This window comes from Methylocaldum sp. MU1018 (assembly GCF_053646775.1).
Genome location: NZ_CM132195.1, coordinates 1583990 through 1699332, shown reverse-complemented (window position 1 = coordinate 1699332; position 115343 = coordinate 1583990). Strand labels below are relative to the sequence as shown.

Genomic DNA, 115343 nt, shown 5'->3' with positions numbered 1-115343 from the left:
GGACTCCCAGCTCTTCGGGCATGCGCTCGCTCTGGCTTTGCCCGAGCTGGAAAATCATGTTTTGTATGATGTCTTTCTCGGCCATCGTTTTAGCCGGCTAAAAATCCACGGTGCTTCTGAGCTCGTTGCCGTCGCCCCGGTAGAAGGGATAAACCAGGTTGAAGCGCGAATTGGTGGCCTTGACGGCGTATTCCAGAACGAGACCGATCCTGCCTTCGGATTGCATCGACGTGTCCAGCTCCAGCGAAAGCACATTGATCCGCGGTTCGTAGATCAGAATCTGGGTTTTCACCCGGTCGGTCAGAAAGGTTTTCATCGTGGTGCCGATCGGCTCGAACAGCATCCCCTGCATATCCAGGCCGTACTTGGGTTTGAAAAAGCGTTCGCCCAGCACGGTCCCGAACAGGATCTTCAGGCTCTCCGCGACATCCTGCTCGTCGGACACCATCGCGACTTCGCCGGTCTCCGCCACGAACTCGGGCGGAAAGCTCCAGCCGCTCCCCAAAAACGAGGTGTGGACCGTATCGTGTTCGTCGTTTTTCATGCTTGGCCGTTCCCGGAGTTCAGCTGATGATGACCGTGGGCTCGCCGACGGCCGCCATCGCGCCGCATAGGCAGGCATCGGATGTCCTGAGCGCCGGCCGTCCACCGATCAGCACCGTGACGCTCCCGGCGGGAAACACGCTGGCGGTGGGCTGATGCCCGCTGGGCGGAAGCGCGCAGACATGGGTATCGCCGGCCACGGCGGCGGGTTTGCCCCCGATCAGCACCGTCGCCACGCCCGGGCCGGCGATCGTTCCGCCGTGGTTGGTGATATCCCCTACTCGGGCTGCCGCGGGCATGCGGACCGCTAATTGATCTGCACCAGACCGCCTTTGACCTTGGTGGTCGCGGTGCTGGAAATTTCTGCGCCCACCGTGCCCTCGAGCTTCAGCTCGGTGCCCCCCTTCGCGCTGAACGACGTACCGGATTCCATCTTCAGCTCGGTTCCCGCCTTGAGCTCCAGCGCCTTGGCGCTTTCGATGCGGACCGCTAATTGATCTGCACCAGACCGCCTTTGACCTTGGTGGTCGCGGTGCTGGAAATTTCTGCGCCCACCGTGCCCTCGAGCTTCAGCTCGGTGCCCCCCTTCGCGCTGAACGACGTACCGGATTCCATCTTCAGCTCGGTTCCCGCCTTGAGCTCCAGCGCCTTGGCGCTTTCGATCCGGATGCCGTCCGGCGTCATTTCGATTTTGTTGCCGTTCTGGTCTTCGATCGTCAGGCCCTGGTCTTCCTCGCTGAGCGCGATCTTGTTGCCCGCCGGGGTTTCCAGCCGCATGATCTTCTTGTCGTCGTCGAAGTAAAGCTTCATCTTGGAACGGCTCTGGTAGAGCTTCTCGTGATTGTCGTCGGAGCCTTGCAGCGGCGCGGGCTTCGCGCTGCTGTGCAGCATCCCGAGGATCACCGCCTGCCGCGGATCGTCGTTCAGGAAACCCAGCACCACTTCGTCCCCCAGTTCCGGGCGGAAGCAAAATCCGCGATCGTCGCCGGCATCAAGGGTCGCCACCCGCACCCATGTCCCGGCTTCGTCATCGCTCACCAGCGGCATTCGGACACGCACCCGATGCTCGCCGTCCGGGTCCTCGTTGCCGGTCACGACGCCGATCTGCAATCCGCTGACGGCGGGCAGAAGAGCGCCCGCCCGAGGCGCCGAGACGTTGTGCTCCAGTGCCGACCATTTCTCGATTCCGCCGAACTGGATATGGGTTTTCCAGCCCTGCACCAGGTCGAACTCGTGGCGCACTCCGGTTACGAATACGTTTCCGCTATAGCGCTCGCCCATCCCGCTCAGTTTCACCAGGTCGCCGGGGTTAACGGTTCCGATCCCTTCGCATTTGATGCGGCCTCCGGCCTTGCTCAGCTTGGACTTCAGCCATTGCGCATCGGCCCAGGCCTGTGCTTCGTCCCCGCTGACGCCGAGACTCTGAAGGCGGTAATAATCGAGCCCCGCGACGGCGGCGAGACCCTCGGTATCCAGGTTGCCGGGACCCGTTACCGCCGGATCCGCCGCCTCCTTCTCGACCACGGCCTGCCGGCCGGCATCCCAACTGAAACTCTTTACCGCCGAATATTGGCCGCGGGCATCGATTTCCGCATCCATCTCCAAAACCGTCGCGCCGAAGCGCAGTTCGCAGACGGCCTCGCCTTCGAAGCTCGGCGCCTTCACCGAGACCTTTTCGGTATTGGTGAGCACCAGCTTGCCGTTGGCCTCGGCGCGGGTCAGGAGAAAGTCCCAATCGCTGGCGCCATACTGCACCTGCTGCTTGTGGGTTACCGACGTGCTTTCCACCTCGGCATCGATTGAGGCGTTCTGCAGCAACTCGCCGATGATGTCGCTGTCCGTCCGGTCGAAAAAGTAAGCGTTCTTGCGGCCCACCGTCAGTTTCACGGCGCTGTGCCGGCATTCCACGATCAGCTGCGGAGCGCTGTTCTCCCGCACCTTCAAACTCTGCCGAACGACCAGGCCCTTGAACAGCGACACGGGATCGTTCGCAGGGCCCGCCAGAATCTCGACCGCCTTGCCGGGCACGAACAGGTCCTTGTTGCTCAACGGAAAATCGCCGGCCGCCGCAGCGCCGTCCAGATAAACCAGCCGCGCCGAAGAGAGCTTGTTCACCGTTTTGGCGACGGACACCGCCAGCAGTTGGTGCTCGCGGGGTACCGGTTGGCCGTCCACCCTGACCGTGAATTCGCGGTGCTCGGCGGCGATGGGTAAGGTGCGTTGCTCCGAAATGGCTATTTCTCCAGCGGCGGAAAGAAAATCTTGGTGCCCGGAATCAACGCGCGGAAATTGTCGATCCCGTTAGCCCGCGCCACGTCGAGGAAACGCGTGGGATCGCCATATATTTCGTAACACAGGGCGGGCAAGTTATCCCCCGCCTTCACCAGGCGGACATGGGTCAAATCCGGCGATTGATCCTGCGCCATCGCAACGCGGGTCCGATCGTCCGAGTTGTCGGTGAAATTCGCGGTGATGACCGCGCGCAAGGGCACGCCGTCCGGCTTGAACAGCTTGTACGCGATGGAAGCGCTTTTGAGTACGCAGCGCTTGACCTGAAGCGTGCCCCACACGACCTTGAGATAATTCGGCCTGTGGATGTTGCCGTTGTAACCCGTGATCGTCTGGAACTGCTCGACCTTTTGCTGAACGTCGATCACGGTCCCGCTGGCGCCGGTGCCGTCCAAAAAGAACGTCAGCGACAAATCGCCTGGCTTCATCTTCTTGAAGTCCATCCGGCTGTTGGTGGTGCCGGATCCTTGCGCCGCGTCGTACTCCATTTCGTACGACAGAGTAATCTCGTTCGGATTGAGAAAAGCGGCAAACTCTCCGACCGGTTGCCCGGAATAGTCGGGCTGCTCGTACGCCCGGATCAGCAGTTTCTCCAGCGTGCCCCGTTCGCTCATGGCCTAGCGTTCCGCCTTTCGCTCCAGAATGTCGAGAACCCGTTCCACGCACTCGCTGACGAGCGCCTGCCGGTCTTCGACGGCGGCCGGCGCGGTAGCGGCGCCTCCCGCCGCCTGATTGGTGACTTCGACCGAAATCACCACTTCATCGATCACTACTGGCATGGTTTAAGACTTGTCGATGCTGAAATATTGGTAGAAAAACTGTAGCGTCTCGATCACGACGGCATTGTTCGAGGCATTCAGATCGCTCACCGCCCATTTGGTCGGATAAGCATTGACCACATGCCAAGTTATCAGCGGCTGGTGCTTTTCGTTCAACAGGCTGATGTCGATGTTCTTCGGTTGAATGTCGAAATCTTCGACGCACCGCCGGATCCAGCCGGCGATTTCCGAATCCGTGAGCAATCCGCGCTTCAGCACCAGCTCCGGGTATTTGGCCCGGACCGGGAATTTCTGGATGAAACGGTTTTCGCCCCCCTCGGCGATCTCCTCGGTGCCCATTTCAACCGATAACCCGCTGACCTCGGTGAACCGGACATCGTTGGCGTTAGCCGTTAAGCCCAGCACCTCGACCCTGAAGTGAAATCCGACCGGCGGATAGTAATTCGCCATCAGTCATTCTGAATTTCGAGCCCTTCGTGGGCGATCTCGATCGACTCGATCGCCACCTCGTTGCCCGACGCCTTGAGCTGCGGCCCTTCGACCTTCACCGGAAACGCGTTCTGCACCTTCCACACCATCACCGGCTGATGTTCTTCGTTCAGCAGGCTGATGACGAGATCGCGCCGCTCGACCGTGTTCAACTTGACCGTGCTCAGCCATTTGAAGAAGTCATTGTCGCTTTTCACGATTCCCCGCTTCAGGGTGATGTTGTTGAACTTCCGGAGGCCGGGCATCTTGATCGAGGAATATTCGGGAAACGAGCCGTCGCGATACTCGATGGCCTGGTTTTCCTGAGTCAGGCCCGTGACTTCCGAAAAGCCGACGCGCGCGCCGCCCCATTCGACGATGAAATGGAAAACCGGGAGAGGATACTGTTTGGTTTGTGCAGCCATGGGCGTTGTTCCGAGATTCAGAATAGGTGGGCGGTAACGGAGACTTGGGCGTTACTCAAGAGGTTTGCAGCTTGTGGGAGAATTTCAGAATGATGAATTCGGCCGGACGCACCGCCGCCATGCCGATTTCGACGTTCATGCGTCCCTCGAGAATGTCCTGGGCGGTCATCGTGACACCCAGCCCGCATCTCACGAAAAAGGCATCTTTCGGCGTCGCGCCGGCGAGCGCGCCCTCGCGCCACTTCTGGGTCAGATAATTCTCGATCATGCCGCGCACCTTGACCCAAGTATTGGCGTCATTGGGTTCGAACACGGCCCAATAGGTGGACTTCTTCACCGATTCTTCCACCATGTTGAAAAACCGGCGGACCGGCACGTAGCGCCATTCGTTGTCGTTGCCGGCCAGCGTCCGCGCCCCCCAGACCAGAGTGCCCTTGCCCGCGAAAGCGCGAATGGCGTTGATCGACTTGCCGGTCGTCGCATCGACGTTCAGGCCGTCCTGTTTGGCGTTGTCGAGCTTGGCCACCGGCTCTATCACGTTGGCCAAACTGACGTTGGCGGGCGCTTTCCAGATGCCGCGGTTGCTGTCGGTGGCGGCATAAACGCCCGCTACGGCGCCGCTCGGCGGCAGCTTCAGGAAATATTCCTTGAGCGTGCTTTTTACGAAGTTGTAAAGCGCGGTGTTCGAGGTCTTGAACGTCGACAGGTCGGCCGCCGATCCGCCGCCGTAAGTCACATCGACATTGGTTTCGCCGGAATTCACGTGATAATTCAGCGTGGTTTTGACGAACGGGTAATACGCGGCACCGTACTTCAGATAATTGCTGCCGAAATATCCGCGATTGGTGCTCAGTTGCGTGGTATCGAGGTCCGTGTCCCCGTCCCGGATGTCGAAAATCGCGAAGCGGTCGCCCAGCGTGTTGCACTGGGTGAGCACCGCCTGAACCAGCGTCGGATAGTCGCCTGTGCTCAGCTTCACTGCCTCCGGAATGACGATCAGCGTCGGCTCGTCCTCCAAGGCCACCGCGTTCAGCCCGTCCTGCAAGCCGTACATCGTAGCCGGATTGCTGGAGGAATCGCCCGTCAAATCGATCGCCGGCGTGGATTGGTATGTTCCCACCGAAACGATGTAGCACTGTCCCCCGCCGTTATCGAAAAACATCTTCACCGAGTAATACAACAAGTATTTCACGGACGGCTCGGTAACCGTGGCGGTGAATCCGCCGGCGCCGTCGTCCGCCACGGAAACTGCGATGGCATCGTCTTCGGGCAGGCCGTAATACTGCTCGTATTCCTTTAACGAAAATATTTTCGTCGGTTTTAGAATGAGGTCGTTGTCCGCCTTTTTCTTAGCTATTTCCGTATAGCCGATAAAGGCCGGTATGGCGGTTTCAACCTCCGCCACGGAAGGCGGAAATACCGAAACCTCATCTATGTAAACGCCGGGAGTTTTGGGATTCAAACTGGCCATACTTGGACCTTCACGGTTTTGAAAGTTGAATGATGAGATCTGCGCTGGCCCGGTTCATGCCGGGTTGTGGAAGATGGGCGATGATGACTTCGCCGTTTTTGCTGAGCTGAATCTTTTTTCTGGATTTCTCCCGCCGGGCAACCGCCGCCTCGGATTTGAACATCACCACCTTGGAACCGGCGTCGGCGATCACTTCCGCCGATATGTCCGCCGCCGTAAATGCGTCCGACGCCACTTTGGTAAACTTTATCTCGGGCCGTCCGTCTTCCGTGAATCCCGTATCCAAAACCGTAAGTCGGCCGATATCCGCATCGGAATAATTTCTGGCCACCACATAATATTTCAAAACTTCTTTTCTGGCGGAAAAATCGATTTCGAAATTCGGCTGAGCGGTGTAAAACCCATTATCGACCGTGATTTCAACGATGCCGAAAATCCCCTCGCTCCAACAGTTATCATCGAAGTAATAGGCGATGGTTTCGGTATCGAGAGAATAGGTTTCCTCCACGGTATAAACGCCGGGTTCGGCGTCGGCGAGATCGTAAACCATGGCGGACCGGTCATTGCTCGCCGCGATGGTCTCGGTTCGAACGATCCCACCGCCGGAATTTTTCAGGGTTACGGTAACGGGGCGCTCCGAGGCCGAAAGGCCGTGGCTGAACAATCGCCCCACGAGGGACGTTTTTTCGGCGGAATCCAAGTGGTCCGGGTTCGTCGAGTTTCTGTAGAAGGGGATGAAAGAATCCGGATTCCATTCGGTGATATGGCTGAAAAACGGATTCAGAAGCTTGAGCCCGAATCGCAGCGTCTTGCCGCCGATCCGCGCCAGAGGCGACCGGACCTCGTCCGCCTCGAACAAGACGTAGAGCGTGCCCTTGCGCATCTTGGCGATCAGCTTTCCGTTCCGCAGCAACCGCGCCGTGTCCGGGGTTACGAAAAACTCGAAATCCTCGCACTCCGAACTGTAATAGGCGTGGGAAACGCCCACGGTGAACAAGGTTTCGAAGCGGGTATTCATCGGCTCAGGATGTCGGTTCCGATGACGGTCAGCGGCGGTTGAACGGCCGTCCGGACCTGATCTTGCAACGCGATCATGCGTACCTTGTAGACGACGGAAGGCAGTTGTTTGCCGCCGATGAACGCCCAGATCTGGTTCAACTGTTCGTAGTTGAGGGACTGTAGTTCGACGACCAGTTTCTCGATCGCCGGATTCAGACCGGGATATGCATCCGGTGAAAAATGCGGGCGGGCTTGAAAGAACGTGAGGATATAGGATATGAACTTCAGCGCTTCGTCGTATTGTTTGAAATTGGCAGCGAATAGTATGTGAAGATTGAGCCTTATTGCAGGCTCCGCAATCACGTGCCGGCCGTTCAGGTACGAATATTCGGGAAGCTGGGATTTGAATGCGCGCTCTTCTTCGATATTGAGAACCGTGGCGCCTATGGTTTCCCCGCCGAAGGCATACTTTCCGGCATCGTCGACGATTCCCGTCAATTTGACGCTTACCGTACTCGAACCCGTTCTGGTTAAAAGGTATGTGTTCAGTTCGTCTTTCAGGAACTGAAGCGCAATGTCCAGCATTATTTTTAAGCCCCCAATTCTTGTAACCCGTTGGTCGTTATTATTCGCTTCTACGACAATTTCGAATTTTCACGGTTACCTGAAGTTCATGCCGATGATTTTTCTCCGGCCATTGACTGATTCCGGAAATTCATTATACGAAAATCCACTCATTGACTTGGATTTCATTTTGTGGCCTCCGACTATAGTCTTGCGTTAAGGTACTGTCAACGCCGAATCCGGAGTAACCGGATAATGCGGAAGAACCGTTTTTGCACGGCAGCCCCGACGCCGCTCGACCCCGAAAAGGCAGCGTTCCGATTGAATTCGGACGGCGTGCAGCGTACGGTGCAATCTTCGATCGCACCCGAAAATTTCGAGCCGGTGCACATACACCGGCAATCCTGACAACCAAGCGTTGATGTTTCACCGATGAGCGTGCAAAGAGTCGACCGCCGATACGGTTTTTTGGCCTTTCTGGCCTACCTGATCTTTGTCGTGTATGGAAGCCTGGTTCCCTTCGAGTATCGCGAGCGCACCCTCGATCAAGCCGTCGAACAGTTCGCCGCCATCGCCTACCTGGATCTCGGAGTGGAATCGCGGGCGGACTGGATCGCCAACATAGTGCTCTATGTGCCTTTGGCGTTCCTGGGCTGCGCCTGGGCGGTCGGTATGCGATCGATGGGGAAGCTGCGCCACCTGACGGCGCTGGCGGTCTTCTCGTTCTGTCTCGCGGTCGCGGTGGCCGTCGAGTTCACCCAGATATTCTTTGCGCCCCGCACCGTCTCTCTCAACGACCTTTTGGCGGAAGCGCTCGGCTCCGCCGGCGGGATCGCCTTGTTCGGACTGGGGCGAAGCCGCATCGCGGGGCTGCTGGATACGTTCGCGGCAGGCGGACGGTCGTCCGTCTACGCCGCAGCGATCGGCTACGCGCTTCTCTATATTCTGCTGTCCCTGTTCCCCTACGACTTCGTCGTTTCCGTCCAAGAATTGGCCTGGAAACTGGACTCGGACCGCTGGGGCTGGCTGATCGCCGGCGATTGCGGCGGCGGGTTGCGTTGCGCGGCACGCCAGGCGGGCGAAATCGCTGCCATCGCGCCGCTCGGCGTCCTTGTCGCGCTCGCCGCACCGGGGCTCGGCTATCGCCGCATTTTCCTGGCCGGCGCCGCGCTGAGCCTGATCCTGGAACTCTTGCAGCTATTGCTTGCGTCGGGCGTGAGCCAGGGGATCTCGATACTGTGGCGCGGGGCGGGGCTGACGGCGGGCGCGGCGATCGGCCGAATCCTGCTCCGCCACGGCCCCCTGCCGTTGGCTTGGATCGTCAAGACCGTCCTGCCTTTTGCCGTGCTGCCGTACATCCTGTCGCTGACGGCGCTCGGCGGCTGGTTCTCGACCGCCTGGCTGCCGCTGGACGAGGCCGTCGCGCGTCTGGCGGACATCCGGATCATGCCGTTTTACTATCACTATTTCACCAGCGAGCAGGCCGCCCTGGTCAGCCTGCTCGCCCAGGCCGGCATGTACGCTCCGATCGGCCTCGCGGGTTGGGCTGTGTGCATTCAAAAGCCCGGGAAAGGCAATTCCGGAGCCTTGCAAGCGGCGTTTGTCGCCGCCGCGCTGGCGCTCCCCGTCGAACTCGGCAAGCTCCTGGTTCCGCCCAAGCATCCGGACTTCACCAATCTGCTGATCGCCGCAACCGGCGCGGCGCTCGCCTACAGCCTGGCGCATTGGATGGGAACCGTCCTGACCGGCGGGCGCGAACGGCGACCGCAGCCGGACGCGGACCGGATCCTGGAATTCTCTCGGCCGCACCGTGCGGAGCCGCACACGCCGGCATACGGCGCGCCGCATCCGCTCGGCATGCTCATCGCATTCGCCGCGGCGCTCATCGCTGTTACCGGCATACTGGCCTACCCGGTCGGAACCTTTTGGCTGATCGCGGCATTGTCGAGCTATGCGGTTCTGTTGTGGCGGTATCCGAGCGGATGGCTTTTCGCGGTGCCGGCTCTTTTGCCCATACTCGATCTGAGCTCCGTGACCGGCCGCTTGCCGTTGGACGAGTTCGACCTGATCGTCCTCGTCACGTTCGCCGCGAGCTATCCGCGGGTCTGGCGGATCAAGCCTCGACCCTGGCCCAGCCGAACCTTCTCCTGGGCCGCCGCGCTGCTTTGGTTGAGCTGGTCGATCGCGAGCGCGCGCGGTTTGTGGCCTCTTTGGGAAAGCGGGGGCGGTGTTTCCGACAACTCCCATTCGCCGCTCGAAGCCTGGATGGTGGGCAAGGGACTCTTATGGGCGCTGCTGTTCATGCCGCTGATGCGCCGCATTCCCCCGGAAGACGGCGGCACGGCCCTCCGGCTAATGAGAAACGGCTTGATCGCCGGTTTAACGCTATTGACGCTGGACGTATTGTGGGAGCGCCACGTGTACGTCGGGCTGGGGGATTTCGAGAACGTGTTCCGCGTCACCGGAACCTTCGCCAGCCTGAACACCGGGGGCGCTTACATCGAAACCTTCATCGCCTTTGCCTTTCCGTCGCTCGTGATTGGGGTGCTCACGACGCGCAATGCGATACCGAAGCTGCTCGGCGTCGTATTCGCCGCAGCCGCCAGCTATGCCATGCTGGTGACCTTCTCGCGGGGCGGCTATGCCGCGTTCATCGCCGGTCTGATGCCCGTCGTGCCGAGCATGCTGCGGCAGCGGACGGAGTTTCCGGCCCGCCGCTGGCTGGCGCTCGGCGGACTTTTGGCGGCGTCGCTCGCCGCCGCCGTTCCGGTGCTGTCGGGCGGATTCGCTCAATCGCGGCTGGCGCGGACCTCGGAAGACCTCACCCTTCGAGAGCTCCATTGGCAACAAGCCCTGGATCTGATGGACGACGGACCGATGACGGCGCTGGTCGGAATGGGTTTCGGGCAATACCCGATTCTCTATGCGCTCGGCGCCGAAACCGCCAGGGCGCCGGGCACCTACGCCGTAATGCATGACGGAAACGATCCTTATCTGCGCCTCGGCGCCGGCGAGGCGATATTCCTCGACCAGATCGTGGACGTCGAACCCGGCGAGCAATACATCTTGTCGGCCCGGATACGGCGGTCCTCGGGCAACGGCCCGCTCAGCATCCCCCTTTGCGAGAAGGCCCTGCTTTATTCCTTCGAATGCATCTGGCCCGAACTGCGGCCGGCGCCGTCCGAAACCGGGTGGAGCACGGTCGCCGTGAAGGTGAATTCTGGAAATCTCGGCGCGGGCGGCAACTGGCCTCACCGTCCGGTAAAGCTATCGCTGCACAATACGAACTCCGGCAGCTCGCTCGACGTCGACGACGTGAGCCTAAAGACCAGCGAAGGACGCGAACTGATAGCGAACGGCGGCTTCGACGACGGAATCGCCCGCTGGCTGTTGGTTACCGATCAAAAAGAAGCCTGGCACGTCGACCAGCAAGAGGTGGAGATGTATCTCGCGCAAGGCGCTCTGGGACTGGCGGCGATGGCGCTGCTCTTGCTCGCCGCCGGAAAAATTCTGTGGCCGGCCCTGCTGAAAGGAGATTTCGATGTAGCGATGCCGGCCGGTGCGCTGCTGGCGTTCCTCACGGCCGGACTCCTCGGCAGCACGATGGACACGGCGCGACTGTCCATGCTGTTTTATCTTTTCGCCTTCAGCACGGGAGCGCTGCCGCTCGCGACCGAAGGACGAGAAACCGGTCGGATAAGACATCGGCATCCGCCGTCTCAAGAAACTATAGCGGCGCATTCGCCTCGACCCGAACGGCGGAAAAATTTCATGGGTTGATTCCGCTAATAAAACGGTCTTCGACACGCTGCGACATTCTTGCAGCGGAAAGCCGGATTCCGAGGAACGATCCTTGGCACGCCTTACCCGTGCGCGCATCCGCATTTTGCGACCGCAATCTTAGCGGCGTGCGGACGACCGGACGGAACGCACGAAAAGAGATTTCCCCATGAATCACGTCAATACCAAAACAGCGAAACCTTATTCGGCGGGTTACGGTTACGGCTGCGCCTAATCCACCCCACGACTACGACAGATAAGGTATCTCAACGGCGATCATCCGGTTCCTTCGCAACGCCTTTAAAAGGTTTGCCATCGGTCTTTTGATCCATAAAACGGCCGGTTGCGGTATCGCGCTTCGTCCAATTTTCGTTTCTTGGATTTTGCGTCTGCGACCGATTATCGACAGACCCGCGGCGAAAACCATTACCTGTATTTCTCGCCATACGTTTTCCTAAGTTGTGGGTTGACCGGTAGATTTTCTTTTCAGCCCCTCCCCCAGAGGGAGAGGGGCTGATGCCCCTCGGTAGAGAGGAAGTAAATTACTGGCAAGCTTCACATTCCGGATCGTCGATCGAACACATCTTCACCCCCGAAGCGGCCGCCTCGGCGAAGGCTCCTTCCGCAGAACGACGCATGGTTCCGGGGATCGCATCGTCGATGGGGTCGGTCTTCACGGCATTGAGCCTGCCGTCGAAGGCCGTGCTTTTCTCCACGTGAGTGGCGCCCAGGGTGCGGAGGTAGTAGGTGGTCTTGAGGCCGCGGATCCAGGCCAGCTTGTACAGGTTGTCGAGCTTCTTGCCGGAGGGCTCGGCCATGTACAGGTTGAGGGATTGCGCCTGGTCGATCCATTTCTGCCGGCGCGAGGCGGCTTCCACCAGCCAGCGCGGGTCGACTTCGAAGGCGGTGGCGTAGATCCGCTTGAGATCGTCCGGTATGCGTTCGATCTTTTGCAGGCTGCCGTCGTAGTACTTGAGATCGTTGATCATGACCGCGTCCCACAAGTCGAGCTTCTTGAGGTCGTTCACCAGATACGGATTGACCACGGTGAACTCGCCGGAGAGATTCGATTTGACGAACAGGTTCTGGTAGGTCGGCTCGATCGACTGCGACACGCCGCAGATGTTGGAGATGGTCGCCGTCGGGGCGATCGCCATGGTGTTGCTGTTGCGCATGCCGACGGTTCTCACCCGCTCGCGGAGCGCTTCCCAATCCAGGGTGAAGCTGCGGTCTTGCTGCAAATAACCGCCCCTGCCCTGCTCGACCAGCGCCATCGAATCGTAGGGCAGGATGCCCTGGCTCCACAGCGATCCCTCGAAGCTGGAATAGCGGCCGCGTTCCTCGGCCAGGTCGGCGGACGCCTTGATGGCGTAGTAGCTCACTAATTCCATGCTCTTGTCGGCGAAACTTACCGCTTCATCCGAGGCATAGGGGATGCGCAGCTTGTACAGCGTGTCCTGGAAACCCATGATGCCGAGTCCGACCGGGCGGTGGCGCAGGTTCGAGCGACGCGCCTGGGGAACGCTGTAGTAGTTGATGTCGATGACGTTGTCCAGCATGCGCATGGCCGTGGAGATGGTTTTTTCCAGCTTGTGCGCGTCGAGAACGCCGCCCTCGGTGACGTGGTTCGTGAGGTTCACGCTGCCCAGGTTGCACACGGCGATTTCGTTGTCGTTGGTGTGCAAGGTGATCTCGGTGCAGAGATTGGAGCTGTGCACCACACCCATGTGCCGGTTGGTGTAGCGCAGGTTGCACGGGTCCTTGAACGTGATCCAGGGATGCCCCGTTTCGAACAGCATGGACAGCATCTTGCGCCAGAGCTGCGCGGCCGGGAGGCGCTTGTACAGCGTGATTTCGCCGCGATCCACCTTGGCTTCGTACTCCAAATAGCGCTTCTCGAACGCTTCGCCGGTGAGGTCGTGCAGATCCGGCGCGTCGCTGGGGGTGAACAACGTCCAATCCGCTTCTTCAGCCACCCGCTTCATGAAAAGGTCCGGTACCCAGTTGGCGGTGTTCATGTCGTGGGTGCGGCGGCGGTCGTCGCCGGTATTCTTGCGGAGTTCGAGGAACTCTTCGATATCCAGATGCCAGGTTTCCAGATAGGCGCACATGGCGCCCTTGCGCTTTCCGCCCTGATTGACGGCGACGGCCGTATCGTTGGCTACCTTGAGGAAAGGAACGACGCCCTGGGATTTGCCGTTGGTGCCCTTGATATGAGAGCCCATGGCGCGGACCCGGGTCCAGTCGTTCCCGAGGCCGCCGGCATATTTCGACAGAAGGGCGTCGTCTTTGATGGCACCGAAGATGCCGTCCAGATCATCCGGCACGGTGGTGAGATAGCACGAGGAGAGCTGCGGGCGCAGTGTGCCGGAGTTGAACAAGGTAGGCGTGGAACTCATGAAATCGAAGCTGGAAAGCAGGTCGTAGAACTCGATGGCTTTCGCTTCCCGGTCGATTTCGCTGATGGCGAGGCCCATGGCCACGCGCATAAAGAAGGCCTGGGGCAGCTCGAAGCGGATGCCTTTGGCGTGAATGAAGTAACGATCGTAAAGAGTTTGCAGGCCCAGATAGGTGAACTGGAGATCGCGCTCGGGCTTGAGCGCCGCGCCGAGACGCTGCAAATCGAAACGGGTCAGCTCGGGCGACAACAGCTCGAGTTCGGCGCCGCGCTTTACGTAGTCGGCGAAATATTCCGCGTAGCGGTCCGCCATTTCGCTCTGGGTCGCCTCGAAAAAGCCGTGGCCGAGGAAGCTCAGCGCTTCGCTGCGCAGGCTGTCCAGCAGCAGCCGGGCGGCCACGTAGGAATAATTCGGCTCCTGTTCGATCCGCGCTCGCGCTGCCATCATGAGCGCCGGGGCCACGTCTTTCTCGGACACGCCGTCGAACAGATTGCGCTGGGTTTCTTCGAGAATCCAGCCGCCGTCCACATCGGCGAGACCGCGGCAGGCTTCCTCGACGATCTTTTGCAGGCGCGCCGTGTCCAGCGGTCTTTGGCTGCCGTCGGGCAGGGTCACGTGAATGACCGGCGCCTGCGCCTCCTGCCGCGCGGCGGCCTTCTGCGCGCGAGCCCGCGCCCTATCTTCGCGATATAGCACGTAGGCGCGGGCGATCTTGTGATGGCCGCCGCGCATCAGGGCCAGTTCGACCTGATCCTGAATGTCTTCGATGTGAATGGTTCCGCCGGAAGGATTGCGCCGGAACAAGGCATTAGCCACTTGGCGGGTCAGTTCCTCGACGGTTTCGTGGATACGTCGACTGGCAGCGGCGGTATTGCCCTCGATGGCCAAGAACGCCTTGGTGATGGCGACGCTGATCTTGCCGGCATCGAAAACGGTCACTTTGCCGTTGCGCCGAATGACGCGCATCTCGCCGGGAGCGGTCGCGCGCAGATCGGCGGAGACGGGCGGTATGTCCGAAAGGATCGTGATGGGCTGGCTAGCGCGAGCTGCGGATTCGGTTTCCATAGATGCATGTCCTCCGAGGATGGGCTGAATGTACAATGACACCACTATAGAATGTGGTTGATCGCATCGTCAAGCACAATATAATGTGGTTTACCCTGTTGAGGACTTGTGGATAAGTTGTGCAAGAAAAGTCTCAATTTGCATTGAAATCAAGGCACTTGGCGAACGTCCATTATTCGTACAGCGGGTTTGTTGTACTATTTGTGCGCCAAAACACAATAACAATTCATAACCAATAACAATTCATAACGAGAGTAACTTCTGCCACCATGCAAAGCGTGCACGAATGGTTGAGTGACTGGACCAAGCGGGTGCTGCCGAACTCGCAAGCCGTATCTTTTGCGATCCTGCTGATCGTCGGTTTCGTGCTGGTGGTCAGCCTGGGGCAGATGCTCATGCCGGTATTCGCGGCGGGCGTCATCGCCTATCTGCTGGAAGGCATCGTCGCCGTCGGCGTGCAGCGAAAGCTGCCGCGTCTGGCCGCGGTCATCGTCGTTTACCTCCTTTTCCTCGCATTTCTGTTGTTTCTGTTCGTAGCGCTCCTGCCGCTTCTTTACCAACAGACCGTGCAACTCATAGAACAGCTACCGGCCTGGATGAATCGCGGGCAGATGCTGGTCATGCAACTGCCGGAGCAATATCCGGATTTCATCTCCGAGGAACAAATCTACGAACTGACCGGCGTGATACGGCGAGAACTCCTCGCCTGGGGCCAGTCCATGCTGACTTATTCGTACGCGTCCCTCGTCAGCATCATCACGGTGATCGTCTATCTGATCCTGGTGCCGTTGCTGGTATTTTTCTTCCTTAAAGACAAGGACTACATCCTCGCCTGGTTCGGCCAGTACATGCCCCGCGACCGTTATCTTTCGACCCGCGTGTGGCGCGAGGTGGACGTACAAATCGGCAATTACGTGCGGGGGAAAGTTTTCGAGGTCGCGGTGCTGCTGGCCGTGAGCTACGCGACCTTCTCGCTGATGGGGCTCAATTATTCGCTGCTGCTGGCGGTGCTGATGGGGCTTTCGGTGATCATCCCCTATGTCGGCGCAACTCTGGTAACGTTTCCGGTGATGATCGTGGCCTTCTTTCAATGGGGCCTCACCGACGAGTTTTGGTATCTGCTGCTGGCTTACGGCATCATTCAGGCGCTCGACGGCGTCGTGCTGGTGCCGTTGTTGTTTTCCGAAGTGGTCAACCTGCATCCGGTCGCCATCATCGTGGCGATCCTGTTTTTCGGCGGATTTTGGGGATTTTGGGGCGTGTTTTTCGCCATTCCCCTGGCGACGCTGGTCAAGGCGGTACTGGCGGCTTGGCCGAGATTGGGAGAAGAGGACATTCCGCCGGAGAACATCGCTCCGGCCCAAACGGCAAAATCCAAAGCCGTGCCCTTGGCGCGGGAACGGCATTGAGACCGGAATCGCGGCCGGAAACCGGGCTTCTGTCGTTCCGTGTCCAAGCTACGATTTTCGCGGCTTGCCCACCAGATAGACTTCAGGGCTCCGATCGCGTGAAGCCTTGGGTTTCCTGACCGATACCTTACCGAACATCTGGCGGGTTTGCCGCACGAAATCGTCGAAGTCGGGCCCCTGGAACAGCTTGGCCACGAAACTCCCGCCGGGCTCCAGGAGTTGCCGGGCCGTATCCAGGGCCAGTTCGGCCAGATACATGGCCCGCGACTGATCCACGACGCGCGCGCCGCTCATGTTGGGCGCCATGTCGGATAAGACCACGTCGACCGGGCGGTCCGCCAACTCCGCCATCAATCGTTCCAAAACGGATTCCTCCCGGAAATCGCCCTGAATCACGGTTACGCCCGGAATCGCTTCCACCGGCAGGAGGTCAAGCGCTATAATTCTGCCGCTTTTGCCGACCCGCTCCGCTGCGTATTGGGACCAGCCGCCCGGCGCGGCGCCCAAGTCCAGCACCACCATGCCCGGCTTGAACAGACGCTCCCGCTCGTCCAATTCTTTCAGCTTGAATACCGCCCGCGAGCGGTAGCCGAGCGTTTGGGCTTGCTTTACATATTCGTCGGAAAAGTGTTCGGCCAGCCAGCGGCGGCTGCTTCGGCTACGAGGCATGTTTCTATTGCGCGGTTGCGATATCGCTAAATTACAAATTTCCCGAGGAAATCCGAGTTGAAATCCGATTTTAAAAAATTCTTGCGCGCCAAGGCTCATTCCCTGAAACCGGTGGTGATCACCGGCCAGGCGGGCATCACTCCCGCCGTGTTGAACGAGATCGGCCTAGCCTTGGACCATCACGAATTGATCAAAGTGCGGGTGAACGCCGCCGATCGTGAAGAACGGCGCGAGATGGCCGCCCGGATCTGCGCGGAATTGGGTGCCGAATTGATCCAGTCGCTCGGCCATATCGTCACGCTTTATCGAAAAAATCCGGATAAAAAATAATTGGAGAGCGCCGAAAACCGTTGCCGACGCTCCGGGCGCCCCTCCGCGCTTGCCGAAGGGGCGTCCGGAGCATATGAGGAACGTTGCAATCGGACTCTGGCCGAGGTTCGCATCCCCGCCTAGATATATTTGACCGAGCAGACTTCGAATTCCTTCACGCCGCCCGGCGCTTGCACCGTCGCGACGTCTCCCTCTCGCTTGCCGATCAGCGCCCGGGCGATGGGCGACGTGATGGAGATAAGACCTTCCTTGATATTGGCCTCATCTTCGCCGACGATCTGGTAAGTCACCGAATCGCCGCTGTCCAGGTCTTCGAGACCGACGGTAGCTCCGAAAACGATTTTGCCTCCGGCGTTGAGAGTCGTCACATCGATGATTTGCGCATGGGCCAATTTGGCTTCGATCTCCTTGATCCGGCCTTCGGTAAATCCTTGTTGCTCGCGGGCCGCATGATATTCGGCGTTTTCCTTCAAGTCGCCGTGCGACCGCGCTTCGGCGATGGCCGCAATGATTTGAGGGCGCATGACCGTCTTGAGATGACTGAGTTCTTCTCGCAGCTTTTCCGCCCCGCGGGCAGTAATCGGTACCTTGTTCATAGTCGTGTTTCCTCAGAGATCACATGTTGCCGAGTTCCTGGTGCAAATCCTGCAGGCGATTGACATCGCCCGCATCCAGTTCGCTCAGAGCGGAACAGGTGGCACGGGCACCGGAAATGGTGGTCGTGTAGGTAATCTGCTGTTGCAGCGCCTGACGCCGAATGGTGAACGAATCGGCGATGGCCTTTTTGCCTTCGGTGGTGTTGATGATGAACTGAAGTTCGTCGTTCTTGATCATGTCCACGATGTGCGGCCGCCCCTCGTAAACCTTGTTTACGGTGGTGCACGGTATCCCGGCGTCTTCGAGCACCATCGCCGAGCCGCGCGTCGCGACCAGCCGGAACCCTTTGGCCAGAAGGTCCCGAGCGATGGGGATCATCTTGGATTTGTCGCTTTCCCGGACGCTGATCAGCACATTGCCGCCTCGGGCCAGCTTAACGCTGGCGGCGCGCTGGGCTTTGGCATAAGCCTCGCCGAAGGTGGCCCCGACGCCCATCACTTCGCCGGTGGACTTCATTTCCGGACCGAGCAGCGGATCGACGCCGGGGAACTTGATGAAGGGGAACACCGCTTCCTTGACCGAGTAATAGCCCGGGATGCGTTCCTCCAGGATGCCTTGTTCGTCCAGACTTTTTCCCACCATGCAGCGGGCCGCGATCTTGGCCAGAGGATAGCCGGTCGCCTTGGACACGAACGGCACCGTCCGCGAGGCGCGCGGGTTGACTTCCAGAATGAAAATTTCCTCGCCCTTGATGGCGAACTGGGTGTTCATGAGCCCCACCACGCCGAGAGCCTCGGCAAGCTGGCGGACCTGTTCGCGCACCTGCGCCTGAAGCTTCGGGCAAAGATCGTAAGGCGGAATCGAGCAGGCCGAATCGCCGGAATGCACGCCCGCCTGTTCGATATGCTGCATCAATCCGCCGATCAGGACGCGCTTGCCGTCGCAGATGGCGTCGACGTCCATTTCGATGGCGTCGTCGAGAAACCGGTCCAACAGCACCGGCGATTCGTTGGAAGCGCTGACCGCCTCGCGCATGTAGCGGCCCAGGTCTTCGTCGTTGAACACGATTTCCATAGCCCGCCCGCCCAGCACATACGAAGGCCGAACCACCAGCGGATAGCCGATTTCGTTGGCGCAACGCATGGCTTCGTCCAGGGAACGCGCGGTACGGTTGGGCGGTTGCTTGAGATTCAGGCGGTCGACCAGCTTCTGGAAACGCTCGCGATCTTCCGCCAGGTCGATGGAATCGGGCGAGGTGCCGATGATGGGCGCGTCGGCCGCCTCCAGCGCCCGTGCCAGCTTGAGCGGCGTCTGCCCGCCGTATTGCACGATCACGCCGGCGGGTTTTTCCAGATGAATGATCTCCAGCACGTCTTCCAGCGTGAGCGGTTCGAAATAAAGCCGGTCGGACGTGTCGAAGTCGGTGGAGACCGTTTCCGGGTTGCAGTTGATCATGATGGTTTCGTAACCATCCTCCCGCAGCGCCATGGCGGCGTGCACGCAGCAGTAGTCGAACTCGATGCCTTGACCGATGCGATTGGGTCCGCCGCCCAAAACGATGATTTTCTCCCGCCCGGTCGGGTTCGCCTCGCACTCTTCTTCGTAAGTGGAATAAAGGTAGGCCGTTGCCGTCGCGAATTCCGCGGCGCAGGAATCGATCCGCTTGTACACCGGCCGGATGCCGTGCTTGTGGCGGACGGCGCGAACTTCCGACTCGGCGCTGCCCAACAGCGCGGCGAGGCGCGAATCGGAGAATCCTTTGCGCTTCAAGGCGAACAATTCTTCCGAAGGCAGCGTGGCCAGGGTACGCTTCGCCAGCCCCATCTCTTCCTGCACCAGCTCCTCGATCTGGGCCAGGAACCAGGGATCGACGCGGCTATGGGCGTGCACCTCGTCCAAAGTCCATCCCGCGCGGAAAGCGTCGGCGAGATAGAAAATGCGCTCGGGTCCAGGGTGACGAAGCTCCCGAAGCAGAACATTGCCGGCATCCTCGGCGGAAACGTCGAGCTTTCCGACCAGGCCGTCCACGCCGGTCTCCAGGCTGCGCAAGGCTTTTTGCAGGGATTCCTGGAAGGTACGGCCGATGGCCATGGCCTCGCCGACCGATTTCATCTGGGTCGTCAGGCGATCGTCCGCCTGCGGAAACTTTTCGAACGCGAACCGGGGCACCTTGGTGACCACGTAATCGATGGTCGGCTCGAAAGAAGCCGGCGTCGCGCCTCCGGTGATTTCGTTCTTGAGTTCGTCCAGGGTATAGCCGACGGCCAGCTTGGCGGCGACCTTGGCGATCGGGAATCCGGTGGCCTTGGATGCCAGGGCCGAGGAACGGCTCACCCGGGGATTCATCTCGATGACGATCATGCGCCCGTCCTTGGGGTTGATGGCGAACTGCACGTTGGAGCCGCCGGTGTCGACGCCGATCTCGCGCAGCACCGCAATGGAGGCGTCGCGCATGATCTGGTATTCCTTGTCGGTCAGGGTCTGGGCCGGGGCGACGGTGATGGAATCGCCGGTATGCACGCCCATAGGATCCAGATTCTCGATGGAACAGATGATGATGCAATTGTCCTTGCGGTCGCGCACCACTTCCATCTCGAACTCTTTCCAGCCCAGTACCGACTCCTCGATGAGAAGCTCGTGGGTTGGCGAAAGTTCCAGGCCGCGCTCGCAAATCTCGACGAATTCCTGCCGGTTGTAGGCGATGCCGCCACCCGAACCGCCCAGCGTGAACGAAGGCCGGATGATGGCCGGGAAGCCGATCTCGTCCAGGCAGGCGAGCGCTTCTTCCAGGCTGTGGGCGACGCCTGAACGGGCCGAACCCAGGCCGATCCTGGTCATGGCCTGTTTGAATTTTTCCCGGTCTTCGGCTTTGTCGATGGCTTCCTTGGACGCTCCGATCATCTGCACGCCGAATTTTTCCAGCACGCCGTTACGGTCCAGATCGAGCGCGCAGTTGAGCGCAGTCTGACCGCCCATGGTCGGCAACAGCGCGTCCGGGCGCTCTTTCTCGATGATCTTGGCGACGGTCTGCCAGTCGATGGGCTCGATGTAGGTGGCGTCGGCCATCTCCGGATCGGTCATGATGGTGGCCGGATTGGAGTTGACCAGAATCACCCGGTATCCCTCTTCCTTTAATGCCTTGCACGCCTGTGCGCCGGAGTAGTCGAACTCGCAGGCTTGTCCGATGACGATGGGCCCAGCGCCGAGCAAAAGGATGGACTGAATGTCGGTTCTCTTAGGCATGAAGCGTTATGTCGTTGATCAATGTCTGCTGTGGGTGAAATTCGTTCGGAGCGGCCTCAAACTCACCCGGCGGGAACGGTGCGCATGGCCCGGTCATCCTGCCGACAGGCCATGCTTTCGATGAAGCGATCGAACAATGCCGTCAGGTCGTGCGGTCCGGGGCTGGCTTCGGGATGGCCCTGAAAACCGAAGGCCGGGCGATCGGTCAGCTCGATGCCTTGCAGGCTGCCATCGAACAGCGAGCGGTAGGTCGACCGTACGTTTCGAGGAAGACTGCTTTCGTCCACGGCGAAACCGTGGTTCTGGCTCGTGATCAGCACGCGTCCGGTATCCAGCTCTTGAACGGGGTGGTTGGCGCCGCGATGACCGAACTTCATTTTGGCCGTTTTCGCGCCGCTCGCCAAAGCCAGCAATTGATGGCCGAGGCATATGCCGAATACCGGAATCTCGATGTCGAGAAACTCGCGGATCGCTCGGATGGCGTAGTCGCAAGGTTCGGGATCGCCGGGACCGTTCGACAAGAAGATACCGTCCGGTTTCAATTCCAGGGCCTCACGGGCCGGCGTCGTGGCCGGAACCACGGTCAGGCGGCAGCCCCGCTCGGCGAGCAGGCGAAGAATATTGCGTTTGACGCCGAAATCGTATGCGACGACGTGGAATCGATCGTTGTCGAGCTCGCCGAATCCCCGCCCGAGCCGCCACGACGTTTCCGACCAGCCGTAGATCTGCCGCGTAGCGACCTCCTTGGCCAGGTCCATGCCTTGCAATCCCGCGAACTCTCTGGCCTTGGCCACGGCACAGTCCGGGTCGAGCGCTTTGCCGGCCATGAGGCAACCGCGCTGGGCGCCCTTGTCGCGGAGTATGCGGGTCAGCTTCCGGGTGTCGATTCCCGCGATGCCTACCACGCTGTTTTCTTTCAGATATTCCGAAAGGCTCTTGTCGGCCCGCCAATTGCTCAAGCGGGCCGGCACGTCCCGAACGATCAGGCCGCTGGCAAACACTCCCGCCGACTCCACGTCTTCGCGGTTGATGCCGACATTGCCGATGTGCGGATAAGTGAGCGTTACGATCTGACGGGCATATGACGGGTCCGTCAGGATTTCCTGATAGCCGGTCATGGATGTGTTGAAGACCACTTCACCGACGGAACAGTCTTCTGCTCCGATGGATATGCCTCGAAAAACGGTGCCGTCTTCCAAGGCCAACAATGCGAGCGTGTTCAATTTGTGTCACCTTAAACATGCAAAACGGGAGGGACCACACGGTCCGTCCCGTTGCTGTTATCCGCGGATATCGTTAATTTAGCGGGAATTTTACGAAAAATCGGCATTCGCTGTCTATGCGCGCCCGTCAATCGAGCGGCCGATGCCGCGCCGTCCAGACGCCTTACAGTTTGTTGTGGGCTCCGTCGCACATGGGCTGTTTGCCGGTATGCTTGCAGCCGCAGAGCCAGACTTTCTTCGCCTCGCCGAGTTCGAAAGGGATCGGCGAAAATTCGGTTCCTTTGTGGGACCCGTCGCAGAACGGTTGGCGGGCCGACCGTCCGCAGGAACACCACCAGTATTTACCCGGCTCGAGTTCAACGGCATACGGAGCTTTCTGGGGAATCGTCGGTTCAGGCATGGTTATCTCCTGTTTTTATTTTCAGAGAAAAGAGGATGACGGCGGACGGACGCGCGGGGCCGCCGCCGGTCCGGAGGACACAAACCGTCTTTCGAGGCCTCGTTTCGTCGCGCGAACGGCCGGTCTCTCCCCGGGCTTTCGGCGCTACGACCCGGAACGGCGAATAAAGGTTCCGCGCCCTCTCCCGCCGAATCATATTTTCAGCCCCAGCGGATTTTCCGGATCAATGTGATCCATGAAAGGTTTGCGGCGGTCCTGATCGGTGACCTGATAGATACACCCCAGCCAGTTGTTGAATACCGCCTTCGCCGTATCCCGCCAGGTATTGTCCAAATGCCGGATGACCGCCTGCTCGGGGAATTCCGGAGGTGCTTTTCCGCTGCGCCTGGCGCTTCGGAGAAGTTGGCCGTATTCGTTGAGCAGGCCACCCACGTCCAGGTTGAAATAATGCTCCGGAAACGGCGGATAATCCTCGCGCTCGCCGTTGTAGTGGCGCATGACTTCGCGCTTGTATTCTTTCAGCAGACTGATCGTGTCGTATTCCGGATGTCCCTGGAAATACACGACGCGCAGAAAATCGGGGCTCACGGCCAGATGCACGCCCGCCTCCTCGCTTTCCACGAGCACTTTAAGTCCGGCGAGATCCATACTTTCCCGGAAAATCTCGTTGTAACGGGAATGAGGCACGTCGAAACGGGTATTGATATCGGCCACCAGGGGATGGCGCCGCTCAACCACCCGATGGGAATAGACTCCCCAGCGCTTGAAGCCCAAATGAGTGCGCTCCACGCCGTGGCAGTACTGGAACAGCGCGTGGGTCGCGAGACACGAACACAGAATGGACGTGACGTTCTGCTTCGCCCAATCGAACACCTCGGTCAGAGGCTGCCAGAAGGCTTCTTCCGGAAGATGAGGATGCGTGACGTTCGCGCCGCTGACGATCAATCCGTCGAGCCCGTCGCGCTTGATCTGCTCGAAAGTCTCATAGTAGCGGTCGATGTGATTCTGCGCCTGTTCGCTCCGCTTCAAGCCCTCGATCGTGAACGGGTGCATATGGAATTGCACGATAGGGTTGGCCTCCCCCACCAGGCGGAAAAACTGCCGCTCGGTCGCCTCCAGGGCGGAGTCCGGCATCATGTTCAGGAATCCGATATGCATTTCGCGGATGTCCTGATGCCGCGCGCGCTCGACCGAGAGAATCTCCTGCCCCTCCTCCCGCAAGCGATGGAACGTCGGCAATTCGGTATGAGCGACCAAAGGCATGTCTTTAAGCTCTCCGGAACAAGATTAACGCAGTCAACGCGCCAAGGCGTCCGTTATCAGACGGATGAAGTCGTCCTCCCCCCGAACGTTCGCGATCGCGCCGGCGTCGACGGTATAGCCGTACTCGTCGGCGATGGCCTGGTAATTGGGCACGCGCGCGCGGAACAAATGCGGGAACACCCAGGAGACGAACTCGTCCGGCGGAATCTCCTCGACGGACACATATCCCTTCTCTGTCATGAACACGGCGAGTTGCCGGTCCAGAAACGCCTCGCGGTAATAGAGCGGCTTGGGTTCGCGCCGAGCCCGCTCGATCAGGAGATGTTCCAACTCCGGCGTGGTCTTGATGTACAGAATGAGCGTGTGCTCCGCGAGAATCCTGATCGTCTCCGGATCTTCCAGCTCGCACACGCTGCCGCCGGCGTCGTTGATGAAATGCTTATAGCCGTAAATGGATTCGGCTTTTTCGATAAATTCGGGCACGTCGCGCATGGCGGCGATCTCGGCCTGCCGGTGCAGGGCCTGGCGGCGCTTGAATTCGACCAGGGTGAGTCCTCCCTTGGCCGGATCGCCGATTTTTCCGAGAAACGTCGAAACCGGCGCCAGGTTGTCCACGGTGATGTTGCTGCGGATATAAATCGAATCGGACCGCAGCAAGTCGCGCAAAAACGGTACGTCCATGGCCTGCCGCTTGATGTTGTCGAGAATCGGTTCATCCAGATACCGGGTGCCGATTCGGTAATCGCCGGAGTAATGAAACCATGTCTTTTTGGGCAGGCTGTCGGCCAGGGTCGTCTTGCCGACGCCGGACATGCCGAGCAGCGTGATGCGTTTGGTCTTCCAGCCCAAGAATTCCCGGGGGCTCATTCTCATGGGTATTTCCGTGCAAGTGAAATGACGGGCGGTTATTCGCCCTGATTAATCATGTGATTGGCCGTCTGCGCGAACGCTCGGGCCAGAGATTCGCGCAAGGCGACATCCACAGGCATGTCGTCGAGCGCCTTGAACATGCAGAGCAACCATTGATCCCGCTCATTCTCGCCGATGGGAAACGGGAAATGCCGCATCCGCAGGCGCGGATGGCCGAACTCCTGCCAATAGAGATTGGGACCGCCCAGCCAGCCGGAAAGGAATTTGAACAGCTTGTCTTTCGAACTGCTCAAGTCCGCCGGATGCATCGCCCGGATACCACGGGCTTCGGGCATCGTATCCATATACTCGTAGAATCGCTCCACCAGTTCTCGGACAGCGCGCTCTTCGCCGATAAGTTTATAAGGTGTCATCACGTCAGGAGAATTCATTGCGATTCGGACGAGTTATAACTCGCGTGGATTTTAACAGGTTCGATCCCCGTTTGGAGAAGGACGGTCGCGCACGAAACGGCAACCCATCGGACCCGCGACCGGCATCGCCGGCTCGTCCGTTTACGGAAGCACTACCGCCCGGCTTCGAGAATTCCGGCGGCCGAACCTTCGGTGGCGGATGTCGTCCGGGCCGAGATGGAGGCTCGAAAATCGCCGGCCTGATTCATGGGCCGCAATTTCGGACACTATCGCCCGGATCGGCCGCGCAGCGATCCTGTTCGACGTGAGCGCCGCCGTCGACCGTGTCATTGCCGGGGATGCTATCCGCCACGCTCAACACATCATCGTCGGTGCCGCCATTGACGGTGTCGTTGCCGGCTCCTCCATCGGCCCGGTCCCGGCCGGGGCCGCCCTCGATCAGATCATCGCCCGCGCCGCCGCAAATGAGGTCCTCTCCGCCGCGACCGCCGATCACGTCGTCGCCGGCCAGGCCGAAAATGACATCGTTGCCGGACGTGCCGCGCAATTCATCGGGGCCGTCCGTCCCGACGATCGCCCCGTACGGCGGCGCACCGGCGCAGGGTTCCGTGGCAATCGCCACGCCGGTGGGGTCCACGATATGCGGGTCGGTGATGGAGGCCAACAAGTCGCCGGTACGCGCGTCATATACCTTCACGGCATGGTCGGTGCGGTCGGAAACGTACAATTTGGCTTGGTAGGGATGTAGCGCTACCAGATCGATTCCGGCGTAAAAGTAAGTGGATGAAACGGGAATCGACAACAGCGGCGCACGGCCGAGTACCGCGGTCTCGGCCTTGTAACCGAAGACATCGACAAAACCGAAATCCTCGAAGCTTCTTCTCACAAAGACTCGGTTTCCCTTGAAATTCACTACCCCCGACGTTCCTCCGAAACTCTCGGCGATCATGCGCCTGCCGACCGGATTGAGCTTAGGGATCGTAAACGACGTCAAGGTCGTGGGGAAGCCACTCACGACCAGGCCCGACCTACCGTCAGGCGAGCAAAAGACATTCAAGGCATTCTCAAGACCGAACGCCAGCACATCGCCCGTATTGGTCAAGGCACCCGTACCATCAATGGTCAGTCGGCGTACCGCTTGATCTCGGGTCGACAGAGCCAACACGGAACCATCGCTACACACATCGACGGCCGTGGTGCTCGAGCCTACCGAAAACGTGTGGATTTCGGTTTGAGCGGCAAGGTCGATGACCGAAATCGGTACGGGGGCGCCGGTATCAGCCGCCACGAGAAAGTTCCCATCGGGGCTGATCGAAAGATCCTGACCGCTATTGGAGATGAGGATGGGATTTCGGCCGAGAGCAAGCCTCGGCGGCGAGGCGGTCAAGTCGATGACAAAGACTTCATAGTTGGCATTGGTCACGAAGCCCCGGGTCTGATCCGACGACATCAGAACATCACCGATAACTCCGCCCACTCCAGGAGGTATCGTCACTGCTCCCAACACGGTATCGGTGTCGGCATCGAAGACCGTGACCGAGGCCGTAGTGTTATCCGCCACCATACCAAGGGCTCGTGCCGAGGCTGCGGGTGATTGCAAGACCAAGGCAAGGACGAGCTCGCATAGCATCGCCGACGGGCGCACGCTTTTCCCATCATTACCGTTCATATGTCTCATCCCTGAGTCGCGAATGCGCAATTCATCAAGAAGCCACAAGCTCTTAGACCCGCTGCGGGCCGAGCCATTCGGATCAGCCCGAGAATCGCTGCCGATCGAGGAGCAATCTCCGTCCCATTTCATCAAGGGCTATTCCTCATTACCGCCTGGAGCCATTTTCATCCGAACGTAGAACCGTAGCGGCAATGATGGACGTCATACCGGCATGCGGCGGGCGAGAACGCGTTGAGCAATGGGCCGATCCGGGGCCAAAGCGTATCCACAGTCCGTGCCTTAGCACGGCGCGGCAGCGCCTTCAATTCGGTAGACGCCAACCCAATCGGATTGAAACTTGGCAGGAACGCACGCTTTTCAAAAACCGCTTGACATGCGGGAGAACGAGGTCGCTGCGCACGAAGTTCTCGGTGTGCTTGAGGCCGGGCCGGGAAGGACGTCGTCCAGGGCCGGCCGTTCCTGCGCGGCTGCGGCGAACGCCCGCAAGCCGTTGGCCGGCACGCGGAGTCTCAGTTCCGGCGGGATGCGCTATTCCAGGACCGATTCGAGGGCGGCAAGGAAGGTGTTGAGGTCCGTGCCGCCGATGTACCGGAAGGCGTTCCAGCGGCGGTCCGTATACGGATGCGAAGGCCGCGACTGTCAATGTACGGCAAACGCATCACTCCGAATCGATCGGTAAACGTCCGCTATGGCGGACGCCACCGACGGCCAGGCGTAGCGGCTTCGCGCGCGCTCGGCCGCGGCGGCGCGCATGCGGCGGCGTTCGTTCTCGGGTGCCAAGAGGGCGTCGAGAATGCGGGCGGCGAATGCGGGCGGATTCGATGGATCGGCCAGATAACCGTTCACGCCGGGTGTAACGATATCGGTAGGTCCGCCGTGGGGCGTGGCGATCACCGGGGTTCCGGAAGCGAAAGCCTCGGCCAGCACCAGACCGAAAGGTTCGTAGCGAGACGGGCACAGGAACAGGTCGGCGGCGGCATAATAGTCAAACAACTCCCGATCGGTCAGGCGGTGAAACCAGTGAATGGCGTCCGCGACCTGAAGTTCGTTCGCCCGCCCGAGCAGAGCGCTCCGGTAGGCCGACTCGTCCGCCGAAGGCTGCTCCGGGCCGATCGGAATCAGGAAAGTCGCGGTTTTGCCAACCGAGCGCAAGGCTTCGACCACGATGGGAATGGCCTCGATCAGTTCGAGAAAGCCTTTGCGGGGATCGAGCCGGCCGACCGTGAACAGCAGGTAATCGGAAGCGAAGCCGAGTCGGCGCTGAAGGTCGGCCTTATCCAGGCAAAGATGAAATGCTTCCGTGTCCACGCCGCCCGGAATAACCCTTATCTTTCCGGCGTCGGCGCCGTACCGCCCGATCAAGGCTTCCCGCTCCGTCCGGCTGAGCGCGATGACGGCGTCGGCCGCGTTCAGGATTTTCTTCTCCGCGCGCAAGCGAAGATCGTAGCGGAACTTCGAGCCGTCCGGCGTGGGATCGGTAACACGGTCCCGTTTCAGAAGCCCCAGGGAGTGGCTGGTGAACAGCAAGGGCTTGCCGAGGGCCAGGCTAGCCATGAGCGCGGTCGCGCCGCCGTCCCAATAGTGGCCGTGGACGGCGTCGGCCCGTTGCAGCCAGGCGGACTGCCCGGCCAAAGCGCGTTCGACGAACGCCGCAAGATAGGGGCCCATGTCTTCCTTCCGCAGAAAGCCTTCCGGTCCCATCGGATAGCGGAACACTGTGGCGCCGCCGCAAATATCCTGCCGGGCGACTTTTCCGCCCCAATGCCGGGTAAAGATCCGGACCTCGTGCCCGAGGCGGGCGAGTTGTTCCGCGATGCGAGCCTCGTAAACGCACTGTCCGCCCGCATCCGGCTCGCCGGTCGTCGCCAGCGGATCGCTATGGGGACAGAAGAAGGCGATCCGCATCCCCGTCATCGGTCGGCCGCTCCGAACGGCCAAAATCCGTAGCGGGAAAGCGCCTCGATGATGCCGTCGCCGTAGTATGCGGCGGCGATGAACAGCCGGGCGTCCTTATCGTGCTTTTGCCGCTCCGCCGCCTGGGTCCGGACATCCTCCGGGGTATTGCCGACCAGCGCGCCGCGCACGCCCGAGAGCAGCGCGTCGAGATCGTTTCCGGAATCTCCGGCGAAGAAGATGCGGTCGCCGGCCACACCGCAGCGCTCGGCGACGTACCACAAGGCATGGGATTTTCCGGCGTTGGCGGGGACGATGTCGAGCAGCGTCCGCCCCGAGGATTCCTCGACGCTGGAAATCATCTGCAAATCGTTTCTCACCTCCCGGACCCGGGACACGATCTCCATGCGCAGCTCCCGACAGACGGGGACCGGATAATAGAGACTGAACTTGTGCGGCCCTTGTTTTTGCTGCTCCTGGGGCGACAGCCGGGCGATGTTGCCGAGCGTTCGGCGCAGCGCCCCGCGATCGAGTGGCGGACCGAGCCGGCTTTGCCACTCGCGGTCCAAAATCCCGGCCTGATCGTAGATCTCGGTGCCGACGTTGCAAATCCACCAAGTGGGCGGAGGCAGGCGGAATACGGCTAGCCCCTGCCTGGCCAGCGTCAGATGCCGCCCGCTGACGACGCAGACCGGACAGCGGGCGTCGAGCAGCGCCTGCAGAAGCGCCCGGGTCCGTTCCAGGCAGCCGGGATTCGGGAGCTTGCCGGTATTGGGCAGCAGCGTGCCGTCCAGGTCGGATGCGAATAAAAAAGGGATGTCGGCGCTCATGGAATCAGGCTCCGCACGCGATGACCGACCTCTTGCTCCAGTTGCGCCAGTTGGGCGGTGCCGGCGGCTTCCATGCTGATCTCCAACTGCGGGGCGTCCGCGCTCGGCAACACATAAACCCAGTCGCCGTCCAGATCCAGACGCACGCCTTCCGGCGCGGCGTTCGGCCGCGCTTCCGGACGTTGGCTCAATTCGCGCATCACCCGTCCGATGTGGTCCCAGGGGCAAGGGAGGATCAAACGCCGGACGTGGCTGATCGGGATCTGGCGCTCGAAGTCGTGCAGGGTCAGGCGTTCCTTGCCCAGGAATTCGAGCAGCCGAAGCGCCGCCGCGGCCGCGCCGTAGCCGAGATAGAAATGGACGAAATGCAGCCAGACGTCGTCGACCTGCATGGCCTTCCTGACGGCATTCAGTTGGGCGGCCGGTTCCTTGTGCGTGATGATCAGGCGGCGCACCCTCGCATCCGCCAACTCGGCCAGGAATTTGGGGTGATCCGGCGGCAGGAATACCGGTTCTTCCGGCGGAGCGCCGATGATGAAGGCCGCGGTCAATAGTTCCTGCGTCCGTTGCGCGCGGTGTATCGTCCCCAGTTCGTCGACCAAGGTCAGTTGCTCGCCGCTGCGCTCGACGATCAAGGCGATTTTTCGATTGAGCCTGGCGATTTCCGCGATACGTTCGTAAGGCGCGACCGGGACGTCGGAGTTTTCCCTGCACTCGCTATCGAGGTGGTGCAAGGCATTGCTGCCGATCAAATCGGTGAGTATCCGCGCCAGATTGCCTTCCCGGCAGTAATGGAGCACGCGATCGCTCCAGGGTTGGACCGCGGTCCGGCTCAGATGCAGCCGGAGGTGTTCCTCGTAGCGTTCGTCGACGCGGCCGGGATAGGCCAGATTGCCGACGTTCTCGATCGACACCTTGGGAAACTCGGCCCGGTAGAACACGGCTTCGATCTTGCGGCGCGCGCTGCGCTGCAAGGGCAGGCCGTCGGTATCGAAAAGCTCGATGACGGCGACGCTGCGGTGCTCGTCGGAAATGCGAATGTGGACGCCGCCGCTCAAATGACGGCCGAAGCAGGTGATGAAGCGGGTCTCCGGCAAACTGGCCTCTTCCAGATCGTCGACGTTGACGCCCACCGCCAAAAGGCCGGAAATGAACGCCCGCTTGATCAGGCGGGAAAACGGATGCGCGTCGCGGGCGACCGCGACCCGATCGCCGCGCCGGATCCAGCTGCCGAAAGCCTTGCCCAGCGCCGCCGCATATTCCGGAGTGATATGGAGATTGGCGAGCCCGCTGACGCCGCGCGATCCGAACAGCGACGGGCGCAGCAGCGACTCCCAGATCAGGTTTTCGCGTATCGTCGTATTGCTGTTGACTTCCTTGTCGGGCCAGATCGAGACGCCGGGCATGACCACGACCTGCCGCCCGAGATGGCAATGGGAGCCGATGATGGCATCGTCGCCGATCTCGCAGCGGGCCTCGATGACGGTGCTGCCGCCGACGATGCAATTGCGCAGATCGCTGGACTCGCCGACGAACGCGTTTTTCATGACGATGCTGCGGTTTACGGTGGCCCTCGCGTCGATCTCCACGTCCGGCGCGATGACGCAATAGGAGCCGATTTTAACGCCGGACCGGATGCGCACGTTGTCGCCGATCCAGCAGGGCGAACCGAGCTCGGCGTCCTTGGCGACGTGCGCGCCGTCGCCGAGCCATACCCGTTCGCCGACGAGATTTCCGCCGAGCGGCAAGCGCACCTTGCCGTCGAGAAGATCCCAGTGCGACTGCTTGAGCTGATCCAGAGTGCCGATGTCGCTCCAATAGCCTTCCGCGACATACGCGTACAAAGCGATATCCTGTTCCAGGAGACTCGGAAAAAGGTCGCCGGCGAAGTCGTACGGAATGTCGTCGGGTATCGCCTCCAGAATCTCCGGTTCTATCAGGTAAATGCCCGTGTTGACGGTATCGCTGCACAGTTCGCTGAGGCCGGGTTTCTCCACGAAACGGATCACGCGACCGTCCTCGTCGGTCACGACGGCCCCGAATTCGCCGGGGTCAGACACCCGTTTGAGGCATAGGCTGACTTTGGCGCCCTTGGCTTTGTGAAACGCCCAAAACGCCCCGAGATCGAAGTCCGTCAGCGCGTCGCCGGCGATGACAAGGAACGTCTCGTCGAGAAAGTTCGCGCCGAGCCTGACCGACCCGGCCGTTCCCAGCGGCCTGTGCTCCAGGGTGTAGCCGAGATTCACCCCGAACTCGCCGCCGTCGCCGAAATGGTCGCGGATGGCGCGGGGCCGGTAATGCAGCGTTGCCAGCAGATCGGTGAAACCGTGCGAGGAAAGGTGCCGGACGATGTGCTCCATGATGGGCTTGCCCAGCACGGTCGCCATCGGTTTCGGTATGTTCTCGGTAATGGGCCTGAGCCGTACGCCCTGCCCTCCGGCAAGAATGACTGCTTTCATGAATGATGTCCCCCATTGAGTCGGCTCGATCACCCTTCTCATTTATTATTTGATTTCAAAGTTATTTGCCAAGTTTGTCAACTTCATTGATTGACATCGAACATATAACCATATGTTAATGACGAGAATAAACGCTAAATCCTTCCGAAACGGCAGGCTTTATGACCGGACGAATCATTTGACATCAAATAAAATGAGAGACATCGATTGAGGCCCTTATGACCGAAAAAGCGCAAGGCGACGACCTGATCGAACAGTTACGCGGTTTTCTGCAAGCGTGTCCCACCGCGAGCCATCGCGTGCTCCATCAAATCCGGAAGTCGGAGCACAGTTTTCTGCTGCGTTCCGATCTCTGCGACGCTTTCGCCGCCGCCTGCGGCGCCGAGGACGCGCCGGAAGGCATCAAGCCGTCGCCCTTGGGCAAGGTCATACATTTTTCTCAGGAAGCCGCCCTCGACGAGTCCTGGATCTATCTTGCGATCCGGTTGCGCATCGCATCCTGGCGTTATGTGCGCATCGCGCTGGACGGGCTGGCGCTCGAGGAAGTGACGGTCCGGGAGTTTCTGCGCTTCAAGGAAACCTTGGCGACCGGCCGGCACGGCATAGACGAATGGCTGCTGGAGATCGACCTCGGCCCCTTCTCCCGCGAGTTTCCCAAGTTGCAGGAAGCGCGATCGATAGGTCGCGGCGTGGAATTCCTGAACAAACACCTGTCCCGGCAACTGTTCGACGAATTGGGCGACGGCGGCGAACGCATCCTGAACTTTCTGAGCATCCATTCGTTCCGCGGCCAAACCCTGATGCTCAACGAGCAGATCGCGAGCGTCGGGGGTTTGCGCAGAGCCCTGCGCCGGGCCGACGACGTGCTGCTCGGCCAGGATCCTTCCGCGACCTGGCAGAACGTCGCCGCGCCGTTGCGCGCGCTGGGATTCGAGGCCGGCTGGGGGCGCGAGATCTCCTGCATCCGCGACACCATGAGCCTGCTTCGGGATCTTCTGGAAGCGCCCGATCCGCGGGGATTGGAAACGTTTCTCGCCCGCCTGCCGATGGTGTTTTCGCTGGCCATCGTCTCGCCGCACGGCTATTTCGGCCAGGCCAACGTGCTCGGCCGTCCCGACACCGGCGGACAGGTGGTTTACATTCTCGATCAGGCGCGCGCACTGGAGACCGAGATGCGATCCCGCCTGTTCCGGCAAGGTCTCGACATCGAGCCGCAAATCGTGGTTTTGACCCGATTGATACCGCAAGCGGACGGGACCGGCTGCGACCAGCGCCTGGAGCCCATTTCCGGGACGCGCAACGCGCGGATACTGCGGGTGCCGTTTCGCAGCGCGTCCGGCGAGGTGGTCAGGCACTGGATCTCCCGATTCGAGGTATGGCCCTATCTGGAACGCTATACCCTGGATGCGGAGCGTGAACTGCTCGCCGAGCTGGGCGGGCGCCCCGACCTGATCGTCGGCAATTATTCGGACGGCAATCTGGTCGCGACTCTCCTGTCCCAGCGCCTCGGCGTGACCCAGTGCAACATCGCCCACGCCCTGGAGAAGACCAAATATCGCCATTCCGACCTGTTCTGGCAGGACAACGAAGCCCGCTACCATTTTTCCTGCCAGTTCACCGCCGACCTGATCGCGATGAACGCCGCCGATTTCATCGTCGCCAGCAGTTATCAAGAGATCGCCGGCACCCGCGACAGCGTGGGGCAGTACGAGAGCCACACGGCGTTTACCATGCCCGATCTGTTCCGGGTCGTGAACGGCATAGACGTCCACGATCCCAAGTTCAACATCGTTTCGCCGGGCGCCGATGCGTCGGCCTATTTTCCCTACACCGAGGAAGATCGCCGCCTGCCTCACCTGCACGGCGAAATCGAGCAACTGATCTACGGCGAGGACGCTAGGGAAGACGCCCGCGGAGCGCTGCGGGAGCGGAACAAGCCGCTGCTGTTCACGATGGCGCGGCTGGATCGCATCAAGAATATCGCCGGCCTGGTGGAATGGTTCGGCGCTTCGGAGGAACTGCGTGAGGCGGCCAACCTCCTGGTCATTTCCGGTCACGTGGAGGCGGAACGCTCGTCCGATGTCGAGGAAATCGAACAAATCCGGCACATGCACGCCCTGTTCGACCGATACGGGCTGGATGGACAGGTGCGCTGGCTGGGCCTCAGGCTACCCAAGAATTTGGCCGGCGAGCTTTACCGCTACGTGGCGGACAGCCGCGGGGCCTTCGTCCAGCCGGCCTTGTTCGAGGCGTTCGGGCTCACGGTGATCGAAGCGATGGCTTCGGGGCTCCCCTGTTTCGCCACCTGTTTCGGGGGACCGTCGGAGATCATCGAGGACGGCGTATCGGGCTTTCACATCGATCCGAACCACGGCGACGCGGCGGCGGAGCGCATCGCAGAATTTTTGACCAGGGCGCGCAACGAGCCGGAATCCTGGGTGCGCCTCTCGGAAGGCGCGCTTCGCCGCGTCGCCGAGCGTTACACCTGGCAGCACTACGCCGATCGGATGATGACCTTGTCGCGGGTCTACGGATTCTGGCGCCACGTGACCGATCTGGAACGCCGGGAGACCCAGCGCTATCTTCAAGCCTTATACAGCCTGCAATTCCGCCGCCTGGCCCAGGCCATGGCCGGATCGGGAACGGATCTCGGCATATGAACATTGACGAACGGCTATCGGCCGAGCCGGTTTACGGCGCGGCCCTCGGCCGCGGGCTAAAATCCGCATTCGCGGACCTCTTCCCGGAAGCATCGCCCCGACCGCTTCCACGAATTCGAAAAAACGCATGAACCGTGACTGCCCTGCCTTCCGGAGCGCTTTCCGATCGGGTGCAGAGGCGACTTAAGTCGCCCCTGCACGGCGCGCACTCCGCGCGAAATGCCCTTGACGCGAGATGAAATGCCTTGCGGTTTCAGCCCGGGCCGAAGCCGCGGATGCCTCGAGGCGCGCGGCGTCCACCGTCGCGGGCGGCTGCATCGAACGACGAACACTCTCATTCGAACGATAAAAGACTCTGAAAATGGAGAGCCATTTAATGCGACTTCCAACAAGAATCCGACGCCGATCCGTAATCGATTTTTCTCTGGGGGTGCTTATCTTCTGGCTGGTTCAATCGGCCTTGGCGCAGGAGGCGGCCCGGCCGGTGCCGGCCGCTGACGAGACGGCGCAGCCGGCGCTTTCGGCGGAGGAAGCCCCGAAGCCGGGCATGGACCGCGTCGAGGCCGATCGACAAACCGTGGCGGCCGCCATCGAGTCGGTCGAAAAAGCATTGAGATCGCAATCCGGGCCGTCCGATTCGAACCGGACGGCTGTCCTGAACCAGCAGATGGAAACGCTCAAGCGGCTCGATTCGATCTTCGAGCGACAGCTCGCGGCACAGCAGGAAATCGATACGCTGACGGTCGAGGAACGAAAATACCGCGAAGCCGCGAACACGCCGGAGACGATCGATGATCCGGTTCCGGTGGGCGAACTGGATACCACGTCGACCGAACTGAGCGCGCAGACGGCGCGCCTGTCCGCGCTGACCGCGGCCGTCGAGCGGGCCGACTCGCAGATCGAGCGGGCGCGGGCGGAGCTGGCCGAGAAACAAAAGGAAATGAGCGATTATGAGGCCGAGGAGAAAGCTTCGCGCAATACCGAACTCGATCCCGAACGCCTGCAACCGGTCCGCTGGGAACTCAGGCTGGCCGAGGAAACGCTGCGGCTGCGGGAGCTGGAGCTGAACCGGGAAAAACGAAAGCTTGCCGCCGCCGAATCGTCCGCGAGTCTGCTCGAACGGCGGCTGAATCTGATGAGCGGCCACGTGCAGTTCGCCGATGCGGATCTCGCGGAACGGTTGCAGCAAATCGATAAGGAAGGATTCGAACTACAGCGCGAATTGAGCAAAATGGATGGCCAGCAGATCGCCGACGAAAGACGGCTGTACGACGCCAGGCAGCGTATGGCGAAAGCGCCTTTGGACAAACTCGGCGAGCTGTCGGAAGAGGTCGAGGCGCAGCGGCTGGCCAAGGAATCGCTGGAAACGAGGATCTCCGGGCTGAACAAGCGGGCCGAGCTGTTCGGAATCTGGAAAACGGCTTGGCAGCGGCGCCACGCCGTCATCAACGGGATCGGCAAACCGGTCGAATGGGTGAAATGGAAAGAGGAAGCGATCGACGCTTCGGCCGTACTCGAACAGAACGGGCGCGCCGGGATTCTTTTGCTACAGGACTGGAAAAAACAACTGATCTCGATCGAGAACAAGCTTTCCAATTCGGAGCGCGAGAGCGGAAATTCCGCGCGCTGGCTCGAACAGCAACGCCAGTCGGTGCAAGCGTTGGTCGAGCATTTGCGGGACCAGGACGCTTATCTCGAAAAGACCCGCCGCCTGCTGAAAAAAGTCGTCGAATCGGTCAACGATCGCACCGAGCACCGAAGCTGGCGCGAACTGGCGGAACTCGTCCTCGATACGGAGTTGAACGGCAATCCGGTGCGCGACTGGGTGCTGGCCATCGTATCGGCGTCCGGACTGTTCAGCCTGCTGGTCTTCATTCGGAATTTTCTCATCGCCGCCTTGCAGCGTTATCTCGAGCGCCGGCGCAATCCCTTGGTCGGAGAGTTTTTCGCCGGCGTCAGGCGGACCCGCACATTCTTTCTGCTGATGATTTCGGTGTTCGCCTCGGCCTTGCTGCTGCACCTGGATCCGACGCTCAACCTGATCATCCGTCGGCTGACGGTCCTGGCGCTGCTGTTTCAGGCTTCCACCTGGGTCAGCTATCTTCTCAAAGTCTGGGTTTTCGACTATTTGGGCCGAAAAACCAAGCGCGACGAAACCAGCCGGGGCGCGCTGTCGATTTTCAATTCGCTGAGCCAGGTCGCGGTCTGGTCGCTGGCGCTGCTCCTCGCCCTTCAGAATTTCGGCATCGACATCACGGCGCTCGCCGCCGGTCTCGGAATCGGCGGCGTCGCGGTCGCACTGGCCTTGCAACGGATACTCGGCGATCTTCTGTCCTCGTTGTCCATCGCTTTCGACAAGCCCTTCGTGGCAGGCGATTTCATCGTCTTCGACCAGATCATGGGCGCGGTGGAGCACATCGGGATCAAGACCACCCTCATCCGCAGCATCGACGGCGAGCAGATCATTTGCGCGAACAGCGATCTTCTGAATACCCGAATTCGCAACTTCAAACGCATGAAGGAACGGCGCGTGGTCTTCCAAATCGGATTGGTTTATCACACGCCGCACGAAAAGCTGGTCAAGGTGCCCGGCCTACTGCGGAGCGCGGTCGAATCGCAGGCGAAGGTGCGTTTCGACCGCGCCCACTTCAAGGCCTATGGCGATTTTTCCCTGTTGTTCGAAGTCGTCTACTACGTGCTGAGCCCCGATTACGTCGACTACATGAATGCGCAGCAGGCCATCAATTTGTTTATCTTCGAACGTTTTCAAGAAGAAGGCCTTCAATTCGCCTTGCCCGCCCGGTCCTTGTACGTGCAGGCCGCACCGCAGCCCGGCGAAGCTTCCCCGCCGGCGATCCGGCCGGACGACGGAAAAACGCCCGTACAGCTACGCGCCGGGTAGCGGAATCCGGCCGCGGCGGAATCTTCCCGATCGGGTCGTTGATCGCGCTGCGGCCGCTTTTTATCGGGCCCGAACGTGAATTTTTCACAGACTCGCAAGCCATTTGCGACTTTAATTGTTCGCTCAGGGAGATATCGGGTCAGGGATGGCCCAAGGTTGCGTCGAACTCTATCGCGGCATCCGCCGCCCGTGAGCGGCCGCTTGCGGCTTCACCCGATCCGCTTATTTCAGCCAATAGCATGCCGCTGCGAGTACCACGGTCAGCAGCGTCACCGGCACACCCACCGCGGCATGGCATCGCCAGGTGACGGCGATATTCCGGCGCGCCGCCGCATCCACGACGATAATGTTCGCGATGCTGCCGACGATCAGCAGATTTCCGGCGAACGTACTCGATATCGCAAGCAAAAGCCCTGCATCCGGCTGAGTCGCCATCGGCAGCAGCAGCATCACGGCAGGCACGTTGGAAACGACGTTGCTGAGCAGAAACGATGCCCCGTAAAGCGTTCCGAGATCGTGCAAGTCGAATCCGAACTCCGCCAATGCCGACACGGCCCGCGCGGGCAGGCCGGTCGCCTCCAGGGCGTGGTTGACGATGAACAGGCCGATGAACAGCAAAAGTATCTGCCAGTCCACGAGCCCGAGCATGTGCCGCGAATGCAGCTTGCGCGACAGCAACAGCACGCCGGCGCCGCCCAGAGCCAGTATTTCGCGCGGCCAGCCCGAAAACAGGAATGCCGCGAACAGCGCCGTTGCGACCGAGAGCCCTTTCAGCGTCTGCCAGAGATTGAAATGCGCCTGCCCTTCGAATCGATGCTCCGGTTCGACGGCGCATTCGCTCCGGTCCAGCTCCCAACGTCCTCGCCAGCGCAGGACGATCAGCAGCCACGTCATCGCCAGTCCCAGGCCGACCGGAACCGCCGCATCGCGCAGATAATCGGCGAACGACATTTTCAGGGTTTCGCCGATCAGCATGTTCTGCGGATTCCCGATCAGCGTGGCGGCCGAACCGATATTGGCGGAACAGGATAAAGCCAGCAGAAAGGGCACCGGATCGAGGCGCCGGTTCAAGCAGATTTCGATCAATACCGGGGCCGTCGCGAGGCAGACCACGTCGTTGCTGAATATGCCGGAAAGCCCCGCCACCAGGGCGATCAGGGCGGCAAGGAACGAAGCCGGCGCTACCCGCAGCGCGCCGAGCTTCTCCGTGATCAGCGCATAAAACCCGCCCAGCCGCAACTGGGCCGAAACGACCATGAAGGAGAAAAGCAGAATCAGCGTCGGAACGTGAAGCGCCCTGCCCGCTTCTTCAAGCGTCATCGACTCCGTGGCGATCAAGCCTATCGCGCCGAGCACCGCGATTCCCGTCCGGTCGAGTTGAAGAAAAGGCAGCCCGCCCAAAATCATGCCGGCATATACGAGGCTGAAAATGATGACGATGGTGACAATCACGGTCGACGGTCCGATTCGGCAAAACGGCGCCAAGTATAACGCCGCAGCCTCGCCTCGGGCCTCTGCCGTCACAAGCTGCAAGCCGCTTCGACGGGCCGGCCGGATACTCTCGGATTCATTTTTCTGTCACACCGCTCGATCACCTGTAATCTCTAAATGACATTATTTCGATATCGGACAAATCGTGGGTATGATACCGGCGAGCGCGCGATTCCATGATTCCCGAAATCGATACCGATCGAAATATTCAAGGAGGTACGTATGGCCATTACATCGCCACGGCGATAGGCCATATCTTGGCGGATTCCAGGATTACGCAAGATCAATTTCGATAGGGTTATGGGCCGGATTTACGGCTTTTCCGGCAATCGCCGAATCCTTGTTGTCTATGTCGCGGTTCGACTGATAAACTCTGGACTGCCGGTCAGGCAGAATATCGTCGGTTAACGCAACCGACTCGGAAAAGGGCACCTCGAAAAACCTACCCCGTTCAGGCTTCGACAGGCTCGGCACGAACGGAATCGATCGATCCGATGGGAACCGTTCGCACCGAGCGGGTCGAAGTGCACGGTTTTTCGAGACGCCCAAAAGGACGTACCCAACCGTAGCCGGATTGCTATATGTCAAACTCAGAATCCATCATCAAGCCGATCAATCGGAATTCCCTTGTCTTGACCGATTCAGGATCTCGCTCGTCTTGGTTTCTGCCCAAGGCGCTATACAAAAACAAGCTCACGATATTGATGTACCACGGCGTATTGCGCCAAGCGCTGCCGGTACCGGATTATTGCTTCATTACCGAAGCCCAGTTTCGCCATCAGATGAAATATCTGGCGAAAAACTTTCGCGTAGTGACGCTATCCGAGGCGCTTCATCAGTTGCAGTCCGGATCCATAAACTATCCTACCGCGGCCATTACTTTCGACGATGGTTATCAAAACGTATTCGACGTCGCGTTTCCGATATTACGGGAATTCCTTTTGCCGGCTACGGTATTCATAAATACCGACTTTGTCGGAACCTCGGACACGATATGGTTTTGCCGCTTGATTCAGGCCATTACCGGCACCTCCCGGCCAACCCTCAAATGGCGGAATGTTAAATTCGACCTATCCAGCGCGAGCGCCAAGGCATTGTCTTCAAAAGACCTTCAATTTCACCTGAAAAAGCTGGAACATAACGACTTGCTGGAGCAACTCGAAGGTATCATCGACCAATTGGAGGTCGACGACGCTCTTCTCGAATCGGCGACGGATTTCAGAATCCTGGATAAGAGCGCGATCGCCGTCATGGCCGGCTCCGGGCTGATTCAATTCGGAGCCCATACGGCGTCTCATTCGATTCTTACGAAAATTCCGCTGAAAACGGCGCGCGACGAAGTCGAAAAAAGCGTCCGATCGATATCCGATTGGACCGGCCAGCCCTGCCGGCTGTTTGCGTATCCGAACGGCGGAACGGCGGATTACAACGACAAAATCGTGACCATTCTCGAAGACTTCGGAATCGTTGCGGCGGTAACCACCATTCAGGGCCCCAACACGGCGCACACGCCTGCGCTGGAGCTGCGCCGTTACGGCATTCACCCGCGCTTAACCCACATGGCCTTCCGATGCAAGGTGCATCACATCCCCTACAACTGGAAAGCCGAGACTGGCTGAAAGCCAGGGTAGAGGTCGATGGTATTTGGCTCTGCCACTCTCGCATGATGACTTCCTTTCAATTGCAGTTGTGGGAGGGAGGTCATCTACCATCTAAAGCTGCTCGCCGGAACGGCAGAACCTTGCGGAGACCACCGCCGGAGGCGGTGGCTTACCTAATCGAGTAATTTTTATACGACAAAACGAATTTGCCCCGATGCGCCCCATGACCGTTGCGTTACAATAGGCTATTCATCCAACCAGTCTGTAGGTTCGATTTATGTTTAGCAAGGGTATGGAAATCGCGGGATTCGACGACGAACTGTGGTACGCGATTCAAAACGAAGAAAGAAGACAAGAAGACCATATCGAGCTGATTGCTTCCGAAAATTACGCCAGCCCGCGGGTGCTGCAAGCGCAAGGCAGCGCGCTCACCAACAAATACGCGGAAGGCTATCCGGGCAAACGCTATTACGGCGGCTGCGAATATGTGGATGTCGTCGAGAGCCTGGCGATCGAGCGCGCCAAACAACTGTTCGGCGCCGATTTCGCCAATGTTCAGCCCCACTCCGGCTCGCAGGCCAATGCGGCGGTTTACATGGCTCTTCTCGAACCGGGCGACACCCTGCTCGGCATGAGCCTGGCCCACGGCGGCCACCTCACCCACGGCGCCAAGGTCAATTTCTCCGGCAAGATTTACAAGGCCGTCCAATACGGCCTCGATCCGGCGACCGGCCACATCGATTACGACCAGGTCGAAACCCTGGCCAAGGAATACCGGCCGAAAATGATCGTTGCCGGCTTCTCCGCCTATTCGAGAATCGTCGACTGGCAGCGCTTCCGCGACATCGCCGATTCGGTCGGCGCCTATCTGGTCGTGGACATGGCGCATGTCGCGGGACTGGTCGCGGCCGGCGTCTACCCCAGTCCGGTACAGATCGCCGACGTCACCACGACGACCACCCACAAGACTCTGCGCGGACCGCGCGGCGGCCTGATTCTGGCGAAATCCAACCCGGATATCGAGAAGAAGCTGAATTCCCTGGTTTTCCCCGGCATCCAGGGCGGACCTTTGATGCACGTGATCGCGGCCAAGGCCGTCGCCCTGAAGGAAGCCGCGCAACCGGAATTCAAGCAGTACCAGGCCCATGTCGTCGAAAACGCGCGCGCCATGGCGCAGCGCTTCATCGACCGCGGATACAAGATCGTCTCCGGCGGCACCGACAACCATTTGTTCCTACTCGATTTGATCGACAAGGGACTCACCGGCAAGCTGGCGGACGAAACCTTGGGATGGGCCAACATCACCGTGAACAAGAATGCCGTTCCGAACGATCCGCAATCGCCGTTCGTCACCAGCGGCATCCGCATCGGCACGCCGGCCGTCACCACCCGCGGTTTCACCAAGATCGATTGCGAAACCCTGGCCGGCTGGATATGCGACATACTCGATGAACCGCAAAACGAAGCGGTCATCGATCGAGTCAAAGACGACGTGCTGCAGCTTTGCCGCAGATTCCCCGTCTACGCGAACTGATAGGGTTTTTCTTCCGGGCGGCGCGGATTTTGCTGGCCCGCGCCGTTCCGTTCACAACGGGCCAATAATGCGCTGTCCATTTTGCGGTGCTCAAGACACCAGGGTGATCGACTCCCGCCTGTCCCAGGAAGGCGATCAGGTGCGTCGGCGCCGCGAATGCACCGAATGCAAGGAACGCTTCACCACCTACGAGGCGGCGGAACTGAACATGCCACGGGTGATCAAGGCCAACGGCAGCCGCGAACCGTTCCGGGAAGACAAACTTCGCGCCGGCATTCTGCGCGCTCTCGAAAAGCGGCCGGTAGGCAGCGATCGTATCGAAGCGGCCATCAACCGCATCAAGAAAAAGCTGTTGGCCCGCGGTGAACGCGAGGTTTCGTCGCGGCTGATCGGCGAAAGCGTGATGCAAGAACTCAGCGGACTCGACCATGTCGCTTACATTCGGTTTGCATCGGTGTACCGAAGTTTCCAGGACGTGAACGAATTTCGCGAGGTCATCGACCGCCTCGAAAAGCAGCCGCACCCGGACGACAAGACGGATCAGCCGGACTTGTTCGACGACGAATCGGAGCCCTGATCCGATGGGCCTTTCTGCTACGATGTTTTCCCGCGAAGATGCGGAGTTCATGTCTCGTGCGCTGCATCTGGCGGAGCGCGGTTTATACACGACCGACCCCAACCCGCGCGTCGGTTGCGTGATCGTGAAAGACGGACAAATCGTCGGCGAGGGCTGGCATCGACAGGCGGGCGGCCCCCACGCCGAAATCGAGGCGCTTCGGCAAAGCGGCGATCGGGCGCACGGCGCGACCGCCTACGTCAGCCTGGAACCGTGTTGCCACCACGGCAAAACGCCGCCTTGTACGGACGCCCTGATCTCGGTCGGAATCGTCCGCGTGGTAGCGGCCATGAAAGATCCGAATCCGCGGGTTGCGGGCGAGGGTTTGAAGAGACTCAAGGAGGCCGGCGTAGAGGTCGCCTGCGGACTTTTGGAAAACGCGGCGGCGGCGTTGAATCCCGGTTTCTGCAAACGCATGAAAACCGGCCGGCCATATATCCGCAGCAAGCTGGCCATGAGTCTGGACGGCCGCACCGCCCTGCCCTCCGGCGAAAGCAAATGGATCACCGGCGAAGACGCCCGGCGCGACGCCCACTGCTTGCGGGCCAGAAGCTCGGCCATTCTGACCGGCATCGGCACCGTGCTCCAGGACGACCCGGAACTGACGGTGCGCCTGCCGGAAACGACGGGAGAGATTTTGCAGCCGGTCCGCGTCGTCCTCGACTCTCGCCTGCGCATATCGGCGACCCTGCGTCTCGCCGGCGGAAGGAACCGCACCGTAGTCCTGACGGCCATATCGGACAAGGAGCGAATCCATGCTCTGTCGGACAATTTCGACATCGAAACCTTGCCCGCAGCGCTCGACGGACGACTGGACTTGACCGCGGTCGCCGACTGGCTCGGGCAGCGCCAGTTCAACGAAATTCTGGTCGAGGCCGGTCCGATTCTGAACGGCGCCTTGCTCCGGGCAAACCTGGTGGACGAATGGATCGTCTATGTCGCTCCGGTGATTTTGGGCGACGGCGCGCGCGGACTGTTCCGCCTGCCGGATTTGACGAGCATGGTCGAGCGCTTCGAGTTGAAGATCAGCGATCTGCGGCAGGTCGGAAGCGATCTCCGGCTGATCCTGCGCAGGCCATAACGTTTTTGATTCACCAGCGAGTTCTTCATGTTCACCGGCATCATCCAAGCGATCGGAACCATCACCCGCATCGAGCCCAAAGACGGCGACTGCCGCTTGACCGTCACCACCGGCAAACTGCCTTTCGCCGACGTCCAGTTGGGCGACAGCATTGCGGTCAACGGCGTCTGCTTGACGGCCGTCGAACTCGGCGAGCGGTTTTTCGCCGCCGACGTTTCGCGCGAAACCCTGTCGCGCACCACGCTGGGCGAAGCCGAGACCGGAACCCACGCGAATCTGGAACTCGCCCTGCTGCCGACCACCCGCCTCGGCGGACATCTCGTCAGCGGCCATGTCGATGGCGTCGGCACGGTGGTCGACAAGCGCAGCGAAGCCCGCTCGGTGCGCTTCACCATCGAAGCGCCGGCCGGCTTGGCCAAATACATCGCCGAAAAAGGCTCGATCTGCATCGACGGCATCAGCCTGACGGTCAACGAAGTGAACGGCAACCGGTTCGGCGTCAATATCGTGCCGCATACCCTGACCGAAACCACGTTGGGCGAAACGGTCACGGGACAGCGGGTGAACCTGGAAGTCGACATCCTGGCCCGTTATCTGGAGCGGCTCCTGTTCGGCGAGCGCGCGTCCGAAAGCGGTTCGACCATCACCGAAGAACTTCTCAAAAACACCGGTTTCATCGCCTAAGCATGAACAGCATCGAAGAAATCATCGAAGATATCCGCCTCGGCAAGATGGTGATCATCATGGACGACGAGGATCGCGAGAACGAGGGCGACCTGGTCATGGCGGCCGTTCATACCCGCCCCGAGGACATCAACTTCATGGCGCGCTACGGCCGCGGACTGATCTGCCTGACGCTCACCCGCGAGCGCTGCCAGCAACTGCGCCTGCCCTTGATGGTAAACGAAAACAAGACGCCCCATTCCACCAATTTCACGGTATCCATCGAAGCCGCGAGCGGCGTCACCACCGGCATTTCGGCCGCGGACCGCGCCCGCACCATTCTCTGCGCCGTGGCGCCGGACGCCAAGCCGGACGATCTGGTCCAGCCGGGTCATGTTTTTCCGATAATGGCGCAACCCGGAGGAGTGCTCAATCGAGCCGGACACACCGAGGCCGGCTGCGACTTCGCGCGGCTGGCGGGGCTCGAACCCGCCGCCGTGATCGTGGAAATTCTGAACGAAGACGGTTCCATGGCGCGCGGCCCCGATTTGGAAAAATTCGCCCAAGCGCAAGGCCTCAAGATCGGAACGATCGCCGATTTGATCCATTATCGTATCCAGAACGAAAAAACCGTGGAGAGGATTTGTTCCTGCGATTTCCCGACGGAATTCGGCCAGTTCCGCTTGCACGCCTACCAGGATCAAATCGACAAGCGCCTGCACCTGGCGCTGACCTTGGGAAAAGTCGCCGGCGACGAGCCGGTGCTGGTCCGGGTGCATGGACGCAATCTCCTGAGCGACCTCTTCGGGGCCAGGCGGAACGACAGCGGACTGCCCCTGCGCAATGCCATGCAGCGGATTGCCGACGAAGGCCGCGGAGTCTTGGTGGTCATCCGCAAGGAAGAGGACGACAAGTCTCTGGTCGAGCGCATACACCAATACCAGATGGAAGATAACGGCGTCGGACCGACCGTCGCCGATCCCAAAACCGACGACTGGCGCACCACCGGAACGGGCGCGCAAATCCTGGCCGATTTGGGCGTCCGCAAGCTCCGCGTCCTGGGCGCGCCGAAAAAATATCTCGGCTTATCCGGTTACGGCCTGGAAGTCGTCGAATACGTTTCCTGAGAACAGAGAGAAAATCGATGTCCGACATCAAAACCTACGAAGGCCAACTCTTGGTCCAAGGCGCCCGCTTCTGCATCGTGGCGTCCCGTTTCAACAGCTTCATCGTCGACCATCTCGTCGGCGGCGCAGTCGATGCCCTTTTGCGGCACGGCGCGAAAAAAGAGGATATCCATCTGGTCAAGACACCCGGCGCCTACGAACTGCCGCTGGCAGTGCAGAAAGCGGCGGCCTCGAAGCGTTACGACGCCATCGTGGCCGTCGGCGCGGTCATTCGGGGCTCGACGCCGCATTTCGATTATGTGGCCGGCGAATGCGTGAAAGGCATCAGCAGCATCTCGCTCAAGCACGAAATTCCGGTCGCTTTCGGCGTGCTCACGGTGGATACCATAGAACAAGCCATCGAACGGGCCGGAACCAAGGCCGGAAACAAAGGCGCCGAAGCGGCATTGTCCGCCGTCGAGATGGTCGACTTATTGAACCGGATAGGCTCGGCATGAGTAATCCGCGAACCCTGGCACGGCGTTGCGCGGTGCAGGCCATTTACCAATGGCAACTGAGCGATGCCAATCTGTCGGCGATCGAAACCCAATTCCTCGACGAATTGAAAACGGCCAAGGTTCTTTTGAGGAGATATCGGAACCGGTACGATTTGACCGATCACGAACAAGGTCTCCTTGAAGAATTGCTCGAAAAATATTGCCGCCAGCGGGAAACGGAAGATCAGCAATCCGGCCGGCCGCCGCTCGATGTCCTGATCGATCATTGCTGCGCGCCGGAAGTGAACACCCGTTATTTTAAAGAACTGCTGCACGCCGTACCCGAACATCTTCACGCGATCGATTCGGCGCTGAGCGAATTCGCCGATCGTCCCGTCGCGGAGATCGATCCTGTGGAGCGGGCCATTCTGCGGATAAGCGGCTACGAGCTGCTCTTCCGCCTGGAAGTGCCGTACCGGGTCGTTCTGAATGAAGGCATCGACCTCGCGAAGCATTTCGGGGCCGCGGAAAGCCATAAATATATCAACGGCATATTGGATCGCATTGCCCGTAAGCACCGTACCGCGGAAATACAGGCGAGACATAAAACCTAGCGGTTTTTTTCATCACCCTTTACATAGCGCAACGGCATGGCCTTAGGTGAATTCGAACTGATTCGCCGTTTTTTCACGGATCAGTCCGTCAAACATCGATCCACGGTTTTGGGCGTGGGCGACGACTGCGCTTTGCTGCACGTCGAAGGTAACCGGACGCTGGCCATAACCGCCGACACTCTGGTTGAAGGCGTGCATTTTCTGCCCGGGGTCGATCCGGAAACGCTGGGCCATAAGGCGCTGGCCGTCAACCTCAGCGATCTCGCCGCAATGGGCGCGGAACCGCGCTGGGTTACCCTCGCCCTGACCCTCCCCCGGTGCGACGAAAACTGGCTGCGGAATTTCGCGAGAGGTTTTTTCGCTTTGGCCGAACGCTACGGGGTAGAACTGGTCGGCGGCGATACCACTCGCGGACCTTTGGCGATCACCGTTCAAGCGCTCGGCCTGACACCGTGCGACCATGCGCTTCGGCGCTCGGGCGCCCGTCCCGGAGACCTGATTTACCTGACCGGCGAATTGGGCGCCGCGGGACTGGGGCTCAAAATTCGTCGGGGCCAAACCGATATCGGCGACCAGACGGCCATTGCCCATCTGGAAAGACCGGAACCCCGCGTCGACATTGGACGGAAGCTAGGCGGCCTGGCTACCAGTTGCATCGATGTGTCCGACGGGCTCGCGGCCGATCTGGGACACATCTTGAAAGCCAGCGGCGTCGGCGCGGCGCTCGCCTGGGAGCGGCTCCCATTACCGGATGGGGTGCGCCGCTATGTCGCAGAGACGGGCGACTGGCCGATGCCGCTATCGGCGGGCGACGATTACGAACTTTGCTTCACCGTTCCGCCGGCACATCGGGATGAATTGGAACACCGCCTGGCAACAGCCGGTTCCGCATGCGCTTCGATCGGCCGAATCGAGACGCGAGCGGGACTCCGGCTTTTCAAAGACGGTCGGTCCATCGAGCTTTCTCTAAACGGATATCAACACTTTTCCAATGATTAGGCCGACCCAAAAAATAAAATCCCACCGCCTCGTCAAACCGGCGGAAATTTTCCGCGATCCTTCATGCTTTCTGGCTTTCGGTTTCGGCGCCGGCCTTGCGCCAATCGCGCCGGGAACCTTCGGGACGTTGGCCGCCATCCCGATATACTGCTTGGCGGCCAGCCTGAGCGCGCCGCTTTACGCCCTGACCGTCATCATCATGCTGATCGCGGGCGTCTACATCTGCGACCGGTGCGAACAACGTCTCGACGTTCAAGATCATCCCGGGATCGTCTGGGACGAGATCGTCGGCTTTCTGATTGCCATGATGTTCGTGCCTGCTTCGTGGGAATGGATAGTCATGGGCTTTCTGGCCTTCCGTCTCTTCGACATCTGGAAACCTTGGCCCATAGCCCTGCTCGACAGCACCGTTCACGGCGGACTCGGCGTCATGCTCGACGATGCCTTGGCGGGCATTTACGCCGCCATCTGCTTGATATCGTTACGAATCGGATTCGGCATCTGATGTTCGTGAAGCCTTTTTGTCGCGCAACGTTAATGTTTAATTGCATTGAGCAGGCGTTTAAGGTATAGTATTTGAAATTGACGCGGGGTGGAGCAGTCTGGTAGCTCGTCGGGCTCATAACCCGAAGGTCGTTGGTTCAAATCCAGCCCCCGCTACCACCGTTATATGACTAAGGGCGGCGCAGCCGCCTTTTAGTTTAGCCCACAAGTTGCCGTTCTCCGGCACCAGTCTAATTCGTCCCCAACTATGCTTCTGAGCGCTTCGCGGGTGTCGGCGACATCTTCGATCCGTTCCAGTCGCTCGGCCAGGCCGCGGTAAATCTGTTTGGCCCTGGCAACATTTGAGTCGGCTGCCAGGCCTCGATCTCTTTATGCTGTGGCTTGCGACATCGAGTCTCGCCTCGGCGTCTTCGGGAGCGCCAAAGTCCCCCTTCCAATCGCAAACGGCCGTCCCGTGAGAGCCTAAGAATGCAGATCTACGTCAGCCCTCTATGCCGTCCGCATATCTGCACCAGTCCCTGGATTTGTCGCCGAACACCAAAAAATACGGATTGAGCAGCGACGGTTTGGCGTTGTAGCGGAGCGGCTGTCCTCGTAAGTCGGTCACTTCGCCGCCGGCTTCCTTCACGATGCAATGCGCCGCCGCCGTATCCCATTCCGAGGTCAGGCCGATGCGGGGATAGAGATCCGCAGCGCCTTCCGCCACCCAGCAGAGTTTCAGCGAACTGCCGATCGACATGAGTTGATGTTCGCCCAATCGGCTCCGATAGACCGCCAGGTCTTCGGTCTGGTGCGAGCGGCTGCCGACCACTCTGAGCGGACAGCGAGCGCTCGTCGTCACTTCGATGGCCTGCGGGGACAAATCGCCGGTCTGCTTGTAAGCGCCGCACCCCTCCGCCGCGAAGTAGCAAAGCTCTTTCGCCGGCGCGTACACCACGCCGAGCACTGGTTGATGCCGATGAATCAAGGCCACGTTGACGGTGAACTCGCCGTTCCGTTTGATAAACTCCTTGGTACCGTCCAGAGGATCGATCAGCCAAAAAATTTCCCAGTCGCATCGCTCCTCGAACGGCAAACTTTTCGACTCTTCCGAAATGATCGGATAAGCGGGACGCAGGGCGGTCAAACCTTCGACCAGGCAGTGATGGGAAGCGAGGTCTGCCGCCGTGAGCGGCGAGTTGTCTTCTTTAAGGCCGACACGGAAATCCGATCCATAGATTTCGAGAATGCGGCGTCCGGCCTCCTTGGCAAGAGCAACCACGGACTCGAGAAAGCGGGACGGTTCTTTTCTAAGGGGCATGGCTTGAAATCCGCAGCTACTCACTGGATACGCTAATGGGAGAATCGAAGATAATAGTAGAACGACGAAATATTAACGCATGATCGATTGGCAAAACATCAGCAGCGTATTTCTCGATATGGACGGTACGCTGCTGGACTTGAATTTCGATAACCATTTCTGGCTCGAATTCGTGCCGCTGCGCTATGCCCAGCGGCACGGGCTCTCGCTCTCCGAAGCCAAGGCGGAATTGATGCCCCGGTTCGAGGAAACCGAGGGACGCCTCGAATGGTACTGCCTGGATTATTGGAGTGCCCGATTAAGCCTGGATATCGTCGGTTTGAAGGCCGAAATCGCGGGATTGATAGCGGTGCTGCCGCATGTGACCGATTTCCTCGAGGCCGTGCGCAAAGCCGGGAAGCGCCTGGTTCTGGTGACCAACGCGCACCCGAAAAGCCTGAATCTGAAGATGGAGCGCACCTGTCTTCACGCTTTTTTTGATGAAATCATCTCTTCCCATACGCTGGGCTACCCGAAAGAAAGTCTTGCGTTTTGGCAATCGCTCAGCGACGTAGAACGCTTCTCGACGGAACGGACGCTGTTGGTCGATGACAGCCCGGCGGTATTGCGCGCCGCACGGCAGTTCGGTATCCGGCACTTGATCGCGGTGAAAAAACCCGATAGCGGCCTTCCCTCAAAGAACATTGCCGAGTTCGACGCCATAGACGATTTTCGTGAATTAATGCCAACGGCCTGAGCGATGGCGAAGTTACGGCCTTCGAAGACCGCATATCGAGCCGTCATTCGCCTGTCGATGATCGGGCCGGGAGCCGCGCCTCGTCCGTTCGCCGAACGGTGATTGACATAGGGATCCATAGGACTTGAAATTGTTTTCCGTTTAAGCTGAAATGACGGTGCGCAAGGGAAAGCTGCACCATTCCCATTCGCACTGGCCGTTGGCGCCCCAATCCCTTCAAATTTCCCCGTCCAACTCGTAAGGAGTTCATTGTGAGCGAACGCATACTTCACGTTACAGATGCCGAATTCGAGGATAAAGTCCTCAAAGCGAGCGGCCCCGTTCTGGTCGATTTCTGGGCCGAATGGTGCGGTCCCTGTAAAATGATTGCGCCCATTCTCGATGAAATCGCCGGGGACTACGAAGGCAAGCTGACTGTCGCCAAACTCAATATCGACGATAATCCGGCAACCCCCCAACGCTATGGCGTACGAGGAATTCCGACATTGATCCTGTTCAAGAACGGCGAAGTGGAAGCCACCAAGGTGGGAGCCTTGGCCAAATCTCAACTGACAGCATTTCTCGAGGCCAATGTCTGAGCATTCGGCATGTGCGGGTCGCTCCTGACTAGACGGCCTCGCACACCTGTGCTACCTTTGACGCCGATCTTAACGTCGTCCTCTTGACCGGGCCGCCGCCGGCCGTTCTCTCCAAGCTCGCCTCCCGTGCGGGCGCAATCCTTAGATCATTTACTTCTGCTCTTCACTAACGTCTATGAATCTGACCGATCTTAAACGCAAACCCGTTTCCGAACTCATCGAAATCGCCGAATCGCTCGACATCGAAGGCGTCGCCCGAACTCGCAAGCAGGATTTGATCTTCTCCATCCTGAAAAAACAGGCCAAAAGCGGAGAAGACATTTATGGCGACGGCGTACTGGAAATTCTGAGCGACGGGTTCGGCTTCCTGCGGTCCGCCGACAGCTCCTTTTTGGCCGGACCCGACGATATTTACGTTTCGCCCAGTCAGATTCGCAGATTCAGCTTGCGTACCGGAGACACGATTTCCGGCAAGATTCGTCCCCCCAAGGACAACGAGCGCTACTTCGCCATGCTCAAGGTCGAGCAAATCAACTATGAACCGCCGGAAAACGCCAAGCATAAAATTCTCTTCTCGAATCTCACTCCCCTGTTTCCTGTCGAACGCCTATCGCTCGAACTGGGGAATGGCACGACCGAGGATTTGACCGCCAGGGTCATCGACCTGGTCGCGCCCATCGGCAAAGGGCAGCGGGGTTTGATCGTGTCTCCGCCGAAAGCGGGCAAGACCATGATTCTTCAGAATATCGCCCATTCGGTCGCCGAAAAGAATCCGGAATGCTATCTGATCGTCCTGCTGATCGACGAACGGCCGGAAGAAGTCACCGAAATGCAACGCAGCGTCAAAGGCGAGGTGGTATCCAGCACCTTCGACGAACCGCCGGCGCGCCACGTTCAAGTAGCGGAAATGGTGCTGGAGAAAGCCAAGCGACTGGTCGAGCACAAGCGCGATGTCGTCATTCTACTCGACTCCATCACCCGCCTCGCCAGAGCCTACAACACGGTGATTCCATCCTCCGGCAAGGTGTTGACCGGCGGCGTGGACGCCAATGCATTGGAACGCCCGAAGCGGTTTTTCGGCGCCGCGCGCAACATCGAGGAAGGCGGCAGCCTGACGATCATCGCCACGGCGCTGATCGATACCGGATCGCGCATGGATGAAGTGATCTACGAAGAATTCAAGGGCACCGGCAACATGGAATTGCACCTCGAGCGGAAAATCGCCGAGAAGCGCATTTATCCCGCCATCAACATCAACCGGTCCGGTACCCGCCGCGAGGAATACATCGTTCCGGCGGACGAACTGCAAAAATGCTGGATTCTGCGAAAAATCCTGCAACCCATGGATGAAATGGCGGCCAGCGAGTTCCTGCTAGGGAAATTGAAGGACACCAAAACCAACGCCGAATTCTTCGACATGATGAAGCGCTGAGGGAGCGCGAGAACTCCCTCGCTCAAACCGACCCGAACCGTTCGGATCGAGACAAGCCGCGCAATCATCCGCCATCGGGCGATTCGCTGGTTTCCCCGGTCTCCGGAAGTTCCAGCTTTAGCGCGGCATACATCTTGTCTTCGGCGTCCAGATCGATTCTGTCCAGAATGCTTTTCGGAAGTCGTTTGTTTACTTTAGCGCCCAGCTCCACGAAGCTTTCGGCCTGCCGGATCAAGTTGCCGCGCCCGCGAGTCAGCTTGTTCATCGCATCTTCGTAGGTTTTGTGGGCGCTGCCGAGCTGGGCGCCCAATTTCTCAAAATCTTCCACGAATCCGCGCAGTTTGTCGTAGATCGAGCCGGCCCTGTCGGCGATGGCTTTGGCGTTTTCGTTGCGGCGTTCGTAGCGCCAGATGTTTTCGATAGTCCGCAAAGTGGCCAGCAGCGTGGTCGGCGTGACCACCACGATGTTGCTGGCGAAAGCGTCGGAAAACAGCTTGTCGTCCTGCTGAAACGCCAGCATGAAAGCCGATTCGATCGGCATGAACAGCAGGATGAAATCCAGCGAGCGCAGTCCGTTCAAGCTGGAGTAATCTTTCTGCGCCAAGGTTTTGATATGGTTGCGCACCGCCTGAACATGCTCTCTCAACGCAAACTCACGTTCCGGTCCCTCGTCCAGAGAACAACAACGATCGTAAGCCACCAGCGAAACCTTGGAATCGATGATGATGTCTTTCCCTTCGGGCAGGTGCACGATGACGTCGGGCCGGAACAAGCGATTGTCGCCGTCGCGATAGCCGCCCTGAGTCTCGTACTCGATGCCCTTGCGCAAGCCGGACTGTTCCAATACTCGTTCCAGGATCAGTTCGCCCCAGGCGCCCTGTAACTTCTTATCGCCTTTCAGAGCCCGGGTCAGATTAACGGCTTCTTGATTGATGCGTTGGGTTTGCAGGCGCAAATTTTCGATCTCCTGCCGCAGCGACGCCCTATCCTTGGCATCATGCAGATGAATTTCGTCCACCTTCTTTCGGAAGTCGCCGAGTTGCTCGCGAAACGGATTCAAGACGCCGTCGAGTTGGTTCTTGTTCTGTTCGGTGAATTTTTGCGTCTTTTCCTCGAGGATTTTCTGCGCCAGATTTTCGAACTGGGCGAACAGTTGAACCTCCGCATTGCGGAGTAGCGCCAGCTTTTCTTCCGTGTTTTTTTCCTCGCTCTCCAGCCGAGCCCTGAGTTCGGCGCATTCGGTCCGCGCCGCGTCAAGTTTCTGATTTTTTTCGGCCAGTTTGCTTTCCAGTAGCGGGATGCGCTCCACTTTTTCTTCAGCGACGGCCAAAGCCGTGCGCAACGCATGGACTCGATCCTGGCGATCGACCAGCTCCTTCGTCAATTCAGCGATTTTCTCCGCCTGCTCCTCGGCCGACCGCCGGCACAATGCCGGATGATGCCCTCGGTGGCGCAAGGATGCCGAGAACCATCCGACGGCAAGCCCCAGCAACATGCCGACGGCCAGAGCGGAAAATGGCGAAACGTTACCGATATCCGCCATCCAATACGTTTTATCCATCGGCGCGTCGTCCGGAAAAAAAATGGGTCATCGCGAAATCACGGAGGAAGCAGCATGACCAGCCGGCCATCCTCGTCCGTTCTCGACAAGAAAGGACGAAGCGGCCGAAGATCGTTGATAAAAATGTCGAGCGCCGCCGTACCGTCGACAGCTTCTTCGGAAAATTTCAGAAAGCCGAAAAGATTGCGCTCATCCAGGAAAGCGACGCTCCCCAGCCAGATCGGAATCGCACCTTCTTTCAACTGTTGTCCGCTGGGCCAGAAACGGACGATCAGCCATCGTCCGCCGGGACTTGCCTTAATCATGCGGAGGGCGTCCACATCGGTTTGGTTGAAATGGGGCAAGACCGGCAGATTCGATACGCCCGTTCGGGGATTCAGAAGGTGCAATGCCTGTATCGAATTCAGCGGCTTAGGCTCTTGCCAGCCGAGTTTAACCAGATCGGACCGGATCGAGTCGATCGACGCAGCCCATTGAATACTGAGGGGTTGCTCGGGGCGGCCGATCGTTTCTACGCGGTAAGCGGGCAAACGGCGCCAGCCCTGCTCGAGCCATTGCTGCTCGTCCACGCTGAGTAGCGGCTGCCGATAGAAGAATTCTTCCAGCGAATGGCTATGCCAAGCGGATATCCCGACGGCTCCCAAGGAAACCGCCGCTATCCATGCCAAGCCCTTGATCGGCGCATCGCCGTGCCGGTGGCGCCGGTAAGCCACCCCGAGCAGAATCAGCCAGATCAGAACGATCGATAAAGTGAAGCAGATTGCGAGAAATTCGCCCGTGTCCGCATAGACTCGGGCAAACGCGATGACGAATACCAGCAAGGTCGCCGCGGAATAGATCGACCAGCGCCAGCGCGGCGTCGCGCTGTCCGCCGCCAAAACGGCGACGAAGCCGTATACCGCGCCGCCATTCAGTACATGACTATCGATCAGCGGATTGTCCTCGACGAAACGGCAGGCCGTTCCGAGCGCCAGCGCGAAAACTAGCGCCCCCAGGAAATGCGCCCCGGCGATACTCCGCTTCCGCAACAACAACCAGCCGAGAACGACCGCCGAGAAGACCGACACGGCCGAAATCCCGCCCAACTCATCGAACACGATCAGCGCATAATCGGCCCAAGGATTCCGCCAGGCTTCCAGGGACATCGGGATCAAATCGGCCGGCACCAGATAACAGCCCAGCAAGGCCGACAGACCCAAAATGGCGGCCCATACGGACAAGCCGGCATAATCGCGTTGCTCGGGGTCGATGAGAGGCACGGTGAGACGCCCCAGCAGCGGGTGTTCTCGGCTAAGGTCGAAGGTCGCGAGAATGAGTTGGTGCGCCCGAGGCTGGAAGTAAAGATAAAGATGCTTGCTCAGCCAAATCCCGAACCATAGGATTACGAGCAAGGCGATCGACAGACCCACCAGGCGCCCGGTCACTTTCGACGCCAGATCGAGCGACGCGCCGAAGGCCATGCCCGGCAACAAGTACGCGGGACCCCAGAGAACGGCGGACAACACATTGATATACACGAACCGCCGCGCCGGCATCGCCAGCATCCCCGCGACCAGCGGAATCACCGCACGAATCGGGCCGACGAAGCGGCCGAACAGTACGCTGCGCCCCCCATAGCGGCGAAAATAATCGATGCCGCGCTCGATCATTCCCGGATAGCGCGTGAAGGGCCATAAGGACACCAAGCGATCGCGGTAACGCCATCCCAGCCAGAAGCTGATTCCGTCGCCAGCAATCGCTCCGGCTATCGCGTAGCCGCATGTCGGAGCGAATGCGAGCGCTCCAGCGCCGATGAGCGCTCCAGCGGCGAACATCATGGCAACACCGGGAACCAGCAACCCCACCACCGCCAACGACTCGGCCATGGCAATCAAAAACACCGCTAGGCCGGCGTAGTGGGGATGCAATGCGATCCATGCGTAAACGGTTTCAAAGCTCAAAGTCGATTGTTTGTTTCAATCCGCGCCCGGCTTCATCCGTCGGACGAAACCCGCCGGCGAATAGCGGCCGGCGGATTATTCATCCCATGAACGGGAAATAACCGAGAGGATAACGACGTCCGGACATCGTCGTCCAGATTTAACAATTCTCCCCTGAAGGAGGAAGTTCCAGAGTAGCAAGCCGTTCTGTTAAAGACGTCTAAAGGCGCGCTCCGCCGCTGTTAGGGTTTGGTCCAAAATTTCGAAATCGTGGGCCGCCGAAACGAAGCCGGCCTCGAATGCGGACGGCGCGAGATAAACGCCTTCATCCAGCATGGCGTGGAAAAAGCGCTTGAAGCGCTCCTGATCGCAGGCCATGACTTGTGCGAAACTGTCGATGGCCTTCTCCTCGGTGAAAAAGAGACCGAACATGCCGCCGACCCAATTGGCCGCAAATGGAACTCCGGCCTTTGACGCCCGCTCCTGCAAGCCCTCGATCAGATAGCGGTTTTTTTCGCTCAAGCGATCGAAAAAGTCTGGCGCGGAAATCAGGTCCAAGGTCTTCAATCCCGCCGCCATGGCCACGGGATTGCCGGACAAAGTCCCGGCCTGATAGACCGGGCCGAGCGGGGCCAGTTTTTCCATGATGTCGCGCCGACCGCCGAAGGCGCCGACCGGCATGCCGCCGCCGATGACTTTGCCGAGCGTGGTCAAGTCGGGCGAAACGCCGTAATGCGCCTGCGCTCCGCCCAAGGCAACGCGGAACCCGGTCATGACTTCGTCGAAGATCAGCACCGATCCGTGGGCATCGCAAGCCTCCCTCAGAGTCTCCAGGAAGCCCGGTTTCGGCGGCACGCAGTTCATGTTGCCGGCCACAGGTTCCACGATGATGCAGGCAATCTCCCTGCCGTAACGCGAAAACACCTCGCGCACCGCATCCCCGTCGTTGAACGAGAGAGTCAGCGTATGTTCGGCCAAACCGGCCGGAACGCCGGGCGAACTCGGCACGCCCAGGGTCAGCGCGCCGGAACCCGCCTTGACCAGAAGCGAATCCGAATGGCCGTGATAGCAACCTTCGAACTTGACGATCTTGTCGCGGCCGGTATAGCCGCGCGCCAGGCGGATGGCGCTCATGGTCGCTTCGGTGCCGGAGTTCACCATGCGCACCATGTCCAGCGAAGGCACCAGCTCGCACAGCTTTTTCGCCATCGAGGTTTCGATTCGAGTGGGAGCGCCATAACTCAGCCCGCGGTCCACGGCCTCGTGTACGGCATTCAAGACCTCGGGATGGGCGTGCCCGATCACCATGGGTCCCCAGGACCCCACGTAGTCGATGTAGCGGCGTCCGTCCTCTCCCCAAAAACAAGGTCCTTCGGCGCGCTCCACGAAAACGGGGGTTCCGCCGACCCCTTTGAACGCGCGCACCGGCGAATTCACGCCACCCGGAATGTAGGTTTGAGCTTCCGCAAACAAGGCGGACACGTCGGTCATGATCTTTACTCTCGATAAATCTCAAAAAATCTCTGTCTCGGAAACGCCCGCCGGATTCTACGTCTTGGGCAGGGTCACGCCGGTCTGCCCCTGATATTTCCCGCCGCGGTCCTTGTAAGACACTTCGCAAATCTCGTCGGCGCCGATGAACAGCACCTGAGCCACGCCCTCGTTGGCGTAGATCTTGGCGGGCAGCGGCGTGGTATTCGAAAACTCCAGGGTCACATGCCCCTCCCATTCCGGCTCCAGGGGCGTCACGTTGACGATGATTCCGCAGCGGGCGTAGGTGGATTTTCCGAGGCATATCGTCAGCACATCGCGCGGAATGCGGAAGTATTCGACGGTTCTCGCCAGGGCGAAGGAGTTAGGCGGGATGATACACACGTCCGAACTCACGTCGACAAAGCTGTTTTCGTCGAAATTCTTCGGATCGACGATCGCGGAGTTGATGTTGGTGAAAATCTTGAATTCGCTCGAACAGCGGATGTCGTAGCCGTAGCTCGACGTGCCGTAGGAAATGACCCGGGAATTTTGCACTTCCCTCACCTGCTGCGACTCGTAGGGCTCGATCATCCCATATTCCTCCGCCATGCGGCGGATCCAGCGGTCCGATTTGATGCCCATGCTAGTCGTTGACGATGGTGATGGTGGGGAAGCGCGCACTGTAATCCTTCGCTTTGAGAGCCAGTCGGGCCGCCATTTTGCGGGCCACGTCCTTGTAGATTTGCGCCGGCTTGCTGTCCGGCTCGGCGACGACGGTAGGGTGGCCGCCGTCCGCGTGCTTCCGGATGCCGATGTCGAGCGGCAAGGAACCGAGCAGTTCCACGCCGTATTTCCGGGCCATCTTGTCGCCGCCGCCTTCGCCGAAAATCGGCTCGGCATGGCCGCAGTTGGAACAGATGTGGATGCTCATGTTCTCGACGATGCCCAAGACCGGCACGCCGACTTTTTCGAACATCTTGAGGCCCCTTTGAGCGTCCAGCAAGGCGATGTCCTGCGGTGTCGTCACGATGACCGCGCCGGATACGGGAATCTGCTGCGCCAGGGTCAACTGGATGTCGCCGGTACCGGGCGGCAAGTCGATGATCAGATAATCCAGATTGTCCCATCGGGTATCCTTGAGCAACTGCTGCAAGGCGCCGGTCACCATGGGACCGCGCCAGATCATCGGAGCATCCTCGTCGACCAGATAACCGATGGACATGGATTGCACGCCGTAGGCGGTCATCGGGATCAGCCTCTTCCCCTCTTCGATTTCGGGGCGTCCCGAAATCCCCAGCATGAGCGGCTGGCTCGGCCCGTAGATGTCGGCGTCCAGAATGCCGACCCGAGCGCCTTCCGCCACCAAGGCCAGCGCCAGATTCACGGCGGTCGTGGACTTGCCGACGCCGCCCTTGCCGGAGGCGATCGCGATGATGTTCTTGACGCCAGGCATCGGCTTGAGATTCTTCTGGACCGCATGGGAAGCGATTTCCGTGACGATATCGACCGCCACTTCGGTCGCGTCGGTTTCCGAACGGAGTTTCCGTTCGATCAGGCTCTTGAGCTCGGCATGGAAACTGGCCGCCGGGTAGCCCAGAGCCACTTTCACCCGCACGCGGGAATCCTCCACTTCGATTTTCTTGACCGACCTGGCGGATACCAAATCCTGCTCCAGATTGGGATCCAACACGGTTTTAAGGGCATTCTCGACGTCAGATTGGGTCAGCGGCATTCAAATCTCCGGCATCTCGGGCCAAATAAACGTTATTCTACACAATTGCCCCGGAAGCCTTAACGGCCGAAGCCTCTTGAACCGGCGATAATTCTGGACTCGCGAGCTTTTGCCCCGGCTGGGCGCCTCTGAACGCCCGACCGAAATATGGGATAATTCGACCACCCTAGAAACCCTTGATTTTCGCCTCATGACCACCCATCGAACGATTCTCGTCACCAGCGCCCTCCCCTATGCCAACGGCCCGATTCACCTGGGCCATCTGGTCGAATACATACAAACCGACATCTGGGTGCGATTCCAGAAAATGCGCGGCAATGCCTGCCATTACGTCTGCGCCGACGACACCCACGGCACGCCCATCATGCTTCGAGCCGAAAAAGAGGGCATTACCCCGGAGGAACTGATCCGAAAGGTTCACGGCGAGCATCTTAGGGACTTTACCGGGTTCCACATCGAGTTCGACAACTACTACTCGACCCATTCGGACGAAACCCGGCGACTGGCCGAAACCATTTACGGCCGGCTGAAAGAACGGGGCCTGATCGAGGCACGGTCCATCGAACAGTATTACGACCCGGTCAAGGCAATGTTTCTCCCGGACCGCTTCATCAAGGGCGAATGTCCTCGTTGCCATGCGAAGGATCAATACGGCGACTCCTGCGAAGCCTGCGGCGCAACCTATTCGCCGACCGACTTGATCAATCCTTATTCTGCCGTATCCGGCGCCGCACCGGTGCGGAAGGAATCGGTACATTATTTCTTCAAGCTCGGAAAATGCGAGGAGTTCCTCAGGACCTGGACCCGTGCCGGGCATCTACAGGACGAAGCCGCCAATAAAATGGCGGAATGGTTCGAGGCGGGCCTGTCCGACTGGGATATTTCCCGCGACGCGCCCTATTTCGGCTTCGAAATTCCCGATGCGCCGGGCAAATTCTTCTATGTCTGGCTGGACGCGCCCATCGGCTACATGGGCAGCTTCAAGAATCTGTGCGAGAAGCTGAACCTCGATTTCGACCGGTACTGGAACAAGGATTCGGACGCCGAGCTATACCACTTCATCGGCAAGGACATCCTCTATTTCCACGCCCTGTTCTGGCCAGCCATGCTGGAACACTCGGATTTCCGCACGCCCAGCCAGATCTTCGCCCACGGCTTCCTGACCGTGAACGGCGAGAAAATGTCCAAATCCCGCGGCACTTTCATCACCGCCGAAAGCTATCTCCAGCAGGGCTTGAACCCCGAAGCCTTGCGCTATTACTACGCCTGCAAGCTGAATGGGACGATGGAGGACATCGATCTGAATCTGGAAGATTTCGTGGCGCGGGTGAATAGTGATTTGGTGGGGAAGTACGTCAATATTGCGAGTAGAGCAGCCGGATTTATTGATCGCCTTTTTAACGGGTTGATTCTTGATCAGAATCTTCTTCCAGAAACCAGCGAAGCATTAAGTTCAAACTTAACTTCCAAGTTGCCATATAGCAACGTTTTGACAAGCAACGCTGTAAAAGGTGCTGCCCAATGGATCGCCGACGCTTATGAGCGGCGCGACTTCTCGAGAGCGATCAGGGAAATAATGGTCGTTGCGGACGACATCAACAAATTCTTTAATGATGCAAAACCCTGGGAATTGGCAAAAACCCCTGAAAATCTTCCCGAAGTACACTGGGTATGCTCCGCAACAATCGAAGCATTTCGAATTTTGACCATATATCTAAAGCCGTTATTGCCTGAAATCGCCAGGAAAGTTGAAGATTTCCTGCAAATTGGGCCGCTTTCTTGGTCTGATTTGGATAAGTCGCTGGCAGGCCACACAATAAAGCCTTACCAACACCTTTTAACCCGCATCGAATCCAAACAAATCGAGTCTCTCGTGGAAGCCAACAAACAAAACCTGCAAGCCACCGCTCAGCCGGAACCCCATTCCCAGCAACGTCACGCCGAGCATCAGCAACACGCGATTCAACCGATCGCCGACACCATATCGATCGACGATTTCGCCAAGATCGATCTACGCATCGCCCGCATCGCCAAGGCCGAACACGTGGAAGGCGCCGACAAGCTGCTGAAGCTGACTCTGGATATCGGCGGCGAGACCCGGACGGTGTTCGCGGGCATCAAATCGGCCTACGACCCGGCGCAGTTGGAAGGCAGGCTGACCGTGATGGTCGCGAATCTGGCGCCGCGCAAGATGAAGTTCGGTTTGTCGGAAGGCATGGTGCTGGCCGCGAGCGACGAGCGCGGCGGACCGTTCGTTTTGATTCCCGACGAAGGCGCGCAGCCGGGCATGCGGGTCAAGTAGCCAAAGCAGGCGTGGGAACGGCCGAAGCCGCTCCCACGCGGTTCATTACTCGCCGGTCGTCGGATCGATCACCGTCTTGATCTCCGAAATCCGATTGGCCGGAAATTCGCCCTCCTGGGCATGCCGGCGGACCATCTCCTCATTGGGCGCGATATAAACGCAATAGACCTTGTCGTCGGTGACATAGCTCTCCACCCACTGGATTTGCGGCCCCAAACGGTTCAGCACGCTGCACGATTTCTGCGAAATGGCGTGCAGATCCTGATCCGACAGTTTTCCCGCGCCGGGAATTTCACGCTCGATCAAATATTTGGGCATGATAGCCTCCTATCGTTGAAAAAAAGCAATCCATAGTCGTCAAAAAACCGTCACCCCGAATACACGGGATCAGCGACGGAGAAGTTCAGCCAAAAGCTCCGCCGGGCGCGCCTCGGCCGCGCTCTTATACAGCGCGTAAGCGCCGAAACGCATCTGGTGCGGACGGCCGAGCTTCTCCTTGTAGAAGTCGATGGCGAACTGCTCTTTCAGCTCCTTGCCGTCCCAGTGGTAAAGCTTGAGGAACTGTTCGTTGTCCTTGCCTTTCTTGTCCCAGTTGGCGAGCAGCGACGAGGTGTAATAGAGCCGCTTGCCGTCCCAGCTCGACGACACCATATTGACCTGCGCGCCGATATGCTTCTCGTAGATTTGCACCGGCTTGTGCGGGTTCGAGATGTCGAACGCCCGGGTATTGCCGTCCATGAAGGTATTCACCCAAAGCCGCTTATCGTCGTTAGAAATGGAGATATCGACGGGCAATGGCACCTTCGAGGGATCGCCGACATCGGCGACCGCCTCGGCTTGCCATTCGCCTTTGTCATCTTCGTAGATCAGCCAGATCTTGGACGTCAGCGCCGTTGTGGTGAAGCAATAGTTGTGGCTTTCCTCCCAGGCGCAGCGCACTTCCAAGGGCGCGCCGGGCACGTCGAACACCTTCTTCGGCTGGCGGCCGTGCAAATCCCAGAGGACCACCGTGTTGCCGAAATGCTTCATGGCTTCCTTGTCGGACAGCATCTTGCCGAAATCCATCATGTAATTGTTCCACCCCGTGAAAGAGGATGAAATCAGTACGTTGCGCCTCGGCAGCGCGCGCAAGTCGTAGTTATAACCGTCGGCGTACTTGCCCGTTTTCACGGCGCCGCGCAGATCGCTGTCGGTGGGCACCCAGTAGGTCGCGACGTAATCGCCCTGGTTGGTGTATTCCACCATCGCCGTCCGCCCGCCGTGATCCTTGTTGTTCGAGAGCCCCGTGATCAGCATGCGTCCGGGCAAGGCGTAAAACGAATGAGGCCCGACCACGCCGCCGCTTTTCGCGACGAAATCGGTAATCGTTTTATGCAGCTTGGGCTTGGCCGGATCGCTGTGGACGTCGAAGATGAAAATCTTGCTGGTGTCCAATCCGCCCGCCCAGAGATAGTTGCGGTCGTCGGTGAAATCCGAATGATGCGCCTCGTTGCGGCCGCCCACGGAGAGGCTGTCCACGACTTTCCCGTATTGCGGCGACTTCGGATTGATATCCACCGTGACCAGTTTGTCCTGCTCGTCGCCGACGCCCGTTGCGCCCAAGGTCCAGACATACACGTAATCTTCCTGGCCGGTGATCTTTGCCGTATAGGGCGATAGGCAAGTCTCGTCGGCGTTGACGGAAGACAGCCCGGCTCCGGCCACGGCCAGCCCGGACGCCAATCCGAGCATCGTGCCGCGCACGGCCCGAATGATTTTCTTCTCGCTGATTCGCTGTTTCATTGCATACCTCTTCGTTCTAGGGTTTGAAATAGCCGTCAAACAGATGGTTCACGCAAACCTGCAAGGGGCGGACGGACCGCTCGACTTTCATGCGCAGCAAGGCGCCTTGCCAGCCGTCGGAAACCAGATCCGCCAAAACCTCCGCCGTTTGATCGTTGCGCACGGTCCCTTCCGCCTGAGCGCGCGCCAGGCCCTCGGCGAGTTTGTCCCTATACCGGTGATAGGCTTCCCTCAAAGCGTTCGTGCAAGTTTCGTTGGTATCCCCGATTTCGCCGAGCAGATTGCCCAACAAACAACCGCCCTTGAACTGCCTGCGTTCCAATTCTTCGATCAAATCGTGGAAATAGCGCTTCAGCGCCGACAAGGCATCCAAATCCGGCCGACTCAAGTAGTCGTCGAGTTGGCGAATGAACGGCTCGATGTAGTGGCGGACGACTTCCGCGCCGAAGACCTCCTTGCTGGGGAAATAGTTGTAAAACGATCCCTTGGGAACCTGGACGCTGGATAGCAACTCTTGTAATCCCGTGCCGTGATAGCCGCGCTCCATGAGCATGGCGACCCCTTGGTCCAAGAGTTTGTCGCGAGTGATTTGTTTGCTGCCGATCCGAGCCATGAAGAAAATATATGACCGGTCGTCTACTTTTGCAACGAAAAAAAACGATGGGAACGCTTTGCACTGAAACCGAGAGCGGCGAAGGCTTCGGGCAGGAGCGGTATGCGGTCGCCGATCAGAACGTTTTTTGGCTCCGCTCGGCGCCGGCGCGGATTGGAAAGCTGCTCCGCATAGGGATCAAACCGAGAACGATCGGCGCGAAGTTTCGCTGCGGCACCTGGCTCCGTCAGGTCCGTAGGTTGCATCCGCCGATGCGGAACCGTAGAGAAAATTCAGGCTGGAATCGACGTGGCGGCGCAGCAGGCCGATATAAGCGCCGTTAAGCTCGTTCCGTCTTTTGCAGGCCGAAGTCAGGCGCACGATTTCGCGCCACTCGCTCCGGAGGGCTTCCGCTTGCGGCATCGCGGAATCGAGCCGGTCGAGAAAAGCGCCGATGTCGCCTTCGTCGGACGGCAGGCCATGAGCGCGGACGAACTCGCTCTGCCGGGCGGCCAGGTCATTGAGCAGAAATGCGAGCTTCCGCTTGTTCGAAGCGGTCAGTTCCAATGCCGCGGCCTCGCGCGCGGCGAGACAGTCCGATTCCTTCTCCAGCAGACTCAACATCTCGCCGAGTCCGGCGAGCGTCTGGCGGAACAGTTCGCGAAGATCCTGAAGGTGCGCGCTCATGAAAATCCGGCAAGCACTCGTTCCATGCCGATCAGCTTCTCCGCCGCTCGCTGCGGGTTGATTTCGTAGCTGCCCGACTGAAGCGCGCCGGCAATCCGCTCCACCCGCGACTCGTCCACCGGGGATTCGCTCAGCAGGCGGTCTTTGATCTCGGAGAGCCGTAGCGACGTTTCGGAGGACGCGCCGCCGACCGCTGTCGACGAGGCATCGGAAGCGCCTGCGCCGGACGAGATTTCTTTATTCGCTTTTTTCTGAACCCCTCCGCTGGAGAGGCTGCCCAGGGTGTTTTGAAGTTTGATGTCCATGACCGTTCCTCTTGGGAGAAGCTTTTTGCCTTATGATCCGTTATCGGCCTCCCGAGCGCCGACTTTAGCGCCAAATCGGTTTTTTTGTCTGCCGCTCAAAGCCCTATCAGTACGAGGCCGGGAGCTGCAACCGTGCCCTCCACGATTTTTTCGGACTGGTCGTTGCGGACGCGAATCCTCTGGCCGATTTCCCCGTCGGCCAGCGCCTGCCCCGACATATTGACGGTAAAATGGCTACTCTCCGCCCGAATGATGACCTTTTGCCCGCGCTTGATCAGTTTCGGCACGGTCAGCCATTCTGGGCTCAGTACCGTGCCCGCCGCCAATGTCCGCTTGGCGGGCCGGTCGACGACCGCTTCGAAGGACGTGAAATAACTGCCGCGCAGCTCCGCGAGCTCCCGTTTCTCCAGGCCCAGGTCGGCCTCGGTGAGCATGGCGCCCTGCCTGACTGGCTTCTTGAGCACGACGACGTCCCGGTAGGCTTTCACGCGAACCTTATGGTACAGCGTCCACGGACGCTCGCCGGAGCAGCGCACGCCAACGGAAAGAAAACCGCTTTCGCGCCGCCCCGGAAGAAAGAAGGTTTCCAGGGACTTCTCGCAGAGAGGCAACTGCAAACGCCTGTCGAGCATGATCGGCTCCGCTTGGAAATCCTGATTGCGCTGACGGAAATCCGACTCGATCAGCGCCATGATCGCGGCCGATATCGACTCGCGGGATTGTCGTTGAACGTCCCCGAAAGCCGCGGGCGCCGCCAGCGCGAGCAGTAACAAAAATTTCGGTTTGCTTCGCATACACACCCCCATGATCCAATGAAGGAAGCACGTAACATGCCGATCGCACTCAAGCGGATCGCACTCCAGCCGCTACACTTTAGGCACGCAAACATTTTCCCCGGAGATTCGCGATGGCAGGCATACTCGAAGGCGTAGATCAAAGAACCAGGCTCGCGGGACACAATCGCCTCGAACTGCTGCTGTTCAAACTCGGCGGCCGCCAGCGCTTCGGAATCAACGTATTCAAAGTGCGGGAAGTGATCCAGTGTCCGCCCCTGACGCGGTTGCCGAAGTCTCATCCGGTCATTTGCGGGGTTGCCCACCTGCGCGGCAAAACCATACCCGTGATGGACCTGTCCATGGCCATCGGCGCACGCCCGCTGCCTCGCGACGGCGGCGGCTATGCCATCATTACCGAGTACAATCGATCGATCCAGGGATTCTTGGTCAGCACCGTCGACCGCATCATCAACATGGGGTGGGAGCAGATTCAGCCGCCGCCGAAAGGCGCCGGCAAAGAAAGCTATCTTACTGCCGTCACGCAATACGAAAGGGAACTCATCGAGGTCATCGACGTGGAAAAGGTGATGAAGGAAGTCATGGGCGGCAACGACCACGTTTCGGACGGCGTGATCGACGAAAGCGCCAAGGCCTCCGAACAGCACGTGCTGGTGGTGGACGATTCGCTGGTGGCCCGCAATCAGATCATGCGGGTATTGGAGCAGCTCGAGGTGACGAGCACGATCGCCAAAGACGGCCAGGAGGCGATGGAAATCCTCGAACGCTGGGTAGCGGAAGGAAAAAATCTAAATGAATATTTGGCCATGATCATTTCCGATGTGGAAATGCCGCGCATGGACGGCTATACGCTCACGGCCGGCATGCGCAAAAATCCGGCCATGAAAGACGTATACGTGTTGCTCCATACCTCCATGAGCGGCGTTTTCAACCAGGCGATGGTCGAGAAAGTCGGAGCCGACAAGTTTCTCGCAAAATACGTTCCGGACGATCTTGCGAGAATCGTACAGCAGCGCCTGAAAGAACATCTGTCGGCGCAGGCGGCAAAAAGGATAATAAGCGATTCCGGATCGAGCGAAATTACGCAAGCCGCCTTTGCGCGCCGCTTGGCCGTCAAGTCAGTGTGTCAAACGGAGACTTCATGAAACCGGATTTGAATCCCGACGAATTTGCAATCTTTCAGAAATTTCTCATGGATTCCTGCGGGATACTGCTCGGCGAGAGCAAGCAATATCTGGTCAAAAACCGTTTGACCGGTCTGTTGAAAGAAGGTGATTACGCATCCATCACGCAATTGATCGCCGCGCTCCGCGCCGGCACCGTCTCCTCCAGGCTCAAATCCCGCATTATCGATGCGATGACCACGAACGAGACTTTTTGGTTTCGCGACAACGCCCATTTCGAGGAACTGAGATACGTCCTGCTGCCGGCCTGGGCGGCCAATAAAACCGGTGGCACCTTGAGAGTCTGGTCCGCCGCCTGCTCTTCGGGACAGGAACCTTATTCCATCGGTATCTGCGTCGAAGAATTCTTCCGTTACGGCTGGACCGGCATAAAGAGAAACGTACAGATCATCGGTACCGATATTTCGGAATCGGTTTTAGCCGAAGCCAACCAGGCCGTGTATAGCGACATGGCCTTGTCGCGCGGGCTCGACGGCAATCTGAAATCGCGTTACTTCGAACCCTATCAGGGCAATTGGAAGCTCAAACCGGAAGTCGCCGACCGCGTCCGCTTTCAGCAATTCAATCTGCTCAAGCCTTTTGCGGCGCTCGGCCGGTTCGACATCGTCTTTTGCCGCAACGTGTTGATTTATTTCTCCGAAGAACTGAAGTGCGATATCCTGGAACGCATCGCCAAAGTGCTCAATCCGGGCGGCTACCTGTTCCTGAGCAGCACGGAGTCGCTTCCCTCCGGACTGGACTCGTACGAAACCGTTCGCGGCGCCGCTTGCCGCTACTACCGTCTGAAGCCGACAGCCTGACGGTATCCGGCAAACCGGCCGCCTCAAGTGGCGGAAAATTGCCGCCCTCCGCTTCCGTCTCGACGCCGCAATTCTCAAGCCCTTGTTTAAACAAGGACTTTTTGCATGGCATATCTCGTGCTTGGTACTACACGGCAGGCAACGAGGAGATGTTTATGACGATCAACTTCGATAATGCTCTCGGCATTCACCCTTTGGCGCTGAAGCTCCGCGACCGGCGCACGGAATTGCTGGCCTCCAATTTGGCCAACGCCGATACGCCGAACTACAAAGCCCGCGACCTGGATTTCCGTTCGGTATTGCAAGGCGTCCACCCCGCTCCCCTCGATCTCGCGATCACCCGTGACGGGCATCTGGCGGCGACGGCATCCGGAGCGCAAGGAGAAGCCTTGTATCGGATACCGCAGCAACCCAGTCTGGACGGCAATACGGTGGAAACCGAACAGGAGCAGATGCGTTTCGCCGAAAACGCGGTCCAGTATCAAACCACGCTCAACTTCTTGAGCGGCAAGATCGTTTCTTTGAAAACCGCCCTGACGGGAGAATAACCGTGTCGTCCTTCAAAATCTTCGATATCGCCGGCTCCGGCATGGCGGCGCAGTCGCTGCGGCTCAACCTGGTGGCCAGCAATCTGTCCAATGCGGACAGCGTCAGCAGCAGCATCGAGCAGACTTATCGATCGCGCCAGCCGGTATTTGCGGCGCAGCTTCAGGAGGTCATGGACGAGCGCAACGCGCCGGTCGGCGTAAAGGTGCTCGGCGTGGTGGAAAGCCAGACGCCCCTGCGCATGGAATATGCGCCGGAGCACCCGATGGCCAACGCCGACGGCTATATCTTCAAGCCGAACGTGAACACCATCGAGGAAATCACCAACATGATGTCGGCATCCCGCTCCTACCAGGACAACGTCGAGGTGGCGAACACCGCTAAGCAATTGATGCTCCAGACCTTGCGCCTGGGACAAAGCTGAGGTGACGGAACATGAGTATCGACGTCAACACGCTCAAATCTCTCGGACTGACCGAAACCGCGGCGCCGACTCGGAAACGCAACGAACTGGGCCAAGAAGACTTTCTCAAGCTGATGGTCACCCAACTGACCAGCCAAAACCCCTTAAAACCCCAGGACGGCACCGAATTCGTCAATCAGTTGGCGCAGTTCAGCACGGTGACGGGAATCCAGCAACTGCAATCCTCGTTCGCCGACTTTGCGGCTTCCGCCAACAAGGAACAAGCCTTGATGGCCGCCAATCTGGTGGGACGATCCGCGATGGTCGCCTCCGATAAAGGCATTTTGGCGGCAAACGGCAAGATCGAGGGCGAATTGAACGTGCCGCCCGAGGCCGATCAGGTCAATGTCCGCATCATGGACAAGAACGGCAATTTGATCCGGGTTTTGGACCTCGGCCCGCAAGCCGAGGGGCCGCTGTCGTTCGAGTGGGACGGCAAGCTGGACGATGAATTGCACTTTGCCGATCCCGGACTTTACAGGATCAAGGCCGAAGCCGTCGTCGCCGGCCGAACGACGGCGCTCGAAACGCAGATCGCCGCTCCGGTGGAAAGCGTGACCGTAGGCGGATCGAAAGGCATGGAAGTTCAACTGAGCGGTCTCGGGCGTTACACCTTGAACGACATCCGAGCCGTCCTTTAGCAATCACAATTCCAGCGAGGTAAGTCATGGCCTTTAACACTGCCCTGAGCGGCCTGAACGCCGCGTCCAACATGCTCTCGGTAACCGGCAACAATGTCGCCAACGCCAATACCACCGGGTTCAAGAAATCGCGCTCCGAGTTCGCCGACGTGTACGCCAGCAGCCTGGGAGGCGTCTCGTCCATCACCCCCGGCGCCGGCGTCCGGGTCACCAACGTGGCGCAACAGTTCAACCAGGGCAACCTCGACTTCACCGAGAACAACCTCGATCTCGCGATCAGCGGCGAAGGCTTCTTCGTCCTCGGCGACAACGTCGACAACATCAACGAACGGGTCTATTCTCGCGCCGGCGCCTTTCACATGGATCGGGACGGCTATGTGGTGAATCACCTCGGCCAACCGCTGCTGGTCTATGCGCCGAACGGCGAAACCGTGGAGGAAGGTTTCAGTACCGGCGTGTTCCAGACCTTGCGACTCGATTCGACGCAAGGTTTGCCGAAGGCCACCAGTTCCATGGACATGGGCGTCAATCTGGACGCCCGCAAAACCGCGCCCGCCGCTACGCCTTTCGACCCGAACGACGCCAGCAGCTACACCCATTCCACGTCGGCCACGATCTACGACTCGCTGGGGAACACCCACATCGCGACCAGTTATTACGTCAAGACCGCAAACCCCAACGAATGGCAACAGTATGTCTATGTGGACGGGCAAGACATGCTGGGAAGCCCGGCCACGCTAACTTTCGATCAGGACGGCAAGCTCACCCAAGTCAATTCTTCGGCGACATCCACCCAATTCCAAACGAACCCCGTCTCGATCAATTCAAGCGCCCAGCCCATCCAGCTCACCATAGACCTGGCCGGTTCGACCCAGTTGGGCAGCGCGTTCAGCGTCAACACCTTGAACCAGGACGGTCTCACCATCGGCCGGCTCACCGGCGTCGACATCGACGACACCGGCATCGTTTTCGCCCGCTTCAGCAACGGCGGCTCCAAACCGCTGGGGCAAGTGGCCATGGTTCGCTTCCAGAACCCGCAGGGACTGTCCAAGCTCGGCGACACCACCTGGGGCGAAAGCGCCAATTCCGGCGTGCCGATCAACGGCGTGGCCGGCACCAGCAGTTTCGGTTCCATCAAGAGCGGCGCGCTGGAGGGCTCCAACGTGGATTTGGCGCAGCAACTGGTCAATCTGATCGTCGCCCAGCAGGCCTACCAGGCGAACGCGCAGACCATTTCCACGGAAAACACGATCACCCAAACGCTGCTCAACATTCGTTAACACACCATAGCCAGGACCTTCGACCATGGACCGCAGCCTTTACGTCGCGATGAGCGGCGCCAAGCAGATACTGCTGGCGCAGGCTTCCAACGCCAACAATCTGGCGAATGCGAATACGCTCGGATTTCGCGCGGATTTCGAACAACTCCGATCGATGCCGGTATTCGGGAACGGTTATCCGAGCCGGGTCTACGCCATGGCCGAGCGCCCCGGCGTCGATTTGTCGACGGGCTCCTTGCAAACCACCGGACGGGATCTCGACGTCGCCGTCGACGGCGACGGCTGGCTGGCCGTGCAAGCCGGGGATGGCAGCGAAGCGTATACGCGAGCCGGGGACTTGCACATCACGCCCACGGGACAACTCGTCACCGGCAGCGGCTTGCCGGTGCTCGGCAACGCCGGGCCGATCGCCATCCCGCCCGCGCAAAAGGTCGAGATCGGCGCGGACGGAACCATCAGCATCATCCCGCAAGCCGCCAACGCCGTCGATCTGACGGTGCTCGACCGCATCAAGCTGGTGAAGCCGGATAAGTCCCGGCTCGAAAAAGGCGCGGACGGATTGATGCGGACCCAGGACGGCGTTCCGGCGGAAGCCACCAACGAGGTTCGACTGGTGACCGGCTCGCTGGAAGGCAGCAACGTCGGCACCGTCGAAGAAATGGTGCAGATGATCGAACTGGCGCGGCAATTCGAATACCAGATCAAGATGATGAAAACCGTCGAAGACAACGGCAATGCAAGCGCCGAACTCATGCGGATCGGCTGAAGACACTCCGAGAGGTTAAAACCATGACCACCCCTTCCCTTTGGATCGCCAAGACCGGCCTGGACGCGCAGCAAACCCATATGTCGGTAATCTCGCACAACCTGGCGAACGTCAACACCACCGGCTTCAAGAAGGATCGGGCTCTCTTCGAAGACCTGCTCTACCAGAACGTCCGGCAGGTGGGCGCGCAGACCACGCAAAACACGACGCTGCCGTCCGGCCTGCAACTCGGCACCGGCGTCCGGACCGTCGCCACGGAAAAGATTCATACCCAAGGCAACATCCTCCAGACCGGGAACTCCCTGGATGTCGCCGTCAACGGCCGCGGCTTCTTCCAGATCCTGATGCCCAACGGCGATATCGCCTACACCCGGGACGGCACATTCAAGCTCGATTACAACGGCCAGATCGTCACCAACGGCGGCAATCCCCTGGAACCGGCCATCACCGTGCCGCAGGATGCCTTGAGCATCACCATCGGCGATGACGGAACGGTATCCGCCCTGCAACCGGGCAACCCCGCCCCCAATATCATCGGCAACATCCAGTTGGCGGACTTCATCAACCCGACCGGGCTGGAACCGGTCGGGGAAAACCTGTACCGGGAGTCGGTCTCGAGCGGTCCTCCGATCATGGGCATACCGGGAGAAGACGGCATCGGAAAACTGGTCCAGGGCTCCCTGGAAACCTCGAACGTGAATGTCGTGGAAGAACTGGTCAACATGATCGAAACCCAACGCGCTTACGAAATGAATTCCAAAGCCATCGCCACCACGGACGAGATGCTCGGCTTCGCCACCAATACGCTCTGATCGATCCGATGAACTACGCGGCTCTCTTTCTCATCCTGCTGACCCTGAACGGCTGCGCCGCCCTCCTCAATCCGCCGCCGCGGCGCGACCCGGCTTATGCGCCGGCCCGCCCCGAGGATATGATGCCTTCGGTGCAGAATCCCGGCGCGATTTTTCAGTCGGGCTACGACATGCGGCTGTTCGAGGACTCCAAAGCGCGCCGGGTCGGCGATACCCTCACCATCCGGCTGGTCGAAAGAACGAACGCCCAAAAGAATGCAGACACCAAGGCCGACCGTTCGGCCACCACCACCGTCAAGGCGCCCATGCTGATGGGCCAGGAAGCGGCTCAAATCCTCGGCTACAACGTAGCGAGCAGCCTGGAATCGACGCATAAGTTCGAAGGCAAGGGCGAGAGCAAGCAGAACAATGCCTTGACGGGAAACATCAGCGTCACCGTGGTGGAAGTGCTGCCCAACGGCAATCTCCGGGTGCAGGGCGAAAAGCGCGTGGGGCTGAACCAGGGCAACGAATACATCAAGCTCTCGGGGATCGTGCGCCCGGTGGATCTCGATACCAACAATACGGTGGACTCCACCAAGGTGGCCGATGCGACGTTCATCTACAACGGCGAAGGCGTGGTGGCCGACGCCAACCGCATGGGTTGGCTGCAACGCTTTTTCACCAGCATACTGTTCCCCTTCTGATCGAATCGAATCGAGGCAAGGCCGTGGATATGTTCTCGCTGCGCGCAATCATGAGGATCGGTCTTCTCGGCCTTGCCCTGGCGCACGCCCAGGCGATGGCGGAGCGGGTCAAAGACATCGCCTCGGTCGCCGGCGCCCGCAGCAACCAGCTGATCGGCTACGGCCTGGTCACCGGATTGAACCGTACCGGCGACTTGACCCGGTTTACCAGCCAAACCCTGCGCAACATGATGCTCCAACTGGGCATGACCGTGCCGTCCGGAATCGATCTCAGATCGAGAAACATCGCCGCCGTATCGGTTCAGGCCGAACTGCCCGCCTTTGCCAAGCCCGGACAGACGATAGACGTCAACGTTTCATCCCTGGGCGACGCCAAGAGTCTCCGCGGCGGCAGCCTGCTGATGACACCGCTCAAGGGCGCCGACGGCCAGATTTATGCGATTGCCCAGGGTAATCTCGTGGTCGGCGGACTCAGCGCGCAAGGCCAGGACGGTTCCAAAATCACCGTCAACGTGCCGAGCGCCGGCAGGATTCCGAACGGAGCCACGGTGGAACGCGAAGTTCCGACCGGGTTCGCGCAAGGCAGCCATCTGATGCTCCACTTGCACACGCCCGATTTCACCACCGCCAACCAGGTAGCCGACATCATCAACCGGACCTACGGCGGAAGCGTGGCGCGACCGGTGGATGCGGCATCGGTCCAGGTCAGCGCGCCGCACGATCCGGCCCAGCGGGTTTCGTTCACGTCCCTGATCGAAAACCTGGAAGTGAGTCCCGGCGAAGCTCCCGCCAAGGTCATCGTCAATTCGCGCACCGGCACGGTGGTGATCAGCAGCCATGTCCGGGTGCAGCCCGCCGCCGTGACCCACGGCAATCTCTCGGTGACCATCAGCGAAAAACCCATCGTCAGCCAGCCCCCGGCGCTGTCCGGGGGGACGACCGCCGTGGTACCCCGTTCCGACGTTACCGTGAACGAGGAGGCGAACCGCATGTTCGTATTCAATCCCGGCGTATCGCTGGATGAAATCGTGCAGGCCGTCAACCGCGTGGGCGCCGCGCCGAGCGATCTGGTGGCCATTCTGGAAGCCCTGAGAAGCGCGGGGGCGCTGCGCGCCGAACTGATCGTGATTTAGGAGACGCCCATGCTCAAGCAGACCGGCCTGGCCGATGTCTATACCGATTTCAACGGCACCGCCCGGCTCAAGAATCAGGCCAAGCAGGACCCCAAGGCGGCGCTGAACGAAACCGCCCGGCAATTCGAATCGCTGTTCATCCAGATGGCGCTGAAAAGCATGAGGAACGCCGTGCCGAGCGGCGGCCTCGCGGACGGCAAGCAGTCGCAGACGTTTCGCGACATGTACGATCAGCAACTGGCGGTGGAGCTGGGCAAGCGATCGAGCCTCGGCCTGTCCGATATGCTGGTCCGGCAGTTGGGCGGCGACAAATCTTCCGACGGCGCTAAGCCCGGCCTGAACCTCGACGATTACCGCAGCAATGCCCTGCCCGGCATCGGTAAGAGAGCATCCGAACGCGCGGCCGCGGGCGATTCCACGCCTTCGTCCGCAAGCGCCGCCCGGATGATCGATAAACCTCGGTCCGATCGAAGCGCATCCGGAACCGGACCGTTCGCCAATGCCGAGAAATTCGTGAATACGCTGTGGCCGCACGCCCGGGACGCGGCGGCCGAACTGGGCGTCGATCCCAAGCTGCTGCTGGCGCAGGCGGCTTTGGAAACGGGCTGGGGAAAAACCATGACGGTGCGCGGAGACGGCGGGCACAGCCATAATCTCTTCGGCATCAAGGCCGACCGGCACTGGACCGGCCGGCACGTGACCGCGCGAACCCTGGAATATGTCGACGGCGCCGCCGTGCGCGACAGAGCGGCATTTCGCGCGTACGACGACTATGCCGAGAGCTTCCGGGATTACGTGCATTTCCTGAAAACCAATCCCCGCTACGCCGAGGCTCTGAAGCATGCCGAAGATCCACGCCGGTTCATGGCTTCCTTGCAGAAGGCCGGCTATGCCTCGGACCCCGACTATGCCCGCAAGGTCCTTTCCATATACGAGGAAAATCGTGCACTTGAAAAACTGCCGGCTGCCTGACTCGGTCTTCAGTCGAGGCGGCCGGTGCCGATAAAAAGTATCAGAGCGTCATTCATTCGAGCGGTTGAATCATGGCAAGTGGACTTCTCGGCATAGCGACATCCGGACTGATAGCGGCTCAGCGCGGGCTGTCGACGACCGGACACAACATCGCCAACGTCAACACCGAAGGCTACAGCCGGCAGAGAACGGAGCAAGTCGAGCGCTTGCCGTCGTTCACCGGAGCGGGTTTCATCGGCAACGGCGTCGACATCGCGTCCATTACCCGCTCCTACGACGGTTTTCTCAACACTCAGCTTCGCAACAGTCTGTCCGTCCATGCGGAATTGGAGACGTATCACGGCATGGCCGCGCAGGTCGACAACTTCATCGCCGATCCCGACGCCAGCCTGTCGCCCTCGCTGCAATCGTTCTTCAATTCGGTCCAGGAGGTGGCCAACGACCCCACGTCGATCGCCGCGAGGCGCGTGATGTTGACCGAAGGCGAAACGCTGGCGCGGCGTTTTAATGCGCTCAACGGCCGCATGGACGACTTGCGCAGCCAAATCAATCAAAACTTGAGCACCGATCTCGATGAGATCAACGGCCTGGCCAAGGGAATCGCCGCCTTGAACGAGCGCATCGTCGTCGCCTACAACCAGGCGGGCAAGCCGCCCAATGATCTGCTCGATCAGCGCGACCTGCTGGCGGAACAGTTGTCGCAGAAAGTGGGCACCAGTCTGTACCAACAAAAGGACGGTTCCTTGAACGTCTTTATCGGCAGCGGACAGGCGCTGGTCATGGGTTCGACGGCAAGCCGGCTGAGCCTGCAAAATTCGGCGTACGATCCCAGCCAGAAAGATATCGCCGTTACGACCGGCGGTTCGACCGCCGTTGTCGTTACCGGCGCCGTCAGCGGCGGAGAAATCGGGGGACTGCTGCGCTTCGGCAGCGAGGTGCTCGATCCGGCGCAAAACGCGCTGGGACGGATCGCCGCGGGAATTGCCGCCGCATTCAACGTCCAGCATTCGTCCGGCGCCGACTTGAACGGAAACCCCGGCGCCAATTTCTTCAGCGACGTCGCGAATCCGGCGATCGGCCAATACGGTTGGTTCAACAAACAAACGAACGGCGGAAATGCCGTGTTGTCCGTCGCTTTCGACAACGGCGCCGTAAACGGCCCTGCCGATTTGACGGCAAGCGATTACCGGCTGGATTTCGACGGCGCCAATTACACGCTCACCCGCTTGATCGACAACTACTCGTTTCCTCCCAATACCACCGGAGCCTTCGCCGATGACGGCTTGAGCATCGGCATCGGAAGCGGCTCCGCAGCCGCCGGCGACAGCTTTCTGATTCGCCCGTTCCGCCGAGTTGCCGGCGATCTGAGCGTTTCGCTCGGCGACCCGCGAGCGATCGCGGCGGCCGGGCAGCCTTTTGCCGGCCCCGGCGACAACACCAATGCCCGCGCCCTCGCCCAGCTACAGACGACGCCCTCGCTTTTGGGCGGAAAAGCCACTTACCAGGACGCCTACAACGAAATCGTGGGCGACGTGGGCACGCTGAGCCATGCCGCCGAGATCGACAGCACCGCGCAGAAGCAGTTGCTCGACCATGCCCGACAAGCGCGCGATTCGGTCTCGGGCGTGAATCTCGACGAGGAAGCCGCCAATCTGCTGCGCTATCAACAAGCCTACCAAGCCGCCGCGCAACTGATTCCCGTACTGAACGACATGTTCGACGCGCTGATCGGAGCCGTGAGGAGATAAGCATGCGTATTTCGACGCCCTTGATGGAGCGATTCGGCATCGACGCCATCCTCAAACAGCAGGCCGAACTCTCCAAAACTCAGTTGCAGCTCTCCGCAGGACGGCGCATCCTGACGCCCTCGGACGACCCCAGCGCCGCGGTCCGCGCGCTGCACCTGAACGAATCGTTGGAAACCAACAAGCAGTTTCAGTCCAACATTCAGGCAACCCGCTCCAGACTCCAATTCGAGGACTCCACGCTGGCGGGAGCGGGCAACGTGCTGCAACGGGCGCGCGAACTGACCGTCCAAAGTCTCAACGACACGCTGAGCCCCAGTGATCGCCAGGGCATCGGCCAGGAAATGCGGCAGCTTTTGGACGAAATGCAGGGCCTTGCCAATACGCGGGACGCCGGCGGCGAATACATTTTCGCCGGCTTTCGCTCCGACACGATTCCGTTCGCGTTCGACGGCAATCGAACCCCGCCCAGCTATGTCTACCAAGGCGACAAGAACCAGCGGCTCCTGCAAATCGGTCCGCAACGGCCGATGGCCGACGGCGACTCCGGGTTCGCCGTATTCGAGAACGTTCCCTCGAACTCGGGAGCCAGCGCGATCGCCGCATCCGGAGGTCGGCAGAGCATACTCAATACCCTGTATTCTCTGACCCAGGCCCTGAACGGAAATTTCACAGCGTCCCACGGCGCCGTCCTCGGAGCGAAGGACCTGTCCTCCGGCATCAATTACGGCAGTCCGGTCACTTTCGACCTGACCGTCGACGGCGGCGCGGCAACCGCGGTCTCCATACCCGCAGGAAACTATGCCTCCGCCGACGACCTCGTTACCGCCATCAACGCCGGCATCGGCGCCACCGCTTTGAGCGGAAAAGTTGTCGCCCAGCAGCGGTCGGGATTCATCGAGTTCGTTTCGGCAACCACCGGAGCAACCTCGTCTGTAACGATCAGCAACAATATAAATAACGTTCTGACCGATCTCGGTTTCGCCGATCCGCAATCCGGAACCGGCGCCGATCCGACCTTTCACGATGCCGCCAGCGCCGCGCTGACCGATATCGACGCAGCGCTGCAAAACATTCTGGATACCCGCACCAGCGCGGGCGCGCGCCTGAACGCCCTGGACGAGCACGAGGACCTGCTCGGCAAGTTCGTCGTCGACACCCAGGCGAATCTGTCCGACATCCAGGACCTGGACTACGCGGAAGCGATCAGCCGGTTCAATATTCAGCAAGTTGCACTTCAGGCCGCGCAGCAGGCTTACGTAAAGGTGCAGGGATTGTCTCTTTTCGATTATCTTCGTTAAGGGCTCGGCGTTCTGCGCTTCCGCGCACACTCGGTCCGGCCGAATTTGTTTCCGGCGGATTTGTCTTCGATTAGATACCGCCGGCATGCTGAAAATGAGCGAACCGTGGCTAAAAATCTCAAACTTGCCCTGAAACTGGTCGCGCGCGATTGGCGCAGCGGCGAATTGACCATCCTGATTGCCGCGCTGATGATCGCGGTAGCCAGTTCCACGGCGGTCAGCCTGCTCGGCGACCGCTTGACCCGCACCATGAATCTTCAGGCAGCGGAATTCCTGGCGGCGGATCTCGTCGTCAGCGGCCATAAGGAGCCTCCGAACGCATGGCGACAGGAGGCATCCGAGCATGGGCTGCAAGTATCCCGCACCACCGAATTTTCCAGCGTGCTGATCGAAAACGACGAGATGCTTCTGGTGAGCGTCAAGGCGGTCGAAAGCGGCTATCCGTTGCGCGGCACGCTTCGCGCCGCTCCGAGCGATATCGCGGCAGCCGCCGAAACCCGCGGCATTCCGAATCCCGGCGAGGCCTGGGTGGAACAGCGCGTGCTGACGAGCCTGGGTCTGAATCCGGGCAGCGAAATCACGGTGGGCGAAAAGCCGTTGCGAATCGCCCGCATTCTCACCCACGAGCCCGACCGCCGCGGCGATCTTTACAGCCTCGCGCCGAGGGTGCTGATGAACCGGGCCGATGTCGCCGAGACCCGGATCGTTCAACCCGGCAGCCACGTCCATTATTACGAATTGTTTGCCGGCGACGAACCGGAGCTGCGGGCATTCAAGCGCTGGCTCAAGCCCCAGTTGCATCCGGGCCAGCGCATCCTCGACGTGCACGAAGACCGGCCCGAACTGGGCAACGCCTTGAATCGCGGCGAACGCTACCTGGGATTGACCAGCATCGCCGTGGTGTTGATTTCGGGCGTCGCCATCGCCATGAGCGCGCGCCGCTACACCGAGCGGCACTACGACATGACCGCCATGCTCAAATGCCTGGGGGCTCGCGAGCGCGACGTTCTGTGGATCTATGTCAGCCAGTTCTTGATCGTCGGCCTCATGGCCAGTTCGCTCGGCTGCGCCTTGGGTTACCTGGCGCAGCAAGGCGTCATCCGATTGCTGCGCTCGCTGCTGCCGCACACCTTGGCCAGCCCCGGCTGGCTCGCGATGATACTCGGCGCGGCCACCGGGCTGTTGATCCTGTTCGGCTTCGCCCTGCCGCCCATAATCAGGCTCAAGCGACTGGCGCCCTTGCGCGTGCTGCGGCGCGATCTCGAACCGCTGCCGTCAAGCGCCTGGATGGTGTACGGGCTGGCCGCCCTGACCCTGAGCGCGCTCCTCTGGCGCTATACCCGCGACTGGGTAATGACCGTCAGCGTATTGGCCGTAGCCGGCGCCGCGATAGCGCTATTCAGCCTGCTCGGCTTGTCGCTGCTGGGCCTCGGCCGCCTGCTCCTGCCTCACGTCTCGCTCTCATGGCGCTTCGGTCTTCAGCATTTGACGCGCCGGCCTCGGCTCGGGGTCAGTCAGATACTAGCCTTCAGCATAACCCTGGTGGCCATGCAGGTCAGTCTCCTGGTGCGTACCGAGCTATTGCAGGAATGGAAGCGCCAGTTGCCCGAAAATACGCCCAACTATTTCGCTTTGAATCTGTTCGATGCCGACTTGGCGAGATTCCGCGAATCCCTGAGCCAAGAGGGCATCGTCAGCAGCGAGTACTATCCGATCGTGCGTGGCCGACTGACGGCCATCAACGATCGGGACGTCCTCGACATCGTGCACAAGGATTCGCGGGCCGAATCGTCCATCAACCGCGAACTCAGTCTCACCTGGGCGTCGGTTCTGCCGCAGGATAATCGGGTGGTCCGCGGAAAGTGGGTGGCCGAAAGCGGTCCGCTAACCGTTTCGGTGGAGGCCGATCTTGCCGGGCGTCTCGGAATCGAGCCGGGCGACAAACTCGCGTTCAACATTGCGGGCCAGGAAGTCATGGCCACCGCCGTCGGCACCCGCAGCGTGCGCTGGGATAGCATGACGCCCAATTTCTTCATGATCTTCTCGCCCGGCAGCCTAGATGCCTATCCGCACACCTGGCTCACCAGTTTCTACGTGCCGCCGGAACTGAAGCTGGCGCTGGGGCGGCTGGCCAAATCCTTTCCCAGCGTGACGGTGCTGGAGGTGGACGCACTGCTGAAACAGTTCCAGACCATCCTGAAACAGGTGACGAGCGCCGTCGAATATGTCTTGCTGCTGGCTTTGGCGGCAGGATTTACCGTGTTGTTCGCCGCGGTCCGGGCGACCATGGACGAGCGCATCTATGAGGACGTGCTGTTGAGGACGATGGGCGCCAGTCGGCGCTTGCTACGGAATGCGCAGTGGGTGGAGTTCGCCGCGCTGGGATTTTTCGCCGGCATCCTGGCTTCGGCCATCAGCGAGGCGATCTCGTGGATATTGTTCAGCCGGGTATTCGATCTGAGTTATCGGTTCCACTGGGAAACCTGGCTGGTCACCCCTGTTTTGGGGGCGTTGACAGTCGGCTTGGCCGGTTATCTGAATACGCGATCGGTGGTGAAAAACAGCCCTATGCACGTATTGCGAGAGCTGTGAGGCCAAGAATGCATGAGACGGCGATGGGCGGCTGACCCTGGCGCTCATCGCCGTTTCGATCAGCCGCCCTTGATGTTGATTTTAGACGTCCAACCGCTCTTCCCCTGGCAGTCTCCGTCCAGCACTTTCACTTTCACGAACGGCAATTGACCGACTACCGTCTCCTCTTCGACCGTGGCTTTGGTCCCGGCCTTGGTAATGCACACGCTCTGTTCCTGATCCTCTTCGGCCTCCGAGGTACTCATCAGCCCGGGCATGGTCGTCAAATGCGAGCTCCCGCCGTTCGGGTTTTCCAAAGCCACCTGCTGGCCGACGGACACGGCCGTCTTGATCTGTACTTTTTCGCCGCCCCCGCTCATCGCCAAAACGAGGATGATCACCACTACTGCGCCGATCGCCGCATAGATCGCCTTGGGGTTGCTCTTCAATGTGTTGAGCAGACCTTCAGCCGCCTTAGTCGGGTTATTATCTTCGGACATTATGCTTTACCTCCTCTAAGTTCTTATCGCCTCCCGGGTTCATCAACGAACACTCTGGAGCAGGCGCAAATTACCATGTTGGCAACACAATGCAAACAGTTAATTTACAAGCTACACAGCCGCATCGGAACAAGCAAGAATTACTGCGCTTCATGATGTTCGCCAACGCTATTTGCCCTACAGAAAGAACATCGATAGAAGGAGCGGGAAAAGATCGCCTGCAGCCAAATCCTTTCATGGAAGGTCTAATGATTCGCGAATACAATCCGTCCGGCGCGGCGTTTTCCCGAGCCGCTATCTTCGGGATAGAACGGTCGATGCGTACCCTTGCTCATTGAAACCAAGCTATGAACGATCCGAAAAAGCTCCCGTCGGAGCCTGTCCGCAGCGATGTTCAGGCTTTTTTGGAGAAACTCGCGCAAATCCCCAACGTCAAACCGGCGCGACGCAAAGGACGGCTCATCTTTGCCCTGGACGCTACGGCGAGCCGGGAGCCCACCTGGCACGAGGCGCGCCGCATTCAGTCGGAGATGTTCGATGCCGCGGCGGCTCTCGGTGGCTTGGAAATCCAACTCTGCTACTACCGCGGAATGGCCGACTTCGAGGCCTCCCCCTGGTCGATTCGCGCCGAAGCGTTACGGCGGTGCATGGCCGGCGTGGAATGCCTCGGAGGATACACCCAGATCGGCAAGGTTCTGGAGCATGCTTTGCAGGAAACGCGGAAAAGCAAGATCGACGCCTTGGTATTCGTCGGCGACTGCATGGAAGAAAATGTCGACCATCTCTGCAAAATGGCCGGAGAATTGGGCCTTCTGGGCATAAAAGCGTTTCTGTTTCAGGAAGGCGTCGATCCGGCCGCGGAACTCACCTTCAAACAGATCGCCAAGCTGACCCGAGGCGCCTATTGCCGCTTCGATACCGGAAGCGCTCGGCAACTCAGAGACCTGCTCGGCGCCGCCGCAGTCTATGCCGCCGGCGGGTTGCAAGCCTTGGAAAATTTCGGCCGCGCCCGGGGCGGAGTCGCTCTGCAACTGACTCACCAGATGAAAAAGCCTTGATTCAACTCATCCTGCTGATCACCCTCATCATCCTTGCCGCGGCGACGGTGCGCCGTTTTCTCGACTCCGCGCCTTCCACCGCGCCGGCCAGGAAATTTCGGCGCGGACTGATCTGGACCGGGATTCTGGCGCTGCTGTTCCTGGCCGCTACCGGACGGCTGGGCTGGCTGGTTCCCTTGATCGGCGCCCTGGTCGCCGCTCTACTCCGTCTCGCCCCCGTTCTCGTCCGACTCCTGATTCAATACGCGCCGCTGTTACGGCGCTGGCAGCAACGACGGACCGCTACCCGACAGACGGCTTCGGACGCCGGCCGGAACAGTTCGTTTGTGGAATCGCGTTTTCTGCGCATGCAACTCGATCACATGACCGGCGAAATCATGGGCGACGTGTTGACCGGCCTTTATGCCGGCCGCAGCTTGCGAGATCTGACCCTGGAGCAGTTGAACGAGCTGTACGGCGATTATGTCCGTCACGACCCCGATTCCGCTTCACTCCTGAAAGCATATGCGGAGCGCGTTCACGGCGCGTCCTGGCAGTCGCATGAAAGCCGAAGCGCCGGCTTTGACCACGGCAAAATGACAGCGGATGAAGCCTATCGCGTCCTGGGTATCGCTTCCGGCTGTTCTCGTGAAACCATCGTCGACGCCCATCGCCGCCTGATGCAGAAACTTCATCCCGACCGGGGCGGTTCCGACTATCTCGCGGCGAAGATCAACCAGGCCAAGGATATTCTGCTCGGCCGGTAAAAACGTCTGAGAAACGAAAAAGGCCCGCATCGCTACGAGAGCATTTTTCAGGCTGATGTAGCGGTATACCCGCAGTGGCGGAAGTAGTGGCGACATTCGGTGGCGGAGAAGTGGCCGAGCACTTCGCCGATCTGAGACCCAAGTCCATCCAGGGTGCGATCCTCGGCCTGGCGCAGGAGCGCTTTCAGTTTGGCGGAAGCCGGTTCGACCGGGTCGAAGTCGGAGCTGTAGGGCCAGGCATTGGAGTTATGCTCGAAAGTCGTGGATGAGGGGCTGAGGTAGGCGGCGTATTCTGGATGGTCTTCGAGGTCATCCATTCCTACAAAAGGAGCGAATACGCCATGAGTGAAGATAAGATCATTCCGCTGAAGAATCCAGGGGCACCCGCCCAGGGCAATCGCGCTATGTTTTTTGAGATCCAAAGAGGAGTTGGAATCGATAGTCATCATTGAGCGAAGCTCTAAGTTTGCGGCGGCGCACGCTGTCCTTGGAAGAGTCATTGTGGCGAATGACGTTGATCGCCATGCGCCGGACCAGGGCCAAATTTTTGGCCGAGTGATCCTTGCGGGCGCGGTGAGCGTCTTCACCGAACTGGACATCCAAGACCCAATGCTGACCATTCTCGATGCTCCAATGCCCCCGGACCAAGTCGGCAAAGCGCGCCAAGTCCGTAAACGAGCACAGATAATAGCGATATTCCGTGGTGGTCTTGTTCCCCACGATGCGGAGGGATTCGACCCGTCCCTCCGCCTGCAAACCGGCCCAGTCCGGCTTCTGCGCCAACCACGCGATCTCCACGCTGAGGACGTAGCGCCGAACCTCGATTCGACCCTGAGCTTTGTCCACTTCTCGTGTACCGGCAATCGCCCCTGGGCAGTCTCGCTATCCAGCCGCAAGCGCACATCTTCGCTCAACTGGGGATGATTGTCTTTCGGCGCCAGCACATAATCCGCCTCGGCTTCGACGATCCGCCGGGCGATGGTTTTCTGGCAGCCCATTGCATCAATCGTGACCCCCGCACCGGTCAGATCGAGCAGCGCCAACAGGTTCGGAAGGGCCGTGATTTCATTCGATTTATCCGCCACCGCCCGTTGCGCCAAGACCAAGCGCGCCTTCGCCGCATAGACGCTCATCAGGTGCACCGCGCTGTCGCCCTGGCGACTGCCCCGCGGCGTTTTCCCGCCCAGGCACGCCTGCTCGCCCGCAAGACTCGGCAGTGCCGCCTGGACCCACTGCAAAAAGGCCTCCGCAAAGGCTTCCGGCCGAATCCTCCCGAACACATTACTCAACGTATCGTGTGAGGGAATGCCGTTCGGCAACTCCAAAAACTTCCGCAACCACGCAGTCTTTTCAAGTCCGAACTCTTCCATGCCGACCCAGTCTTCGATGCCGCTCAACACCGCACAGAATACGATCATGAGGATATCGTTCAGCTTATGGAGCTTGTCCTTGGTCTCCCGGCGCGGCGCGGCGCGGCTCAGCAAAATAGGGGCGCGGATCGGGCAACATGGGTAGCCTCGGTAGCCTCGGATAAAACCGGTCACCTTATATCCCAATCGCTTCGTTAAGGGCTAGATAGCGCGATTGCCCTGGGTAGCCTCGAGCTTGGCCTTGACGGCGTTCAGCCTGGCTTGCGACACCGTCGCCCCCACATACGTGGCCCAGTATTCCCCGGCCGTCTGCGCGTTGTCGTCGGCCTCGTCCCAGACCCCACGCTCCGGACTGTAAAGGGCGCTGGAGCCGAGGTACGAGCTGCCCATCACGAAATTCCCGCCGCTGGCGACGAGCTGGCCGTCGAGCCGGTATTCGGCCTTGAGGTGGATGAGATAACCCGGTAGCGAACTCGGCAGTTCGCTCGGCTGGATCGGAGTGCCGTCCGGATGCGGCTTCGGCAGATAGCTGCTGATGAGGTCGGTGTCGGCCTGGGTCGCCGGGACGAAGGACAGGGTAAGCTTGCCGCCCGCGAGTCTCGGCAGGCTGGCCGTGTAGGTGAAGACCTCGCTGCCGCGCCGGACATCGCCGCCGCCCAGGGGGTTGTAGTCGACGCCGGTATAGAGGGTGAAGCGGTATTTCGCGCGCAAGCTATCCGGCAGCGCCGCGCTCTGGCGAGCGATCGTGATCGTCCGGTACGGCAGGCTGCCGGCGAGAATCGGCAGGTTCTGCGCAATGATCCGTTTGGTGCCGAGCACGTCGCCGACGGTCGCCTCGGGGTTCTGGCTGTCGATATAGGTTTTGATCCGCGCCTGGTAATCGGTCAATGCGGCTTGCAGCGCCGCGCCGTCGAGGTTCTGCCCCCAACCGTCCGCTTCGTTGATCGTGGCGCCGGCCTGGACTCGATCGATCAGACCTTGCGCGTCGAAGGGCACGGCGCTCTTGAGATCCAGGCCCTCGGTGTAGGTGTATTGCTTGAAACTCGCATCCAGCGGCACCCAGGTGTCGCCCTGATGGTGCTTGGCCCCGCGCGAGGGAACGTAGTTGACGAAGGCCTCCACCCACACGTGTTCTAGCTTGAAGGCGGCGATCTTGCCGCCCGCCACCAGCGCGACGTTGGGAATGCCGCCCTGGCCCAGAAGGCTTTGCGCGGCTTCCGGGGTCTTCACGCCGCCCACCCAGTTCATGACCTCTGTGGCCGGGACCTGGATCGTGCCGTAGACGTAGCGGGCCGGGATGTCCGAGGCCCGAAGCAGGGCGATGAGGAGGCTGGCCGTGTCGAAGGCGTTGCCGCGCCGGGTCTGCAAGGTCAGGACATGTCGTAAATCGACTTCCGCAGTTCGGCGATGCTCTTCACATAAAGCCATTCCATCATGGCTTTGAACGACGGAAACGCCGGGCACCGGCAATTCTCGTCTCCACGCGCCACGCTTCCCATTCACCATCGTCGAACCGGATCGCCGGATTCAACAAATACCAACGCGAAGAGATTCCGTAATGCTCGCTCAACAGCAGGCAATCCGGCAGGTATTGCACGCGGATGTGTATCGGATATTGCTTACTCAAATCGTATTGAAAGTAATCTTCATCGGAAATGTTGCTGGCTATGCCTCCATACCAGTCTGTGACCAAACCCGGATCCTCGTCTTGTAAACGTCCAACCTTTTCTACGGGAAGAAAGATCTCCTGATCGGTCAGCCAACCGTTGGATACGCTCAGGAAGTCTCGATAAGATCGGGGGAATCTGACGCCCAGGCGTTGTTCCGCCTTTTTGATTGTTTCTGAGCTTGACTATGTTTTCCGGATACCGACGGCGCTCTCATGCCGCCAACCTTTGCTTCGTGATCCAGGCAGCGTAATGCTCCGCCGGACTGCGGTAGCCTAAGGCGGAGTGACGGCGTCTCCGGTTGTAAAACACCTCGATATACTCGAACACGTCGCGCTTCGCATCCTCCCGTGTCGTGTAATCCTCATGGAAGACGCGTTCGCTCTTCAAGCTGTTGAAGAAGCTTTCCATTGGCGCATTGTCCCAGCAATTGCCTTTCCGGCTCATGCTCGCCACCATGCCGTATTCGGCCAGCAGCGCCTGGTAATCGTGACTGCCGCGATCCGAATGATGCAAGACTCCAGGCGCCGGCTTGCGGCGGAAACGCGCCATGCGCCATGCATTCATCACAAGTTCCCGCGTCATTCGGCTATCCATCGACCCGCCGACGATCAGGCGCGTGTACAAGTCCATCACCACGGCCAGATACAGCCAGCCTTCGCGCGTCGGAATGTACGTGATGTCCGCTGTCCAGACTTGATTCGGCGGACTCGTCTCGAATTGCCGGTCCAGCCGGTTCGGCGCGACCGGCAATGCATGCTTGCTGTCGGTCGTCGCCTTGTAGCGCCGCTTGTGTTTGGCACGGATGCCGTTCTCCCGCATCAAGCGCTTGACCCGATCCAGGCTCACCGGAATGCCTCGGGATTTCAATTCCTCGGTAATCCGCGGCGAACCGTACGCTTGCCGGCATTCCCGCATGCACTGAGCGGATGAGCGCCAGCAATTGCTCATCCGAGAGCCAGTGCGTCGGTCCGCTGCATTTCTTCCAATCGAAATAGCCGCTGGTCGATACGCCCAGCATCTCGCACAGCGCTTGCAAGGGATGGGAATCGCGTTGGCTGTCGATCCAGGCATACCTCACAGCGATTCCTTCGCGAAGTATGCCGCCGCTTTTTTTACGATTTCCAGTTCCATTTTCAGGCGGGCATTTTCCGTCTTGAGTCGCGACAGCTCCATCTGTTCCGGTGTCACGGGTTTGCTGTTGCCTGTCCCGAGCTTGCCCGCCTTGGCGGCCTTGCGCCAGTTCGCCAGCGTTTGCTCGGCAATGCCAAGATCGCGCGCTACCTGCGCCGGGCTCTTGCCTTCCGCTTCGACTTGCCGAACCGCTCCCTGCTTGAATTCGATCGTGTAATTCTTCTTCGGAATCTTGTACATCCGTTACTTCCAGTGCTCAGTTTAAACTGTCACCGTAGGTATCCGAAATTCGCAGCCAACCTCACCGGTAGGTGCGGCCTTCCACTTCGATCCGTTGCTCGAAGAGGCGCTGGCCCTCCTCCTCCCGGCAGCCGGGGCGAAGGGGGGTTGGTTCCCCGAAGGGGAGGCTCCCGTGCCGGCGTACCACCACCGCGGCCGCGGCAAGTCCCGGGTGGACACCCAGCCGCTTCTCGCTGGCTTCCAGGCAATTCCCGTCCAGGATGCGCACGGCATAGCCGGGCAACCAGGGTTCCGGCTGGACGTCCAGGGCATCGAGGAGGTCCGACAAATCCCGTGCGGTCTCCCGGACCCGCGCCGCCGAGACGGCGACTTCGATTCCTTTGAGCTTGTCATACAGGGCGACGACCGAGACGTTCAATTCCGGCCGGCGGTCTTGGTACGCGGCGTGGGTCGAGGGATACACGCGCAGAACGACGGAGAGCAGCCGATCGCAGACCGTGGAGAACAACAAGTCACGGGTGTATTGCTCGCGCGCGTGCGCTTCGAACAAAGCCTCCAGCCGTTCCGCGGCAAAGTAGCGCTCCAACAACCCGCGCAGCAAGCTGGAGAGGGGCATTTTCTGGCAGAGCAGTTCAATCATGACGAGTGGGGTATCCGAGGTTATAGGCGGGGTGAAATCAAATCAGGAATCAGGGCAGACATACTCGTTTTTTGATTCCACCTTTAAAGGGCTGGTGTTTTAAACCTAAAGCGCAAGCACTCAACCCTGAGCTACCGAACTCCGCTGGAGTTCGAACAACAGTGGCAAACAGCAGTCTGACTTTTTGTCCGGAAAATTCTTGCCATATCAGGCCGCTGGGTCGACAACGTGTTTGTCGAACGGCTGTGGAAAAGCGTGAAATACGAGGAAGTTTACTTGCAGCTTACGACACGGTTTCTCAAGCACGGCAAGGCCTACAAAGCTATTTCAAGTTCTACAACGAACGGCCGCCTCATTCATCGCGTGACGGCAAAACCCCCGATAGCGTGTACTTCGATCCGCTGCCCATTCAACAGGCAGCCTAAACCGCAGAAGCCCACTTAGGATCGGGAAAATTCTGTCCAAAAAACAGGGACCACCGCTGTGGAGCCGGTTGGCGGGCAAGCCGCCGTAGCGACTGAAGCGGGCGTCGAGGTCCGCTCGGACTTCCTCCGGATCAAGGAGTGCACCGTCGTGTTGGGCGAGCGCCTCGGCAAAGAGAGCCTCGAACGGCGGCGCCCCGGCCAGATGTTCGTGGTAGCGCCGACAGGCGCGGTGAAGGTCGCGGATCAGGTCGACGTGCCAGCCGCCCAGCCTCGCCGCGAACGCCTTCGGAATCAAAGGTTCCAAGACCTCGGCGGCGAACGCATAGCGGATGAGCTGGCGCCGGGAGATCACATAGCCCAGATTGCCCAGGCGCCGCTGGAACTGGCTGCGGTTGAGCGCGTCGCCGGTTTCGGTCTCGATCTGGCGCTTTAGAGCAATTCTCGGATGGGTAGCGGGAACTTGCCCAGATGGGTGGAATCAGAAGGAGATGACTCCCTATTCCTTAGATTTGCGGCAGAAAATCATCGCCGCCCTCGAGCGGGGCGTGGGCTCCCAACGCACCGTAGCCGACTTGTTCGGTGTCAGCCTCTCCTTTGTCGAACGTCTGTTGCAGCGGCAGCGTACGACCGGGACGCTGGCGCCACGGCCCCATGCCGGCGGGCCTCCGCGCCGCCTGGACGAGGCCGACGAGCGGCTGATTCGCCAGTGCCTGGGACAACAGCCCGACCTTACCTTGGACGAACTCCGCGAGGCCTTGGCCCGGCAGAACGGCAAATCGGTCAGCCGGGCAACGCTGGGCCGGGGGGTGCAACGCCTGAATCTGCCTCGAAAAAAAAGACTCTCCACGCGACTGAGCGTGAGACGGACCGGGTGAAGCAGGCCCGCCAGGACTACCGCGCCGAAGTCGCCGCGTTGCCCGTGGGCTGCCTGCATTTCATCGACGAATCCGGCATTAACCTCGGGCTGACCCGGCGCTACGGCCGAGCTGCTCCCGGGATCCGGGTGGAAGATGCGGTGCCGTTCAACCCCGGCCCTAATGTGAGTGTCATCGGTGCCTTATCCTGCCGGGGCATCGGGGCCGTCATGAGCATTGAAGGCGCGACCGACGGGCCCGTGTTCCTCGCCTATGTCCGGCAGGTGCTGGCCCCGGACCTTGGCCGAGGGGGATGTCGTGGTCATGGACAATCTCAGCGCCCACAAGGTGGCGGGGGTCCGCGAGGCCATCGAAGCGAAGGGGGCCAAGGTCTTCTACCTCTCGCCCTACTCGCCCGATTTCTCGCCGATCGAGCCCTGTTGGTCGAAAATCAAGACCGCCTTGCGCGCCGCCAAGGCCCGCACCCGCGAAGCCTTGGATGAGGCTCTCGCCGTCGCTCTGGCAACCATTACCCCTCTCGATGCTCGAAACTGGTTCACCCATTGTGGTTATGCCCTACACTGACCTGAGAACCGCTCTAGATCCATGACGGCGTGGGCGAGGTCGATGAAGATCAGTTCGCCACAGGCCTCGTTCTCGACGATGTGCGCCCGGAGCACCTCGGACTCGGACTCCCAGGGCACGAACAGGCAAAACACGTCCCGATAGATGGGATCGCCCGTGTCCTGCCACAGGGTCCGGTGGATTTCGAGGCGGGTATTGCCGCCGGCCTTGACGATGAAGTGCTCGTCGCCGGGGCGGCGGGTGACGGTCAAGGGATCGTCGGCGAGCCCCGGTTTGGCCTGGATGGACCGGTAGATATCCTCGTACTTGGGATTGGACCGACGGCGCGGGCTGCGGTCATAGGGGCGGATGGCCTCAGCCGGCAGGAGGGTCCCGTCGCGAGCGGGACCGAAGGGCCCCGGCGCGGACATCGGGTGTGCGCTTGGCCATGCGGTCTACTCCCCCGCGGGGATTGACGACGTCTTCAGATGCGGAAACAGCTCCGCGACCAGGGTCTCGAGGGTGTCCAGCGCCGATGGTCGAACCGGTGCACGAGGGTGCGATAGGTGGCAGCCTCGCGATAGACGACCGAGGCGGGAATGGCGGTCTCGAGGATGGTGATGGCCCCTTGCTCGGCAGATAGGCCTCGCGCCGGAGTTCCTCGGCAATCCGCCGGGCATCGCGCGAGCGGTCCAGGCGGTAGAGGATGCCGCGCAGGGGACCGATGGGGGCGCCGAGATACGCCATCGGCCGTAGCCGTTCGAGCATGGCGACGGCGTTGCGGAGCTTGCCGTCCGGATCGTCGGAATAGACGAGATCGAGGCAGTCGAGGGTGGTCGCACTGATCACGTCCTCGCTGGCCGCCTCGACCATGAGCCGGGTGAGACCGCCCGGGGCGCGGTGTCGGAGCGGAGAAAAGCTGAAGAGGGTGGTCTACGGATCGGCGTCGACGAGGAGGACGGTCTACCCCGAGATCGGCGGTCAGCGTAGTCTTGCCGACGCCGCCCTTGGTGCTGGTGATGGTAATGCAGATGGCCATGGCGCCCTCTCCGGCATGTTACCGGGGGACGATGATGAACCGAAGAAACAGAGCGCTCGCGCCTGTAAGGCATTGGAGCCGGTGATAGGATTTGAACCTACGACCCGCACATTACGAATGTGCTGCTCTACCGACTGAGCTACACCGGCATTAAAACGCTATTATAAAGAATTTTGAGCCGCTCGCACAAGGCGTCAATGCTCGGCGGTGAGAGAATACGGCGTCGGAGAAAGATCCGGCGGACGGGCGGCGATAAGATCGGCCAGGAGGCGCGCAGAAGCCGGCGCCATCGCAAACCCGTTGCGAAAGTGGCCGCAGTTGAAATACAGGTTCCGAATCTCGGGATGTTGGCCTATGTAGGGAACGCCCGTAGGCGAGCCGGGGCGCAGTCCGGCCCAGTGTTTTTCGACAGCGCAGGACCGAAGCGCCGGGAGCACGCCGTAGGCGAACGCCTCGAGCTCGCCGCGTGCGGATTCCGTAACGCTCTTGTCGAAGCCCGCATATTCCAGCGTGCTGCCAGCCAAAATCTTTCCGTCTTTTCGCGGGATCAAATAGTGCCCTTGACTGAGAACAATATGCTCGAGCAGGTTCGGCTCAGCCGAGAAGACGATCATCTGTCCTTTCACCGGTTCCACGTTCAGGCGCGGCGAGGGCAAAAACCGATCGCTGATTGTGCCCGACCAGGCTCCCGCGGTAATGACGTATTGGCCGGCGGAATAAGTTTCATCTCCGGTGCTGACATGCGTGATGCCGGCTCCGCTCGCGGCTATCTCGGTGACCGTTCGGCGCTCGAGAATCCGTGCGCCGTCTGCGAGCAATTCCGACTGCAATGCGCGGAGCAGCCGCGGATTTCTGATTTGCCCGATTTCGGGCAGGAATATGGGGGAACTCGGGGTGAATTGCAGGGAAGGCTCCAGAGCCTGGAATCGCGCCGGATCGGGCCGTTCGTACGCGACCGCGTAGTTTTCGCACCAGGTTTCGACAAGGTGCTCATTCTCGCAATCGGCAATCAATAATCCGCTTTCCAGCCATTCCGGATCGATTCCGGTGCGGTGTCGCAGAACTTCGGCCAGCTTCGGATATTCCGCATGACTCCGCAGCCACAATTGAATGATCGGTTCCTCGGCTCGCCAGGGATAGAGCGGGCTGAGTATTCCGCCACCTGCCCAAGAAGATTCCTGGCCGACCGTCTGCCTTTCGAGGATCAGAACGCGGGCGCCCGATTTGATGAGTTCGCGTGCCGTCATCAGCCCGATGACGCCGCCGCCGATGATGATGATGTCGGTCATGTCAAATTACCGAATGGGCAAGAATCATTCCCAAATCCTTTCATAAGGTGAGAGTGGCAAGTCGTTCCGGATGTAATTCAGTGGAGACATTCGGGCGAAGCTTGGCTATATTTCGGGTGGCCGACGTCCCCACGCCATGATGTCCGCAACGCCCGGCACCGGCGCGGGATATGAAATCGATTAGAGGAACATCAATGCTCTGGAACAAAAGTGTATCCGCCTCATTTATTTTACTGTCTTTCTTGCCCGGCGTTTCTTCCGGACTGGTAGTTGATATTCAGGGTACCCGACTCGAGCCGAAAGCACCGGGAGAAAGCTGCATCAATATAGCCGGTGATTATCGGGGGGTGCGGATCGAGGCAGACAAACCCGGTCAAATCCCCAGAGTCTGCTACAACGGATCGCGGCTGAATTCGGTGAGTATCGCCAACGCAACCTTTGTCGCCAAGCTGCCGCTCAAACAGGAGGTCGTGATCAAATTCGAGCATGAATTTCCTCCCGGCATCAATGGAAAGATCATGGCGCGCGCCAAACTGCAGGGTTTTTTCACCACCGGCAGCGGCACCGGAGTTCCCACGGGCGACAAACTACAGCTCGAAGCCTTTTTCTCGCAAGGCGGCTCGAACGATGCCATCGCGGCGCCATTGGAATTCACCGTCGGCGATCAACTGGACTCGGCAATATTGGATTATTCGGTCAAGAAGCAATACTTGATCGCCGGGTCGCGCTCTTTGAAAGGCATTTTGAAAATCGTCTTTACCGAGGCCGAACACAAATTGGCCTTGTCGGAGAGATGCCTGGTTTCGCTCGATACGGGATCTACCTTCGAAGACAAGCTGGATACTTTGGAAACGCTGGAGGACGAGGAGGCTCCGGAGGCCGCCGAACTCGGCGAGACGGAGAATCAGTTGCCCGAACTACCGATTAAGTCCGGCACGAAGTTTGCATCACCTAATCATGCGAAGGCGGCGGAAAAGCCGGAGCTCTCCTTGCCGACCGAACTCGCGCCTAAGGCGCCGTAATCGCCTGCCGTTTCTTTCCCCAAGACTCGTCGCTGAGGTCGATCGTGGCAGCGCTTTTTTCGCCGCCGCGATCGACCGCCTGAAATCTCTGAATTCTTCCGGTATCGATACCTCTTTCCGGTTTACATGGGCCGGGCTTCCGGCTGCTGCCCGGGCTCCGCCGGAGGGCGCGCCGGTATTTGCGGTCTTATCGCCTTGAGCCGCTCTTGGAGGCGCTCCATTCCTTTTTCCAGAGACACATCCATGATGACGACATTGCCCATCGATAGAATGATGCGTTGCAGTTCCGGGATTCTCGTGCTGCCGGTCGAGACGATGTAAACCGGCTGAACGTACAGGACCGACCGGCCTACCGGCAGGACGATAATGCGGCCGCGCAGCACGTGGGATCCTTTTTGGTCCCAAAGGGCGAACTGTCTGGCGATCTCCGGATCCTGATCGATCAGCGCACTGACCTGGGACGGCCCGTCGACCTGAATCTCGCGGCTGAATTTGTAGAGAACGATCTCCTTGGAGTATTCGGTACGCCCTCTGGCGGCTGGCGTACCCGCGACAGCCAGCACGCTGAGGTTGCTTCGTCCTATCGGCGTCATCGGATTGATCAGGACGAAATTCTCCGGCTCGCGAAGCCCCTCCAGCAGATAAGTCGTAAAGTAAAAAGGCTTCATGACGGAATCGTTGACCCTGGCGAAATCCCAGGTTTCCGCCTGTTGAAAGAACAGAGCCGGGTCGGTCTGGTGATAGCGGGCGTAGACGCTCATCTGCGTCGTGAACATGTCCTTGGGATAACGCAGTTGCTCTCTAAGCATCGGCGGCATGGCGTCCATATCCTTGAAGACGCCCGGGTAAGCTTTTCTGTAGCCCTGGATGATCGGGTCCTTAGGATCCGCGACGTAGTAGTCCACGTTGCCGTCGAAGCTGTCGATCACGATTTTGACCGAGTTGCGGATGTAATTGAACGGCTTGTCTCTCGCGTCGCGATTGAAGCGGGCAAACGAGGTTTTCGAGGCCGGATACAGGCCGGAAGTCGTGTAGGCATCGACGATCCAGTAGATGCGTTGCGGCGTGACGACGGCATAGGGGTCGTTGTCCAGGGACAGGTAGGGCGTCAGCGTTTTGATCCGCTCGATGATATTGCGCCGGAACAGGGCCTGGCTGTCGCTGCGTATGTTGACCGAAAAAAACAGTTTCTCGTCCCGGAAGTAAATCGCGAACAGGAGTTTGCGGAAGAGCGAGGAAATCGGCACTCCGCCATGACCGGTGTAGTTGTAACTGGATTCTTCGTCGAAACTGGAAATGCCGACGATGTTGAGCCGGTTCGGCACGACCGCGTAGGGCAAATTTTCTTCGCCGAAATAGATATCGGGCTTTTCGACGGCAAAGCCGACATCCGAATTCAGGGCCAGGTCGCGGAGAAACCAGGTCATCGGCGTCTCGCCGTCCTGGGCAGCGGGCGTGATGACCGCGCCGTAGCCGTGGGTGTAGCGGAGATGGGTGTTTTCCCAGTTCTGGGCCTCGGACGGCAGTTTGGTGATGTTGACTTCGCGGGCGCCGAGATTCACCTGCTCAAGCCGGCCGTTGATGACATAGCGCGCGATATCCACGCTCGGAAAGTGGTAATAGGGCCGAATACCTTGCAACTGCTGATAGACGTCGTCGAGATATTCGGGGTCCCAGACCGGGATATTGTATAGATGTTCACGGAAGGCTTGATTGAGAACGTCTTGGTCGGGGAGACTCGGCATGACGTCGATGGTCTTGATTTCGGTCAGATCATAGGCGGCGAGCGTCGCATCGATGTTGTTCCGCATGAACCGTTGCTCGGTCTTGACCGGATTCGGCTTGACCACGAACCGGTCGATCATCGCGGGAATGGCGTCAATCCGGCGCATGCCCAAGGAGCCCGCAAACAGGATCGCCAGGCTGACCACGATTGTTAATCCCCTGTTTCCGTGCGCGTAGATGAGTCCGGCCACGGCCGCGCCGATCAGGGTGAACACGGATGCCCAGATCAATGGCAAATGGTAGCGGATTTCGATAAATCCCGGACCGAAGAACTGGGGCTCATGGACGTCCGTGTACAACAGTCCGAAACGGTCGAGGATGAACCCCCACGCCAAGATCAGCGCGGTGATGATGGCCAGCCCGCTCAGATGAATTCTGGCGCCGACGGGCCATTTCTTCCTTTGTCCCGGAATCAGCCGGTGCTCCAGCCAATAAAGGAAAGCGACGGCCAGCGTTACGATGATCGACGTTATGAGCAACTCTCTTTGAATCAGCTCGAAGATCGGGTAGGAGAACATGTAAAAGCTGACGTCGTTCCCGAATACCGGGTCGGAAATCCCGGCATTGGGGGCAAACAGGAACAGCAGGGCGGCGTCCCACTGTTTATAGAATGGAATCGCGATGAGAAAGGCCAGAACGAAGGATAGCGGCGTGTAGACCCGCATGGAGCCGGTCTGAAAAAGCTTCAGCAGTTGTCGATAGCGGTTTTCTTCGGTATGGCCCAGCTTGGCGAAAGCGTCCTCGTCTATGCCGAGATAACGGGAGGCGGCCCAGAAATTCAGGAAAAAGATGAAGAAGAAAAACAGAGTAACGCTGCCCGACAAAATATAGCGATACAGAATCTTGAGCCAAAAATACCCGCCGTAGTCGAGCTCGTCATGCCACCAATAATCCACTATGAAATTCGTCAAAGCGATGCCGGATGTCAAAAGCACTACGGCCAAAGCAAGCATGGCGGCAGCGATGAGCATCAGCAGTCGTTTCCAATTTCGCATAGAGGCCTCTCGGGTAGTTCTGATTCTTGTAATCGGATTGGTCGGGGTGGTTCGGGCGGAGCCGCGGTTTAGAGAGCGGCATGGGGAGCCGGGCTAGCGCTGTGTGGTGGCGGCCAGATTACGCCGTAAGATAATACCTTGGCTCTGGCGAGACAAGTAGACGTTCATGACGCTAACGGGCCTATCCAATTTCAATGCGCTCCGCGGGGTTCGAAAAGTTTAGAACGCGATCGTGCGCGGATGATGTCGCGCGATGAAGAGCCGTTCGGCATGGCCCGTTTCTGCCGCATCCGGCCGTCGTCTGTATTTTTTGCGGCCGCCCGCCATCGCCCTTGCTCGGTTTTCCCGAAGCGGCCCACCTCCCCGTCGGCGTCCGATTGTCAGGGAAAGGCGGCGAGCCGCTTTGGATCATTTCGTTATGACGGCCGCCATATCGCGCACGTCCCACCGAGGCGACATGCGGCCTCGCAACCAACCGGTCAAAGCCGGGGCGGGCAAGGCTCGGCTAATGAAATAGCCCTGCCCTTCCTCGCAGCGTTCTTCCCTCAGAAAGTGCAAGTGACGCGAATTTTCGATGCCCTCGGCGATGACCCTGATTCCCAGACTGTGGGCAAGGGAAATGATGGCTTTGGTGATCGTCATGTCGCTGGCGGATACGTGAATGTTCTGGATAAACGAACGGTCGATCTTCAGCGCATCGATCGGCAGCCGCTGCAAATAGCTCAGCGAGGAATAGCCGGTACCGAAATCGTCGATCGAAATTCTGATGCCTCGCTTGCGGAATGCTTCGAAGATTTCCAGCGTGGCGTCGAGGTTTTCAATCATGATGCTTTCGGTGATTTCCAGTTCCAGACAGATCGGATCGACGTGCGTTTCGGCGATGATGGCGTCCAGAATCGGAACGAGATGATCGAGGCGATACTGCCGTACGGAAATATTGACGGCCAGGCGCAGCGGATAAAGCCCCGACTCATGCCATTCCCTCAATTGCCGGCATCCTGCCCGCAAAACCCATTCGCCTACCGGCAAGATCAGATTGGTTTCCTCGAGCAAGGGTATGAATTGATCCGGCGGCACCAGCCCCAGTTCGGGGTGATTCCATCGAATCAGGGCTTCGACGCCGATAACGGCCCCGGTTTGAAGGTCGATTTGCGGCTGATACTTCAGGACGAACTGGTTTTTCTCCAAGGCCAGCCGCAATTGAGCCTCCAATGCGAGCCGTTCCAGCGCCGTGACGTTCATGTCGGGCGAATAAAACTTGAAGGTGTTGCGCCCTTCGCGTTTGGCCGTAGACATGGCTCGGTCGGCGTTCTTGATCAACTCATCGATTCCGGTGGCGTCGGACGGATAGAACGCAACGCCGATGCTCGGGGAAATGAAAATTTGATGGCCGTGCAGTTTGACCGGCCTGCTCAATGCATGAATGATCTTTTGCGCGACGACCTCGGCTTTTTGCGGCTCCGTCAGGTTTTCCAGAATGACCGTGAACTCATCGCCTCCCAGTCGCGCGGTAACGTCGCTGTCCCGCACCGAATGTTTCAACCGCGCCGCAACCTGCCGCAGCAATTCGTCGCCGGCGTTATGGCCAAGCGAGTCGTTGATGGCTTTGAACCGATCGAGGCCGATGAACAGTAAGGCGAGTCCGGAATTGCTTTGTCTCGTCCGGTTGAGGGCCTCGGTCAGCCGCAGGCTGAACAACTCCCGGTTGGGCAACCCGGTCAAGCTGTCGTAATGCGCCAGATTGCGGAGGCGATCCTCGATTTGCTTGCGTTCGGTAATATCCGAAATGGTCGCGATGTAATTCAGCAATCGGCCTTCCGCGTCTCGTACGGCATTGATAGTGAGCCACTGGGGGTAAACGTCATCGTTCTTTCGTTTGTTCCAGATCTCCCCCTGCCATTGCTCGGTCAGGTCGATAGCCTCCCACATGCGCCGGTAAAACGCTTTGTCGTGTTTGCCCGAACTCAGGAGCGACGGCGTGCGGCCGATGACTTCCTCGGGCGCATAGCCGGTAATCGAGGTGAACGCGGGATTGACCGCGATGATTCGCGTTTCGGTATCGGTGATCAGGACGCCCTCGGTGACGTTATGGAAAACCGTCGCGGCGATCCGGTCCCGCTTTTCCGATTCTTTCTGGGCATTGATCAAGCGCTCCCGATCGAGAACTTTTTGGATGACCGACGGCAAGAGTTCGAAAAAAGCCTCTTGCTCGTTCTTTACGATGTAATCCGCAGCCCCCAGCCGCAGGGCCTTGACCGCGACGTCAAGGGCGTTTGCATCCGAAACTATGATGGCCGGAGGGACGTGCGACAAAGCTTGTATTTCGCGAAGGGTGTTCAATCCGTCATACGCCGGCATCGAATGATTCAGGATCGCCAGGTCGTATTGATCCTCGCTCAGCCTTTCCAGGCCTTCTTCGCCGCTTGCCGCGATATCTACGCAGTGACCGAGCTTTGTCAGACGAGCCTTTATCGGAAATGCCAGGGAAGCATCGTCTTCGAAGTAGAGCAAGTGGGCCATTGTGATTTGTTATTGCGCACGAGGATATGGACGGAGCATGTTCGTTATAGCTTATCACTCGGGGCGAGATAACGGCGCGGCGCGCGAAGTCGCTCGATCCGAACGACTTGAATCGGGCCGCGGCATGCTGTAGATCGGTGGCGGGATCAATCGAGATCGATCGTCCCGCCGCGCAAACGTTCCTGATCGAGCCGGGAAATCGCCACGCCGCCTCTGGCCGTCCGAAACGGCTCCCGGCGGTCCGCCGATGATGACCGCGGCTCCTCGGTCATTCCCGGGCAGGGTTTAAGAAGCCGGCCGGCAAGCATTGTTTTCGGATGCCGCAAGCGGTTTTCCGCGAAAGCGGTCGTCGCCAGGACTTGCGGATCGACTCAATCCCAGCTCAGGACACCGCCGGTTTGATATTCCGTTACCCGGGTCTCGAAGAAATTCTTTTCCTTCTTGAGATCCAGTATTTCGCTCATCCAGGGAAACGGATTTGCGGCGCCGGGATATTGTTCCGGCAAACCGATCTGGACGCAGCGCCGGTTGGTGATGAACTCTAGATAATCCTTGAACATGCCGGCGTTCAGCCCTAGCACGCCTCGCGGCATGGTGTCGTAGGCGTATTGAATTTCTATGTCCACCGCCTCGCGGATCATGCCGATGATTTCATCCTGAAATTCTTTGCGCCATAGCTGCGGATTCTCGATCTTGATTTGGTTGATCACGTCGATGCCGAAGTTCATGTGCATCGATTCGTCCCGCAAAATGTACTGGAACTGTTCGGCGGTGCCCGTCATCTTGTTGCGCCGGCCCATGGACAGAATTTGAGTGAAGCCGACGTAGAAGAAAATACCTTCGAAGATCACGTAGAAGGCGATGAGATCGCGAAGCAGGCGCTGGTCGTCTTCCGGCGTGCCGGTCCGGAACGTGGGATCGCCCAGCGACTGGGTAAACGGCAACGCCCATTCCGCTTTGCGCGCCACGGCCGGCAACTCGCGGTACATGTTGAACACCTCGCCCTCGTTCATACCGAGAGACTCGACGACGTACTGATAGGCGTGAGTGTGCAGCGCTTCTTCGAAAGCCTGGCGTAGCAGGTATTGGCGACACTCCGGATTGGTGATGTGCCGGTATACCGCGAGCACCAGATTGTTGGCCACCAGAGAATCGGCCGTGGAAAAGAAGCCGAGGTTTCGTTTGATGATGGTGCGCTCGTCCTCGGTCAGCCCGTCGATGCTTTTCCAAAGCGCGATATCCGCGTTCATGTTGATTTCCTGCGGCATCCAGTGGTTGGCGCAGGCGTCCAGATATTTCTGCCAGGCCCATCGGTACTTGAACGGCACGAGCTGATTGAGATCGGCGCGGCAATTGATGATTTGCTTGTCGTCGACTTGGATGCGCTTGGCGCCCATCTCGATGCTTTCAAGGCCGGTGGCGCCGCAGCCGATGGTCGAATCCCCCGCCACGGCAAGCTCCGCTGCCTCCCGGACCGAGTCAAAAACGGGCGGCGTCGCGGTATCTTCGACCGACGGTCGAATCGCTGCCGCCCGGTTCGGCTTGCCGGTATGTCCGGCGAGGGGATCGTCCCAATTCAACATGTTTTTTCCTCTTTTCAGGCCGTGGTTGGTGTTCAGGAATACTGTCCGGCAGCTTTCGAGCGCCGGAGAGCTTGCCAAGCAAAATCGACTATATATTGTTCACAAAAACCAATTAAACACAATATGTAGTTATCGGCTTTACCGCTCAAAACACGTCGCCTGCCGGATTCGCCCCCTGCCGTTTCGATCGGCGGCATGGGCGATTCGGCAGTTCATTGTCGCGGCATCAGGTCCGCAGTTAACGGAATTGCGGCGCAGCTCCCGACAAAAAACGATCAGGCTGCCGCAACGCGGCCGAGGCGGATTGTCGGCCTGGCGGCTTTACCACTGCACGGTAAAGGACATGGTGTTGATGTTCTTCCTGAACACTTCCAGAGCGAAGGGCTGCGCCAATTTGTAAAGATCCAGGATCGAATAATCGAGCCCCGGCCGCGCTCCGCTTTTGAATAGAGACTCTTCGATGTTCTTGGCCATGATCATCATCAGATCGTCCAAATTTTCGGGAGAAACCGGCTTAATGTCGCGCAAGAGTTTTTCGGCCATGATCAAAACTCCTCAAGTTACTACGTTTCGGTGCATCTCGATTGCCAGATTCCCTCCGAATCGGTTTTCGATCTGCACGTATCCATTCTACTCTTAGAGTGTTCGGATGGGATTGCCGCGGAGCCGGCGGCCTGGGAATCGAGTCTCGGAGTCGTGAAGCATTCTCGTCAACTTCCGAGAAATGTGATGAAATTTTGACACTGGGGTTTCCAAAAACAAAAGGCCAAACACGATGAATACGAGGACCGCTTTACCCGGAGACCGGCGGAACGCGCCGCGTTCGATTTCGTCCGTTCGCGCTTATCTTGTCCCCCCCGCCGGGAATCCGTTGCGCGGGATTACGAAAAACCTGAGCCGCTCAGGTGTTTTTCTGCAGATGCTCACGCACGCCGAGACCTCCGTGGGGAAGCCGGCCATGATCATATTTGCGGTCGAAAGCGGGAATATCGTGCGACTGCTGAGGTATTCGGTCACCGTCAAACGCGCGGCCGCGCACGGTTATGGCCTCGAATTCGGACGGACGTTGTGGTCCACGGCGGTATTCCGCCGGCAGTAGGCCGGCCTTTTTCTCTTCGCACGAGGTTTCGAGCACTTTGCGAATCAGTCCGTCGGACTAGCCCGCATATTTCATCATCCCGCATCTGACAGCAAATCGGGCATAAGACTTGCCGAAAGCGGCAATAAGGGACTCCGCTCATTCAGTAAGCATACCCCGGCAAAGCCGGGGGTTTAGTTCGTGAGCCGCTCAAAGCGGCTAACCGGAGTCGCTAACGCGGCCCCGATACTCTTTGGCCACCGCCACGGCGGCGAATCAACGCCATAGACTCAGCCGATCCAGGCGCTTGCCCTCCTGTTCCTGGTTGCGGATGTACTTGCAGATCACCGCTTCGTCCCGCCCTACCGTCGAAACGAGGTAACCTCGCACCCGGAACGACTGCCCCACAAAGTTCCGGCGTCGTTCACCGTAGACCCGCGCCAGATGAATCGCGCTCTTCCCCTTGATGTACCCGATCACCTGCAACACCGCGTACTTCGGGAGAATCGCGATCGTCATGTGCACATGATCGGGCATCAAATGCCCTTCTTCGATCCGGCCCTCCTTTTGCGCGGCCAGCTTCCGGAATACTTCTCCCAAATGCTTCCGGAGTTGTTGGTACAACGTCCGGCGACGACAGTTTGGGATAAACACGACATGATGTTTGCACTCCCACTTGGAGTGGCTTAGGCTCTCATATTCATCCATCGGGTTCCTCTCTCGGTCATGTGCTTGGCGGCTCACGACTCTCAATATCCCCGATGAATCTCTGTAAATGTCAAATGGTTACTGCCTCCCTGACAGGGCCAGGGGAACTCCCGATTTAAATCAGCTACCACCCGCAGAGCGGGTGGTTTGATGAAGGCCCCCTGAGGGGGCCGAAAAACGGATGAAAGGACCTAAAGACCTTGGATGTGCAGTTGCTCGATGCGCCTCTCCTCAGCTTCCTGATGACGGATATAGGCGCGAATCACTTGCTCATCCAATCCCACAGTGCTGACGCAATACCCCTTGGCCCAGAAATGTAGCCCCGTGAAGTTTCGCTTCTGTCCCAAGAATTCCCGATGGATACGGACCGCGGATTTCCCTTTCAGAAAGCCCACCGTATAGGCCACGCTGAACTTCGGCGGAATGCTCAAGCATAGATGAATGTGATCCGGCATCGCGTGCCCTTCCACCAACTCGATGTCCACTTGGCGGCACAACTCGCGGAGAATCCCCCCGATCTGTCGCCGCAACGTTCCATAGATTGCCCGGCGCCGGTATTTGGGCACAAACACAACAGGGTACTTACAGTACCATTTGACGTGAGATTGGCTCTGCCATTCTCGCATGATGACCTCCTTCCAATTGCAGTTGTAGGAGGGAGGTCATCTATCATCCAAGGCTGCTCGCCGGAACGGCAGAGTCTGGCGGAGTCCACCGCCAGAGGCGGTGGCTTACCTAATCGAGTTATGGAATTACTCCCGAGCGGCCCGGAGAGGAATAATCGACATAAAAGAACGGCAGAACTCGTCTCATGTCACGCGGTCACTTGCCAATATCCGTGTGTGGCATTCCACCGAAATACAGCGCAGCGAACGCAGTCGGCGGATTGAACGAGAAGTCCGCGCTCATGATTCATCGGAGAGACGGACGAAAAATGACAGCCGAACTCAGAACGATCTATGGCAAGACTGCAAAGGGCCACGAAATCCGAAAAAAAAGGACGCCTAAGCGTCCTCTATTCCAATACCGACTCTGACAGACTGTTTTAGTCTCCGAAGACGCTCACGCTGAGCGCGACAGACTGGACTGGTATCGCGGCCGGGCTCTCTTCGAGCGATACCGGCCACAAAACCATGATCGACATCGACCGCACCAACGACTCAGCCGAAATAGCTACTTCGCTATACAATCTTGCCGATTTTCATTCCATGACATTAGGCTACAACAATATTTGCATATTGAAGCAACCTCTCGAGGCTATTCCAGATTAGCGTGTCTTGTCCTCATTTCTTCTTCGGGAATTCCTTTCTCGTGAATAATATGAGCTATCGTGGCTTCCAAAAAGATCAACGTCGACAATTCAAAAGTCGTACCCATCGGCATACCGGCAATTTTACCGTATTGCTCCGCAGTACCAATCTGGCATACGAAATCCGCCATGTCGCCGATTGTTGAGCTTTTCTTCGTGGACAGCAAAACGACTTCGGCGCCTTGCTCCTTAGCGCGCTTGGTGAAGGCAATCATCGTCTCCGTTTCTCCGGAGCCCGAAATTACGATAAATAGATCACCCTTTCGAATACTCGGGGTAACAACTTCACCAACGATATACGCATCATACCCGCCATGCATCAGTCGCATTGCAAAAAATCTTGCGACCAATCCTGACCGGCCGGCGCCAGACACAAAAATCCGCGACGCCTTATCGATCATTTGGGTTAGTTTTTCATCATAGGTCGGATCTGTGGCTTCTAAAACGCCTGAAATCTTTTCTATGATCGTTTTCTGATGCATGTTACGTACCTATGCAGCGCTAGCGAGTTCGCAGATCTCACGTGCGGCATCAGCAGGCGAAGCAGCTCCATAGATCGCAGCACCAACGACAACAATGTTTGCACCTGCACGTGCAACTTGCTGAACCGTCGATTGCTTGATCCCGCCGGCAACAGATATTCTGACAGGCAAGTTCAGGCGCGCGATGGCCTGCAAGTCGGCAAACGGCGTTTGGCCGGCAGCCTGTGCATCGAGTCCCGTGTGAACGCCAATGATCTGCGCGCCCAATCTAGCGGATTCTCTAGCGCATGCCACTTTATCCGGCACGTTGATGAGATCGACCTGCACTTCTGCATTGTGTGCTTTGGCAGCCTTGATCACACCGGCGATGGTCGGAAGACCGGACACGCCGAGAACCGTGCAGATGTCGGCGCCGGCCGCATAGAACGGAGTTGCCTCGTACTCGCCGGCATCCATCGTTTTGAGATCGACCAGAATCAGTTTATTGGGATATTTCTTCCTCAATTCCTTAACGAGGCCGACTCCGTTGTGCTTTATGCAGGGAGTTCCGATCTCGAAGATGTCTACGTAAGGTGCCGCAAGGCCCGCAAGTTTCAACGTCTGGGCGACGTCCAAGGAATCCAATGCCAATTGTATTAATGGTCTTGCCATGATGCGTACTCCAATTGTTATAGTTGGTTAGATACTTATTAATGCGTTCTTTGTAAACGCATTATTCATTAACTCTAAAGTAGAACCGGGACAGGTGTCAACGCCTCTCTGCCGCTCTTCCATATCACCGCCAGCACACCCATTCGCATGACACTTCGGCTTCGATACCTTACGTCTGGACGATCAGCGGGCACGGCGATGAGTCCGAGGTTATCGGATTATCCCGATGACTCTCTAATGCGCAACGAGATCTGGCTTTCGGTGAACCTATCAGTTTCGGCTGTCACAGCCGTTTGCCGCGGGGTCTACTGAATATTTTTCAGGTACTTGGCCACGCCGGTTTCGGCTGCTGCCGCCTTGACGGGTTCGGGCAAGTTTTTCAGATACTTGGCCACGCCGGTTTCAGCGGCCGCTGCCTTGACAGGTTCGGACAGGTTTTTCAGATACTTGGCCACGCCGGTTTCGGCTGCCCCTTCTCCTGAAACAACAGCAGGCCTCTGCTGAACCGCCTGAACCGGAGCTTTAGATTTGGACTGTCTGCCGCTCCAGAAGATGAAGCCGACCAAGCCGAGAACGATCAAACCGATCGGATAATTTTCCGCCAAAGGATTTTCGGCTTTGGCCGCTTCAGCACCAGAGCCGGGTTGTTCGACCGATGCCGCCGACGAAACGGAGCTGCTTGCCTCCGCCTTGGACTGCATGGTCACCGCCCGTGCTTTTGCAGCTTCCTCGTGCTTGGCGATCAAGTCGGCATCCTGGGTGATAACTACGGGCTCAAAGTCTGCTGCCGGATATTCAGAATCTGCCATCGCTAACGGGCTGGCTAGCAGCAGCGCCGCAAATACAGCTTTCGTCAAATTATATTTTTTCACGTCGTTCTCCTAAAAATCGTAAGAAGTGGATGAAGGCCCGCCCGTCATGGGCTGGATAGCCGATCCTAACTTAGTATAAGGGTGCGCCTCATCAAATGGAATATATGAGCCTCTTTTCAATAGCCTATGAGACTTTGCAGGGCGCGTGTTTCCGATAGTCTGTCTAACGCGGCTCATTGCGGCTGTTCGTCCCGATGGCGGTCTTCTCCGATGAAGTCCGAGCATGCCCCCGAACCGAACCCGCGCACCCGTATGCGAAGCCAAACAGCCGTTCGAAATGCCGCCCGATCCTTCTACCCTCGAAGGCGCGGCAATGGTCTTCCTTATATATAGCCATCCACTCCGACAAGTCAGCAAACTGGAGCGATGTCGCACGGCGCCGCCGTGATGCGGTCGAATGTCCGGGCAGGTCATCGCCTGGATTCAGGCGTTCTTCGACCGGCCTTTTACCGAGCGGACAGAAGTTCATCGACCCGTCGTAAATCATCCTTCGTATCGACACCGGCCTCCGGCGCCTCTTCGACAGGCAAAACCAGAATGCGTTCTCCATGCCATAGAATGCGCAATTGCTCCAATGCCTCGACGGCTTCCAACTCGGACGCCGGCCAACTTACATAACGGCGCAGAAATCCGGCCGAATAGGCGTAAATGCCGATATGCCGGAGATACGGAAAACCTTCCGGCAAAAGCGCGCTGGCGCTGGAAAAACCGGCCCGATACCAAGGAATGGGAGCCCGGCTGAAATAAAGCGCGCAGCCGTTTTGATCGAGCACTGTCTTGACGGCGTTCGGATCGAAGATTTCGCGGCCGCTTTTGATGGGAGCGGCAAGCGTGGCGACCTGCGCAACATGCTGATTAGCCAGGGCCGCGGCGAGCATCCTTATCAAGCTCGGTCGCATCAAAGGCTCATCGCCCTGCAAGTTGACGACGACGTCGTCATCCGACCAGCCCAGCCTCTCAGCCACCTCGGCAATCCGTTCGGTGCCGCTGGCATGGTCTTCGCGGGTGATCAGCGCGCGCACCGGCAAATGGCTTACCGCGTCACGGATGCGTTCATCGTCGGTAGCGACGATGACGCTACCGCCGGCTTCCAAGGCGCGTTCGCAGACGTGGACGATCATCGGGCGCCCGGCCAAAGGCAGCAGAGGCTTGCCCGGCAACCGGCTCGATCCGTAGCGTGCCGGAATGACGATATTGAAGGAGGACACGGTGCAGTCGCTAAGAAAGGGCGTCGTATTCTTCGAGGCTGATCCTCCGCGCTTCGCTTTCCAGCATCACCGGAATGTCGTCGCGTATCGGATAAGCGAGCCGGTCAGCCTTGCAAATCAATTCCTGCTGTTCTTTCTTGAAAATAAGCTCACCTTTACAGACGGGGCAGACCAGGATCTCGAGTAGTTTTCTGTCCATTGCATTTAGCCTTCAATAGGAGTAACAAATTCTCGCCGAATTCTGCCGGCAATCGGGCCTCGACGGGCACATACCAGAAATTTGCGGTAGCGAAAGCGCGGCACTTGACCGCGTCTTTTTCGGTCATCACGATGGGCAAGCCTTTTGCGAATTCCAGGTCTTCGGCCCGATACTCATGATGATCCGGGAATTCCCGGCAGTCGAACGTCAAACCGAGGCTTCGGAGATGGTCGAAAAACCGCTGCGGATGGCCGATTCCGGCAATCGCGTAAAAAGGACGTCCGGCAAAGGATTTTACGGGCTCTTTCACACGTTCGTCCCGGAGATTCACGGCCACTCCGCCCTCCAAAGACATGACATATCCGCCCGGCGGCGCCTCGCCCGAATAAACTCGGAAGTCTACCGAATGCAATCGCTCGATCGGTTCCCGCAGAGGTCCTGCCGGCAGGCAGTGACCGTTGCCGAATCGCCTTTCGCCGTCCACTACGGCGATTTCCAGATCGCGGCTCAAGGCATGGTGCTGCAATCCGTCGTCGGACAGGACGATATCGCAATCGTTTTCTTCCAAAAGCGCTTTTGCCGCTTGGACGCGCTTGGGGAAAACAAACACCGGACAGCCGGTTCGTCGCGCGATGAGTAACGGCTCGTCGCCCACGGCGCGCACATCGGAGTCTGCCGAAACTTGGCGCGGACGCGGTCCGGGAGACGCTCCATAGCCGCGACTGACGATACCCGGCCTGAACCCTTTTTCTTTCAGAAATCGAGCCAACCAAACAACCAAGGGCGTTTTGCCCGTACCCCCGACCGTCAAATTGCCGACCACGATGATCGGAACGGGAAGGTGCCCGACTTCCTTCAATCCGCTCCGGTATGACCAGCGACGAAGCGCGACGACTTGGCGAAACAAAAACTCGAGCGGCGTCAAAACGGGATTCGGATGCGGTTTGCCGTACCATTCCCGCTCCAGCCAGCCGGTCAACCGCTTCTTCACGGTCTCGAACGATCAGGGATTCTCGGCCGCTTCGCTTTTGGCAGCGAAGGTCACATGCGTGAAGCCGAGTTGGCTGGCCGCGTCCAGAACGGCGATCACCGCTTGATGAGTGGTCTTCTGGTCGGCATTGATGACCAGCAAGGGATTTTTATTGTCGCCGGCCGCTTCCAGAATAGCTTTCTTTAAGGTTTCAACCTGCGTGTTTACTACCTGATGCTCGTTGACGAAATAGCGCCCTTCCGTATCGATCACGATGTCGATGCCCTTTTCTTCGCTTGCCGCCTGGCCGGTGGCTTCGGGCAAACGGACCTGCAATTCCGCCTCGCGGCTAAACGTCGTGGTCAAAACCAAGAAGATCAGCAGCACGATGAGCACGTCTATCATCGGAATCAGGTTGAGCTCGGGATAATCCCGGCGCCGCGGACGGAAATTCATTGCCGCCTATTCCTCTTCCTGGCTGTTGTAAAGAGTCTCGATCAACCGCATGGCCTCCTCTTCCATGCGGACGGCAAAGCCGATCACGCGCCCCTGGAAATATCGGTAGAAAATCAGACTCGGGATGGCTACCGCCAGTCCGGCAGCGGTCGCGATGAGGATTTCCGAGATACCGCCGGCCAGTTTGGTGGGATTGCCGATGCCGTTCGCCATGGAGAATGTGGAGAAGACCTTGATCATGCCCAGAACGCTGCCCAGCAAACCGAGGTAAGGCGACACCGACGCGATGGTGCCCAAGGTATTCAAATATCGCTCCAGATCATGCATCGCCTGACGCCCGGCCTGCTCGATGCTTTCCCTCATCACTTCGCGTCCCTGCGAATAGCTTATGAGCCCTGCTGCAAGAACCGCGCCGAGAGGAGAATTCGCCCGCAATCTCCGAATGTAGGCGCTATCGAGCTGGTTTTTCCGATACAGATTCCAGACCTCCGGCACCAGCTGCGGAGGAAGAATACGAGTCGTACGCAGCGCCCAAAAGCGCTCGAAGATGATGGCCAAAGCCAGTATCGAGCAGGCAATGATGGGCACCATGACCCAGCCGCCTGCCTTAACGATTTCGAACATAATCGATTATCCCCCACATCAGTCAATCCACCATTTTAATCGAACGGCTTGAAACCGACAGTTCGTGAAGCTTCCAAATGGACCTGCAAGGCGCCGTTGAAACGGCTTTTACCTAATCCAAGCAAACTGTCGAACCGGGCGTTCATCCAAAATCCCGATGTTCCCGACGAATGGACGGCACTACAAGGCTTCTATATCGATATCGGGAAACTCGGCGCGAAAACGACCGTGCTGCCACACGACTTTCCCGATATCGCGCCAGGGTTGAGCGACGTTCTTGTGGCGCAGGTCGTATTCCCAATCCATGGGTACGCGCACTTCTTTCATTTTGATCAGAAATTCAGCGTTCGATAAATCCAGCCCCAACTCGGTACCCCAGAATGCCGTGATCTTTTTCAGGAATTTACTCAATCGCTCCTGGTTCATGTGAGAAGTCACCGCAACGTTTGCCCACATCGATTGAACGCGACCCCAATTCGGTGCGACCAGGCGTCCTTCCTCGTTCACGAAAGGCAGCCATCGCTCGCGGCCTGCCTGGTCCTTGTAGGTTAGAGCCAATATATGATTGTAGCCGGCAAAATGATCGTGCATGTAAAGAGCATGCGGCGTTATGCCGAAAAAGGCATGGGAAAAATTGATGACCGCGTTGCTGAGGTGATCGGCCAATTGCCCGGCGGCGCCGATATCGCAGGCATCGCCGCAGCGGTACAAAATGCCGTAATGAACCGTGCTGTTCAGTTGGAGGACCAGAACCATGACCAGGAACTTCGCGATACGCTGCGTCTGTTGCCTGCCCGTTGCCGCATACCGTTGGTACCAATTCGCCAAAGGATGCTCTTCAAGCAGAAGCGGAGCCGACGGGACCGCGCACGCTTCGTCGCAAACGACGCGTTCTCGCTGATCCGCTATCCGGCGATAAGCCCGGTTCCCCAAATGGTAAATGCCCGGCAATCCCATGAGCCAACCGATCGGGGCGGTATATCCCATGCCGATCAATATCCGGATGTAAGTATCCAGCCCCGAATATAAGCGCCGCTCGCCGTCCAAAGCATAAAGGTCCTGTAAAAGCTTGCTTTCGGGTATCGAATCGAGCTCGCGATACTCTTTTGCATGGAGCTGCAAGCCTTTGAAGTCGATCGCGTTGAAGATGTCGAAGTGCTGCACGACGATCACCGTGCGGTTGCACAACGGACATTGCCGATCGTAAAAAACGGTCAGCTTCGGTTGCTCGCATCGGAACGCCTTCTTCAAATTACGCCACCAGCCGAACGGGACCAGCAGAAAATAATGAACCAGCATCGCGAAACCAAAGGGATAGATATTGAGCGAAAGGATTATCCCCGTGTGGAACAACGCTCCGGTGATCAGCAGAGGAACCCGGAAAGGACGGAACCAGAGCAGGAACAAGAACAGGAATTGGAAAACGATTATCGTGTAGCCGATAAACATCTCCAAAGGTTTTATGTTCAATAATGGCGTCATGTCGATAGCCGACATGTAATAAGGCATCGCCGGCGGAAGCCACGGTCCCATTCCGTTACGCCAGAATTCCGACGAGAGTTTATGAATGCCCGAATCCAGATAGAGCAGCCCCAAAGAAATGGCCAGCGGGAGATAATAAGCGATAACGGGCACTTCATCGCGCGGCCGATACCGGCTATCCAACGTCGAATGCCTCAATTTAAGACGCAGATTATCCAGGGATAAGGCTCGCTCCGTAGGCAAGAATATCAGCAGAAAACTGGAGCCCGTCATTAACTGGTCGAATCCGCCGTCGAAATCCTGCCACATCGGCGTAAAGACGACGAAAGTTACCCAAAATATATAATTGGTCAGCGCCGCTCGCCGGGTATGATAGCCCACGGCCAGGCATGCTGCGACGGCGGCCCACGCCAGGAGAAAAAAGTCCAGTATGGGCGAGGCTCGATCGAGAAAAGGCACCGGATCGAAAATCAAATGCCTGAAATAAAATAGAAAAACGATCTCCTGGAGTATGACCAGCGAGAAGCCGATTCGGAAAGCGCCAAGACCAACGGCAGGCACCTGCTTGGCAAGTCCCTGTTCGACCCATGTTTTCAATTTTCGATACATTGCTTGAATAGTTCGTTTTAACGGAGCGCCACGGGCGGGATTCGGGACGATGAAACTATCTGGCGCGACAAGGGAACCGGCGATTCAATACGGCAAGAATTGGAACAAAAAGATAGATCGAAGTATGAAGTGCGTTATTCGAATGGTTTGCCCCAGGTACCGAAAAAGAACGCATGGCTCAGCGGCCGGCGCATGCGCGTAGCATATTCCCGCTCTTTAAGTTCGTTCGGAATCTTGTCTTCCGCAATCTGATACCCCACTGTAATCATCGCCATGCAAGCGTAGCCGTCGGGAATTGCAAATTCGGCTTGTATTTTTTTCGCATCAAAACCGCCCATTTGGTGAACCATCAACCCCAGAGCGGTCGCCTGGACCGCCAAGCTCATGCTGGCGGCGCCGGTGTCGTACTGCCCCCAGCGGTTCGGGCGGCCGTCTGAAAACAAGTCGCTGGCGACGGCCAACATCAGAACAGGCGCGTGCACCGCCCAGTTCTTGTTCCCTTCGGAAAGGCAATCGAAGGCCCTGGACCACGATTCCGATTCGGCTATCCGATCCCAGATCAGATAACGCCAAGGTTGATCGCCGAAACAGGAAGGCGCCCAACGTGCCGCCTCCAAAAGAGCCGTCAACTTCGCTCGCTCGACCGGCCGCTCCGGATCATAAGCCCTGCCGCTCCAGCGAAGCGCAAGAACATCGGCGATTTGGACCTGGGTGCTGGCTCTTTTCTCGAACATCGCGCATTCCTGTGTTTTTTGACGGCAACGAACGCCTGTACGCTGGCGGGTTTGAATTGTAACTCTTTGATAACGAAATTAACCAAGTTTTGCTATTCGAAAAGCTCGGCCGTCGGGCCTTTACGCTCTTTGGAAAGCGCCGCGGCAGAATGCCGCTTAGCGCCAATCGGCCCGAACCGGCTCAGGAAACGCTAAAAGCGCCTTCGCACCTCGAACGTGGTGAAATCCGCCGTCGGCATTTCTTCGATCACGTCCAGAAAATCGACTTTCGCACGCGGAGGGCCATTCGCGCACCAGTTCAGGAACTCGGCGATACGATCCGAAGCGCCCTCTGCCAGGATTTCGACCCGGCCATCCGGTAGATTTCGCACCCAGCCATTAATCCCCAGGGCCAAGGCGCGTTCGCAGGTGGCCGCCCGGAAGAACACGCCCTGAACCAAACCCGATACGAAAACATGAACCCGTCTGGTCATCGATGCACCTACCGGTTGATCGTCCAACAATAATGAATCCGCGGATTGCGCTCGAAATCCTTGGGAATCGTTTTGCGGCTGATATCCTCGAACTTCAGGCCCGCCAGCGCTTCGGCGTCGAATTTGAATTTGCGGCAGTTGGTGGAAAAAATCAGTGACCCGCCCGGCGCCAGAAGGTCCGCGCATTTTCTTATCAGCATCGGGTGATCGCGCTGCACGTCCAAGGTCTGTCGCATTCTCTTGGATGTCGAAAAGGTCGGCGGATCCAGAAAGATCAAATCGAAGCGCCGCCTATCCCGCGACGCCCGATCGAGCCATTCGAGACAATCCGCCTGAATGAGTTCGTGGCGGCCGCCCCGAATTCCATTGAGTTCCAGATTGCGCTTCGCCCAATCCAGATAAGTGCGGGACATATCCACGGTGGCGGTCAACATCGCCCCGCCTTTGGCCGCGTACACCGAGGCGGTTCCGGTATAGGCGAACAGATTGAGGAAGCGTTTGTCCGCCGCCAGATCCTGGATCATCCGGCGCGTGATGCGGTGATCGAGAAATAGCCCGGTATCGAGGTAATCCTCGAAATTGACCCAGAACTTCCATCCGCCCTCCTCTACCACCTGAAACCGTCCGGCTTCGGCCTGTTTCTCGTATTGGGCCGGCCCTTTCTGTTTCCGTCGAATCTTGAGAAAAAGCTGATCGGGCTGGATTTCGAGCACCGCCGGAATAACGGCCACGGCATGAACCAGCCGCGCCTCGGCCTTGGCCGGGTCGATGCTGGAAGGCGCTTCGTATTCCTGCACGTGAACCCAGGTCCGCTCGCCCTGGTACACATCCACGGCGACGGCATACTCGGGCAAATCGGCATCGTACAGCCGATAGCAGCGGATGCCGTTTTGTTTTGCCCAGCGCCCGAGATTTTTCAAATTCTTGCGCAGCCGGTTGGCGAACATCTCCGCCCCGCTATCCGCGGCGTCCACGGCTTTGGCTTTCCTGAAAATTTCACGGGCCTTGCGTTGCGCCTCGGTCAGCGGTTCGGGTTCGCGCGGGCTGAAAAAACGCTCCGGCTCGATATCGAAATTGAACAGCCTGCATTCGAGAGCGCCGTTGTACAGCGTGTAATAGCGCGTCGCCCGAATGCCCAGTTTGAACGCCAGTTCCGGATTGCCGGTCAGCACGGCCGCCTTCCAGCCGGCGAAATGATTCTTGAGCGTCTCGCCCAGCGCCGTATACAGCGGAACCAGCGTCTTTTCGTCGCCCAAACGCTCGCCATAAGGCGGATTGACGGCGATCAGGCCGAATCCGTGGCGCGGGCGGGCCTCCGTCGCGGCTTTGCGTTCCACGTGCACATAACCTCTGAGCCCCGCGCGCTCGATGTTTTCCAAAGCGATTCGGACGGCTTGCCGGTCGACATCGTAGCCGACGATAGGCGGAAGCTTTCGCAATCCCGGTTCGCAGCGCCGTTCCGCCTCGTTCACCAGTCGCTGCCACAACGCGGAATTATGTTTTTTCCAGCCGAACAGACCGAAATGAGGCCGCAGCAGTCCCGGCGCAAAGTCGCTCGCCATAAGCGCCGCTTCGATCGGCAAGGTACCGGAACCGCACATGGGATCGATGAAATGCCCCCCGCTCTCGGCGATCTTAGGCCATCCGGCGCGCAGCAGAACGGCCGCCGCCAGATTTTCCTTGAGCGGCGCCTTGCCGCCTTCCTGCCGGTACGCGCGTTTGTGAAGGCTCTCGCCGGAAAGATCGATGCTCACGGTCGCGACATCGCGGTCCAGATAAACGTTCACCCGGAGGTCCGGCCGATCGAGACGCACCGACGGGCGGACGCCGTAATGCTCCCGAAAATGATCGGCGATGCCGTCTTTGACCTTTTGAGCGCCGAACAGCGTGTGATCGATCTTCGACCGGCTGGAGGCGAAATCCACCGCGAAAGTCGCGTGCGCATCCAGATGTGCGCCCCATTCGATCCGGCGGATGCCTTGGTAAAGTTCCTCGGGGCCGGCGGCGGGAAACCGGTCCAGCGGAAGCAGAATCCGGTTGGCCAGCCGCGACCACAAACAAGCCTTGTAAGCCGTTTCGAGATCGCCGCCGAAAGCCGCTCCGGCGCGGGTCTCGGCAACATCGGCCGCCCCCAGGGTGCTCAATTCATCGGCTAAAAGAAGCTCCATACCGAGCGGAGCGGTCGCAAAAAAATGCAGGGAATGATTCATCGAGATATATCTGAAAGACCGCGCGAAGCGGTATAGAAAAATAAGATCAGTCGCTCGCCAAGGATCTTTCCAGAGAAACTTGGCAGGTCGTCAATTGTCGACGATAGCGCTCGGCATTCGCCGCCACCCGCCGGGCGACCCGCAACAGCCAGGGCTTGGCGAGATGAGTCTTGCGCCGGAAACCGCCCTGGCCCTCATGATAGGCCAAGTATTGGCTGTACGCATCGTGTTTGGGAATCCCGAGCCGGATATAGCTCTGATGCACATACCAGCCGATGAAATCGGCGACGTCGTCGAATTCGTCCCGATCCGCCCAGCCGTTGCCCGTTTTCGTTCGATACCACTCCCAAGTCTCGTCCTTGACCTGGCCGTAGCCGTAGGCCGACGACGGCCGCCACAGCGGCAGAACTCCCAAAAACCGGTAGCGCGGCGGACGCGCGTCTTCGACGAAACTCGATTCCTGGTTGATGATCGCCATCTGGATCGGCACGGGGACGCCCCAACGCTGCTGCGCCTTCCTGACGCCAGCGTACCAATCCTCCTTTTCGAAAAAAATCGAGCACACATTGGACGGATTTTTCGGCGGAGCCGTCGCGCACCCCGCCAGCACCGCCGCAAACAAAAGAAAAACGACCGGTTTCGCCGGAGCCGCGCCGGCTCCCGTATCCCGACAGCCCATCAGTCGCCGGACTGCCGGGTGTGGACCTTCTGTTCGGGCCGAAGCGATCTCCATGTCCATTCGCCGGTTGCGGCAAACTCCAACACGGCGTCGTAATGATCGAGCCCGTCGTGCGAGTCGCCGAGATTGACGTAAGCGATCCCTTGGGCGGTGAGCATATCCAGCACTTTCTCGACCTGCTCCGAACTGAGAGCGGTATCGATCCGATCCAGAAAAGCGAATTTGGGCGCCGCGATCACGAGCCGGCTTACCGCTACCAGTTGCTGTTCGGCCAGAGACAGGATGCTGTCCCAGTCGTGTTCCGCGTCCAACCCGCCGGCTCGCGCCAGCACGGACTCCAGATCGAAGGCTTTGAGAACGCTGCGGATGCGCTCTTCGTCGATCACGAACTCCTGACCGGTGCGGAGCAGCAGTTCGCGCAGCGTTCCGGGCGGAAGATAAGGGCGCTCCGGAAGAAACATGATGCGATTCAATTCCGGCCGGATGATCCGGCCCTCGCCTTTCTCCCAAAGCCCGGCGGTGGCTTTGAACAAGGCCACCCTCGCGGTGTCGTCCTCTCCATAAACCAGAAGCCGTGTTCCGGAAGGGACCGAAACGGACAAATCCCTGACGACGACCCGGTCATCTTCGGGTGAAAGCAGCGTCAGATGCTCGTACGCCAGCAACCCGTCATTCTCGCAAACCTCGACAGCCGCCGGAACGAAATGCGTTTTGACGCAGAGCGGGCACTCCGAGGTGCGACGACGATGGGGGC

At 59.2% G+C, this 115343-nt stretch carries 107 protein-coding genes, 2 tRNA genes and 4 pseudogenes (2 of these 113 running past the window's edge); 44 read left to right on the top strand and 69 right to left on the bottom strand.

The window, feature by feature from the left end:
• The 12 genes in view from ACWJKU_RS07965 to ACWJKU_RS07910 are tightly spaced (at most 59 nt apart) and all read right to left on the bottom strand, a layout consistent with a single transcriptional unit that may run on beyond the window.
• Nucleotides 1–85, bottom strand: partial view of a baseplate J/gp47 family protein gene (locus ACWJKU_RS07965; protein ID WP_454147471.1) — the start only. It extends 2975 nt beyond the left edge of the window; the window shows 85 of its 3060 coding nt (coding positions 1–85); the start codon lies at nucleotides 83–85; the stop codon falls past the left edge of the window.
• A 12-nt stretch (nucleotides 86–97) separates the two neighbouring features.
• A complete protein-coding gene (locus ACWJKU_RS07960; RefSeq protein WP_454147469.1) occupies nucleotides 98–544 on the bottom strand; it encodes a GPW/gp25 family protein in 447 nt (148 codons plus the stop codon).
• A gap of 19 nt (nucleotides 545–563) precedes the next feature.
• A complete protein-coding gene (locus tag ACWJKU_RS07955; protein ID WP_454147467.1) occupies nucleotides 564–842 on the bottom strand; it encodes a PAAR domain-containing protein in 279 nt (92 codons plus the stop codon).
• A gap of 8 nt (nucleotides 843–850) precedes the next feature.
• Nucleotides 851–976, bottom strand: a complete 126-nt coding sequence (locus ACWJKU_RS07950) for a hypothetical protein (protein ID WP_454147465.1) — start codon at nucleotides 974–976, stop codon at nucleotides 851–853.
• 56 nt (nucleotides 977–1032) lie between these two features.
• Nucleotides 1033–2718 (bottom strand): type VI secretion system tip protein VgrG, encoded by a 1686-nt coding sequence (vgrG, locus tag ACWJKU_RS07945; RefSeq protein WP_454147463.1) that lies wholly within the window; start codon nucleotides 2716–2718, stop codon nucleotides 1033–1035.
• A 59-nt stretch (nucleotides 2719–2777) separates the two neighbouring features.
• Complete coding sequence (locus ACWJKU_RS07940) at nucleotides 2778–3446, bottom strand: CIS tube protein (RefSeq protein ID WP_454147461.1); 669 nt, start codon at nucleotides 3444–3446, stop codon at nucleotides 2778–2780.
• 3 nt (nucleotides 3447–3449) lie between these two features.
• Nucleotides 3450–3611, bottom strand: a complete 162-nt coding sequence (locus ACWJKU_RS07935; protein ID WP_454147459.1) for a DUF5908 family protein — start codon at nucleotides 3609–3611, stop codon at nucleotides 3450–3452.
• Between the two features lie 3 nt (nucleotides 3612–3614).
• A complete protein-coding gene (locus ACWJKU_RS07930; protein ID WP_454147457.1) occupies nucleotides 3615–4061 on the bottom strand; it encodes a phage tail protein in 447 nt (148 codons plus the stop codon).
• Entirely contained in the window at nucleotides 4061–4504 is a 444-nt protein-coding gene (locus ACWJKU_RS07925; RefSeq protein ID WP_454147455.1) for a phage tail protein, read from the bottom strand. The genes ACWJKU_RS07930 and ACWJKU_RS07925 overlap by 1 nt, the downstream gene beginning before the upstream one ends.
• A gap of 55 nt (nucleotides 4505–4559) precedes the next feature.
• Nucleotides 4560–5975, bottom strand: a complete 1416-nt coding sequence (locus tag ACWJKU_RS07920) for a phage tail sheath family protein (protein WP_454147453.1) — start codon at nucleotides 5973–5975, stop codon at nucleotides 4560–4562.
• Between the two features lie 10 nt (nucleotides 5976–5985).
• Nucleotides 5986–6993 carry a hypothetical protein gene (locus ACWJKU_RS07915; RefSeq protein ID WP_454147451.1) on the bottom strand — a complete coding sequence of 336 codons (1008 nt, stop codon included), beginning with the start codon at nucleotides 6991–6993 and terminating at the stop codon, nucleotides 5986–5988.
• Entirely contained in the window at nucleotides 6990–7559 is a 570-nt protein-coding gene (locus ACWJKU_RS07910) for a DUF4255 domain-containing protein (protein ID WP_454147449.1), read from the bottom strand. The genes ACWJKU_RS07915 and ACWJKU_RS07910 overlap by 4 nt, the downstream gene beginning before the upstream one ends.
• 411 nt (nucleotides 7560–7970) lie before the next feature.
• Between ACWJKU_RS07910 and ACWJKU_RS07905 the strand changes: the two genes are divergently transcribed.
• Complete coding sequence (locus ACWJKU_RS07905) at nucleotides 7971–11318, top strand: VanZ family protein (protein ID WP_454147447.1); 3348 nt, start codon at nucleotides 7971–7973, stop codon at nucleotides 11316–11318.
• A 266-nt stretch (nucleotides 11319–11584) separates the two neighbouring features.
• Here ACWJKU_RS07905 and ACWJKU_RS07900 read toward each other — a convergent pair whose 3' ends face one another.
• On the bottom strand, nucleotides 11585–11764 hold the full coding sequence (locus ACWJKU_RS07900; protein ID WP_454147445.1) for a hypothetical protein: 180 nt from the start codon (nucleotides 11762–11764) through the stop codon (nucleotides 11585–11587).
• 96 nt (nucleotides 11765–11860) lie between these two features.
• Nucleotides 11861–14782, bottom strand: coding sequence for a ribonucleoside-diphosphate reductase subunit alpha (locus ACWJKU_RS07895; RefSeq protein WP_454147443.1), 2922 nt, complete (start codon nucleotides 14780–14782; stop codon nucleotides 11861–11863).
• A 269-nt stretch (nucleotides 14783–15051) separates the two neighbouring features.
• Here ACWJKU_RS07895 and ACWJKU_RS07890 point away from each other — a divergent pair, with 269 nt between their 5' ends.
• On the top strand, nucleotides 15052–16191 hold the full coding sequence (locus ACWJKU_RS07890; protein ID WP_454147441.1) for an AI-2E family transporter: 1140 nt from the start codon (nucleotides 15052–15054) through the stop codon (nucleotides 16189–16191).
• Nucleotides 16192–16239: 48 nt separating this feature from the next.
• On the opposite strand, the gene rlmE is transcribed toward ACWJKU_RS07890, so the two are convergent.
• Nucleotides 16240–16860: a 23S rRNA (uridine(2552)-2'-O)-methyltransferase RlmE gene (gene rlmE / locus ACWJKU_RS07885; protein ID WP_454147439.1), complete on the bottom strand. Its 621-nt coding sequence runs from the start codon at nucleotides 16858–16860 to the stop codon at nucleotides 16240–16242.
• 57 nt (nucleotides 16861–16917) lie between these two features.
• On the opposite strand from rlmE, the gene yhbY reads away from it, so the two are divergent.
• A complete protein-coding gene (gene yhbY / locus ACWJKU_RS07880) occupies nucleotides 16918–17190 on the top strand; it encodes a ribosome assembly RNA-binding protein YhbY (RefSeq protein ID WP_454147437.1) in 273 nt (90 codons plus the stop codon).
• A gap of 119 nt (nucleotides 17191–17309) precedes the next feature.
• Here yhbY and greA read toward each other — a convergent pair whose 3' ends face one another.
• The 11 genes from greA to ACWJKU_RS07825 form a co-directional block, all read right to left on the bottom strand.
• Entirely contained in the window at nucleotides 17310–17786 is a 477-nt protein-coding gene (gene greA, locus ACWJKU_RS07875) for a transcription elongation factor GreA (protein WP_454147435.1), read from the bottom strand.
• 19 nt (nucleotides 17787–17805) lie between these two features.
• Complete coding sequence (gene carB / locus ACWJKU_RS07870; RefSeq protein WP_454147433.1) at nucleotides 17806–21030, bottom strand: carbamoyl-phosphate synthase large subunit; 3225 nt, start codon at nucleotides 21028–21030, stop codon at nucleotides 17806–17808.
• Nucleotides 21031–21092: 62 nt separating this feature from the next.
• Nucleotides 21093–22253: a glutamine-hydrolyzing carbamoyl-phosphate synthase small subunit gene (carA, locus tag ACWJKU_RS07865; RefSeq protein ID WP_454147431.1), complete on the bottom strand. Its 1161-nt coding sequence runs from the start codon at nucleotides 22251–22253 to the stop codon at nucleotides 21093–21095.
• A gap of 163 nt (nucleotides 22254–22416) precedes the next feature.
• Nucleotides 22417–22653, bottom strand: a complete 237-nt coding sequence (locus ACWJKU_RS07860; RefSeq protein ID WP_454147429.1) for a CDGSH iron-sulfur domain-containing protein — start codon at nucleotides 22651–22653, stop codon at nucleotides 22417–22419.
• 192 nt (nucleotides 22654–22845) lie between these two features.
• The gene (metA, locus tag ACWJKU_RS07855; protein ID WP_454147427.1) at nucleotides 22846–23916 is read right to left on the bottom strand and encodes a homoserine O-succinyltransferase MetA; all 1071 of its coding nucleotides are present in this window, start codon (nucleotides 23914–23916) and stop codon (nucleotides 22846–22848) included.
• Nucleotides 23917–23949: 33 nt separating this feature from the next.
• Nucleotides 23950–24789, bottom strand: a complete 840-nt coding sequence (locus ACWJKU_RS07850; protein ID WP_454147425.1) for an ATPase — start codon at nucleotides 24787–24789, stop codon at nucleotides 23950–23952.
• 32 nt (nucleotides 24790–24821) lie between these two features.
• Nucleotides 24822–25217: a group II truncated hemoglobin gene (locus tag ACWJKU_RS07845; RefSeq protein WP_454147423.1), complete on the bottom strand. Its 396-nt coding sequence runs from the start codon at nucleotides 25215–25217 to the stop codon at nucleotides 24822–24824.
• A 226-nt stretch (nucleotides 25218–25443) separates the two neighbouring features.
• Complete coding sequence (locus ACWJKU_RS07840) at nucleotides 25444–27000, bottom strand: hypothetical protein (protein ID WP_454148072.1); 1557 nt, start codon at nucleotides 26998–27000, stop codon at nucleotides 25444–25446.
• A gap of 510 nt (nucleotides 27001–27510) precedes the next feature.
• On the bottom strand, nucleotides 27511–28776 hold the full coding sequence (locus ACWJKU_RS07835; protein ID WP_454147421.1) for a glycosyltransferase: 1266 nt from the start codon (nucleotides 28774–28776) through the stop codon (nucleotides 27511–27513).
• Between the two features lie 5 nt (nucleotides 28777–28781).
• Nucleotides 28782–29594 (bottom strand): HAD-IIB family hydrolase, encoded by an 813-nt coding sequence (locus ACWJKU_RS07830; protein WP_454147419.1) that lies wholly within the window; start codon nucleotides 29592–29594, stop codon nucleotides 28782–28784.
• Entirely contained in the window at nucleotides 29591–32053 is a 2463-nt protein-coding gene (locus tag ACWJKU_RS07825; RefSeq protein WP_454147417.1) for a sugar phosphate nucleotidyltransferase, read from the bottom strand. The genes ACWJKU_RS07830 and ACWJKU_RS07825 overlap by 4 nt, the downstream gene beginning before the upstream one ends.
• A gap of 218 nt (nucleotides 32054–32271) precedes the next feature.
• Here ACWJKU_RS07825 and ACWJKU_RS07820 point away from each other — a divergent pair, with 218 nt between their 5' ends.
• Nucleotides 32272–34713 carry a sucrose synthase gene (locus ACWJKU_RS07820; RefSeq protein WP_454147415.1) on the top strand — a complete coding sequence of 814 codons (2442 nt, stop codon included), beginning with the start codon at nucleotides 32272–32274 and terminating at the stop codon, nucleotides 34711–34713.
• 430 nt (nucleotides 34714–35143) lie between these two features.
• Nucleotides 35144–37615, top strand: coding sequence for a mechanosensitive ion channel domain-containing protein (locus ACWJKU_RS07815; RefSeq protein WP_454147413.1), 2472 nt, complete (start codon nucleotides 35144–35146; stop codon nucleotides 37613–37615).
• Nucleotides 37616–37837: 222 nt separating this feature from the next.
• Here ACWJKU_RS07815 and ACWJKU_RS07810 read toward each other — a convergent pair whose 3' ends face one another.
• Complete coding sequence (locus tag ACWJKU_RS07810) at nucleotides 37838–39067, bottom strand: anion transporter (protein WP_454147411.1); 1230 nt, start codon at nucleotides 39065–39067, stop codon at nucleotides 37838–37840.
• A 620-nt stretch (nucleotides 39068–39687) separates the two neighbouring features.
• Here ACWJKU_RS07810 and ACWJKU_RS07805 point away from each other — a divergent pair.
• The 11 genes from ACWJKU_RS07805 (at nucleotide 39688) to ACWJKU_RS07755 (ending at nucleotide 48480) form a co-directional block, all read left to right on the top strand.
• Nucleotides 39688–40725, top strand: a complete 1038-nt coding sequence (locus ACWJKU_RS07805) for a polysaccharide deacetylase family protein (protein WP_454147409.1) — start codon at nucleotides 39688–39690, stop codon at nucleotides 40723–40725.
• Nucleotides 40726–40984: 259 nt separating this feature from the next.
• Nucleotides 40985–42241, top strand: a complete 1257-nt coding sequence (gene glyA, locus ACWJKU_RS07800) for a serine hydroxymethyltransferase (protein ID WP_454147407.1) — start codon at nucleotides 40985–40987, stop codon at nucleotides 42239–42241.
• Between the two features lie 67 nt (nucleotides 42242–42308).
• Entirely contained in the window at nucleotides 42309–42818 is a 510-nt protein-coding gene (nrdR, locus tag ACWJKU_RS07795) for a transcriptional regulator NrdR (protein ID WP_454147405.1), read from the top strand.
• A 4-nt stretch (nucleotides 42819–42822) separates the two neighbouring features.
• The gene (gene ribD, locus ACWJKU_RS07790; RefSeq protein ID WP_454147403.1) at nucleotides 42823–43938 is read left to right on the top strand and encodes a bifunctional diaminohydroxyphosphoribosylaminopyrimidine deaminase/5-amino-6-(5-phosphoribosylamino)uracil reductase RibD; all 1116 of its coding nucleotides are present in this window, start codon (nucleotides 42823–42825) and stop codon (nucleotides 43936–43938) included.
• A gap of 27 nt (nucleotides 43939–43965) precedes the next feature.
• Nucleotides 43966–44622 (top strand): riboflavin synthase, encoded by a 657-nt coding sequence (locus ACWJKU_RS07785; protein WP_454147401.1) that lies wholly within the window; start codon nucleotides 43966–43968, stop codon nucleotides 44620–44622.
• Nucleotides 44623–44624: 2 nt separating this feature from the next.
• Nucleotides 44625–45728 carry a bifunctional 3,4-dihydroxy-2-butanone-4-phosphate synthase/GTP cyclohydrolase II gene (gene ribBA, locus ACWJKU_RS07780; protein ID WP_454147399.1) on the top strand — a complete coding sequence of 368 codons (1104 nt, stop codon included), beginning with the start codon at nucleotides 44625–44627 and terminating at the stop codon, nucleotides 45726–45728.
• A 17-nt stretch (nucleotides 45729–45745) separates the two neighbouring features.
• Nucleotides 45746–46225, top strand: a complete 480-nt coding sequence (gene ribH, locus ACWJKU_RS07775; RefSeq protein WP_454147397.1) for a 6,7-dimethyl-8-ribityllumazine synthase — start codon at nucleotides 45746–45748, stop codon at nucleotides 46223–46225.
• Complete coding sequence (gene nusB, locus ACWJKU_RS07770; protein ID WP_454147395.1) at nucleotides 46222–46818, top strand: transcription antitermination factor NusB; 597 nt, start codon at nucleotides 46222–46224, stop codon at nucleotides 46816–46818. Before ribH ends, nusB begins: the two co-directional genes overlap by 4 nt.
• Before the next feature lie 36 nt (nucleotides 46819–46854).
• A complete protein-coding gene (gene thiL / locus ACWJKU_RS07765; protein ID WP_454147393.1) occupies nucleotides 46855–47817 on the top strand; it encodes a thiamine-phosphate kinase in 963 nt (320 codons plus the stop codon).
• Nucleotides 47810–48322 (top strand): phosphatidylglycerophosphatase A family protein, encoded by a 513-nt coding sequence (locus tag ACWJKU_RS07760; RefSeq protein WP_454147391.1) that lies wholly within the window; start codon nucleotides 47810–47812, stop codon nucleotides 48320–48322. Before thiL ends, ACWJKU_RS07760 begins: the two co-directional genes overlap by 8 nt.
• Before the next feature lie 81 nt (nucleotides 48323–48403).
• A tRNA-Met gene (locus tag ACWJKU_RS07755) sits at nucleotides 48404–48480 on the top strand.
• A 322-nt stretch (nucleotides 48481–48802) separates the two neighbouring features.
• On the opposite strand, the gene cysQ is transcribed toward ACWJKU_RS07755, so the two are convergent.
• Nucleotides 48803–49621, bottom strand: a complete 819-nt coding sequence (cysQ, locus tag ACWJKU_RS07750; RefSeq protein ID WP_454147389.1) for a 3'(2'),5'-bisphosphate nucleotidase CysQ — start codon at nucleotides 49619–49621, stop codon at nucleotides 48803–48805.
• A gap of 79 nt (nucleotides 49622–49700) precedes the next feature.
• Between cysQ and yrfG the strand changes: the two genes are divergently transcribed.
• From yrfG to rho, 3 genes are all read left to right on the top strand, one after another.
• Nucleotides 49701–50357: a GMP/IMP nucleotidase gene (gene yrfG / locus ACWJKU_RS07745; protein ID WP_454147387.1), complete on the top strand. Its 657-nt coding sequence runs from the start codon at nucleotides 49701–49703 to the stop codon at nucleotides 50355–50357.
• A 251-nt stretch (nucleotides 50358–50608) separates the two neighbouring features.
• On the top strand, nucleotides 50609–50935 hold the full coding sequence (trxA, locus tag ACWJKU_RS07740; RefSeq protein WP_454147385.1) for a thioredoxin TrxA: 327 nt from the start codon (nucleotides 50609–50611) through the stop codon (nucleotides 50933–50935).
• A gap of 175 nt (nucleotides 50936–51110) precedes the next feature.
• Entirely contained in the window at nucleotides 51111–52367 is a 1257-nt protein-coding gene (gene rho, locus ACWJKU_RS07735) for a transcription termination factor Rho (RefSeq protein WP_454147383.1), read from the top strand.
• 64 nt (nucleotides 52368–52431) lie between these two features.
• Here rho and rmuC read toward each other — a convergent pair whose 3' ends face one another.
• The 5 genes from rmuC to apbC form a co-directional block, all read right to left on the bottom strand.
• On the bottom strand, nucleotides 52432–53928 hold the full coding sequence (rmuC, locus tag ACWJKU_RS07730; protein ID WP_454147381.1) for a DNA recombination protein RmuC: 1497 nt from the start codon (nucleotides 53926–53928) through the stop codon (nucleotides 52432–52434).
• Nucleotides 53929–53966: 38 nt separating this feature from the next.
• Nucleotides 53967–55868: a VTT domain-containing protein gene (locus tag ACWJKU_RS07725; RefSeq protein ID WP_454147379.1), complete on the bottom strand. Its 1902-nt coding sequence runs from the start codon at nucleotides 55866–55868 to the stop codon at nucleotides 53967–53969.
• A 189-nt stretch (nucleotides 55869–56057) separates the two neighbouring features.
• Nucleotides 56058–57338, bottom strand: coding sequence for a glutamate-1-semialdehyde 2,1-aminomutase (hemL, locus tag ACWJKU_RS07720; protein ID WP_454147377.1), 1281 nt, complete (start codon nucleotides 57336–57338; stop codon nucleotides 56058–56060).
• Between the two features lie 57 nt (nucleotides 57339–57395).
• Nucleotides 57396–57962 carry a dCTP deaminase gene (gene dcd / locus ACWJKU_RS07715; protein ID WP_454147375.1) on the bottom strand — a complete coding sequence of 189 codons (567 nt, stop codon included), beginning with the start codon at nucleotides 57960–57962 and terminating at the stop codon, nucleotides 57396–57398.
• Between the two features lies 1 nt (nucleotide 57963).
• Entirely contained in the window at nucleotides 57964–59052 is a 1089-nt protein-coding gene (gene apbC, locus ACWJKU_RS07710) for an iron-sulfur cluster carrier protein ApbC (protein ID WP_454147373.1), read from the bottom strand.
• 190 nt (nucleotides 59053–59242) lie between these two features.
• Between apbC and metG the strand changes: the two genes are divergently transcribed.
• Nucleotides 59243–61354 carry a methionine--tRNA ligase gene (gene metG, locus ACWJKU_RS07705; RefSeq protein ID WP_454147371.1) on the top strand — a complete coding sequence of 704 codons (2112 nt, stop codon included), beginning with the start codon at nucleotides 59243–59245 and terminating at the stop codon, nucleotides 61352–61354.
• A gap of 45 nt (nucleotides 61355–61399) precedes the next feature.
• Here the strand turns inward: metG and ACWJKU_RS07700 are convergent, their stop codons facing one another.
• From ACWJKU_RS07700 to flgA, 6 genes are all read right to left on the bottom strand, one after another.
• Entirely contained in the window at nucleotides 61400–61672 is a 273-nt protein-coding gene (locus tag ACWJKU_RS07700; RefSeq protein ID WP_454147369.1) for a DUF4242 domain-containing protein, read from the bottom strand.
• A 69-nt stretch (nucleotides 61673–61741) separates the two neighbouring features.
• The gene (gene mtoX / locus ACWJKU_RS07695; protein ID WP_454148070.1) at nucleotides 61742–63085 is read right to left on the bottom strand and encodes a methanethiol oxidase; all 1344 of its coding nucleotides are present in this window, start codon (nucleotides 63083–63085) and stop codon (nucleotides 61742–61744) included.
• Nucleotides 63086–63152: 67 nt separating this feature from the next.
• A complete protein-coding gene (locus ACWJKU_RS07690; protein WP_454147367.1) occupies nucleotides 63153–63749 on the bottom strand; it encodes a TetR family transcriptional regulator C-terminal domain-containing protein in 597 nt (198 codons plus the stop codon).
• A gap of 177 nt (nucleotides 63750–63926) precedes the next feature.
• Nucleotides 63927–64415 (bottom strand): flagella synthesis protein FlgN, encoded by a 489-nt coding sequence (locus ACWJKU_RS07685; protein WP_454147365.1) that lies wholly within the window; start codon nucleotides 64413–64415, stop codon nucleotides 63927–63929.
• A complete protein-coding gene (gene flgM, locus ACWJKU_RS07680; RefSeq protein ID WP_454147363.1) occupies nucleotides 64412–64720 on the bottom strand; it encodes a flagellar biosynthesis anti-sigma factor FlgM in 309 nt (102 codons plus the stop codon). The genes ACWJKU_RS07685 and flgM overlap by 4 nt, the downstream gene beginning before the upstream one ends.
• A 95-nt stretch (nucleotides 64721–64815) precedes the next feature.
• Nucleotides 64816–65514 carry a flagellar basal body P-ring formation chaperone FlgA gene (gene flgA / locus ACWJKU_RS07675; RefSeq protein WP_454147361.1) on the bottom strand — a complete coding sequence of 233 codons (699 nt, stop codon included), beginning with the start codon at nucleotides 65512–65514 and terminating at the stop codon, nucleotides 64816–64818.
• 113 nt (nucleotides 65515–65627) lie between these two features.
• Here flgA and ACWJKU_RS07670 point away from each other — a divergent pair, with 113 nt between their 5' ends.
• The 14 genes from ACWJKU_RS07670 (at nucleotide 65628) to ACWJKU_RS07605 (ending at nucleotide 80435) form a co-directional block, all read left to right on the top strand.
• Nucleotides 65628–66659 (top strand): chemotaxis protein CheV, encoded by a 1032-nt coding sequence (locus ACWJKU_RS07670; protein WP_454147359.1) that lies wholly within the window; start codon nucleotides 65628–65630, stop codon nucleotides 66657–66659.
• Nucleotides 66656–67498: a CheR family methyltransferase gene (locus ACWJKU_RS07665; RefSeq protein ID WP_454147357.1), complete on the top strand. Its 843-nt coding sequence runs from the start codon at nucleotides 66656–66658 to the stop codon at nucleotides 67496–67498. Before ACWJKU_RS07670 ends, ACWJKU_RS07665 begins: the two co-directional genes overlap by 4 nt.
• Before the next feature lie 155 nt (nucleotides 67499–67653).
• Nucleotides 67654–68046, top strand: a complete 393-nt coding sequence (flgB, locus tag ACWJKU_RS07660; protein ID WP_454147355.1) for a flagellar basal body rod protein FlgB — start codon at nucleotides 67654–67656, stop codon at nucleotides 68044–68046.
• 2 nt (nucleotides 68047–68048) lie between these two features.
• Nucleotides 68049–68468: a flagellar basal body rod protein FlgC gene (flgC, locus tag ACWJKU_RS07655; RefSeq protein WP_454147353.1), complete on the top strand. Its 420-nt coding sequence runs from the start codon at nucleotides 68049–68051 to the stop codon at nucleotides 68466–68468.
• 11 nt (nucleotides 68469–68479) lie between these two features.
• Nucleotides 68480–69148 (top strand): flagellar hook assembly protein FlgD, encoded by a 669-nt coding sequence (locus tag ACWJKU_RS07650; RefSeq protein ID WP_454147351.1) that lies wholly within the window; start codon nucleotides 68480–68482, stop codon nucleotides 69146–69148.
• 26 nt (nucleotides 69149–69174) lie between these two features.
• A complete protein-coding gene (gene flgE / locus ACWJKU_RS07645) occupies nucleotides 69175–70428 on the top strand; it encodes a flagellar hook protein FlgE (protein WP_454147349.1) in 1254 nt (417 codons plus the stop codon).
• Between the two features lie 25 nt (nucleotides 70429–70453).
• On the top strand, nucleotides 70454–71194 hold the full coding sequence (flgF, locus tag ACWJKU_RS07640; RefSeq protein ID WP_454147347.1) for a flagellar basal-body rod protein FlgF: 741 nt from the start codon (nucleotides 70454–70456) through the stop codon (nucleotides 71192–71194).
• 23 nt (nucleotides 71195–71217) lie between these two features.
• Complete coding sequence (gene flgG, locus ACWJKU_RS07635) at nucleotides 71218–72006, top strand: flagellar basal-body rod protein FlgG (RefSeq protein ID WP_454147345.1); 789 nt, start codon at nucleotides 71218–71220, stop codon at nucleotides 72004–72006.
• A gap of 8 nt (nucleotides 72007–72014) precedes the next feature.
• Nucleotides 72015–72692, top strand: coding sequence for a flagellar basal body L-ring protein FlgH (gene flgH, locus ACWJKU_RS07630; RefSeq protein ID WP_454147343.1), 678 nt, complete (start codon nucleotides 72015–72017; stop codon nucleotides 72690–72692).
• A 29-nt stretch (nucleotides 72693–72721) separates the two neighbouring features.
• Nucleotides 72722–73825 (top strand): flagellar basal body P-ring protein FlgI, encoded by a 1104-nt coding sequence (locus tag ACWJKU_RS07625; RefSeq protein WP_454148068.1) that lies wholly within the window; start codon nucleotides 72722–72724, stop codon nucleotides 73823–73825.
• Nucleotides 73826–73834: 9 nt separating this feature from the next.
• Nucleotides 73835–74797, top strand: coding sequence for a flagellar assembly peptidoglycan hydrolase FlgJ (flgJ, locus tag ACWJKU_RS07620; RefSeq protein WP_454147341.1), 963 nt, complete (start codon nucleotides 73835–73837; stop codon nucleotides 74795–74797).
• Between the two features lie 71 nt (nucleotides 74798–74868).
• Nucleotides 74869–76545 carry a flagellar hook-associated protein FlgK gene (gene flgK / locus ACWJKU_RS07615; protein WP_454147339.1) on the top strand — a complete coding sequence of 559 codons (1677 nt, stop codon included), beginning with the start codon at nucleotides 74869–74871 and terminating at the stop codon, nucleotides 76543–76545.
• 2 nt (nucleotides 76546–76547) lie between these two features.
• Nucleotides 76548–77843 (top strand): flagellar hook-associated protein FlgL, encoded by a 1296-nt coding sequence (gene flgL / locus ACWJKU_RS07610; RefSeq protein ID WP_454147337.1) that lies wholly within the window; start codon nucleotides 76548–76550, stop codon nucleotides 77841–77843.
• A gap of 105 nt (nucleotides 77844–77948) precedes the next feature.
• On the top strand, nucleotides 77949–80435 hold the full coding sequence (locus ACWJKU_RS07605; protein ID WP_454147335.1) for an ABC transporter permease: 2487 nt from the start codon (nucleotides 77949–77951) through the stop codon (nucleotides 80433–80435).
• 59 nt (nucleotides 80436–80494) lie between these two features.
• On the opposite strand, the gene ACWJKU_RS07600 is transcribed toward ACWJKU_RS07605, so the two are convergent.
• Nucleotides 80495–80914 carry a hypothetical protein gene (locus ACWJKU_RS07600; protein WP_454147333.1) on the bottom strand — a complete coding sequence of 140 codons (420 nt, stop codon included), beginning with the start codon at nucleotides 80912–80914 and terminating at the stop codon, nucleotides 80495–80497.
• Between the two features lie 89 nt (nucleotides 80915–81003).
• On the opposite strand from ACWJKU_RS07600, the gene ACWJKU_RS07595 reads away from it, so the two are divergent.
• The 3 genes from ACWJKU_RS07595 to ACWJKU_RS07585 are packed head-to-tail and all read left to right on the top strand — an operon-like array spanning nucleotide 81004 to nucleotide 82718.
• Complete coding sequence (locus ACWJKU_RS07595) at nucleotides 81004–81252, top strand: hypothetical protein (RefSeq protein WP_454147331.1); 249 nt, start codon at nucleotides 81004–81006, stop codon at nucleotides 81250–81252.
• 9 nt (nucleotides 81253–81261) lie between these two features.
• Nucleotides 81262–81972: a hypothetical protein gene (locus tag ACWJKU_RS07590; RefSeq protein WP_454147329.1), complete on the top strand. Its 711-nt coding sequence runs from the start codon at nucleotides 81262–81264 to the stop codon at nucleotides 81970–81972.
• A complete protein-coding gene (locus ACWJKU_RS07585) occupies nucleotides 81969–82718 on the top strand; it encodes a DnaJ domain-containing protein (protein WP_454147327.1) in 750 nt (249 codons plus the stop codon). Before ACWJKU_RS07590 ends, ACWJKU_RS07585 begins: the two co-directional genes overlap by 4 nt.
• Before the next feature lie 402 nt (nucleotides 82719–83120).
• On the opposite strand, the gene ACWJKU_RS07580 is transcribed toward ACWJKU_RS07585, so the two are convergent.
• From ACWJKU_RS07580 to ACWJKU_RS07555, 6 genes and pseudogenes are all read right to left on the bottom strand, one after another.
• The gene (locus ACWJKU_RS07580) at nucleotides 83121–83516 is read right to left on the bottom strand and encodes an ISAs1 family transposase (protein WP_454148066.1); all 396 of its coding nucleotides are present in this window, start codon (nucleotides 83514–83516) and stop codon (nucleotides 83121–83123) included.
• 110 nt (nucleotides 83517–83626) lie between these two features.
• A pseudogene (locus ACWJKU_RS07575) lies at nucleotides 83627–84136 on the bottom strand (ISAs1 family transposase); the annotation flags it as partial.
• A 153-nt stretch (nucleotides 84137–84289) separates the two neighbouring features.
• Entirely contained in the window at nucleotides 84290–85552 is a 1263-nt protein-coding gene (locus tag ACWJKU_RS07570) for a transglutaminase-like domain-containing protein (protein WP_454147325.1), read from the bottom strand.
• On the bottom strand, nucleotides 85521–85925 hold the full coding sequence (locus ACWJKU_RS07565) for an SMI1/KNR4 family protein (protein WP_454148064.1): 405 nt from the start codon (nucleotides 85923–85925) through the stop codon (nucleotides 85521–85523). The genes ACWJKU_RS07570 and ACWJKU_RS07565 overlap by 32 nt, the downstream gene beginning before the upstream one ends.
• Before the next feature lie 43 nt (nucleotides 85926–85968).
• Nucleotides 85969–87129: pseudogene (locus tag ACWJKU_RS07560) on the bottom strand (IS3 family transposase).
• Between the two features lie 61 nt (nucleotides 87130–87190).
• Nucleotides 87191–87769, bottom strand: a complete 579-nt coding sequence (locus tag ACWJKU_RS07555; protein WP_454147323.1) for a hypothetical protein — start codon at nucleotides 87767–87769, stop codon at nucleotides 87191–87193.
• Nucleotides 87770–87979: 210 nt separating this feature from the next.
• Between ACWJKU_RS07555 and ACWJKU_RS07550 the strand changes: the two are divergent.
• The 5 genes and pseudogenes from ACWJKU_RS07550 to ACWJKU_RS07530 all read left to right on the top strand — a co-directional run.
• A pseudogene (locus ACWJKU_RS07550) lies at nucleotides 87980–88194 on the top strand (integrase core domain-containing protein); the annotation flags it as partial.
• Between the two features lie 148 nt (nucleotides 88195–88342).
• Nucleotides 88343–88627, top strand: a complete 285-nt coding sequence (locus ACWJKU_RS07545) for a hypothetical protein (RefSeq protein WP_454147321.1) — start codon at nucleotides 88343–88345, stop codon at nucleotides 88625–88627.
• 55 nt (nucleotides 88628–88682) lie between these two features.
• Nucleotides 88683–89069 (top strand): helix-turn-helix domain-containing protein, encoded by a 387-nt coding sequence (locus tag ACWJKU_RS07540; protein WP_454146399.1) that lies wholly within the window; start codon nucleotides 88683–88685, stop codon nucleotides 89067–89069.
• A pseudogene (locus ACWJKU_RS07535) lies at nucleotides 89066–89287 on the top strand (IS630-like element ISMae26 family transposase); the annotation flags it as partial. The gene ACWJKU_RS07540 and the pseudogene ACWJKU_RS07535, both read left to right, overlap by 4 nt.
• A gap of 34 nt (nucleotides 89288–89321) precedes the next feature.
• Nucleotides 89322–89633: a transposase gene (locus tag ACWJKU_RS07530; RefSeq protein ID WP_454147319.1), complete on the top strand. Its 312-nt coding sequence runs from the start codon at nucleotides 89322–89324 to the stop codon at nucleotides 89631–89633.
• Here ACWJKU_RS07530 and ACWJKU_RS07525 read toward each other — a convergent pair.
• The 3 genes from ACWJKU_RS07525 to thiO all read right to left on the bottom strand — a co-directional run bounded on the left by ACWJKU_RS07525 (nucleotide 89618) and on the right by thiO (nucleotide 91940).
• Nucleotides 89618–90043: a hypothetical protein gene (locus tag ACWJKU_RS07525; RefSeq protein ID WP_454147317.1), complete on the bottom strand. Its 426-nt coding sequence runs from the start codon at nucleotides 90041–90043 to the stop codon at nucleotides 89618–89620. The genes ACWJKU_RS07530 and ACWJKU_RS07525 overlap by 16 nt on opposite strands.
• A 681-nt stretch (nucleotides 90044–90724) precedes the next feature.
• Nucleotides 90725–90800 (bottom strand) — tRNA-Thr (locus ACWJKU_RS07520).
• Between the two features lie 45 nt (nucleotides 90801–90845).
• Entirely contained in the window at nucleotides 90846–91940 is a 1095-nt protein-coding gene (thiO, locus tag ACWJKU_RS07515) for a glycine oxidase ThiO (RefSeq protein WP_454147315.1), read from the bottom strand.
• Nucleotides 91941–92356: 416 nt separating this feature from the next.
• On the opposite strand from thiO, the gene ACWJKU_RS07510 reads away from it, so the two are divergent.
• Entirely contained in the window at nucleotides 92357–92962 is a 606-nt protein-coding gene (locus ACWJKU_RS07510; RefSeq protein WP_454147313.1) for a hypothetical protein, read from the top strand.
• A gap of 122 nt (nucleotides 92963–93084) precedes the next feature.
• On the opposite strand, the gene ACWJKU_RS07505 is transcribed toward ACWJKU_RS07510, so the two are convergent.
• The 4 genes from ACWJKU_RS07505 to ACWJKU_RS07490 all read right to left on the bottom strand — a co-directional run bounded on the left by ACWJKU_RS07505 (nucleotide 93085) and on the right by ACWJKU_RS07490 (nucleotide 100388).
• Nucleotides 93085–95742, bottom strand: coding sequence for a UPF0182 family protein (locus tag ACWJKU_RS07505; RefSeq protein ID WP_454147311.1), 2658 nt, complete (start codon nucleotides 95740–95742; stop codon nucleotides 93085–93087).
• A gap of 408 nt (nucleotides 95743–96150) precedes the next feature.
• Nucleotides 96151–98262 carry a putative bifunctional diguanylate cyclase/phosphodiesterase gene (locus ACWJKU_RS07500; protein ID WP_454147309.1) on the bottom strand — a complete coding sequence of 704 codons (2112 nt, stop codon included), beginning with the start codon at nucleotides 98260–98262 and terminating at the stop codon, nucleotides 96151–96153.
• A gap of 371 nt (nucleotides 98263–98633) precedes the next feature.
• Nucleotides 98634–99845 carry a ribonucleotide-diphosphate reductase subunit beta gene (locus ACWJKU_RS07495; RefSeq protein WP_454147307.1) on the bottom strand — a complete coding sequence of 404 codons (1212 nt, stop codon included), beginning with the start codon at nucleotides 99843–99845 and terminating at the stop codon, nucleotides 98634–98636.
• Nucleotides 99846–100166: 321 nt separating this feature from the next.
• Nucleotides 100167–100388: a hypothetical protein gene (locus ACWJKU_RS07490; protein WP_454147305.1), complete on the bottom strand. Its 222-nt coding sequence runs from the start codon at nucleotides 100386–100388 to the stop codon at nucleotides 100167–100169.
• A gap of 232 nt (nucleotides 100389–100620) precedes the next feature.
• Between ACWJKU_RS07490 and ACWJKU_RS07485 the strand changes: the two genes are divergently transcribed.
• The gene (locus ACWJKU_RS07485) at nucleotides 100621–100944 is read left to right on the top strand and encodes a PilZ domain-containing protein (RefSeq protein ID WP_454147303.1); all 324 of its coding nucleotides are present in this window, start codon (nucleotides 100621–100623) and stop codon (nucleotides 100942–100944) included.
• A 255-nt stretch (nucleotides 100945–101199) separates the two neighbouring features.
• On the opposite strand, the gene tnpA (ACWJKU_RS07480) is transcribed toward ACWJKU_RS07485, so the two are convergent.
• The 16 genes from tnpA (ACWJKU_RS07480) to ACWJKU_RS07405 all read right to left on the bottom strand — a co-directional run.
• Entirely contained in the window at nucleotides 101200–101631 is a 432-nt protein-coding gene (gene tnpA, locus ACWJKU_RS07480) for an IS200/IS605 family transposase (protein ID WP_454147301.1), read from the bottom strand.
• Nucleotides 101632–101822: 191 nt separating this feature from the next.
• Complete coding sequence (tnpA, locus tag ACWJKU_RS07475; RefSeq protein ID WP_454147299.1) at nucleotides 101823–102257, bottom strand: IS200/IS605 family transposase; 435 nt, start codon at nucleotides 102255–102257, stop codon at nucleotides 101823–101825.
• Between the two features lie 631 nt (nucleotides 102258–102888).
• Nucleotides 102889–103422: a 6-phospho-3-hexuloisomerase gene (gene hxlB / locus ACWJKU_RS07470; protein WP_454147297.1), complete on the bottom strand. Its 534-nt coding sequence runs from the start codon at nucleotides 103420–103422 to the stop codon at nucleotides 102889–102891.
• Nucleotides 103423–103431: 9 nt separating this feature from the next.
• Complete coding sequence (gene hxlA, locus ACWJKU_RS07465) at nucleotides 103432–104073, bottom strand: 3-hexulose-6-phosphate synthase (RefSeq protein ID WP_454147295.1); 642 nt, start codon at nucleotides 104071–104073, stop codon at nucleotides 103432–103434.
• Between the two features lie 305 nt (nucleotides 104074–104378).
• A complete protein-coding gene (locus ACWJKU_RS07460; protein ID WP_454147293.1) occupies nucleotides 104379–104945 on the bottom strand; it encodes a hypothetical protein in 567 nt (188 codons plus the stop codon).
• 446 nt (nucleotides 104946–105391) lie between these two features.
• Nucleotides 105392–106153 carry a 3-deoxy-manno-octulosonate cytidylyltransferase gene (gene kdsB, locus ACWJKU_RS07455; protein WP_454147291.1) on the bottom strand — a complete coding sequence of 254 codons (762 nt, stop codon included), beginning with the start codon at nucleotides 106151–106153 and terminating at the stop codon, nucleotides 105392–105394.
• 10 nt (nucleotides 106154–106163) lie between these two features.
• On the bottom strand, nucleotides 106164–106352 hold the full coding sequence (locus tag ACWJKU_RS07450; protein WP_454147289.1) for a Trm112 family protein: 189 nt from the start codon (nucleotides 106350–106352) through the stop codon (nucleotides 106164–106166).
• Nucleotides 106309–107343 (bottom strand): tetraacyldisaccharide 4'-kinase, encoded by a 1035-nt coding sequence (gene lpxK, locus ACWJKU_RS07445; RefSeq protein WP_454147287.1) that lies wholly within the window; start codon nucleotides 107341–107343, stop codon nucleotides 106309–106311. The genes ACWJKU_RS07450 and lpxK overlap by 44 nt, the downstream gene beginning before the upstream one ends.
• Nucleotides 107344–107355: 12 nt before the next feature.
• Nucleotides 107356–107778 carry an ExbD/TolR family protein gene (locus tag ACWJKU_RS07440; RefSeq protein WP_454147285.1) on the bottom strand — a complete coding sequence of 141 codons (423 nt, stop codon included), beginning with the start codon at nucleotides 107776–107778 and terminating at the stop codon, nucleotides 107356–107358.
• A 6-nt stretch (nucleotides 107779–107784) separates the two neighbouring features.
• On the bottom strand, nucleotides 107785–108402 hold the full coding sequence (locus tag ACWJKU_RS07435) for a MotA/TolQ/ExbB proton channel family protein (protein WP_454147283.1): 618 nt from the start codon (nucleotides 108400–108402) through the stop codon (nucleotides 107785–107787).
• Nucleotides 108403–108582: 180 nt separating this feature from the next.
• On the bottom strand, nucleotides 108583–110493 hold the full coding sequence (locus ACWJKU_RS07430) for a DCC1-like thiol-disulfide oxidoreductase family protein (RefSeq protein WP_454147281.1): 1911 nt from the start codon (nucleotides 110491–110493) through the stop codon (nucleotides 108583–108585).
• Nucleotides 110494–110627: 134 nt separating this feature from the next.
• Nucleotides 110628–111227, bottom strand: a complete 600-nt coding sequence (locus tag ACWJKU_RS07425; protein WP_454147279.1) for a nitroreductase family protein — start codon at nucleotides 111225–111227, stop codon at nucleotides 110628–110630.
• 191 nt (nucleotides 111228–111418) lie between these two features.
• Nucleotides 111419–111700 carry an acylphosphatase gene (locus tag ACWJKU_RS07420; RefSeq protein WP_454147277.1) on the bottom strand — a complete coding sequence of 94 codons (282 nt, stop codon included), beginning with the start codon at nucleotides 111698–111700 and terminating at the stop codon, nucleotides 111419–111421.
• A gap of 8 nt (nucleotides 111701–111708) precedes the next feature.
• Nucleotides 111709–113910, bottom strand: coding sequence for a bifunctional 23S rRNA (guanine(2069)-N(7))-methyltransferase RlmK/23S rRNA (guanine(2445)-N(2))-methyltransferase RlmL (rlmKL, locus tag ACWJKU_RS07415; RefSeq protein ID WP_454147275.1), 2202 nt, complete (start codon nucleotides 113908–113910; stop codon nucleotides 111709–111711).
• Nucleotides 113911–113956: 46 nt separating this feature from the next.
• Nucleotides 113957–114589, bottom strand: a complete 633-nt coding sequence (locus tag ACWJKU_RS07410; protein ID WP_454147273.1) for a transglycosylase SLT domain-containing protein — start codon at nucleotides 114587–114589, stop codon at nucleotides 113957–113959.
• On the bottom strand, nucleotides 114589–115343 hold the final stretch of the coding sequence (locus ACWJKU_RS07405; RefSeq protein ID WP_454147271.1) for an ABC transporter ATP-binding protein/permease. It continues 1057 nt past the right edge of the window; the window shows 755 of its 1812 coding nt (coding positions 1058–1812); its start codon lies beyond the right edge, outside the window; it ends in the stop codon at nucleotides 114589–114591. The genes ACWJKU_RS07410 and ACWJKU_RS07405 overlap by 1 nt, the downstream gene beginning before the upstream one ends.

Coding starts and splice junctions, on each gene's coding strand:
- ACWJKU_RS07650 (WP_454147351.1), top strand. CDS start 68,480: ATGAGTATCGACGTCAACACGCTCAAATCTCTCGGACTGACCGAAACC.
- ACWJKU_RS07950 (WP_454147465.1), bottom strand. CDS start 976: ATGGAATCCGGTACGTCGTTCAGCGCGAAGGGGGGCACCGAGCTGAAG.
- ACWJKU_RS07840 (WP_454148072.1), bottom strand. CDS start 27,000: ATGAAATGGGACGGAGATTGCTCCTCGATCGGCAGCGATTCTCGGGCT.
- tnpA (WP_454147299.1), bottom strand. CDS start 102,257: ATGCGAGAATGGCAGAGCCAATCTCACGTCAAATGGTACTGTAAGTAC.
- mtoX (WP_454148070.1), bottom strand. CDS start 63,085: ATGCTCGGATTGGCGTCCGGGCTGGCCGTGGCCGGAGCCGGGCTGTCT.
- ACWJKU_RS07670 (WP_454147359.1), top strand. CDS start 65,628: ATGGCAGGCATACTCGAAGGCGTAGATCAAAGAACCAGGCTCGCGGGA.
- tnpA (WP_454147301.1), bottom strand. CDS start 101,631: ATGGATGAATATGAGAGCCTAAGCCACTCCAAGTGGGAGTGCAAACAT.
- ACWJKU_RS07555 (WP_454147323.1), bottom strand. CDS start 87,769: ATGATTGAACTGCTCTGCCAGAAAATGCCCCTCTCCAGCTTGCTGCGC.
- cysQ (WP_454147389.1), bottom strand. CDS start 49,621: ATGCCCCTTAGAAAAGAACCGTCCCGCTTTCTCGAGTCCGTGGTTGCT.
- rho (WP_454147383.1), top strand. CDS start 51,111: ATGAATCTGACCGATCTTAAACGCAAACCCGTTTCCGAACTCATCGAA.
- flgB (WP_454147355.1), top strand. CDS start 67,654: ATGACGATCAACTTCGATAATGCTCTCGGCATTCACCCTTTGGCGCTG.
- ACWJKU_RS07595 (WP_454147331.1), top strand. CDS start 81,004: ATGCAAACAGTTAATTTACAAGCTACACAGCCGCATCGGAACAAGCAA.
- ACWJKU_RS07505 (WP_454147311.1), bottom strand. CDS start 95,742: ATGCGAAATTGGAAACGACTGCTGATGCTCATCGCTGCCGCCATGCTT.
- ACWJKU_RS07955 (WP_454147467.1), bottom strand. CDS start 842: ATGCCCGCGGCAGCCCGAGTAGGGGATATCACCAACCACGGCGGAACG.
- ACWJKU_RS07925 (WP_454147455.1), bottom strand. CDS start 4,504: ATGGCTGCACAAACCAAACAGTATCCTCTCCCGGTTTTCCATTTCATC.
- greA (WP_454147435.1), bottom strand. CDS start 17,786: ATGAACAAGGTACCGATTACTGCCCGCGGGGCGGAAAAGCTGCGAGAA.
- ACWJKU_RS07930 (WP_454147457.1), bottom strand. CDS start 4,061: ATGGCGAATTACTATCCGCCGGTCGGATTTCACTTCAGGGTCGAGGTG.
- yrfG (WP_454147387.1), top strand. CDS start 49,701: ATGATCGATTGGCAAAACATCAGCAGCGTATTTCTCGATATGGACGGT.
- hemL (WP_454147377.1), bottom strand. CDS start 57,338: ATGACCGACGTGTCCGCCTTGTTTGCGGAAGCTCAAACCTACATTCCG.
- flgJ (WP_454147341.1), top strand. CDS start 73,835: ATGCTCAAGCAGACCGGCCTGGCCGATGTCTATACCGATTTCAACGGC.
- flgF (WP_454147347.1), top strand. CDS start 70,454: ATGGACCGCAGCCTTTACGTCGCGATGAGCGGCGCCAAGCAGATACTG.
- ribD (WP_454147403.1), top strand. CDS start 42,823: ATGGGCCTTTCTGCTACGATGTTTTCCCGCGAAGATGCGGAGTTCATG.
- ACWJKU_RS07690 (WP_454147367.1), bottom strand. CDS start 63,749: ATGGCTCGGATCGGCAGCAAACAAATCACTCGCGACAAACTCTTGGAC.
- ACWJKU_RS07850 (WP_454147425.1), bottom strand. CDS start 24,789: ATGAGAATGAGCCCCCGGGAATTCTTGGGCTGGAAGACCAAACGCATC.
- ACWJKU_RS07430 (WP_454147281.1), bottom strand. CDS start 110,493: ATGTATCGAAAATTGAAAACATGGGTCGAACAGGGACTTGCCAAGCAG.
- ACWJKU_RS07450 (WP_454147289.1), bottom strand. CDS start 106,352: ATGGACAGAAAACTACTCGAGATCCTGGTCTGCCCCGTCTGTAAAGGT.
- ACWJKU_RS07960 (WP_454147469.1), bottom strand. CDS start 544: ATGAAAAACGACGAACACGATACGGTCCACACCTCGTTTTTGGGGAGC.
- ACWJKU_RS07700 (WP_454147369.1), bottom strand. CDS start 61,672: ATGCCCAAATATTTGATCGAGCGTGAAATTCCCGGCGCGGGAAAACTG.
- ACWJKU_RS07905 (WP_454147447.1), top strand. CDS start 7,971: ATGAGCGTGCAAAGAGTCGACCGCCGATACGGTTTTTTGGCCTTTCTG.
- ACWJKU_RS07435 (WP_454147283.1), bottom strand. CDS start 108,402: ATGTTCGAAATCGTTAAGGCAGGCGGCTGGGTCATGGTGCCCATCATT.
- apbC (WP_454147373.1), bottom strand. CDS start 59,052: ATGCCGCTGACCCAATCTGACGTCGAGAATGCCCTTAAAACCGTGTTG.
- ACWJKU_RS07915 (WP_454147451.1), bottom strand. CDS start 6,993: ATGAATACCCGCTTCGAAACCTTGTTCACCGTGGGCGTTTCCCACGCC.
- thiL (WP_454147393.1), top strand. CDS start 46,855: ATGGCCTTAGGTGAATTCGAACTGATTCGCCGTTTTTTCACGGATCAG.
- ACWJKU_RS07895 (WP_454147443.1), bottom strand. CDS start 14,782: ATGGAAACCGAATCCGCAGCTCGCGCTAGCCAGCCCATCACGATCCTT.
- ACWJKU_RS07485 (WP_454147303.1), top strand. CDS start 100,621: ATGAATACGAGGACCGCTTTACCCGGAGACCGGCGGAACGCGCCGCGT.
- metG (WP_454147371.1), top strand. CDS start 59,243: ATGACCACCCATCGAACGATTCTCGTCACCAGCGCCCTCCCCTATGCC.
- ribBA (WP_454147399.1), top strand. CDS start 44,625: ATGAACAGCATCGAAGAAATCATCGAAGATATCCGCCTCGGCAAGATG.
- rlmE (WP_454147439.1), bottom strand. CDS start 16,860: ATGCCTCGTAGCCGAAGCAGCCGCCGCTGGCTGGCCGAACACTTTTCC.
- ACWJKU_RS07600 (WP_454147333.1), bottom strand. CDS start 80,914: ATGTCCGAAGATAATAACCCGACTAAGGCGGCTGAAGGTCTGCTCAAC.
- ACWJKU_RS07525 (WP_454147317.1), bottom strand. CDS start 90,043: ATGTCCGCGCCGGGGCCCTTCGGTCCCGCTCGCGACGGGACCCTCCTG.
- rlmKL (WP_454147275.1), bottom strand. CDS start 113,910: ATGAATCATTCCCTGCATTTTTTTGCGACCGCTCCGCTCGGTATGGAG.
- ACWJKU_RS07410 (WP_454147273.1), bottom strand. CDS start 114,589: ATGGGCTGTCGGGATACGGGAGCCGGCGCGGCTCCGGCGAAACCGGTC.
- flgE (WP_454147349.1), top strand. CDS start 69,175: ATGGCCTTTAACACTGCCCTGAGCGGCCTGAACGCCGCGTCCAACATG.
- flgK (WP_454147339.1), top strand. CDS start 74,869: ATGGCAAGTGGACTTCTCGGCATAGCGACATCCGGACTGATAGCGGCT.
- flgL (WP_454147337.1), top strand. CDS start 76,548: ATGCGTATTTCGACGCCCTTGATGGAGCGATTCGGCATCGACGCCATC.
- flgM (WP_454147363.1), bottom strand. CDS start 64,720: ATGGACATCAAACTTCAAAACACCCTGGGCAGCCTCTCCAGCGGAGGG.
- nrdR (WP_454147405.1), top strand. CDS start 42,309: ATGCGCTGTCCATTTTGCGGTGCTCAAGACACCAGGGTGATCGACTCC.
- metA (WP_454147427.1), bottom strand. CDS start 23,916: ATGCCTTTGGTCGCTCATACCGAATTGCCGACGTTCCATCGCTTGCGG.
- ACWJKU_RS07420 (WP_454147277.1), bottom strand. CDS start 111,700: ATGACCAGACGGGTTCATGTTTTCGTATCGGGTTTGGTTCAGGGCGTG.
- ACWJKU_RS07920 (WP_454147453.1), bottom strand. CDS start 5,975: ATGGCCAGTTTGAATCCCAAAACTCCCGGCGTTTACATAGATGAGGTT.
- carB (WP_454147433.1), bottom strand. CDS start 21,030: ATGCCTAAGAGAACCGACATTCAGTCCATCCTTTTGCTCGGCGCTGGG.
- ribH (WP_454147397.1), top strand. CDS start 45,746: ATGTCCGACATCAAAACCTACGAAGGCCAACTCTTGGTCCAAGGCGCC.
- ACWJKU_RS07900 (WP_454147445.1), bottom strand. CDS start 11,764: ATGGCGAGAAATACAGGTAATGGTTTTCGCCGCGGGTCTGTCGATAAT.
- ACWJKU_RS07490 (WP_454147305.1), bottom strand. CDS start 100,388: ATGGCCGAAAAACTCTTGCGCGACATTAAGCCGGTTTCTCCCGAAAAT.
- ACWJKU_RS07805 (WP_454147409.1), top strand. CDS start 39,688: ATGTCAAACTCAGAATCCATCATCAAGCCGATCAATCGGAATTCCCTT.
- ACWJKU_RS07890 (WP_454147441.1), top strand. CDS start 15,052: ATGCAAAGCGTGCACGAATGGTTGAGTGACTGGACCAAGCGGGTGCTG.
- ACWJKU_RS07935 (WP_454147459.1), bottom strand. CDS start 3,611: ATGCCAGTAGTGATCGATGAAGTGGTGATTTCGGTCGAAGTCACCAAT.
- ACWJKU_RS07590 (WP_454147329.1), top strand. CDS start 81,262: ATGAACGATCCGAAAAAGCTCCCGTCGGAGCCTGTCCGCAGCGATGTT.
- flgH (WP_454147343.1), top strand. CDS start 72,015: ATGAACTACGCGGCTCTCTTTCTCATCCTGCTGACCCTGAACGGCTGC.
- glyA (WP_454147407.1), top strand. CDS start 40,985: ATGTTTAGCAAGGGTATGGAAATCGCGGGATTCGACGACGAACTGTGG.
- ACWJKU_RS07540 (WP_454146399.1), top strand. CDS start 88,683: ATGACTCCCTATTCCTTAGATTTGCGGCAGAAAATCATCGCCGCCCTC.
- flgG (WP_454147345.1), top strand. CDS start 71,218: ATGACCACCCCTTCCCTTTGGATCGCCAAGACCGGCCTGGACGCGCAG.
- ACWJKU_RS07845 (WP_454147423.1), bottom strand. CDS start 25,217: ATGAATTCTCCTGACGTGATGACACCTTATAAACTTATCGGCGAAGAG.
- flgA (WP_454147361.1), bottom strand. CDS start 65,514: ATGCGAAGCAAACCGAAATTTTTGTTACTGCTCGCGCTGGCGGCGCCC.
- ACWJKU_RS07665 (WP_454147357.1), top strand. CDS start 66,656: ATGAAACCGGATTTGAATCCCGACGAATTTGCAATCTTTCAGAAATTT.
- ACWJKU_RS07685 (WP_454147365.1), bottom strand. CDS start 64,415: ATGAGCGCGCACCTTCAGGATCTTCGCGAACTGTTCCGCCAGACGCTC.
- dcd (WP_454147375.1), bottom strand. CDS start 57,962: ATGGGCATCAAATCGGACCGCTGGATCCGCCGCATGGCGGAGGAATAT.
- hxlA (WP_454147295.1), bottom strand. CDS start 104,073: ATGGCAAGACCATTAATACAATTGGCATTGGATTCCTTGGACGTCGCC.
- thiO (WP_454147315.1), bottom strand. CDS start 91,940: ATGACCGACATCATCATCATCGGCGGCGGCGTCATCGGGCTGATGACG.
- ACWJKU_RS07500 (WP_454147309.1), bottom strand. CDS start 98,262: ATGGCCCACTTGCTCTACTTCGAAGACGATGCTTCCCTGGCATTTCCG.
- ACWJKU_RS07495 (WP_454147307.1), bottom strand. CDS start 99,845: ATGTTGAATTGGGACGATCCCCTCGCCGGACATACCGGCAAGCCGAAC.
- ACWJKU_RS07530 (WP_454147319.1), top strand. CDS start 89,322: ATGTCCGGCAGGTGCTGGCCCCGGACCTTGGCCGAGGGGGATGTCGTG.
- ACWJKU_RS07820 (WP_454147415.1), top strand. CDS start 32,272: ATGACCGAAAAAGCGCAAGGCGACGACCTGATCGAACAGTTACGCGGT.
- ACWJKU_RS07760 (WP_454147391.1), top strand. CDS start 47,810: ATGATTAGGCCGACCCAAAAAATAAAATCCCACCGCCTCGTCAAACCG.
- ACWJKU_RS07825 (WP_454147417.1), bottom strand. CDS start 32,053: ATGAAAGCAGTCATTCTTGCCGGAGGGCAGGGCGTACGGCTCAGGCCC.
- ACWJKU_RS07910 (WP_454147449.1), bottom strand. CDS start 7,559: ATGCTGGACATTGCGCTTCAGTTCCTGAAAGACGAACTGAACACATAC.
- ACWJKU_RS07830 (WP_454147419.1), bottom strand. CDS start 29,594: ATGAGCGCCGACATCCCTTTTTTATTCGCATCCGACCTGGACGGCACG.
- ACWJKU_RS07440 (WP_454147285.1), bottom strand. CDS start 107,778: ATGAATTTCCGTCCGCGGCGCCGGGATTATCCCGAGCTCAACCTGATT.
- ACWJKU_RS07835 (WP_454147421.1), bottom strand. CDS start 28,776: ATGCGGATCGCCTTCTTCTGTCCCCATAGCGATCCGCTGGCGACGACC.
- nusB (WP_454147395.1), top strand. CDS start 46,222: ATGAGTAATCCGCGAACCCTGGCACGGCGTTGCGCGGTGCAGGCCATT.
- rmuC (WP_454147381.1), bottom strand. CDS start 53,928: ATGGATAAAACGTATTGGATGGCGGATATCGGTAACGTTTCGCCATTT.
- ACWJKU_RS07425 (WP_454147279.1), bottom strand. CDS start 111,227: ATGTTCGAGAAAAGAGCCAGCACCCAGGTCCAAATCGCCGATGTTCTT.
- ACWJKU_RS07785 (WP_454147401.1), top strand. CDS start 43,966: ATGTTCACCGGCATCATCCAAGCGATCGGAACCATCACCCGCATCGAG.
- ACWJKU_RS07860 (WP_454147429.1), bottom strand. CDS start 22,653: ATGCCTGAACCGACGATTCCCCAGAAAGCTCCGTATGCCGTTGAACTC.
- hxlB (WP_454147297.1), bottom strand. CDS start 103,422: ATGCATCAGAAAACGATCATAGAAAAGATTTCAGGCGTTTTAGAAGCC.
- ACWJKU_RS07625 (WP_454148068.1), top strand. CDS start 72,722: ATGTTCTCGCTGCGCGCAATCATGAGGATCGGTCTTCTCGGCCTTGCC.
- ACWJKU_RS07940 (WP_454147461.1), bottom strand. CDS start 3,446: ATGAGCGAACGGGGCACGCTGGAGAAACTGCTGATCCGGGCGTACGAG.